Source organism: Flavobacterium fryxellicola (assembly GCF_900143245.1).
Taxonomy (GTDB): domain Bacteria; phylum Bacteroidota; class Bacteroidia; order Flavobacteriales; family Flavobacteriaceae; genus Flavobacterium; species Flavobacterium fryxellicola.
In genome coordinates, this window is sequence record NZ_FRDK01000010.1 from 57,672 (window position 1) to 139,119 (window position 81,448).

Here is an 81,448-nt window from a genome sequence, read left to right on the forward strand (position 1 = left end):
AAATTCTAAAAAGACTTATAAAATTGGAGATTTAATTGCTTTTAAAATTAGGTACATGGGCGCTTTATACCTTTTAAATTCAGATTATATTGAAAAAACTATCGAATAGTAAATACTATTGTCTCCAACTTTTTTTGTAAATCGTAACTTGTAGTGCGATTTTTTTTTACTTAATGTACCAACTCCTAACACGAATTGCACTAATTTCCAATAATCAATTTGTGGAAATTAGTGCAATTCGTGTTTAAATTCAGCCTGCCTTTTGCGTGCAGGCAATCGATTTTATTTTACCTTTTCAAATCGATCAATTCCCTCTCTCAACCAACCTTTGTAGGCATTTATATCTGAGTTATAGCTTTCTGGTTTGTCTGATAGCATGATGCCTTCCGTGTCTAAAATAATATAATACGGTTGCGCATTAGCTTTAAATTTTGTGATCTGAAAATCACTCCATTTATTTCCAATACTTACAATTTCTTTCCCCGTTTCTTTGGATACATATTGTTCGCTTTTAGGTAATTCTCTTTTGTCATCAACATAAAGAGAGATTAACACCACTTCTGCTTGTAATATTTTTAGAATCGCAGGATCGGACCAAACATAATCTTCCATTTTTCTACAATTGACGCAAGCATATCCTGTAAAATCAAGCAAAATCGGCTTATTTACTGATTTGGCGTAGGCCAATCCTTTTTCATAATCTTCAAAAGCAATCAGGTCATGCGGACCTAAATGTGCGCCTTCCGGCAAAATTTGAGCTGTTGCGTTTGAACTGCCTTTTGAATTTCCTACACCATAAGGGCTTTCGCTATAAGTCATTGGTGGTGGGAAACCAGAAATTAATTTTAATGGCGCTCCCCATATACCAGGAATTAAATAGATTGTAAAAGCCAAAACTACTAAGCCAAAAGACAATCGGCCCACAGAAATATGTGTCATGGGACTATCATGTGGAAGTGTAATTTTTCCAAAAAGATAGAATGCCAATGTTCCAAAAATAGCAATCCAGATGGCCAAGAAAACTTCTCTTTCCAAGAAATGCAACTGCAATACTAAATCTGCATTCGACAAAAATTTGAAGGCCAATGCCAGTTCTAAGAATCCTAAAACTACTTTAACGGTATTCAACCAACCACCCGATTTTGGCAATGAATTCAGCCATCCCGGGAACATCGCAAACAACATAAAAGGCAGGGCTAAAGCCAATGAAAAACCAAACATCCCAACGATTGGTGCTATTCCGCCTTTGGAAGCAGCTTCTACTAAAAGTGTTCCCACGATAGGACCTGTGCAGGAAAAAGAGACAATAGCTAGTGCCAAAGCCATAAATAAGATTCCAATAATTCCACCTCTATCGGCCTGATTATCGACTTTGTTTGCCCAAGAATTTGGCAACATAATTTCAAAGGCACCTAAAAATGAGGCTGCAAACGTAACTAGTAAAACAAAGAATATGATATTAAACCAAACATTTGTAGATAATGCGTTTAACGCATCGGCACCAAAAATCCAAGTCACTAAAAATCCTAATACTACATAGATGAAGATGATAGCAATTCCATAAATAATAGCATTTCTAATTCCTTTCGCTTTCGTTTTGCTTTGTTTGGTAAAAAAACTTACCGTCATAGGAATCATCGGGAATACACAAGGCGTGAGCAATGCCGCAAATCCGGATAGAAAGGCAATAAAGAAAATAGACCATAATCCTCGTTTTGTAGCTGGCTTAGAGTCAAGAGGTACTACTTCCTCCTGCGTCGCCATTTTTGAACTTGCTACTGGCGTTGCTGCTACAGTATCTGCTGTAGCAACGGTACTCTTTAAGACATCAACTGCAGTGGTGGCTATTGAAACAGCGGGTACCGTGAACGTAAAATTTTTCTCGATGTTGATGCAAACATCCTTACAAACCTGATAATTAAAATCAACTTTTATTTCCCTAAGCTTCGGATTTGTTATTGTAATTTCCTGCTGTATTTGACCTTTTTTTTCAAAGAATGTTTCATTAACCTCAAAAATGTCATTATAGGCAGTTCTTGTTTTACTTTCTTTGGCCTTGCCTACTAAAGTAAAATTCCCTTTCTGATTTTTGAAGATGATTTCTAAAGGTAATGGCCCACCATCTGGAGTAAACTGCGAATACAAATGCCAATCATTTTCTATAACCGCATTGAATGTTAGGAGGTAATTAGTCTCAGATTTTTTTTCAATTTTGGTAGTCCATTTTGCTGGATCTAAAATCTGGGCATTTCCATTGGCAAAAGCCAAAAAGGCAATAAGGATAAATAGTAGTTTCTTCATTATTCTAATTGTATTTTAAGTATATTCTTTGTTTTGTTTTCAATTTTAAAGCGCTCATCCTGACGAAGACCAATTACCCAAACTATTGTCGTATTGGAACATAAAAGCCATGTGTTTTCTTTCTCAATCAAGGATAATTTTTCGTCTTTAAACAGTTTACTGATTTTTTTTGATTTACCATCCATCCCAAAAGGTTGAAAATGATCGCCTTCATTCCAGTGGCGCAAAACCAATGGATAGTGTAGTTTATCAGCGTCCACAAATATAGTTTTATTTGAACCGATACTAATGTCCATTACTTTGCAAAAGGTAAGATTTAAGGGAATATTAACTTCTTTTTGATTCTCTACAATCGAATACTCCTGATTTCTATCTTCCAAATACAAGGGACTCAAGAGTAAGGAATCCCGATCTTTTAACAAGCGGTACTCCGAAGAAAAAACAAATTTGCCTGATTGGCTGTCGACTAGATCATAAATATCATCCCATGCTTTAAATCCAAATTCATTGAGCCATTGGTACAAATACGATTTGTAGTTAGGTAACTTCTTTAATTTCTTTAAATCAAAATAAATGGTATCGCCATCTGGCTGAGCGACCTGTTGATACACGATAATAGCCGCATCGTCGACCATATCTTGAGCTTGTTGCAAATATCCTTGTGTTTTATGAAACGATAAAAGAAAATTGGGATTCACTTCCTTTAAAAGTGGAACGACATGGTGGCGGATTTTATTTCGAAGGTATTTATCAGAGGCATTACTGCTGTCTTCACGCCATTGTATACCATGTAAAATCGCATATTCTTCCATTTCTTCTTGGCTAAATGCCAAAAGCGGGCGTACTACTTTTTCGTTTTGTTCGGGAATACCTATTAATCCCTCTAAGCCGGTACCACGTGAAAGATTGATAAGAAAGGTTTCTAAATTATCATCAGCATGATGCGCAGTTAGAATATAATCGTATTTTTCTGTTTCTAATAATTCATAAAACCAATTGTATCGCAGCTCGCGAGCAGCAACTTGAGTAGATATTTTATAATCTTCGGCGAAGGCTTTGGTATCAAATTGTGTTATAAATACTGGAATATGATGATCAACAGCATATTCCTTAACGAAACGCTGATCTTCAAAACTTTCCATTCCACGAAGTTGAAAATTACAATGTGCAATTCCAATTTCATACTCCAAATGCTGCAACAAATGAACCATCACCATACTATCTTTGCCGCCGCTAGTCGCTAGAAGTACCTTTTTACCGCTTAGAAACTGAAAATTTTGTAACAGATGATTTTGAAATTTTTGTAGCATGTTCAAATTTAATTAATTCATTTTGATTTAACTCAAAACCGCTCGCATTGCTTTTGCTTTTAGCAAACATTCCTCGTATTCTTTTTCAGGAATAGACTGTGAAGTAATGGCACTTCCTACAGAAAACGAAACGTATTTCTTTTCTAGATTGTATAAAATACTTCGAATAACTACATTGAAATCAAAATCTCCGCTCGGTGTAAAATAACCCACTGCTCCACTATATAAACCTCGTTTTGTTTCTTCTAGTTCTTCAATAATTTTCATCACAGAAATCTTGGGTGCGCCTGTCATACTTCCCATTGGAAACGTAGTTTTCAAAACATCTATTGCCGAATATTGCGCATCTAATTTTGAAATAACAGTTGAGATCATCTGGTGCACTTGCATAAAAGAATAAATTTTACAGAGTTCTTTTACTTCAACAGACCCTTTTTGTGCAGTTCTTGATAGGTCATTGCGTACTAAATCCGTTATCATAATATTTTCTGATCTTTCTTTTGCATCTGTAGCCAATGCATTTCTTGATTTCTCATCTTCAATTGGATCCAAAAAACGTTTGGCAGTTCCTTTAATAGGTTGTGAGACAATTAGTTTGTCTTCTTTCCTTAAGTAACGCTCTGGAGTAGCCGAAAGTAAAAAATGTTTGTTATTCTTAAAAAAAACAGCAAATGGAGGTTTAGAAATTTCGTTGAGTTTACTGAATTTTTCAAAAGGATCTATGGTCGCATTTTCGGCAAAAAACTCCATACAAAAATTAGCTTCATATATGTCCCCACGATGAATGTATTCCAAAATTTTTGCGACTTTTTTAAGATAATCCTTCTTAGGAATTCGCTGCTGAATCGCTACTATTTCGTCTATTGCAGCTGTTGAATTGCGTCCTTTGATTATAGCTTCAAAGTCTTCCTCAACTTCCTCCTCACAAATAGAAAGGTACTGAATTTCGAGTTGATTTCCTTTCAATAAAAATAGCTTTTTAGGTTGAAAAAAATACAAATCTGGAAAATCCAAGCCATCAAAATTAGTAGACTGTAGTTGCTCAATGTTATTTTTTAGATCATACGACAAATACCCAAAAATCCAGTCTTTGGCGCTTTGTTGGTATTGTTTTAAGTCCTCAAAACCATTATGAAAATCAGTTTTAATGGACGTAAAGGCATCTGCGGCAAGGATGCAATCACAACTGGAATACTGTTGCGGATAATCGTTGCTGTCTAAATAAATGATTTCCCTAAATTGTTTTGACCACGATAAAAGCTGGTCTTGAAACAGTTTTGGATTAGAAACAGACTTGTAAATTGAAGTTCTCAAAAAGTAATTGTGTTTAAAATTCAAAATTACAATAAAAAACAAACCTTCAATAATTGATTTTACTAAAAATAGCTTATTTTTTTGTAAATTTGGTAATAGAGACTCCATTTTGGTATTTTCAATCTTTAAAGTAGTCCTTTTATAGCCTCAAAAATTTTCAGATATTCAGAAATTGAGCAATAGAAAAAGCAATTGATTTTTTACACAATTAGAATTTTACTTCAATCCACAATTTACGGACAAAAAAAAACAACTTGTAGGATTGTATCACACTATAATTCAAGCACTATAACCAACAGCTGAGTAGTGGTTTAATGCTACTAATTTTGCTGATTTAAGTGGGCAGGAATGGGAAGTTGTAAAATAGGATGGAAATTGCAAACCCATTATGATAATTCTTTTATATGTAACCAATAAAAACCATATAGTATGAAAATTGCAATCCTTATTATTCGATCTTTATTAGGAATCTTATTCCTTTATACCTCCGTGAGTTTTTTTTTACACCTAGCACCTGAAGCCGAAACTACTGGTAATTTTAAAGCTTTTAATGTTGGTTTAATGGCATCTACTTATTTAATTCCTTTGGCTAAATCTTTAGAGTTCCTTTGCGGACTCTCTTTTATAACCGGTCGCTATGTAACCCTCGCGAACCTTATCATTTTGCCAGTCACATTAAATATCTTGCTGATTAATTTTTTTTTAACTCCAGAAAATCTACCAGTCGCATTATTTGTGTTTTTTGGTAATATCTTTTTAATAATTAGTCATTGGTCAAATTACAAAGGTTTATTTGTAGCACAATAATTTGGCATTAAAAGTAAACGTTACATTCAAAATCAAAGCCTTCGTTTATGGGAATACCCATTTTCAGGGTTACATTTTTTAACGCTTTCAACCATTCCAAAGTAGTAACAACTACCTGTTTAAAAATCACAAGTTAGTGCTAGAATTTGAATTCAATGCAACGAAATAGCACACTGTAAAATTTTTGGATAGCAATAAAAAAACATTACAAAGGGGACTACCTTTTAAAAAGATAGATTCCTTTTGATTTATTTATATGGTATCAATAACTTCTTTCATTAATTGTATGCTTTTCAACTTATCATTGTGGTTGAAAATTGGACTGGTAATCATCAATTCATCGATTTGTGTGTACTCAATAAACTGTTTTAATTCGATTTCTACTTTCTTTTTGCTTCCAATAAAGGAACAAGATGTCATTTGGTTCACATGAAAATGTTCTTCTTCCGTCATAATTCCATCCAAAGAATCCACTGGCGGCTGTAATGGTTTTCTATCATTCCGAATCAAGTTCAGAAACATTTGGGTCAAGCTAGTGGCTAACTTTTGGGCTTCTTCATCCGTGTTAGCTACAATTGCATTGGCGCAGGCCATCGTTTTGGGTTTGTCTAAATATTTTGAAGCTTGAAAATTATCACGATAAAATTGAAACGCTTGCACCATTTGTTTAGGCGCAAAATGTCCGGCAAAAGCATACGGCAATCCATTGGCTGCGGCCAAAGCGGCACTATCCATACTAGAACCTAAAATCCAAATAGGGACATCGGTTCCTTCTGCAGGAAAGGCTCTAACCTTGGCATCTGCATTATCTTTTGAAAAAAAATCCTGAAGAGCAGCAACATTTTGAGGAAAGCGCTGTGACTGTTCGAAAAAATCTTTCCGAATTGCTTGAGCGGTTAATCCATCAGTTCCTGGTGCTCTTCCTAAACCTAAATCAATACGGTTTGGATACAAAATCTCCAGTGTGCCAAACTGTTCTGCAACAATTAATGGAGCGTGATTAGGCAACATGATTCCGCCAGAACCGACTCTAATATTTTGAGTTTTACTGGCGATATAACCAATGAGTACAACCGTAGCTGTACTAGCTACATGAGCCATATTATGATGCTCAGCCAACCAAAATCTATTGTATCCTAGACTGTCAGCAAGTTGCGCTAGTGCTGTTGTTTTTTGAAAGGTATCCTTTGCATCGCTATCTTGAGTAATTATGGCTAATTCTAATATGGAAATTGGAATGTTTTTTTTCATTATTAATTTCAAATTTTAACAAAAATAATCATTTCCTATCGAGCCTAAAATTCTATGGTGTTAAGAGATTTATAATGTTTGAAAAACAAAAAATAGTTTACTCCTGTGCAACCATAAAAAAACCTGCAACTTTAAATGGCAGGTTTTATAATTTATTTTAAAAAAGAGACTTATTTCCCATCTACATACTCTTGCAAATAACTAAATCTTGGAGTCAACTTACCGTTCTCGGTAATTTTAGCTCTTTTCAGAATCCCATCTTTATCTTGGTTAAAAAAGGCTGGAATTACGTGTTCCAAGAACATTTCACCAAATCCTTCGCTGGCATCTTTTGGTAATTCGCATGGTAAATTATCCACGGCCATGACAACAATTGCTGCAGGATGAAAAACATCTGATTCTTTATGTTCGGTAGGTAAATATCCATATAAAGGTTCTGCAATCGTAGAGGATCTGAGCGTACAAGCAATAGGACCATTCACATCACAAGAAACATCGGCAACCACTTTAATCTTGCAGTCATTCGCTTTCAACATTTCTTGGGTAAGAATCACTGGCGCGTCATTACCATAAAAATGTCCTGTGATATAGATGTCGGACACTTTAGTGAATTTTTCAAAATCAGAAATGTAATCCTTTGGATTTTGATAAAAATCAGTAAAGTCTAAAACCTGTCCGTCCTTGCGCTTGTTGTATTCCAATACATCAATTTGGGTGTAAACGGGTTGCGAATAATTTTTTGTCAAATAATTTTCAATGGATACTTCCTTTATTTTAATAGCATCTAAAACTTCTTTAGCTCCATTACCTACTTTACCAGTTCCAGTAATCACAAATTTTAAAGGCGGTAATACCAATCTTTTCAAATGAGCAATCAGTGCCTCTTTATCTGAAAGTGTGTCTGCTTTTGGTAATTTAAACAATCCGAATTTTATTCCAAAAGCCCGAATACTATTGTAAGCTCCCACAATTCCAGCGTATCTTCCAAAACCAATTAATCTGCGGTTTTCCCCATCTACGATAGCTTCATAATCGTACAAATCAATATTATTGGCTAAAATTGCTTGCAGTAATTTTCTGTTGTAGGGCTGTCTTTTGATGGTATGTGAAAAGAAAAAATAAGTTTTATTGGGTATCAAATTCTCTACGGGTACTTCTTTCACTCCAAACAGTACATCACAATCATTGATATCAGCTGTAACTTCAATTCCAAGATTTTCATATTCAGAATCGGTGAAAATCCTAATATCAGAACGTTCAACCATAACGGAGACATTTTGATATTGCTGTTTTAACTTTGTTACTGCATTTGGTGAGAAAACAACTCTTCTGTCTGGCGGATTTTTTCGTTCTTTTAAAATTCCAATTTTCATATCTCTTGCGCGCTTTAAAATTATATAATTTAACTTTATTGTGTTGATTTGTTACAAATGTAACAATTTAAACGAAATTGAATTTATTTTTTAATTAAATCCACAACTTGTAATTCCACTATCCACTGACGCACATAATGATACAAAAATTGTTATCAAAAGTTTCTGGTAAAATAGTGTTAAGGTTTAAAAAAACAGGGAATCCAAAGACATTGATTCTATATATTTGCCTTTCTAGCACCACAGAAATGAATTTTATAAAAAAAACAAAGATACTACATATATTCCTGCTCTTTTTGATATTAAGCTCTTGCGCCAAAGAGAAAAAGAAAGTGGAAATAAATGATGCTCAACTGCCAAAGAGTACATTGCCTAAGATGAAGCCTTTATCTAAACCTGAGCCCAAACTTACTGCCGCGTATATTAATTCAAAAAAGCAAGAGATTGACTCTTTTTACAAAAAAAATTGGCCAAATAATAGTGCAAATGGTAGTTTTCTGGTAGCAAAAAACGGTCAGATTATCTATGAAAAATACGAAGGTTATGCTAATTTTAGAGATAAAATAGAAATTACTAAGTCCACGCCACTGCATCTTGCATCAGTCAGTAAAGTCATTACAGCCACCGCTATTTTGAAATTAGTCAATGCCAAAAGAATCGAACTAGATCAAAAGGTAAACACCATTCTCAAGGAATTTCCTTATCCAGATGTTACTATAAAAACATTGCTCAATCACAGAAGCGGCATGCGTAATTATGCTTATTTTACAGATCGTGACAAAACGGTTTGGGACAGGCACAATATACTGACCAATCAAGATATCCTGACGATTATGGCAACCAAAGATATTGGTTTAGAGTTCAAAACAGATACCCGTTTTAGTTATTGCAATACCAATTATGCCATGTTAGCCCTAATAGTGGAAAAAATAACAAAACTTCCATTCAAAGAGGCGATGAAACAAATCATTTTTGAACCGTTAGGAATGAAAAACACATATGTTTTTGACTATGATAAGGATAAAGATTCTGCTGTTACTTCATATAAAGGAAACAAAGTGGAGATAGGAAAAGATTATTTAGACGCCGTTTATGGAGATAAAAATATTTATAGTACACCAAGGGATTTATTAAAATTTGATAGAGCTAGAAACAGTGCTACTTTTTTAACACCAGCATTGCAAGCTATGGTATACAAAGGATACAGCAACGAACGCAAAGGAACCAAAAATTATGGTCTTGGAATTCGAATGGTGAATTGGGAAACTGGACAAAATTTTTATTTCCATAATGGTTGGTGGCATGGAAACACATCTTCCTATATTACTTTGCAAAAAGAAGGGGTCACTATAATCGCACTATCTAATAAATTTACTCGTAAAACGTATGACGTTCGGAAATTAGCCGTTTTGTTTGGAGATTATCCTTTCAAATTACGAGACGAATAATGAAGGTATGATTTTTGACACTGCCTTTAAAATTTATGGTTACAAATTCAACTTTAAAAGTGTATATTTGCAAACTCAAAATTAAAGTTTAAATTTTGAAATTAGAAAAGGGGTCGACTGGTTTTGACAGCAAGTCGAATTGATAAGTAAGCACGTCGAGCATTGAGACCTTGCTCGTAAATATAAGATCTTACCATTTTACACGGCGAAAATAACTACGCTTTAGCTGCATAATCCGAATTATAGTACGATTAAGCCACGTTCCTATCAGATAGGAAAGCTGGATTCTCCTTGAAAGCCTTGGTTTGTGGCGTTCAGTTTAGGAGAACCGTAAAAATAAACCTAGATTTCCATGAGCTTCGGGTGGATTTCAAAATTAAGAAGATAAGTAGCGTGTGGCTGTTTCTGGCCTAGCACACTATCGAAAACTCAATCAGGAAATAAACGCGTAGAAAGCTTTTTAGTTGCTTGTTTGGACCCGAGTTCGATTCTCGGCGACTCCACAAATGTCAAATGACGCCATTGGAATACAATGAGCGTCATTTTTTTTTCTAAATCGAACATAAATTTAGTATCGATTTAGTAACTGTTAAATTGATAAACTCCGTTTCATCTGTGAAAAAAAAGTTTGCAAATAGTTACCAAAGGATTAATATTCTCTAATTAAGCTTAGAAAGATTCTAATACCGCTACAAAAGCCTGAAAGAAACCTGTTGAATATATATGTTTCTCATTCATTTCTAGTTGCATAAACTTCTTCCATTTTTTTTTATTTAAGATTTAAATAAATTAAAATTACCCCTCAATTAACTCTCAAAATTAATTTTACTCTTGCGAAACCAATTTTACCTCAAAAGCAAATAATAAAATAGTTCGGCGTTAAAATAAATTAAATTTACCCTTTATTAAATAATAAAAACTAAATTTACCTTTACAAAATTAAAATTACCCCAAAAAATAGAAAGTAAATGAAAAAAGTTGGATTTACATGGCTTCAGGAAAAACTGCATATTCAAGGATTTAAACTGACGCACGAATCATATATTGGAACAACGGATAAGACCGAATTAAGTTCAATAAATTCGGTTATACGAACATTCAAATCGAAATATGATGTAAATATTGACCTCCCAATGACTCATTTAGAATTCGCTCTCAAATATGATGATTTTAACCTCGCATTAATCAAGGAAATTTTCACCTCTGTTGGCCACCAAACTATTAGTGACTACATCAAAGAAAATCCAAATAGAAAATATCCAAGAATAATTGGTTACTTGTATGAGTTTACTGGAGGTAAATCTGTTGAAGTTGATGTTACTGCAACTAATTACGAGAATATATTGAACTCATCTCGATATATAACTGGAGATATAACCAAAATAACTAAATGGAAAGTAAACGATAATCTTATAGGGCAAAACAAATTCTGCCCAATAATACGAAGAACCACCGAACTTAGCGCGTTACTCGATTGGAATATTGAAGAAGCTATTCAAAATCTAAAACACGAATACTCTCCAGAAATTTTTAAACGAGCAAGCTATTTCCTTTATAAAAAAGAATCAAAAACTTCAAGCGAAATAGAGAAAGAAGAACCATCTCAAGATAGAATGGAAAAGTTCATAGCATTACTGGAAGAAGCAGGACAAAAATCTTTTGAGGAATCATTAGCGGAAACGGAATTGGTACGATTACAAAACGTCATAGTTGACCAAAGATATGCAGATGATAGTTTTAGGGACTTTCAAAACTATATTGGTCAAACAATGAGAGACTATACACAGAAAATACGATATGTATGTCCACCACCACAATATGTAAAATCTCTGATGCAAGGGATAATAGACTTAAATAAAAAAAACATTTCGACCAAAACGATTATAAAAGCTGCAATGGTCTCATTTGGGTATGTATATATCCATCCGTTTGAAGATGGTAACGGAAGAATTCACCGTTTTCTTATTCATGATATCCTGGTACGTGACGGTATTGTACCTAACGGAACGATACTTCCTGTTTCTGCTCAAATACTTGCCCATATGGATGAATACGACACTACTTTAGAGTTACTTTCAAAATTGATTGAACGCAAGGTAAAATATGATCTTAACGATGCTGGAGAGATGTTTGTTAATAATGCATCCGAAATAGAAGCCATTTACCGATATCCAGACTTAACCAATCATACCGTGTTTTTGGCAAGAGCAATACAAGCTACAATTACTAACGATATTCCAGAAGAACTGCATTTTCTTCAATGCTATGATGAACTTAGAAGCGATATACAAAACATAGTAGATATGCCCGATAATAAAGTTGATCGCATGATTGTGTTTCTTCATCAGAACAAAGGAAAGCTGGCTAGTCGTAAACGTGATTTTTACAAGGAACTAAGTGATGATGAAATCGAACAAATGGAACACGCTTATAATCAAGTGTTCCAAAAGAAAAAACATCCAAATGAATGAGATATTTAATCAAGTAACAACAGTGTAAATAATTAGAATTCGACAGCTCTGGAAGTTAGAATTTCAAGATCGGAACAAAATTAATTATAGGTATTTTTAAATTATAGAGATTAGACTTGCAAATTTAGCAAGCACAAGAAGTTTAAAATAAATCTGAAATTTAGATTATTTTAAACTCTCAAAAAATATTAATATTGGAATTAAGTGCTCGATTGATTCCTCAGTCACTCCACTGGATGAGATGATTGGAAAATCATCCGTTTTTTTATTGTAAAATAACGCACTTCCCTTCATTATTAAGAAACTATAAGACAACATATTGATTATTATGGAGGTTCGATAGCTGAGATTGTAAATTGCGATCGGATACCAATTCAACAAATTCCCTTTTTTGTTTAATTTTTTATTATTGGTATATGCAATAAATTCCTATTTGTCCTTAATTTTTGAGCAAAGTACTTTTCTATATTTAAGGCTAACTTTGTATGATGTGGAAACCCATGGAATTCTTCTTGATAGCATAAAGTGACTGTTTTTTAGCATTGCTATAAATTGTTATTTACCACATTTTTACGATTACTCAAACACCACAAAATTATCGTCCTCTTTCTGAATATGAACTGTTCTAGGATACTTTTGTGCAAAAGAAAAGAGGAGCTGCATGATATATTGATTTGATTTATAAGCCGTCAAGTATTCTTTGACTTGGGATGGATCTGTAATTACTAGGTCTGAATCCAGATAGCCCATACCATAAAAATGCCCCTTTTCGACCCAAATGCAACTGCGTTCATCAGTTGTTCTTCCTTTGTCAATAATGGCAAAACTGGGTCTGCTATTTAAATAAAAATCAATTGCTGCTTGAATTGCATCGTTGTGCACATCGATTTCAGGTAATGCTTCTGTATCGTTTTGCAACGAAAAAACCCCATCTGACATGCTTCCATATTTGCAAAATCTATGATCAATTTCAAATTGTTTGGCTAATTCTTGAAGTACATTTATTCCTCCGTAAATGGTATCAAAAGTTTCCAGACAATGTTGATTTTTGGCTAGTTTTCCTATTGCCAAGTACCGGTATCCATTTCTTGCTTCGTATTCAAATAATCCAAATTTTGGTTCAAAACGTTTCAAAGCTTTATTATGAATGGGCCACAACTGTTTTATCTCACTGCATTCGAGCAATAAAGCCATCAGCTCTGTACCGCAAACTTCATACGTAATGGCGTAGATATCTCGCAAGAAATGTTGCCTTTGAGGTGTAATTTTATGCCCTCCAAAATGAGATGCCACTCGTTTTTTTAAGTTCAACGCTTTGCCTACATACACCACTTTTTTATGCTCATCATAAAAATAATAGACACCTGGTTTATCAGGTAATTGATCAAAGTCCTCTCGTGGTAAATTAGGTGGTAATCGCTGATCTGGAGCTATTTTTTTAATCATTTTATCCATTTCTTTTTCGGTATCCCACTCCAATAAACGGGTAAAAAGAATGGCGGTAGCATCAGCATCACCTCCCGCACGGTGGCGGTTTTCTAAATCTATATTCAAAGAGCTACAAAGCCGTCCTAAACTGTAAGACAACATTCCGGGTCTGATTTTTCTTGCGGCTCTTACCGTACATAATTTCTTTGCAGTCCATTTTAAGCCTGCTCGTTCTAATTCATGACGGACAAAGGAATAGTCAAAATTCACATTGTGAGCTACAAAGATTCGGTTAGTCAGCATTTCAAAAATAGTATTCGAAATAGTATCAAAAATAGGCGCTTCACTAACCATTTCATTCGTGATACCTGTTAATGCAAAGATGGCTGGCGGTATATCCTTTTGAGGATTTACCAGTGTTTCCCAACGATCAATCACTTTCTCACCATCGTGAATGACAATCGCTATTTCAGTAATGCGGCTGTGAGTGGCATTTCCGCCTGTGGTTTCAATATCTACTATTGCGTATTCTTGTTTTTTCATTTTTATACTAAGTAATGCTTTTCTACTGTGCTCGAAGTGACAGTATTTTGATTGAGATTCATAAATTCACTGTATGCTACTTGGAGCTTCTCGACTGCGCTCGAAGTGATCCTGTTTAAATCTCAATGCAGCGTTTAAGTCGTTAAACCAATACTGTTTTTTACCTCAGCTAGATCTTTCTTTAATTCGACAAACATATTTTTGATCGTATCACTTTCCAGTGCTTCGGTTCGTTTGTCACTTCGGGCAATACTACATTGGTATTCCCAAATTTCAAGTATATCAGAAGCTTTGACTTCATACGGCGGATAGAAATAATTATCTGATGCTACCACTAAGGCATTTTTCTTGTTTTTATTAAGGCGTTTGTATACCATTCCTTCGCTTCTCGTAATCAGAATATAGGTTTTACCATCTAGCACTTCACCCAAATGTTCTACGTAACTTCCCACAATAATATCACCATCTTGGTGTGGTGGCATAGAATCCCCTTCAACAGGAAAACCACGGTATTTACCCACACCTAAAAACGGCAAAGAAATTTGTTGTAATTGCTCGATATATTCGGGGTCGGCATATCCATTCAGGTATCCTGCTTTTACTTTTTGGGTGACGACTTCAATGCGATTTTCACCCATTTTATCCACTTGAATAGGTAAAATCAGTCGGTTATTTTCGAGTTTTAACAAGTCAGTTATCTCAATTTTCCGCACATCAACGGACAGTAATAAGTCAATACTGATTTGGTAATACTGCCCGATTTTCTTCAGGATTTCATAGGGCGCCTCCGAAGTTCCATCTTCGTACTTCACATAGCGACCTCTAGTAATCATAAGGCTTTCGGATACTTTTTCTTGTGAGATTTTGTGCTTTACGCGCAAGGCTCTGATATTGTCTGAAAATAAGGACATAACGACTTTGTTATAATTTGTAACAACAAATATACTAAAAAATGTTATCATCTGTACTAATTTTGTACCCTAAAAAGAAATGAAATGGCACGTGCAATTGTACATATGGATTTGGATACTTTTTTTGTTTCTTGTGAACGCTTGAACAACTCGCAACTAGAAGGAATTCCCTTAATTATTGGTGGAGGTGATCGTGGTGTTGTGGCCTCCTGTTCATATGAAGCGAGGCGTTTTGGGGTACGCTCCGCAATGCCAACATCTATGGCGCTCAAACTTTGTCCGCAAGCCAAGGTAATTAAAGGCGACATGGAGCGCTACTCCCAATTATCGCATACCGTAACCGAAGTGATTCAAGAGAAAGCACCTGTTATGGAAAAAGCAAGTATCGATGAGTTTTATCTCGATATTACAGGAATGGATCGTTTTCATGGTTGTTACCAATGGACGGAAGAACTCGCGCAACGGGTAGTGAAAGAAACGGGATTACCAATCAGTTTTGCCCTGTCCATAAATAAAACGGTCTCCAAAATTGGTTGTGGTGAAGGTAAGCCTAAAGGTCATTTGGACATACCCGAAGATCAGGTGCGTACTTTTTTGAATCCGTTATCAATCCAGAAAATTCCTATGGTAGGTGATGTGACTTTTCAGTTGTTGTCTCGCATTGGCATTCGAACCATACAAACCCTCTCCGAAATGCCAGCTGAAGTTTTGCAACGCATGATTGGTAAAAACGGTGTGGAAATTTGGAAAAAAGCCAATGGTATCGACAACAATCCTGTAGAACCGTACACGGAACGCAAGTCGATTGCTACTGAACATACTTTTGTACAAGACACCATTGATATTGCTCACCTCAAATCGATATTGTCTGGAATGGTCGAAAAACTAGCGTTTCAATTGCGTTCCGAAGAGTGGCTGACCTCCACAGTGGTCGTAAAAATCAGGTATGCTAATTTTGATACAGAGACTAAGCAATGCAAAATTGCCTATACCTCAGCGGATCATTTGCTTACGCAAAAAGTACTCAGCCTATTTGATGCGCTATACCAACGTAGAATGCGGTTGCGATTGGTAGGCGTTCGTTTTAGTGGTTTGGTTCGAGGCACCTATCAAATTGATCTTTTTGAAGACACCCAAGAAATGCTCTCTCTTTATGCCGCAATGGATAAAATGAAAAGCCGCTACGGATTTGATGCGGTTATGCGTTGCGCCGGTGCCGCTATGAAACCCAATACGAAAGACACCATTCTTAAACGTAAATCCTAAATCATGTACCTCAATTGTCATTCTTTCCATTCGTTGCGTTACGGCACGATTCCCCTTGACGACCTCATCGAGAAGGCGGTTCGTTCTGGGGTTAGCGCTATGGCCCTCACTGATATTAATACCGTAACGGGAATTTACGATTTTATAACTGCCTGCAAACAAGTAAACATTAAACCTTTGATAGGGATTGACTTTCGTTCTGGGAATGATTTTCGCTATATCGGTTTGGCCAAAAATGCGGGTGGATTGGCAGAAATGAATCGTTTTTTAACGCATCATAATTTCAAGAATATTCCTTTGCCAATGGTGGCACCTGAATTTGAATCGGTTGTCATTATTTATGCTTTCGCCAATGCACCAACGGAATTAAAGACTAACGAATATATTGGAATACGTCCCGAAGAAGTAGGAAAACTTTTTGGGTACAAAGGTAGTTTCGAAAAAATGGTTGTCCTGCAACCGGTGACTTTTCGAACCAAAAAAGAATACCAACTTCATAAAATTCTGCGCGCTATTGACACTAATATTTTGTTGTCTAAACTCGGTGATTCGGATATAGCAACACCGTATGAAGTTATGGTTTCAGAGGAGCGTTTGTTAACCGTTTACAAAGACTACCCACAAATAATTGCCAATACACAAGCGATTATTGACAGTTGCGATTTTCAATTTGATTTTGAATCGCCTAAGAACAAAAAATACTACACTAATTCTCAGGAAAGTGATATTGCATTACTGACCACATTAGCCCATCAAGGGATGCAATGGCGGTACGGAAAAGATCACGCGGCAGCTCTAGCCAGAGTACAAAAAGAGCTAAAAGTGATTGATGACTTACAATTTAGTGGTTATTTTTTAATTACGTGGGATATCATTCGGTACAGCAATAGCCGTGGTTTTTTGCACATTGGTAGAGGAAGTGGCGCCAACTCGATTATTGCGTATTGTTTAGGAATTACCGATATCTGTCCGATAGAATTAGACTTATATTTTGAGCGTTTTTTGAATGAAAATCGCAAGAGTCCACCCGACTTTGATATTGACTGGAGTTGGCAAGAGCGCGATGTGATTTTAGAATATATCTTCAATCGGTATGGGTACGAAAACGTGGCTTTTTGTGGTACCAATGTCGAATTCAAATACCGTTCGATTTTTAGAGAAGTTGGTAAAGTTTTTGGTTTACCCAAAGAGGAACTGGATCATTTGGCTAAGAATCCGATGCGGCTACAACAAAGCAATAGCGTAGTCAAAGAGGTACAAGAGTACGGTATGTTATTAGAAAAATATCCAAACCAACGTAGCATGCATTCGTGTGGAATCCTCATTTCAGAAGAGCCGATTACTAATTATACGCCATTAGAAATGCCGCCAAAAGGATTCCCAATCGTGCTTTTTGACATGCACGTGGCAGAAGCGATTGGTTTTGAAAAGTTTGATATTTTGAGTCAGCGCGGCATTGGTCACATTGATGACACGGTAAAATTGGTAGCTAAAAACAGAGGAATTCGCATTAATATTCGGGATACGAGTATTTCTAAGAATGAAGCCAAAGCCAATACTTATTTAGCAAAAGGCAACACCATAGGTTGTTTTTATATTGAGAGTCCAGCCATGCGGGGTTTGTTGCGCCGTTTGAAATGTGATAATTACAAAACATTAGTAGCCGCTTCCTCTATCATTCGGCCAGGAGTAGCCAAGTCAGGCATGATGAAAGAGTATATTTTCAGGCACAACCATCCCAATCAATTTGAATATTTCCATACAGTTTTTGAAGAACAATTAGGAGAAACGTACGGAATTATGGTCTATCAAGAAGATGTGATTAAAATTGCATTGCATTTTGGAGGACTACCCGCTGCTGATGGCGATATTTTGCGAAGGGCCATGAGTGGCAAAGGGCGTTCGCTGGCTGCATTACAAAAAGTAAAAGATGATTTCTTTGCTAGTTGCGCAAAACAAGGACACACAGAAACACTTAGCCAAGAAATTTACCGACAAATAGAATCGTTTGCTGGCTATTCGTTTTGTAAGGCACATTCCGCTTCTTATGCCGTAGAAAGTTACCAGAGTTTGTATTTAAAAGTCTATTATCCCATTGAGTTCATGGTAGCCGTGATCAACAACCAAGGCGGTTTTTATAGAACCGAAGTCTATATTCATGAGGCGAGAATGGCAGGAGCTACCATCTACAATCCGTGTGTTAATAAAAGTGAATTTACGACAACTTTATACGGAGAAGCCGTTTATTTAGGATTTATGCACCTGCAAGGTTTAGCGGCAAAACTCGCAGAAGCGATCGTCAAAGAGCGCAACCGTAATGGCGATTATCTTTCACTAGAGGATTTTTGCAATCGGGTTGCTATAGGTTTGGAAAGTCTTAAACTATTAATTTTTATAGGCGCTTTTAGGGAAACAGGTAAAACCAAAAACCAATTGCTAATATTGGCGAGTTTACTGTTTAATTCGGCTCCATCGGATCATCAAATGTTGTTGTTGCAGGAATCGGTGAAGGAATACCAATTGCCTAAATTAGAACGTTCTCGTTTTGAAGACGCTTTTGACGAAATTGAACTGTTAGGATTCCCAACCTCTTTTACTCCTTTTGATTTGTTACAAAGCACGTATAGAGGCGATGTAATGGCACAGCATTTACTTCAACATCACAAAAAGCAAGTGCGCATGCTGGCCTATCTAATTTCGAGAAAACAAGTTCCCACCGTTAGAGGCACGATGTATTTTGGCACTTGGGTCGATTTTGAAGGCACTTATTTTGACACCGTTCATTTCCCTGATAATTTACAACAGTATCCTTTTCAAGGCGGAGGCTGTTACTTGCTCTTGGGAACCGTTGAAGTCGATTACCACTTCCCTACCCTAACTATTCTCAAAATGGCCAAGCTGCCTTTTGTTCCTGACCCACGATATTCTGATGCTAAGGACCATCAGTTCTTGACCCAACAACGCATAAAGGAAGATGTGAGTAGCACGAGTCGGGAACCATATCCTAGAGCACATGAGATTAATCTGCCAAGGTATAAAATGGGCAATGATGCAAAGTAATTATAGTCTCTAAAAGAATTCCATACTAAGGCAACTTCGGTCGCTATTTTAGGTTTAATTTTATATAGTATAGCTATTCTTTAGTGGTTTTAGTTCCCATCATTAGCAGGAAGGAACCTCATCAACAGCAAAAAATTAGACACTTAAAGAGTTTTGATTTGGAAAATTTAAATTGGAAATTGCAACTTAATAAAAACCAGAAATTAAGGAAAAAACAGTACTATTAAGACACAAAACAAGTATATCAAATCCACAATTGGTATTAAATACTTTCGTTCAAAATAGTATAAACTAGTTCTTTAGTAGGTTTTTTATTTTTCAATTTTTCTCTAACCACATCAAAAGTCACTTTAAAATCACAGCCCGATTTATAGTGGTTACAACCATAAGCCGTTTTTCCTTTAATAACCGTTCCTTTTTGGCATTTTGGACAGGTTAATTCGTCTGGCACGGCTTTCGCCAAAGTTTTCTTAGGTTCTAATTTGAGTTGGAAGTTTTCGTCAAAACGCAGCAAACCCTCCACTACGCCGGCATCCGTTTTAAAGTCTTTCAAGTTTACGGTAGATCCTTTTTGTAGTAATCGCAGGTATTGATTCTCGGATATTTTTTTCTCTGCAAAACTATACGGCAATAGAAACGTACAACCAGCTTTATAGTCGCCACATCCAAACGCAGATTTTCCTTTAATGAGCGTTGCTTTTTTACATTTTGGACAAGCTGCTGCTAAAATTCCTGCTGCTTTCTTTTGCGCGACTTTAACGACTTCTTTTTGGATATTACTGGCATGCGAAATATTGGCACGCGTAGTTTCACTTCGCACTTCATACACTAAGGCTTCTACCATACGTTTCATGTTGTTGATAAATCCAGCAGCGCTATACGTACCCTTCTCAATATCTTTCAATTGCTTTTCCCAAGAGCCCGTCAACTCAGCTGATTTTACTAAATCATTTTGAATGGTATCAATCAGCCTAATCCCTGTTGGCGTTGGTACGACCTGTTTTTTATTTCTAACGATGTATTGGCGTTTAAAAAGCGTTTCAATAATATTAGCTCGGGTTGATGGTCGTCCAATTCCATTTTCTTTCATCAATTCGCGTAAATCTTCATCATCTACTTGTTTTCCTGCCGTTTCCATGGCTCGTAATAATGTCGCCTCTGTAAACTGATTGGGTGGTTTGGTTTCCTTTTCTAAAAAAGACGGTTGATGTGGTCCTTTTTCACCTTCGACAAAATTAGGCAATAGATCGACTTCTTTTTCTTTAGTAGCAGGATCTTCAAAAACGATTCTCCATCCTTTTTTTAAGATTACTTTTCCTGTGGTTTTAAATGGTACATCAGCCGCTTTTCCAATTACTGTTGTATTCGCTACCAGACAATCGTCATAAAAGACCGCAATGAATCGCTTGGTAATAATGTCATATACCCGTTGCTGATTGTACTGCAAATTGGTTTGAATCCCCGTTGGAATAATTGCATGGTGATCCGTTACTTTTTTATCATTAAAAACTTTAGTAGATTTTATAATCTTCTTTCCTAAAAGCGGTTCCGTTACTACTGAATAATTAGTTAACTTTTGAAGAATTCCAGCTACTTTTGGATAAACGTCATTTGGTAAAAAGGTGGTGTCGACTCTGGGATAGGTGACCACTTTTTGTTCATACAAGGTTTGAGCAATTTTTAAGGTTTCATCCGCTGAAAATCCAAACTTAATATTGCAGTACACTTGTAAACCCGTTAAATCAAAAAGTTTTGGAGCAAATTCATTTCCTTTTTTATTTTCGATAGAGACAATTTCGAACTCACTTTCTTTGACTTTATTAGCCAAAAGTTCCCCATCCTCTTTTTTCAAAAAACGTCCTTCTTCATAACTAAAAAGCGTCTCTCTATATAAAGTTTGCAACTCCCAATACGGTTGTGGTTTAAAATTCTCGATTTCTTTAAATCGATCCACTACCATAGCTAATGTAGGGGTTTGTACCCGACCAATAGACAGTACTTGTTTGTATCCGCCATGTTTTACGGTGTACAAACGGGTCGCATTCATACCCAATAACCAATCGCCAATGGCTCTGGAAAACCCAGCATAGTATAAATTGTCGTAATTAGTCGATGGCTTCAAATTTTCAAAACCCTCCTTAATCGCTTCGGTAGTCAAGGACGAAATCCATAAACGTTTCACTTCGCCTTTATAATTGGCTTCATTCATCACCCAGCGCTGTATCAGTTCTCCTTCTTGACCTGCATCGCCGCAGTTAATGACCAAATCTGCTTTGTCAAATAAACTTTTTATAATTTTAAACTGCTTTTGAATACCAGAATTTTCCACCACTTTGGTTTCAAACTTTTCAGGAAGCATAGGTAGGTTATTCAAATCCCAACTTTTCCAATGCGGTTTATAATCATTTGGTTCTTTTAAGGTGCATAAATGACCAAAAGTGTACGTCACAACATAGCCATTGCCTTCGTAATATCCGTCATGTTTCGTATTAGCTCCTAATACGGATGCGATTTCGCGTGCTACACTTGGTTTTTCGGCAATACAGACTTTCATTATATGCTACTAATTTGAAGCCGCAAATTAGGAATTTATATTTTGGGAATAAAAAGGAATCGTCAGGAGTTATGAACGAGCTTCAAAAATAGAGTGCGCGAGTGTTAAAACTCATGTCCTAATCCGCTTGCTACTTAATACGTGAAATAAAGTGGGTCTACTAGAAGAGCTGCTTTACACATCATTACAACACTACCCAATAAATAGTTACAAAAAAAAGTTTTTAAATTGATATTATTTCCTATATTTGTTAACCAAATGGTTAAACCATATAATTAAACAAGATGACCAAAGAAAAATTAGAAAATACAGAAATAGAAATATTAAATGCCGCTAAAGAAATATTTCAACAAAAAGGAATGGATGGAGCTAGAATGCAAGAGATTGCAGATAAAGCTAAGATCAACAAAGCCTTATTGCATTATTATTATAGAAGCAAGCAGCTACTATTTGAAGCAGTTTTCAAAAGTGCCTTCTCTTTATTGGCACCGCAACTAAACAAAGTATTGAATGATGACAGTGATTTATTTGAAAAAATAACAAAATTTACAGATAGCTATATCACATTTGTAATCAAACATCCGTATTTACCCAATTTTGTTATTCAAGAATTAAACAAAAATCCCGACTTTGTAATGAAACTTCGTTCACAGGAAAATTTTCCAACTATAGACAAATTCAAACAGCAAGTGACCGATGCTATCAAAGAAGGGATAATAAAACCTATCGAAGCTGAACAATTATTCATAAACATTATAGCATTAAACCTATTTCCATTTCTAGGCGAACCCCTACTGATGGCACTCCTAAATGTGGATAAAAAAAGTTACACGCAACTATTACAGGATCGTAAAGCCCATGTGGCCGACTTTATTATTAACGCAATTAAAATTTAAAATATGAAAAATAAGGTAATTCTACTCTTGCTATTCCTGCTATCAATAAGTTCAAATGCACAACCAACTTTGACATTGGTGGAGTGCTATGCTTTAGCTACTAAAAACTATCCCATGGCAAAACAAACGGTATTACTGCAGCAAAAGTCAGCTTATGAAGTGGCCGCATTAAATAAAGGAAAACTTCCAAAAATCGATATGAATGCACAAGCGACTTATCAGTCAGAGGTTATAGGATTTCCTATCGCAATGTCTGGCGTAACGCCCTTAAACAAGGACCAATATCGAGCCACATTAGATATCAATCAACTTATTTATAATGGCGGAACGATTGATGCCAATGCTAAATTGAAAGCAGCACAAACCAAAACACAACAGCAACAAATTCAAGTGACTTTATATCAATTGAAAAGCCGCATCAATCAGTATTATTTTTCAATACTGCTAATTCAAGAGAAGAAAGCGTTGCTGTTGTCTAAAAACGAATTGCTTTTATCCAAGGTTAAAGAGGTAAAATCCGGAGTGAAATTTGGTGCCATTCTTCCTGCATCGGAGCTTATTCTGGAGGCAGAAATACTAAAAACAAAACAGCAATTGACAGCGCTAAAATTTGAAAACATAAAAATGATAAAAAATCTTTCTGAATTAACTTTTACAGAGATAAATTCAGAAACTATAGTAACACAACCTCAATTTAATCCTAATAACACGAGTAGCAGCAGACCTGAAATTGCTTTTTATGACTTACAAAATCAGCAATTAGAACTTTCTAAAATTACGATCGCTACATCAATTCTTCCAAAAATAAATGCTTTTGGTCAAGCGGGTTACGGAAATCCAGGTTTAAATATGTTAGATAATTCTTTTCAACCTTTTTATGTGGTTGGCGTAAAAGCCAATTGGAATGTCTTTGATTGGGGAAAAAACAAATCAGATCAAAAAGCATTAGATGTCGCCAAAGAAATCGTTTTGTCCGAAAAAGAAACATTTGAAATCAATAACAAGATAGAACTGCAAGAGATGGACAGCGAAATTAAAAAAACAGAACAACTTCTACAAACTGACAGCGAATTAATCCAAGTACGTGAAAAAATTGTTATATCCTCTACTGCACAAATGAAAAACGGGGTAATCACCACCTCTGAATATCTTGTAGAATTTACCAACTTATTTGAAGCAAGAAATAGTCTAAAAACTCATGAAGTTCAATTATCATTAGCCAAATCTAATTTTGAAATAATCAGTGGCAAATAAAAAATATTTAAAAATGAAAAAAACAAGCGTACTACTTTTGGCTGCGATAGGATTAATTTCTTGTTCTAAAAACAGGGAAAAAGCGGATGGTTATGGGAACTTTGAAGCAGTTGAAATTACCATTTCATCCGAAGCTAATGGAAAAATTAAATTCTTAACCGTGGAAGAAGGAGCTGTAGTAGAACCACAAACACAAGTTGGTTTAGTAGATACTTTACAGTTGTATTTGAGCAAACAACAATTGATTGCTTCAAAAAATACAGTTTCGTCAAAATCAGCTACTGTATTGTCCCAAAAGAGTGTTTTAATTGAACAACTCAAAGCAACTCAATTAGAAAAAAATAGAATCCATAATATGTATGCTGAAAATGCAGCTACTAAACGTCAAGTAGATGAAGTTGACGGAAAAGTCAAGGTAATCCAAGAGCAAATAAAAGGTGTTGGCACGCAAAACGCACCTATTATTAGTGACTTGAAATCAATTGAGATACAAATTGAGAAAATAAATGATCAAATTCAAAAAAGTAAAATTATAAATCCAATCAAAGGAACGGTCTTGACTAAATATGCCGAGCCTGATGAAATCACTGCTTTTGGAAAACCTTTGTATAAAATTGCCAATATATCGGAAATGACGTTGCGCGTTTTTGTAAGCGAAATGCAATTACCTCAACTAAAAATTGGACAAGAAGTTTCCGTAAAAATTGATGGTTTGAAAGAAATGAAATCCTACAAAGGAACTATTTCCTGGATTGCTGCACAAGCAGAATTTACGCCAAAAATCATCCAAACTAAAGAAGAAAGAGTCAATCTGGTATACGCGATCAAAGTCAAAGTTAAAAATGACGGTAGTCTAAAAATAGGAATGCCAGCCGAAATGTGGATTAAATAACACCAAACAATTCGTATCAAAATCAAATATTCAAAAATAACTTCTAATCCTAAAAAAATGAATTTAAAAGACTTACATCCCGACAATAAAGCCGTTCAAACCACCGTACTATTTGAACCAAATGAAAAAGTAATTTCCTTGCAAATAGCAAAAGGAGAACAACTGAAAGAACACCTCACAAAAGTCCCCGCTTTATTAGTGTGTGTCTCTGGAAATGCTGTTTTTAGCAATGAGAATGGACTTGTTGTTCCTTTACAATCAGGAGCTTACGTTAAAATAGAAGAAAATGTAAAACACAAGGTAGATGCTATTGATGAAAGTAACTTTTTGTTGATAAAATAATGAGTATCAAAGTTCAAAACATATCAAAATCATACAAAAATCTAAAAGCAGTTGACAGCGTGTCATTTGAGGTAAAGAAAGGAGAACTTTTTGGTTTAATAGGTCCGGATGGAGCTGGCAAAACCACCCTCTTCCGCATTTTAACAACGCTACTAATTGCTGATGAAGGAAGTGCAGCCATAATGGGCTTTGATGTGGTAAGAGACTACAAATCGATTCGGAGTGCAGTGGGCTACATGCCTGGTAAATTTTCATTGTATCAAGATTTAACAGTTGAAGAAAACTTGACCTTTTTTGCTACCCTATTTGGCACTACCATTGCGGAAAATTACGAATTAATAAAAGATATTTACATTCAGATAGAACCTTTTAAAAATCGGAGAGCCGGTGCATTATCCGGAGGAATGAAACAAAAATTAGCGTTGTGTTGTGCCTTAATTCACGCACCTAAAGTTTTGTTTCTAGATGAACCTACAACTGGTGTTGATCCTATATCCCGAAAAGAATTTTGGGAAATGCTGAAACGATTGCAGCAGCAAGACATTACCATTTTAGTTTCAACTCCCTATATGGATGAAGCTTCGTTATGTGATCGCATTGCACTGATTCAGCATGGCGTAGTTTTAAAAATAGACTCCCCTGAAAATATAATTAAAAACTATGACAAAACGATTTACGATGTTGCCACAAAAAATACTCATTCACTGATTCATGATTTAAAAAATTATCCAAGTCAATACAGTGTGTATGCTTTTGGAGAATTCGTTCATTACACAGATCAGGAAAACAACTTTGACAGAAAAGAGTTGGAAAAATACCTAAAAGATAAAAACCATACCGATATCAAAATTAAACAGGCTCAAATTGCTATCGAAGATGTTTTTATGGACTTGTAATTTAACGGTTCCGAACTAAAGAACAGAATTGAATATCAAGCAGTTGACTCGCAACTCTTACCAAAAAAAAAAAAAAAAAAAAATGGAAAAAGAAAAAATAATTACAGTAAAAAATTTAACTAAAAAATTTGGTGATTTCACAGCTGTAGAAGCTATTTCTTTCGATGTTTATAAAGGAGAAATTTTTGGGTTTTTAGGAGCAAATGGCGCTGGAAAAACGACTGCCATGAAAATGCTGATTGGAATTTCAAATCCAACATCTGGCGAAGCCAATGTGGCTGGCTTTGATGTGCAATCCAATTCAGAAATGGTAAAAAAGAACATTGGATACATGAGTCAAAAATTTTCCATGTATGATGATTTGACAGTAAAAGAAAATATCGTTTTTTTTGGAGGTATTTATGGATTATCAAGAGCTGAAATAAAGATTAAAACAGCCGCATTAGTCGCAGAATTGCAAATCGAGGATATAATAAACAGTTTAGTAGGATCCTTACCTTTGGGTTGGAAGCAAAAGCTGTCCTTTTCTGTGGCTTTATTACACGAGCCAAAAATTGTTTTTTTAGACGAACCAACTGGTGGTGTAGACCCAATTACCAGAAGGCAATTTTGGGAAATGATATACACTCAGGCATACAAAGGAACCACCATTTTTGTGACAACGCATTATATGGACGAAGCCGAATACTGTGACCGGGTTTCTATAATGGTCGCAGGCAAAATTGAAGCACTCGACACCCCAAAAAAGCTAAAAGAACAATTTAAGGTCGATTCGATGAATGATGTATTTCTAAAATTAGCTCGAAATATAGAATAATATTTCGATTGAAGTAGTACGACTTTGTGAGATAAAAAAACTCGCGTAATTTGCGTAAACCGTTGCGAATTTTACAGCTAAAAAAACATAATATGAAAAGATTTATAGGTTTTATTAGAAAAGAATTTTACCATATTTTTAGAGACAAACGCTCCTTGTTCATTCTGTTTGGCATGCCAATTGCACAAATTTTGCTCTTTGGTTTTGCCATTACTAACGAAATTAAAAATGTTACTATAGCTGTTTTAGATCATTCCAAAGACCTAGAAACAAAAAGCATTATTAATAAAATAAAGGCATCGCCCTATTTTAGCATCGAAAATCAAATTGATAATGAAAAGGACATAGCATCAGAATTTAAAAAAGGAAAAATCAAAGCTGTTCTCCTATTTGAACCTCACTTTAGCAAAAATTTAGAGACAAAAAAAGTAGCCGTTGTACAAGTCGTTACTGATGCCACAGAACCAAATGTGGCCAACACTATCGCCAATTATACAGCAGCAGTAATTCAAAATTATCAAGCCCAAAAAAAGCAATCGAAAAACAATCAGGTAAACATTGAAGTGCAAACAAGGATGTTTTATAATCCCGAGCTCAAAAGTGTTTTTAATTTTGTACCAGGTGTCATGACCGTTATTTTAATGCTCGTTTCTGCCATGATGACGTCCATCTCTATTACTCGTGAAAAAGAATTAGGCACGATGGAAATCCTTTTAGTGTCTCCAATCCAACCTTTTCAAGTAATAATAGGTAAAGTATTCCCTTACATATTCCTCTCCATTATTAATGCTATTGTAATTTTATTACTTGGTTTTTTTGTTTTCAAAATGCCTATTAATGGCAGTCTTTTTCTCTTGCTGTCTGAAAGTATTCTATTCATTATTTCTGCACTTTCGTTAGGCATTTTAATTTCTACCATTTCAAACTCGCAGCAAACTGCTATGATGCTTTCCTTAATGGGTTTAATGCTACCGGTAATTATTCTTTCGGGATTTATTTTTCCTATTAACAGTATGCCACTACCGATGCAAATTATCAGCAATATTATTCCTGCAAAATGGTTCATTATTATCATAAAAGCGATCATGCTCAAGGGAGTTGGCATCGAATATATTTGGAAAGAGACCCTAATATTAATAGGAATGACTGTGTTTTTTATCGCTTTAAGTATAAAAAAATATAAAATAAGATTAGAATAAAAATTGGCTTACAGATAATCTAAATAGTTACAAATGAAAACAATACTATTCATCGTACAAAAAGAATTTAAGCAAATTTTTAGAGATAAAAACATGCTTAAGCTAATCTTTATTTTACCCATTTTACAGTTACTAATTTTATCTAATGCGGCTACATTTGATGTCAAGAACATCAACATAACCTTTGTTGACAACGATCAAAGTTCTGATTCTAAAAATCTAATTGAATCCTTCAGGGCTTCTTCTTATTTTAAAAGTACCGCTTCTTTTTTTTCTGAAAAAGAAGCAGTGGAAGAAATGCAAAAAGGGAACACCGATATTATTGTAAACATACCCGTTCACTTTAACAGAGACCTGCAAAAGCAACAAAAAACAAGTGTTTCAGTAACTATAAATGCGATTGATGCAGCTACGGCAGGCATTGAAAATGTTTATGTAACGCAAATTATAACTACATTCAATAGCAAAATTCAAACAGAGTCTACGTACTTATCTGACCTCACAGAAGTTCAAGAAAGCCTTCTTGTTATACCTTCTTTTTGGTACAACAAAACGCTCAATTACAAAACTTTTATGGTACCTGGTATTTTAGTTTTATTAGTAACAATGCTAACGTTGTTTTTATCCTCTATGAATATCGTTAAAGAGAAAGAATTAGGAACATTGGAACAAATAAATGTAACTCCTATAAAAAAACACCAATTTATAATTGGAAAACTATTTCCTTTCTGGATATTGGGATTGGTTATTTTAACGGTCGGTTTAATAATTGCAAAAGTAGTATTTAATGTTCCCATGTTGGGCAATATGCTACTCGTTTACCTTTTTACAGGGGTTTATTTACTGCTCGTTTTAGGAATAGGACTTTTTATCTCTAATCATACGGATACGCAACAACAAGCCATGTTTATCGCTTGGTTTTTTATGGTGATTTTCATCCTGATGAGTGGTTTATTTACGCCAATTGAAAGCATGCCTAAGTGGGCACAAAATAGCACACTGATAAATCCAATACGATATTTCGTTGAAGTTATGCGAATGGTCATGCTTAAAGGTTCTGGTTTTTCAGACATCATTCCTCAGTTTGTCATCATCAGCGTCTATGCTATTTTAATGAATGGTTTGGCCGTTTGCAGCTATAAAAAAACTACTTAATTTATCTATAGTTTTCATTGCTATACTACTAGATTTTATGTTTTAATACAAATATTTTGAGCTGATTGAGCTGGAAACCGAGTGTCTTTAAGACTATATTGTAGACAATATCGGTAGTTAAAATACGCCGGAGTATTGTGATGTCACAAAATAGCACACCGTATAAATCGCTAGTTTTAGAAAAAAAAAGAGCTGTGTGATAAATGTTACTGTACACAAAATTTAAACAGCTAATCTTTGCATCATAAAATTTACAATTATGGAATATATCGGTTATTTTGCGTCAATACTTATTGGCGTTGCATTAGGACTAATTGGCGGTGGAGGAAGCATCCTTACAGTACCTGTTCTGGTTTATCTATTTGCAATTGAACCAGTGATTGCGACAGCTTATTCATTATTTATTGTTGGTTTAACCAGTGCGGTAGGAACTGTTGGCTATTTCAAAAAAGGGCTGGTAAACATCAAAACTGCCATTGTTTTTGGTATTCCATCCATCATTGCCGTTTTTACAACAAGGGCTTTAATAGTGCCGGCAATTCCTAAGGAGATATTTTCGATGGGAAATTTTATCCTGACTAAAGACCTTTTCTTAATGCTGCTTTTCGCTGTAATAATGATTATTGCTTCTTACAGCATGATTAAAAAAGATAAAAAAACGGCTTCTGAGGAACCACACGAACAAAAATTCAATTACCCACTTATACTTATAGAAGGGGCACTTGTGGGAGTTATCACCGGACTTGTGGGAGCCGGAGGTGGATTTCTAATCATTCCTGCTCTGGTTATTTTAAGTAAATTACCTATGAAAGAAGCTGTAGGGACTTCGTTAGTAATCATTGCCGCCAAATCGTTAATCGGCTTTTTTGGAGAAGGTGGAGAAAATGTTATCGATTGGCAGTTCTTATTTACAATTTCAGCATTTGCAATTGTTGGGATTTTCATAGGCACAGCGCTGTCTAAAAAAATTGATGGTAATAAATTGAAACCGGCCTTTGGTTGGTTTGTTTTAGTGATGGGAATGTATATCATAACCAAAGAACTTTTTCTAAAATAAATCCTCATGTGACATAAGTCACTGGATAAGAATAGAATAAACCGTATTATTGGTTGTTTTTATTATCCTAAAAATCAAAAAAATGCCAAAGCATTATAAATACTAGTCATAGGTGGGGGAAATACAGGCCTTTCCCTAGCCTCACAGTTACTTCGTAAAAAAAGTAATTTAAAGATTGGAATCATTGATCCTTCTGAAAAACATTATTATCAACCCGCATGGACACTTGTTGGTGCCGGAATTTTTGACGTCAATAGGACCATTCGAAATGAAAAAGATGTTATTCCAAAAAACAGTACTTGGATCAAAGAAGCGGTGTCCGAATTTATGCCCGGTGAAAACAAAGTAAAATGCCTTGCGGGTGATGAATTTACTTATGATTACGTGGTGGTCTGCCCGGGAATTCAATTGGACTGGAATAAAATAGAAGGACGTAAGGAAACATTAGGGAAAAATAACGTCAGCAGCAATTACTCTGTACAGTACGCGCTACACATGGGAGATGATTGAAAATTTCAAAGGTGGCACAGCGGTTTTCACAAACCCGTCAACGCCAATTAAATGCGGCAAAGCACCACACAAAATCAGGTATTTAGCATGCGATTATTGGCTCAAAAAAGGGATTTTAGACAAATATGATGTTCATTATGGCGCTGATGTTACAGCAGTAGATGGTATAAACAAAACGGTTGAATTCAAAACCAAAGAAATTGATGAAAATCTAAATCAAAAACTGTCTTCTGAAAATGCAGGCTGTTACGGCATTGCAGAAAATAGTAGCGGCGAAGAACTTACAAAAGTAACTTTGAACTTTGATTTGTGTCACGCAGTTCCTCCGCAGTCAGCACCCGATTTTATCAAAAATAGTCCCTTGAGAGAAGCGCAAAATCCTCAGGGATATTTAGAGGTTGACAAAAATACACTGCAACACACCTGTTTTTCTAATGTTTTTGCTTTGGGTAATTGTACTAATGCGCCTTGCAGTAAAACAGGTGCAGCAATACGAAAACAAGCCCCGGTTGTAGTTGAAAACCTTTTGGCCAATATGGATAAAAAGACCGTTACAGCGCAATATGACGGCTATAGCGCCTGCCCTATTCCGACACAATACGGAAAGTTAATACTGGCTGAATTTGATTATACAAATACTCCAAAAATGACTTTTCCAATAAATCAGGCAAAACCAAATTGGGCCATGTGGATTCTTAAAACTAAGATTTTGCCTTGGCTGTACTGGAATAAAATCCTAAAAGGAACTGCCTAATAATTAATACCCAGCTTTTTAATTTGTTATCCCTTTCACATAAAACTGAAAGGGATTTTTTTAATTTCACTAATGTGACATTGATCACTTTTTAAAGGAATTAGTATTCGCAAATTTACGGAGTGAACGTTCACTTACCTGTTTTTAAATCACTTTAAAATGAAAATGTCAGACAAACAACTGAAGATTATCAAAGCAACTGGAAGGATTCTAACGGAATCCGGTGTTAGTCGTTTAACCATAAAAAAATTGGCCGCAGCCATGCAATTTTCTGAAAGTGCAATTTACAGACATTTTGAAAGCAAAGAGGAAATCATCCTTGCATTACTTGATTTTCTGGCCACTAATATGGATGAAAGATTAACCGCTTCGCATTCCAAAAATGAAAATCAAAAAGAGCAATTTATACAATTATTTCAGAATCAGTATTGGTTTTTTAAACAAAATCCACACTTTGTTGTAGCAGTTTTTTCAGATGGTTTAATGGAAGAAAGTCAGCGCATCAACGAAATGATTTACAAAATAATGAGTGTAAAAATCAAATATTTAAAACCACTACTAATTGAAGGTCAGCAATCAGGTGTTTTCACCAATGCCATTTCTGCAGATGATTTAACGCATATCGTAATGGGAGCTTTCCGACTCCAAATGTACAAATGGCGCATAGCTGATTTTAAGTTTGACATTGAAATCGAAGGAAATAAAATGATACAAGCTATGTTAACATTAATCCATTTAAAATGAAAACTACATTCCAAATTTTATTGCTGATACTGCTCAGTTTTGAGTTGCAAGCTCAGGAAACACTATCCTTTAACAGCATTGATGCCGTTTTACTTTACGTCGAAAAAAATGCGGCAGTGCTTAAAATTTCTAACGAACAAGTGGCATTGTCAAAGTACCAAACTTTAATTTCAAAAATAAATGCGTTTAATCCCCGAGGAAATGCTACAGCTTCTGCAACGGATAATTTACAGCTTCCAACAAATTATTTGCCGGCACAAATCTTTGGCGGTGTTCCTGGTACTTTCAAAGAAACACAATTTGGACAACAATACGTCAGTACCATTGCTATTACACCGCAAATTGATCTGATAAATATTCCCGCTTGGCAGAAAATAAAAGCGTCAAAAATCAATGAAAACTATTCCGTCACAACGACTTTATTAGTCAAGAAAAATCTTTTTGAGACCATAGCAAATACCTATTACAACATCGTTTCCATTCAAAAACAAATTGAAGTACTGCATGCCAATTATTCGAATACTAAAAAGATTGAAGACATTGTTTCCACCAAACAAAAAGAAGGTCTGGCCAGGCAACAAGATTGGAATCAAGCTACTGCAAATGTGTTGCAAATTGAGGATAAAGAAACACAACTCGTTACTGTCCTACTCCAACAGAATAACATTTTGAAAACAGTCTGCGATATTCCAATTACAACTGTTTTAGAAATAAGTGAAACACAAGAAAATGCAACGGAAAATACTGTTTTGGATGTTACCAATACTTTATTGAGTCAACAGAGCAAGTTGCTTCAAGAGGTTTCCAATCAAGAGTTGAAAAGTTTCAATTCCTCTTTTTTCCCAACGCTTTCATTAATAGGAAGCTGGATGTATCAAGATAATAGTAATGCTGGCTTTTTTAATCCAAATTCAAATACGTTTCAAGCCTCTTATGTCGGACTTCGATTGAATTATGCACTGCCGGACGCTTCTAAATATCTGCAAAAAAGGAATTTGAAAACAAGTGCTGCCATTGCTCAAGAAAATGCAAAACACAATTTGCTTCAGGAAAACAATCAAAACCAACAGTTGAAATTAGAGTATCAGAAAGCAGTTGACAGTTATGTGATTAACCAAAAAATTGCTGCACTTAAAATTGACACCTACACTAAAAATTTAGAAATATACCATCAAGATTTGATTTCGCTTGATAATTTAATGATTTCTTTTAATGATAAATTAAATGCCGAACTTAACTTAAAAGTGATAGCCACCAATATTTCCTATTTGACCACTAAAATAAACCTCAACAACATCATTCAATAATGAAAACAATAGTAGAAAGCACACTAATTTTAGCATCACTCGCACTGTTTTTTTCCTGTGGTAAAAAAACGGAAGAAAGCAAAGTAGAACGCAAAAACATCACCGAAATGGTCTTTGCATCGGGAACTTTAAAAGCTGATGACGAATACAATTTGATGGCACAAACGGAGGGATACATCACCAAAATCAATTTTAATGAAGGCGATGAAGTCGCTGCTGGAAAAATTTTGGCCGTAATCGACAATCAGCAAAGTACTATCAATACTAAAAGTGGATCCAAATTATTGCAAATCGCAAAAGCAAATACCAGTTCCAATGCACCACTTTTACAACAATCAAAAGCAAATTTAAACGCAGCAAATTTAAAACTGCAACAAGATGAATTGTTGGCCGGTCGGTATAAAAAATTGGTTGAAAGCAACAGCATTGCTAAGGTTGAATACGAAAATATATTGATTGCCGTGAGCAATTCGAGAGCTACTGTCTCGGCATTGGAACAACAATACCAAAATCTTTTGGTTCAAGCCAATCAGCAAGTGATTGTTCAAAACCAGCAATTGGAAAACAGTCTGGTTCTTCAGAATTTTAATGAAGTAAAGGCTTTGGTAAACGGTAAAATTTACAAACAGAAAAAACAAGTGGGAGATTATGTCCGCAAAGGCGATATTATTGCGGTGATAGCCAACAACCAGAAAATTTACGCCAATTTGAATGTCGATGAAAGCAATATGGGAAAGATCAAATTGAATCAGCAAATCGTCGTAAAACTGAACGTAAACAGCGACAAAACCTACAAAGGTGTTATTTCAGAAATACTACCCACTTTTGATGAGCAGTCGCAATCTTTTATCATAAAAGCCATTTTTACAGAACCTATGGATTTTGCCATTTCCGGAACCCAATTAGAAGCAAACATTTTTGTGAATAAAAAGCAAAATGCTTTAGTCATTCCAAGAAGTTTTTTGGGTTATGGCAACAAAGTTTTGGATGAAGACAGAAAACCAATAACAGTAAAAACAGGGATTGTTTCCTCTGATTATGTTGAAATACTAGCGGGTTTAAAAGAAAATCAAATCGTATTAAAAGAATTGTACTGATGAAAAATTACAAACACAATATCAATTCTGAAATTGCTTTTATCCATTTGATTTCCAAAAAGAAACAGACGATGGTCGCTGCATTAGGAGTTACGGTTGGGATTGCCATTTTTATTTTTATGAATTCGCTGATGTATGGTTTTGAAGTATATTCTGTTGAAAGTTTATTTAAATCGACACCACATTTACGAATTTATAAAGAAGAACACATCAGCCAGCCCTTAATTAAAACCAGCAAAACCGATTTAGCTTTGCTTACCAATCCTAAAATCACGAAAGAAAGCAAGAAATTAATCAATCCGAATTTAATCATTGAAGCGCTGAAAAAGCAACCTGAGGTAATTGGCGTAACGCCAAACGTTTCTGTAAATGTGTTTTACAATAATGGAGAAGCACAAGTAACGGGAAGAACATCCGGAGTGAATATCGAGGAGCAAAACACGATGTTTCAATTGGAACAATACATTGTTGAAGGTAAATATTCCGACTTAAAAGCCAATCAAAACGGAATCATTTTAGGGGTTGGAATTGCTGAAAAACTGAATGTTCGGTTGGCTGATAATATTTCGGTTACCACAGCTTATGGCGTTTCTAAAGTGATGAAAGTGGTCGCGTTATTAAAAACCGGAGTTACAAATACCGACAAAACACTATCGTATACCAACATTTCGGCAGCACAACAACTCAACAAACAGGGCGCAAGTTTCATAACCGATATTTATGTGAATATCAATGATTATGAAACGGCTAAAAAGCTAATTCCAAAATTTAAACAGTTAAGTGGATATGAAGTTGAAGATTGGGAAACTGCCAACACTTCGGCAGCGGCCGCAAATAAAATCAGAAAAATGATGGCCATGGCCATTTCGTTTTCGATAATGCTGGTAGCAGCTTTTGGCATTTACAATATTTTGAATATGACTATCATGGAGAAACTAAATGATATTGCAATTCTGAAAGCCATTGGATTTTCAGGCAAAGATGTCATCCGAATTTTTGTAAAAGAAGCCATTGTTATTGGATTAATCGGGATTGCATTTGGTTTGGTGTTAGCGATACTTTTAGTGAAAGTAATGGGCAATATGTGGGTTGGCGGCGATATAGGTTTTTTTCCAATTCGATTTTTTCCAAAATTCTTTGGATTAGGAATAGGATTCGGATTAATTGTAACCACATTGGCGGGTTATATTCCGGCCAGAAAAGCAGCAAAATTAGATCCTATAACAATTTTTAGAAAATGATACAATCAGAACTATTATTACAGGCAAAAGAAGTTAGTAAATATTTTTACGAACCCGAAAAATTTAAGGTTTTGAATAATATCTCTTTTGACATTCATAAAGGGGAATTTGTAACTATGGTAGGAAAATCAGGTTCTGGAAAATCGACTTTGTTATACCTTCTTTCAACAATGGATACGGATTATGAAGGAAATATTATTTTGGACGGTGAAAATTTAACCCTAAAAACAAAAGAACAGTTAGCTGCCATTCGCAATGAAAAAATTGGTTTTGTCTTCCAGTTCCATTATTTATTACCTGAATTTTCAAGTTTGAAAAACGTGATGATACCGGCGCTCAAATTAGGTAAATATGCCAAAGAAGAAATTGAATCGAGAGCGTATTCCATTTTGGAAAAATTAGATTTGAAAGACCAAGCATTAAAACCCGCTTCCAAACTTTCGGGTGGACAGCAACAGCGCGTTGCCATTGCCAGAGCCTTAATAAACGATCCGAAAATCATTATGGGCGACGAACCAACGGGTAATTTAGACAGTAAAAATGCAGCAATAGTTTTTGATTTGTTCAAACATCTGACAACTGAATTCAACCAAACGGTCCTTGCAGTGACCCACGACAATGATTTTGCAAAAGCCAGCGATAGAATTATTGAAATGGCCGATGGAATTATTTTGTAAAAAAAGGAAATTTAAAAAAAAATAGTAGTGCCACAGCAGACACAGCAATGCAAATTTAACAGGATCAAACCATCGCTATTTATCTCAAAAACAATTGAAGTAACGCTCAAAAACCAGATTCCCGTTAAATATAAATACACTTTATTATTTTTTATAACCAATTGAAAATAAACTAATTATATTTTTTATTGTATCAAGAATATTCCTAAATTAGTAGTCTAAAAAATAATATTGGCTTAATCCATTAAATTGGTTTTAAAGCAATTATTTTTCATCTCGAATTGCCCAAATTTCATGCGTTTTAGTTTTGTTAAAAATTACCATTTTTTGAGTGACTCATAGCAAACATTTTAAAATAATTAATAACTGCAATTAAATTAATCTAAATAGTAAGAAAAATGGAAACTAAAAAAACACTATATCAGTTGCACAAATAACACAAAACGTGGTTAAACAAACTTCTGTTTTATAAAGATGAAATTTCTACAATGGCGAAACGGATAAATGAAGTGGCCGAAAAGAATACTTCAAAAGAGCTGCGTTCCCAATGCGATCATTTCCACAATCAGCTGGTAATTCAAAAAGAACAGATTGACCTCTTAAATCATGATATCAGAAGTCACGAATCGTATCTTGAAGCAGCGGTGCGAAAAAATACTGTTTCTATTGCAGACGAAAAATGTACAGACCATAAAAAACATCGCGAGAGCATTGAAATTTTTGAAAAGATATTTAAACATTTAAGAGAAGAACTGATTGATTTTCTATCCAAATGGATGTAAGACATAAAACGATCTTTCTAAACGCATTTTTTGGGTATGAAATAATAATTTTTTAATCGGTTGTCACATCAATTAACCCATTGGGTCCAATTAGTATTTGAAAATAATTTTTTTTCAGTTCGAGTGATTTTCGATAGAAAATCATAAGAACAAGAAAAATTTCATTACAAAAGGTTCTCGATACATTTTTTGTTATGCTTTGCTCCACAAAAAACACTTGAACAAACGTTTTGAATAATTACACCCAGCGGGTTTAATTATATCAATATTGTCAGATTAAAAAAAGGTATAGTCATTACGGGACGAATTTCATATTTCGAACTGTCGTGCCACCAAATATATAACTGCAGCGAGGTAAGCTCCGTCAGGAGCAAAATATTGGCAGCAAATTAAATAGGCACGTCTCTAAAAAATGTCCCGTAGGGACTATATCTATTAAGTTTTATCAATTTTAAAAAGTTTTTATCGGACAACAATGAGATTATACAACAGTTTATAACTCTCAAAACATAGATTTTAAAATTTATTTATACACAGTGATAAATATCATACAGCAATTTCGAAAGCTAAACTAAATTTGAATCAATAAATTAATATCAAATAAATAATATCATGGAAGAAAAAGTATATTCAATGCCTAGAATTGGCGACATGGCCCCGGATTTTGAAGTCGTTACAACTACGGGGAAATTAAAATTTTCAGATTACAATAGAGGAAGCTGGGTAATATTTTTTTCACATCCTGCTGATTTTACACCTGTTTGCACAACAGAACTGAGCGGTTTTGCAAAAGAAAAAGACTTTTTCGCAGCACACAATACTAAACTGATGGGTTTGAGTATCGATAGTATACACTCACACATTGCCTGGGTAAATGCAGTTCACGAAAAAACAGACGTTTTATTTGAATTTCCTATAGTGGCAGATATTAGCATGGAGGTGGCATAATTGTACGGGATGCTACAACCTGGAGAAAGTGAAACCGCCGCCGTTCGAGCCGTTTTCATAATTGATCCAGAGGGAAAAGTTCGTTTAATCATGTATTATCCTCTTAATGTAGGTAGGAATATGGCAGAGATTAAACGCACTTTGTTAACTTTACAAACCTCCGATGAACATAAAGTAGCCATGCCTCTGGACTGGCAACCGGGAGATAAAGTACTAATTCCGGCTCCAAAAACAGTGGAAGCGTTAGCCGAAAGAAAGAAAAGCGATTTAGAAATGGTGGACTGGTATTTAGCGAAAAAGTCGCTATAAAATTTTTTCTGAATTTCGAATAAAGACCATCCTTGTGATGGTTTTTTTTTGTGTTTCAAAGAAAATAATGAGCTTTAAATTGTCTCTGTGACTTTTGTCACATACTATATTTACTGATAAAATAGTTATTTTATCATGATAATTATCACTTTGCACTCTGAAAGTGTCCTATAAATTTGCGTCAATATAATTTATATAAACGTAGTACTAATTCAAAACACATGATTATGAAAATCGAACAAATTTATACCGGATGTATTGCTCACGCAGCTTATTATTTAGAAAGTAACGGCGAAGCTGCCATTTTTGATCCATTACGCGAAGTACAGCCTTACATCGATAGAGCATTTAAAGACAACGCTAAAATTAAGTATGTATTTCTGACTCATTTCCACGCGGATTTTGTTTCGGGACATTTGGACTTAGCCAATAAAACAAATGCGAAAATTGTTTACGGTCCAACAGCAAAACCTGCTTATGAAATTATTACTGCCGAAGACGGACAAATTTTTGAAATTGGAAACTACAAAGTAAAAGTACTTCATACACCGGGACACACCATGGAAAGTACAACTTTTCTGTTGATTGACGAGAACGGTAAAGAACACGGACTTATAACTGGCGACACCTTGTTTATTGGCGATGTAGGACGACCTGATTTGGCGCAACACGTTGTGGCTGATTTAACCCAAGACAAACTGGCCAGACATCTGTACCAATCCTTGCGCAACAAAATCATGCCTTTGTCTGATGATTTAATTGTATATCCCAACCACGGAGCAGGTTCTGCTTGTGGGAAAATGATGAGTAAAGAAACTACCGATACGTTGGGCAACCAAAAGAAAACCAACTACGCCCTGAACCCAAAGATGACCGAAGATGAGTTTGTTACTGCGGTACTAACAGGTTTAACAGCTCCTCCAGGATATTTCCCTGCCAATGTCTTGATGAACATCAACGGTTATGAAAGTTTAGATGTTGTACTTAAAAAAGCCAACACACCTTTAAATGTAGAAGAATTTGAATTGATTTCCAATGAAACTCGCGCCCTAATTTTGGATACGCGCTTGGCATCCGAATTTGCAGATGGATTTATCCCAAATAGCGTAAACATTGGCTTAGATGGTAATTTTGCTATGTGGGTGGGAGAAATGATTCCCGATATAAAACAAGAAATACTATTAGTTACTGAGACCGGAAAAGAAGAAGAAAGTATGGTTCGTCTTTCTCGAATAGGCTACGACAGTACGATTGGATACCTAAAAGATGGTTTTGAATCTTGGAAAAAAGCGGGTAAAGAAGTCGATACACTCACCCGAATTACTGCAACTGAACTGGAAGAAAAACTAAAGAATGAGGAAATTCCCGTTTTTGATGTCAGAAAGAAAAGCGAATATTTATCCGAGCATCTTGTTGGAGCGGTAAATGTTCCGTTAAACGAAATCAACAATCATTTGGCTGAATTTCCAAAAGAAAAACCATTTATCCTGCATTGCGCCGGAGGTTATCGCAGTATGTTAGCGGCATCGATTCTAAAAATGCGGGGTTGGGATAATTTTGTAGATGTCATTGGCGGTTTTACAGAAATCAAAGAAACCAGTCTCCCAAAAACGGATTATGTATGTCCGACAACATTATTATAAAACAAGTTTTGTTCCATACAAAGAGAGAGAATCTGAAAAGGTTCTCTCTTTTTTTGTGCCAAAGTGATAATAGTCACCATGCAACAGCAGTACTGTCAGTACTTTTGAAAAAAATTTATAGATTTAGTACAATGAAAAAAATAATCTTAGCCTCCTTCTTGATGCTGCTCGCGACAACCGGATGTGAAAAACAGACTGAAAAAAAATTAGAAGAAAATAAAAACCAGACCCCGTTAGAAAAATTAGTTTCCGGGAATCAGCGCTTTATAGAAGAAAAAACGATTCATCCCCATCAAAATAAAAAATCAGTTCTGAATAATCAAAATGCACAACATCCTTTCGCCGTTGTGGTCACTTGCTCAGACAGCAGAGTTTCACCTGAAATTCTGTTTGACCAAGGAATAGGCGATTTATTCGTAATCAGAAATGCTGGAAACCTGATTTCTGATGTTGATATGGGGAGCATTGAATATGCTGTTGAGCATCTGGATGTTAATTTAATCGTTGTTTTGGGACATACAGAATGTGGCGCTATTAAAGCGTACATTAGTGATAAAAATAATGATTACAAAAAGCATCTGAATCACATTGATGACATTGTAGAAACTATTGCAGAGGAAAAAGAGGAACAGGAAGCTGAAAAACAGACGCCAAAACAAAACAATGTATTAGGTTGCATCAATGCTAATATTGAACACTCACACAGGCTTATTCAAGAAAATTCAATTATAAAAGAACATAAAGCTAAAATTATTTCCATGCGCTATGACGTGCATACAGGCAAAATAATTCAGTTGTAAACCGCTATGTAACATTAGTCACCAATTTTAATAAAATCATGCCTTAATTTTGTCAAATAAATTAAAAACTTAAAAAAATAAACGATATGTATTTCCAACACATTTACGACAAGAGTCTTGCTCAGGCAAGTTATTTTATTGGCTGTCAAAAAGCAGGAGTAGCCGCAGTTATCGATCCAAAAAGGGATGTTGACACCTACCTTGAAATTGCCAAACAGAACAATATGAAAATTACTCATATTTTAGAAACACACATTCATGCTGATTTCCTTGCTGGATCCAGAGAATTAGCCGCATTGACGGGAGCAGAAATGTACCTTTCAGCGGAAGGCGGACCCGATTGGAAATATGAATTCCCCCACGTTGACCTAAAAGATGGTGACATTTTAAAAGTAGGAAACTTAAAAATTGAAGTAGTTCACACGCCCGGACATACTCCGGAAAGCATCAGTTTTCTGTTAACCGATACGCCTGCCAGCGATGAACCAGTAATGTTATTCACCGGTGACTTTGTATTTGTTGGCGATGTAGGAAGACCTGATTTGCTTGAAAAAGCAGCAGGTATGATAGGAACGCAGGACATTGGTGCCAAACAAATGTACCAATCGATTAATAAATTCGATGCATTACCTGAATATATTCAAGTATGGCCAGGCCACGGAGCAGGTTCTGCTTGTGGAAAAGCTTTGGGAGCAGTTCCAAGCACCACTGTAGGATATGAAAAAATGAGAAACTGGGCTTTTCAGCATAAAAACGATGAAGCTGGATTTGTGAAATATCTATTGGAAGACCAACCGGAACCGCCTAAGTATTTTGCCATGATGAAAAAACTAAATAAAGTAGATCGTCCGCTTCTTACTGCTGTTCCTAAATTGAAAAAATTGGATTACAATGAATTATCAGCAGCTTTAGCAAAAGGAACTAAAATGATTGATGCCAGAGATAAAACAGAATTTTCTAAAGGTTTTGTTCCGGGAAGCATCAACATTCAAGGAAATAATTCTTTTGCCACTTGGGCTGGATGGTTTCTGACTTATGAAGAACCTTTTGTCTTGCTTGCCGATGAATCACAATTAGACGATTTGACCAGAAAACTAATGAGAATAGGATTAGACAACATTCAAGGGTACATTCCTTCTACTAAAATATGGGAAGAAAATGGCAATTCTTTAGAGACTGTAAATCAAATTTCATTGGAAGAATTTAAAGCCTTACAACAAGAAAAAGACGTACAAGTGGTTGACCTTAGAGGTGTTGCGGAATACAACGCAGGTCATATCAAAGGTGCTGATAATGTATTTGTAGGTACTTTAGTAAATAATCTGGACAAAATAAGTAAAGATAAAAAAGTAGTAATCCATTGTCAAGGTGGCGACAGAGCGGCAATTGCTTATTCATTATTAGCACGAAACGGCTATAAAAATGTGCTTAACTATTCTCCTGGAATGAATGAATGGATTAGCCAAAACAATTCTGTTGAATATTAAAAAATCTCAATTATGTTCGGAATTTTCAAAAATATGTTTTCTAAAAAAGACACAACACAAATGGAAAAGTTAATAAAAGAAGGTGCGTTCCTCGTAGATGTTCGCACACCGGCAGAATTCTCAGAAGGCCATGTAAAAGGATCAACCAATATTCCGTTGGATCAGGTGACAAGCCAAATGGAAAAATTCAAAGGAAAAGAAAATATTATTGTTTTCTGCCGAAGTGGTAATCGCAGCGGTCAGGCCAAAATGATTTTGGAACAAAATGGTTTCAAAAACGTTACCAATGGCGGCACTTGGCAAGACGTAAACGAAGCGATAAGTAAATAAACTTCAATAAATTTATAATACTGTGCAGTTTAAAACAAAAGCGTTTTTTTGTTTTAAACTGCACAATTATTTAAAAATCAAGATATGATACAAAATATTTACACCAATTGGAACTACATCAGAGTAATCCGTTTGGTTTTAGGGATTTTTGTGATGATTCAAGCTGTTTACACTAAAACTTATTTGTTCCTGATTCCCGGAATTCTATTTACAGGAATGGCGCTTTTCAATACTGGTTGTTGCGGTTCAAATGGTTGCGCTATTCCAAAATCAGAAAATAAAAAACAGCAAGAAGAATAATTTATAATGAAAAAAGCAATTATCATAACAGTTATTGGCGTAATTCTAGGAGCAGTTACAGGCTATTTATATTATCTTAATATCGGTTGCGATTCCGGAACTTGTGCCATCACATCCAAACCTCTAAACAGCACCTTATACGGTGGGTTAATGGGAGGCCTGCTTTTTAATATGTTGGTGAAATCACCTAAAAAAAATTAAAATTTTAAATTGATATTAAAATAGGTAAATTTGAAAGTCTTTGAAAGAAAATGTATTAATTTTTTCTTTTGTATCCATCAAAGAATGTTGTAATTACCTTTAAAATCAATACGAAAACTAAATACTATGGAAGAGAAAAAACCAGCAAACAAAGATTTAATTTTAAGAGAAAAACTAGCATTGCAACGAACTACATTAGCTAATCAATCCACATTTCTTGCCTTTTTGAGAACGTCAATGTATTTTTTGATTGCAGGTTTAAGTTTGAGAAATCTGTTGAAAATTGAAAATAGTTTACTTATTGAAATCGCACTTTTTGTCGCTTCGTTTGTCATTTTTATTTATGGAACTCTCAACTATTTTAAACATAAAAAATCCATATCCGAAAATAAAAAACACATAGGCGACTACCAATTAGAATATTACAAATTGTAAAAGTATTCCCTTTTTGTTCCTAACTTCTATTCCCTCTGAAAAACTGAGATTTAAAATCAATAAAAAATAGCAATTGACAACAAATACAACCAAACTTGGGCTTAAAGAAAATTGGAAACAATTTACTATTTTAGTTATAGTCAATGCTTTTGTTGGCGGAATGATAGGAATGGAACGAACTATTATTCCAAAGTTTGCCGAGAGTGAATTTGGTATTGCTTCTAAAACGGCTATTCTGTCGTTCATAATTGCTTTTGGAATTACAAAAGCCATTACCAACTATTTTACGGGCAGGCTGGCGAATCGCTTCGGGAGAAAAAATTTGCTTTTAATTGGTTGGATTCTCGCCATTCCCATTCCTTTTATTTTGATCTATGCGGAATCTTGGAATTGGGTCATTTTTGCCAATATTCTGTTGGGAATCAGTCAAGGACTCACTTGGAGCAGTACGGTAGTGATGAAAATTGATTTGGTTGGAGAAAAAGACCGTGGCCTGGCGATGGGACTCAATGAATTCGCCGGTTATTTTGCCGTTGGGTTAGTTGCATTTCTGTCAGGTTATATCGCTCAAAAATATGGAATTACGCCCTACCCTTTTTACTTGGGAATCGGAATTTCTATACTTGGTTTTCTATTGACTTTGTTTTTTGTGAAAGATACCCGAGTATTTGTTCACCAAGAAAATACGACCAATACAACTGAAAAATTAGACAATATTTTTCTCGAAACCACTTTCAAAAACAAAACGTTAAGCGCCGTAACGCAAGCAGGATTAGTCAATAACCTGAATGATGGTATGATTTGGGGACTTTTGCCAATTGTGTTGCTTTCTTTGAATTATGATTCTCAGAATATTGGAATTATAACAGCCATTTATCCTACTGTTTGGGGTTTTGGACAATTGATAACCGGAAAAATGTCAGATGTTTATTCGAAAAAAAAGATGCTGTTTTGGGGAATGTTACTACAGGGAATAGCGATACTTTTTATTCCTTTTGCGGAACAATTCTATCAATTGGCTGCCATTTCAGCATTTTTAGGATTGGGAACGGCTTTGGTTTATCCTACTTTTTTATCTGCCATCGCACAGGCGACAACTCCGCATCAAAGAGCGGAAAGCATTGGTACATTCAGACTTTGGAGGGATTTAGGATATGCGATAGGTGCCATCATTTCAGGAATTACCGCTGATTTATTTGGAATCAATTATGCTATTGTTTTGATAGGCGTGATCACCATTGTGTCGTCGATGATAATTGAAATCCGAATGCCAAAAGACAATCTATAAAATAATAACCTCTAAAATAGAATCAAACATAAGATCTTTTTAGAAATTAATCATTTAAAAAATGGAACCAAAAAAATCAAAAAAATCTACTATCCAAAATATTGTTTTTATCGTATTGATAGCACTTCTTCTGTTTAGTCCGTTAGGCACTTTTGTAAAAGTACAACTCAACCGCTTAATTGCCTTTTCGCCCAAAACAATTGCTGTAACAGATCAAAAAATACTTTCCACTTATCAATGGCAATTAAAAGACGCCACCAGAAAGACTGTGTCACTGGAAGCATACAAAGGAAAAATAATATTCATTAATTTCTGGGCCACATGGTGTCCGCCATGTATTGCCGAAATGCCAAGCATTCAAAAATTATATGTTGATTATCAGGATAAAATTGTCTTTTTATTTGTTACGACCGATTCCTTTGAAAAGGCAAATGCATTTTTAATCAAAGAAAACTTAACGCTTCCTGTATATCAATCACTTACAAATCCTCCAATAGAAATGGAATCATCTACAATACCGGCGACGTATCTTATTGATCAATCAGGAAATGTAATTGTAGCTAAAATTGGTGCTGCCGATTGGAATAGTGATTCGTTCAGAGAAAAGTTAGACGAGTTATTAAAAAAATAAAAACAATGTCATTTGTCACTTTTTTATTCTTGTGTGACAAAAGTAACATAACTACTCATTTATAAATCTAACCTTTGCGGTTATAAAAAATTAAATATGGAAATTTTAGAATTAATCAGAGAACCTTGGCCATGGTACATTGCCGGTCCATTAGTTGGACTTACAGTTCCGGCTTTGTTAATCATTGGAAACAAATCATTTGGTATTAGCGCGTCATTACGTCACACTTGCGCGATGTGCTTACCGGCAAACATTAAGTTTTTCAATTACGATTGGAAAAAAGAAATCTGGAATATGTTTTTCGTTTTCGGGATTTTATTTGGCGGTGTGATCGCATTTAGTTTTTTATCGAATCCAAATCCAATCATCATTGATGGAAATCTAAAAACGGAATTGGCAGGCTACGGAGTGACAGAAATTTATGGAATGCTTCCGGAACAATTATTCTCGTGGGAAAGTTTATTTACCAGTAGAGGCTTTTTCATGATCGTTGTTGGTGGCTTTTTTATCGGTTTTGGTTCTCGTTATGCGGGAGGTTGCACTAGTGGCCATTCTATTTCCGGTTTGGCTAATTTACAAATGCCTTCACTGATTGCAACCTGTTGCTTCTTCATTGGCGGATTGATTATGGCAAATATTATTCTACCATTTATCCTTTCATTTTAAACTACGAATTATGAACATAAAAGATCAAAATACAGATTTCGAAACGCGTTCCTTAGATACTTCTTGTGTCAATGAAAGTCAATTAGAACACAAATGGTACCACAATTTAAAATACTTAGTCATCGGTATTTTGTTTGGTATCGTATTTATCAAAGCTGAAGTGATCAGCTGGTATCGCATTCAGGAAATGTTTCGTTTCCAATCTTTTCACATGTATGGAATTATAGGAAGTGCCGTTGTGGTGGGGATGATATCCGTTTTCCTGATTAAAAAATTCAATATTAAAACCATTTATGGCGAAAAAATTGAATTCCATGATAAAACCTTCAACAAAGGTCAGGTTTATGGCGGACTCATCTTTGGATTGGGTTGGGCAGTAACAGGAGCTTGTCCTGGTCCATTATTTGCACAAATTGGAACAGGTGCTACAGTTATGATTGTCACCTTATTTTTTGCAATAGTGGGAACTTGGGTCTATGGATATTTTAGAGATAAACTACCTCATTAAAAAAATATGATTCCAGAAAAACAAAATATAGTCCTATTTAAATCGCTGGTCAAAAAACTGATTTATCTGTTTACAACCATTATCTTCATGATAATGGTTGTTTTCATTGTTTTGTTTTTTAATACATCAGTCAGCGCTTGGTTTAAAGAAAGTGATACGGAAATGGATTCCCTTTATGTCGATGCAGAGAAAAAGGTGATTTTGCAAAATGAAATGGCAAAATTCTGGAAACCTGCCGATATCAATTTGATTAAAGATGCAACTTTAAAGCAAGAAGTTGAATACGGAAAAGATCTAATTGCGCATACGGCTAAATATTTGGGGCCTAATGGTAGTGTGAAACAAATCACTAATGGTATGAATTGCAACAATTGCCATCTGGATGCCGGTACAAAACCTTGGGGAAATAACTACGGTTCCGTAAAATCGATGTATCCAAAAATGAGAGCGCGAAGCGGGCAAGTGGAAAATCTTTACAAAAGAGTCAACGACTGTCTGGAAAGAAGCTTAAACGGTCTGCCTCTTAACGAAGATGACAAGGAAATGAAAGCCATGATTGCCTATATTGAATACATTGGCAGTAATCTCCCTAAAGGAAAAGAAGCAAATGCCTCTGGAATCTATGATTTAGAATATTTAGACAGAGCTGCTGATCCTGTAAAAGGAAAAGAATTATATGATGTTAAGTGTGCAAGCTGTCATCAGGTAAATGGTGAGGGAATTTTGGCAGCAGATAAAATAGAATACACGTATCCGCCACTTTGGGGCAACAATTCATATAATAGTGGTGCAGGATTGTTTAGAATCAGTCGTTTTGCAGGCTATATAAAATACAATATGCCATTGGGTGCAACGTATGAAAGCCCTCAATTATCCGATGAGGAGTCATGGGATATCGCTGCTTATGTTGAAAACCAACCAAGACCATCGAAAGATTTAAGTAAGGACTGGCCTGATATTTCCAAAAAACCAGTCGATCATCCTTTTGGACCCTATTCAGATAAATTTACTGAAACACAGCATAAATTTGGGCAGTTCAAACCAATAAAAGAAGAAAAAAAGAAAAAGGAAAAAAAGTAATTTTTAAAAATCAATAATGAAAAATCTAACGATTTTATTTGTTCTGTTATTTGGCTTGATATCCATTGGTACATTTGCTCAAAAAAGACAGAGCAAACACAAAATAGTATTTCAGTTCACCAATGCCAATGATACCATTCAACAGAAAGCGTTTGCAAACCAGCTATATAATTTAACCGCGCATTGGCCTAAAGCAAAATACGAAGTGGTGGTTTACAACATGGGATTAGAGTTTTTAATGCCCTCAAAATCAAAACATATCGCAGCAATTAAAGCGCTACATGCCAAAGGGGTTCGTTTTTTAGTATGTGAAAACACAATGACAACTAGAAAAATAACCAAAGAGCAGTTCATCCCGGAAGTAGAATATGTGGCCGCCGGTATTGCCGAAATTGTCGAAAAACAGGAACAAGGCTGGAGTTATATCAAAGGAGGATTTTAAATAATTCCTGTGAGACATCTATAAAATCATTGTAGCTAAGCAGTTTAATTTATATCAGCGTAATCAAAATCAAAGTTTATATTTTGATTCAAATTGATATTCTAGTTTACAGAACATCACTACGCAACATTTTTATATTTTCAATAAATTATAAATAGTTCGATGTTCTTTTTGTATCCAATATCATTTTTAAAATAGATGGAGAAGTTGTGTCAAAATCACGAAATCGATTTCGTAAACATTAAAATAAAAATTCTCTCATAAATGATGAATTCAATTGGTCATTAAAACAGTACAAATCAGCACAATATGTTGTTAATTTGAATTTTTAGCAACTAATCGTTTTAAAGAATAAGAACCAAAATTAAATATAAAAACTACTAAAAAAAGCATTATTTCGAGTGTTCTGCATAATAAAATGGACAGAAAAATATGTTTATAACCCGTTTGAATAAATATCATAATTAAAAATAAAAAACCTATTAACCACCACAAATAAACCATAACAACCTATGAAAAACGTACTCACTATTACATCGATTTTCTTTTTTACTACCCTTTTTGCACAATCAGGACATTTAATGCAGGGAGTTGGAGCCGCGAATATGTCGATGGGCGGCGCTTCAACGGCGCAACCTATTGATATCAGTGGTGCTTTAAAATGGAATCCCGCGGCAATATCCGCATTTGAAGGAAGCACAATCTCTTTAAATGTAGGTTTGTTTGTGGCAAATCCGCAAATTTCATCGACTGTTCCTACGCCTAATGGACCAATGAGCGGTACCTCTACTGATGTAAAAAGCAATTCAATTATGCCTTCTTTGGGTTTTGTTTATGGAAAAAAAGATAGTAAACATACCTTTGGTGCATTCGCATTTGGAGTAAGTGGTTTTGGTGTTGATTTTCCTGAAAGCACGACAAACCCAATAAATATGCCTCAATCTATGGGTGGTTTTGGAAATTTAACTTCCAATTATATGATGCTTCAAACTGGTTTAAGTTACGCTTATAAACTATCTAAATCGGTTTCTATTGGTGTAAGTCCAAACTTCAATATTGCTACATTAGAATTAAAACCAAACCCTACCGCTAATCCGACAATGGCTGGTTATCCGACTACCAATAATGCTATAGCAACAGGTTTTGGAGGACAAATCGGTATTTTTTACCAAAATGAAGAAGGTTTTAAATTGGGAGCCAGTTACAAAACTGAACAACAATTCTCTAATTTTGAATTTGAAAACACCTATTTAGACAATTCCCGTTCGGAAAACTCTTTTAAAATGTATTTTCCTGCAATTTATTCATTAGGAGTTGGATATTCAAACAGTAAATTAGATTTAGCATTTGATTTCAGACAAGTAGAATACTCAAGAACAGAAGGTTTTGAAGATTATGGCTGGTCTGCAACAGGTGCTGTTAAAGGTTTTGGTTGGAAAGACATGCAAGTATTATCTTTAGGAGCACAATACAAAGGAATCAAAAAATTACCTCTCAGAGTAGGTTATACCTATAATACCAATCCTATTAAACCGGAATTAGCATTTTTCTCAGCCTCTGCACCTGCAGTAATTCAGAATGCTTATCAGTTTGGTTTTGGATATGAATTTTCTGAAAAATTAACCTTTAATACGGTATACCATAATGCTACAAGTGACGGCAGTAGTGAAGGACCTATATACAACCCAATGTTAGCTGGGCAAACTAATCCATTAGGGACAGTTCCTAATAGTAAAGTTTCTTACAAAATGGATACAAGTATGCTAATGCTGGGTATTACGTACAAAATATAATTAAAAATAATAATTATTTTCAGTGAATAATATGGAATCAAATAACAACCGAAGAAATTTTCTAAAATCAGTGGGAACACTGAGTTTGGGCGCGACGATTATTTCGCCTTTGTCTGCTTTGTAAATATAAATCAAATAGAAGAAATGAAACTGGATGCCGTACTTGACCGAAGTAAACCGCAAACAATTTCTATTCTTCAAACCACCCCGTGCATTGTCAGATTCATCCGCATGATGAGTTATTTTGGGAAAATGGAAAAGCAGTTTTTAGAAAAACGGGCGGTTATGCGTACACGGCAACGGTGTTGAAAAAATTAAAATCTGTTTGATAAAGCATTGTAACAAATGTTACAATTAAACTTCTATAAGGAAGTTAATTTAAATACCTAACTTAAAAATGACATATACCAAATTTATTAGTCCAGTTCTAGTATTCACTTCAATTTTAATTGTAAGCTGTAGTTCAACGAAAAAGTCAGCAACTATAGGTAAGCCAAATGCACCAAAAGTTCATTCAATTTCTATCCTACATACTAATGATATGCATGGGTCTTATATGCCGTTTGAAACTAATTTAGGGAATGCCACAGCCCAAACAGGAGATTCTATAGACAATTTTATGGAATTTGAGCGTAAAGGGGTGATTGGGGGATTCGCATATATGGCTAGTGCTATAAAATCTGTCAGAAAAAATAAAGGTGATGAGAATGTGATGTTATTAGATGGTGGAGATACTTTTAGTGATGATCAATTAGGTAATCTAACAAGAGGGGAAGCTATGATTAAATTGATGAATGAAGTTAATTATGATCTTATGGCTCTAGGAAATCACGATTTTGACTACGGTCTTGAAAGAACAAATGAATTGCAGTTGCTTGCTAATTTTCCAATCCGAGCAGCAAATATTATTGATAAAAAAACAGGAACTCCTATTTATGGTGAGCCTTACGTAATTATAAATAAGCAAGGGATTAACATTGCTATTCTTGCTTTAAGCTATAGAAACACCCCTCTTACAGGAAATCCTAAAAACGTTGAAGGCTTGGAATTTGGAACAGGTATTGAAGCTGTTAAAAAATATCTTCCAATTATTTCTAAAAAGGCAGATATCATTATTTTGCTATCCCATGAAGGAATGGCAGTAGATCAAATAATTGCCGAAGAACTAGAAGGGGTAGATCTTATTGTGGGTGCTCATAGTCATGATGCTATTTCACCACCCATGAAAATAAACAACACCTATATAGTTCAGGCGCTCTCTGATGGCGCAATATTAGGAGAAACGGAAATGCAAATAAGTAATAATAAAATAATAAGCCTTAATACAAATTTTCATTATCTATGGCATGATAAAATGACTCCGGATGTTCAAATTCAGGAGATGGTAAAAGATCTTAGAAAGCCGTATTTATCAAAATTAGAGGAAAAAATCACTAAAACAGATACTATTATTGGAAGACAATATAAATCTGAAAGTCCTTTTGATAAAATGGTTACTACCTTGATGATTGATAAATTTAATGTAGATGCTGGATTTTTACCAGGAGTTGGATATGGAATATCATTAAAAGGAAATATCACTTCTGAAGATATCTTTAATTTATTGCCGCATCCAGCCAAAATTGTTACTTTAGAAATGACAGGTAAACAGATAAAAGTAACGTTGGAGCAAACCGCAACTAATTTAAAACCTACAGATAAATTGAAAGCCGTAGGTGGGCTAATCCAATCTTCTGGTATACAATACAATCTAAACCTAAAAAAACCTGTTGGGCAAAGGGTAAATGATATAAAGATTAAAAATGAGAAATTAGATCTGGGAAAAACATATAAAATTGCTACTCACACAGGGATGTTAAGTGGAATCCACAATTATGAGGAATTTGGAAAAGGTGTAAATATCAATATTACTGATACTATTCTTACCGAGTTTGTATTACAAAATCTTAGAGAATTAAAAGAACTGTCTTTTCCTAAAAGAATGGGAGAGGTAACTATTACTAAATAACCGCTTTCTTACACATCCAACTCTAGGTGGAATTAAATTAAATGAAGTTTAATTTAAAATAAAGGAAAAGGATGGAGTAAATGCGGGTTTATGGAAAATAACACGTTCTCTTAATTTATTAAAAGCAGAAAATATTTCTCCTGACAAAATTGATATAGTTGTGGTTATCCATGGTTATCCTACTTATTTGGTAATTTTTGTACGAATAAAAAATATTTATACGTTTGAACAATAATAATAATAATTTCAGAAAAGCACTAAATGAGTTCTTGCTTTTTTTAAAAATTTACAAACAAATCAACTTTTAGAACTCACATGAAAAAAATGACCAATAAACGAAGAAATTTTATAAAATCATTGGGAACATTAGGCATCGGAGCTGCTATTATTTCGCCTATTTCTGCAATTGCAAATACAAATCAGACGGAAGAAATAAACCTGGATAAAAAAATCGACAGTACTAAACCACAAACGATTTCTATTCTTCAAACTACCGATGTGCATTGTCAGATTCATCCTCATGATGAGTTATTTTGGGAAAATGGGAAAGCCGTTTTCAGAAAAACTGGAGGTTATGCTTATATAGCAACAATGCTTAAAAAGTTAAAAAATAAAAACCCGCTTACATATACCATTGATACTGGCGATATGTTTCAAGGTAGCGAATTAAGCGTTGAAACTACTGGTGAAGCGTTTATTCCTATTTTAAATGCACTGAATTACGACCTATATCTTCCTGGAAACTGGGAAGTAATTTACGGAAAAAAGAGAATGCAAACCCTGTTGGGTTCGCTGGACGCTCCAAAAATATGTACCAATATGTACCATGATTTAGGCGAAGGAAAACGAGGCGAACTTATTTTTCAACCCTATACTATTTGGCATATTGCCGGAGCAAAAATTGGATTTTTAGGCTACACGGATCCATTGGTTCCCTTGAGACAAAGTCCAGATTACAGCAAAGGAATTATTTACACCCATCCCGAAGAAAACTTGGCTCATTATGTGGATGTCCTCAGGAATCAAGAACAATGCAGTTATGTTATTATGATTGCACACCTTGGTTTATCGCAGCAAATAGCATTAGCAAACATGCCACAATGTGAGGGTGTCAATTATATTTTAGGAGGGGACACACACGAAAGAGTCCGCAAACCAATAGTTTGTAAATATTCAAAAGTGGTAGAACCGGGAGCATTTGGTTCTTTTATTGGAAAATTAGATTTGACCGTTTTAAACGGAAAAGTGATAAGTGATAGCTATGAACTAATTGAAGTTGATTCTCCAAAAATAAAACCGGATGCTAAAATCGAAAAATTATTAAAAGAAAAAGAATCCGTTTATCAGGAACAAATAAATAAGGTTATAGGATACAGCACAATTCCTTTGTACCGCTATTTTGTGGTAGAAAATCCTATTGACACGATGATTCTGAATGCTTTACACTGGAAATTCCCTGAAGTTGATATTAATCTATCGAATGGATTCCGCTTTTGTCCGCCAAAAACAACTCCGGATCAGACTGGAAATATTCCAATTACAAATGGATTTATTTTTGATATGCTTCCTGTAGACAGCACGGTAAGAACAGCACAAGTTACCGGAAAGAAATTGAAAAACTGGCTGGAAAAAGAATTAAACAATGTTTTTGCCGAAGACGCTTCAAAACGTTTTGGCGGCTGGGTCGTGAAGTTCAAAGGTATGGAAGTACGATTTAATGCCTTCGCAGAAATGGACAAAAGAGTTGAAAGTATTACGGTAAAAAATATACCATTAGATCCTGAAAAAATGTATTCCATAATGGCCTGTGAACGTGATGGAGATCCTGTGGACATGCTTTGCAGAATGAAAGGCGTTATGGATGCCAAAAACACCAATGCAACTTTACATTCGGTAATGAAAGAATATTTAAAACAAAACTCTCCCGTTACGCCTACACCTCAAAAAAATGCGGTAATTCTTGATGCTCCTGAAACACTGTTAACTCAGGTTACCGGCGTTGATTATACTTTCAGATAGCATTCTGAACATTTAATTTCTTCATATAATTTACCCGATTGTGATAAATGTTACCTACATTTATTACTGTCGGGTTTATTTTTGTTAAAAATTAAAGACTTACAAATGAAATCTTTTTTCTCTATATTAACGTCAACTTTTTTACTTTTAATAAGTATCCATTCCTCGGCACAACATCAGGAAATTTCCGATAAACCATCTATTTGGAAAGAGAAAGATGATGAGAAAATTGATTCCACTTCGATTTTAAATGCTTTCAAAAACGGAAACTTCAGCGGTCATTTTCGCTATTTTTTCATGGGTACAAACAATGAAAGTGGCTTATCCGATTATTATGCAAATGCAATTGGCGGCGGCGTAAAGTTTGAAACCGCTAAATATCATAATTTCCAGTTTGGTGTCAGCGGCTATTACATTTATGATATAGGCTCTTCTGATTTTTCTAAAAAAGACCCGGTAACCAATTTATCCAATAGATATGAAGTAGCACTTTTTGATTTTCAAAATGTTTCAAGTAAAGGCAATTTAAGCCGGTTAGAGGAATTATATTTAAAATACAACTACAAAAATTCTAATGTAACACTTGGAAAACAACTGCTAAATACGTCTTTCATAAACCTGCAGGACGGCAGAATGCGACCTACAGAAGTCGATGGAATTTGGATCGATTTTAATGAACTCAAAAAAACTAAAATTAATGTGGGTTTCCTTTACGGAATTTCGCCAAGAAGTACCATGAAGTATTTCAGAGTTGGAGAATCGATAGGAATTTACCCAACAGGCGTCAATCCCGATGGAACAAAATCGGATTATGCAGGGAATTTAGACAGTGACGGAATTTATATTGTTGGTATACAAAATGAATCGATAAAAAATTTAAAAACGCTTTTGTGGAATCAATATGCTGAGAATATATTCAATTCGGCACTATTCCAAATGGACTATAAATACGATTTAAATCCCAACTCAAAACTGCTTTTCGGTTTTCAAACGATTTACCAAAACGCACTGAATTTTGGCGGAAATGAGGACCAAAGCAAAACTTATTTTGAAAAAAATGGTAATTCTCAAACTTTTGGGGGAAGAATAGGCTGGCAAAATAAAAAAATAGAAATCACTTTAAATTACAACCGAATAACGGCTAAAGGCAGGTATTTAATGCCCAGAGAATGGGGACGAGACCCGTTTTATACCTTTATGGCCAGAGAACGGAATGAAGGTTTTGGAGATGTTAATGCAGTAATGACCAAAATACAATACACGAATCCAAAAAAGACATTCAAATCTCATCTTGCTGTGGGCTATTTTGATTTGCCGGATGTGAAAAACGCTGCAATGAATAAATACGGATTGCCTTCTTATGTACAGACCAATGCTGATTTTCGTTACCAATTTCAGGGCTTGTTAAAAGGGTTTGATGCACAATTATTGTATGTACACAAGTTTAATGTGGGTGAAACCTATGCTAACAAAAATTACATTTTCAATAAAACGAATATGAGCAATATCAATTTTATACTCAATTTCAATTTTTGATCTGTAGACTATTTTAGATTTAATCGCTCCGTCAATGCCCTTCTATAGGTAATGCCTACCGGGATTTTCTCATTATTAATGATGACCGTATTCCGCTCCCAATCTTTAATTTTAGCAATAGCTACTATGTAGGATTTATGAACCCTCATGAAAAGTTCCGAAGAAAGACTATTTTCCAGTTCATTGGTCGTCATCGAGGCAAGATAGACTTTTTTGAATGTAAAAATTTTGACATAATTACCGCAACTTTGGGCAAAAAGAATATCGTTTACATTCAAATCCACCATAAAACCATCAATTTTTACTGCAATAATCGGGTTCATTATTTCGGCCTTTTCATCAGTGAAAGAGGACAAGAAACGTTCTACCGATTTTAAAAAACGCGGATAATAAATGGGTTTTAATAAGTAATCAAACACTCCGAATTCATAACTCTCCAAAGCAAATTCCGAATAAGCCGTGGTCAGCATTGTTTTGGGCGGATCAGTTAGCGTCCGTAAAAGCTCCAGACCTGAAATCTCCGGCATGTCAATGTCTAAAAACATCAAATCAACAGGATTCGACCGCAAATAATTTAAAGCTTCAATACTGTTGTAACATTGCTGCACTACTTCCAATTGCGGGTTTTGGCTGATATAGTTTACCAACACATAATGAGCGGCAGGTTCATCATCTACAATAATACATTTTCTTACGGTCATGTTTGGCGGAGTTCAAGTACTAAATTAACGGTATAATCGTGCTCGTTTTGCGTGATTTCAAGTTGGTGTTTTTTCGGATATACAATTTCCAATCTTTCTGTTGTATTTTTTAGACCAATTTTGGTAGAAACCACTTCTTTTTTATGCTGTGGAACTGAATTTGCTACATTCATATGCAATTTTCCTTTGATCACCTTTAGGTCAATCGTTACAAAACACTTTTCGATCGTAGCGGCTCCGTGTTTAAAAGCGTTTTCAATAAAAGTAATCAAAACCATCGGTGCAATTTCATACTTTCCTTCCTGATCGCATTCGTAATCAAAATCAATACGGCAGCGGTAGCCTACTCTTTCTTTTTCCAGCTGAATGTAACTGGAAATAAACGCAATTTCGTTTTCCAAAGAAACAAATTCTTTGTTCCCCTGCTCCACCTGATACCGCATCAGCTGCGAAACTTCCATAATCATTTCCGAAGTACGTTCCGGATATTGCAGACTAATTCCGTAAAGCGTATTCATCGTATTAAACAAAAAATGGGGATTAAACTGGTTTTTTAATGCATTAAGCTGAACCTGATTGGACAACATTACTTTGTTGGCTTCCTTTTTTTGTGCTCTGTAATGTTCTAAAATCTGTATGGTTCCCAAAATACAAACCAGCGTCCCGGACAACGTAGCAAACTGAAACTGATACGTTTTTTGATGGGATGATTTGTATAAAAAGCAATTTTTATAAATAAACTCGTTTGAAACTTGATATAAAAAGACTGTAAACAATGCTATTAACCCAATGGTAAAAATTATATATAAAACCGGTTGGTGTTTTTTTAATAAAACCGGAAGCAGAAAAACACGATTGAGCTGTGCATGAAAATACAGTACGAAAAAATAAAGCAAACCGTTACTAAAACCTTTCCAACTTTGTATAAAAACCCAGTCGTTCAGTGTAAAAAGGATAAAAGAAAAAACTAAAATAGCCGTTTCCTGTTCCCATTTATTTTCTAAAATCGGTTTAAATTTCCATTTCATTATCCTATATTAAAGTCCCAAAGGAACAACATATAATTTGAATACAAGCCGATTGAGTGACCAATTCAATTGGTCATTTATAAAAAGTGTTCGTCATTTATAACCTTCCAAAAAGAAATACTCCGATTAGTTTTGCCATTCAAATTTATTCCTACTATCATAATGACAACAAAAAAACTAATCCTTTTTCTATTTCTGGTTTTCTTTTCCGAAGGTTTTTCTCAGATGCTTCCGCTAAGAGAGGCTTTAGAAACTGGAATTACCAATTTTGGAACGATAAAAGCAAAAAGCAACTATGTAGCTGCTTCCAAAGAAACAATCAAACAGGTTCGCAGGGACTATCTGCCAAACGTTACACTCTCTGGCCAACAGGATTTTGGAACCGTTAACGGTCAAAACGGACCGCTTTATGGTTTTGGAGGACTCGGAGTGGCTTCCTCAGGACTTCCGTTAGAAAAGCAAAATTGGAATGCGGCTTTCGGTGCCTTATATCTGGTCAATGTCAATTGGGATTTTTTCACTTTCGGAAGAATGCAACAAAAAATCAATCTGTCCAAAGCGGATTCCCAGCGTTACGAAAAAGATTTGAATCAGGAAAAATTCCAGCATAAAATTAAAATTGCAGCCGCCTACCTCAACTTATTGGCGAGTCAGCGATTGTTGATTTCCCAAAGAAAAAATCTGGAACGATCGATGGTCTTTCAGAATATTGCAGCGATAAGAGTAAAAAACGGACTCTTGGCCGGAGTAGATTCTACACTGGCGTCCGCCGAAGTTTCCCGATCCAAAATCACACTGAATCAGGTGAAAGACCAGGTTAAAGAACAAAACAACAAACTCATCGCGCTGATGGGCGTTTCCATTCAGGATTTTGTACTCGACACTACTTTTGTCACTACAATCCCAAAAGCAATACTAGCACAGGAAACCTCAAATGAAAGTTTGAATCCGATATTGGAATATCATAAAAGTAGAGTTGCTTTTAGCGAAGAACAACTTCGTCTTTTTAAAAAGGAATACTATCCAACCTTCAGTTTATTTGGGATCTATCAAGCCCGGGCTTCCGGTTTTAATTCGGATTATGCCACAAATCAGAACTCTTTTTCCCAAAATTATTTAGACGGCATTAATCCCTCCCGACAAAATTATCTATTCGGCGTTGGCGTAACCTGGAACCTGACCACTATTGCTCGTGTGAGCAAAAAAGTCAGTGCCCAGAAATGGATTTCCGAAGGTTTACAGGAAGAATACAATGTAATCGACCAGCAATTAAAAATTCAGTCGGATGCGGCTGATGCCAAAATGAAATACGCTCTGGAAAATTATGTTGAAGCCCCAAAACAGGTTCAGGCGGCACAACAGGCCTATTTGCAGAAAACCACTTTGTATAAAAACGGAATGACCAATCTCCTCGATGTCACACAGACTTTATACACATTGAACCGCGCAGAAACTGACCGCGATATTATTTATACCAATGTCTGGCAATCGCTTTTGATGAAAGCCGCAGCCACGGGAGATTTTGACTTATTTATAAATGAATTTTAATTATTTACAAGAATGAATATAATACGTTTTGCCCTTCGCAAACCCATCTCCATAATGGTGCTGGTTGCCGGATTATTCTTTTTCGGAATTGGTGCCGTCCGTGATATCAAAGTCGATATTCTGCCCGAGATGAATCTTCCCGTTATTTATTTGGCGCACTCGTTTGCGGGTTACACGCCCAATCAAATGGAATCCTATTTTGCCAAAAATTATGTCAATGTAATGATTTTAGCCAATGGTGTAAAAGATATCGAGACCAAGAATATTCAGGGACTCACACTGATGAAAGTGACCTATTATGAAGGTACTAATATGGCCCAGGCCGCTTCTGAAATCAGTGCGCTGTCCAACAGAATCCAGTCCAGATTTCCTCCGGGTTCACAGCCTCCCTTTATCATTCGATTTGATGCTTCCTCATTGCCTGTAGGTCAATTGGTTTTGAGCAGTAAAACCCGTTCTAATAATGAACTTCAGGATTTGGCAAACGTATATGTAAAGGCTTCGTTCACGGCTATACCTGGATTGTTGTCTCCGCCTCCATTTGGTGGAAGCCCCAGAACTATTGAAATTAATGTAGATCCCGATTTGCTTCGTGCGCATCAGCTGACAGCGGATCAAATTGTGGAAGCCATCCGTACCAATAATAAGACGGCACCTTCAGGAAACCTGAGAATTGGGGATATCAACTACATCATTCCTACGAACAGTACCATTAAAGAAGTGAAGGATTTTGAAAAAATACCGTTATTCAAAGGTGGTGTCCAGAATCTATACCTTGGTGATGTGGCACAAGTGAAAGATGGCGCCGATATTACTGCTGGATACGCTTTGGTCAATGGAAAGCGCTCCGTTTATATCAGTATTGCGAAGGCCGGCGATGCATCGACTTGGGATGTTGTCCAAAAATTAAAAGCACATCTCCCAAAAATCCAGAGTACTTTACCCGATGATGTTACGCTGTCGTATGAATTTGACCAGTCGGTTAATGTGATTAATTCCTTGAAAAGTTTAATTATCGAAGGGATTATCGGCGCCGTTCTTACAGGACTAATGGTTTTATTGTTCCTTGGTGATCGAAGAGCCGCGTTGATTGTCATACTCACCATTCCTATTGCGATTATTTCGGGTGTGTTATTCTTAAAACTATTCGGACAAACCATCAATCTGATGTCTTTAAGCGGATTGGCTCTTGCTATTGGAATCCTGGTAGATGAGAGTACGGTGACTATCGAGAATATTCATCAGCATTTGGATATGGGCAAACCCAAAGCCTTGGCTATTTGGGATGCCTGTAAAGAAATAGCCTTGCCCAAGTTGTTGATCCTGCTTTGCATTTTGGCCGTTTTTGCACCTGCTTTTACGATGACCGGAATTCCCGGTGCCTTGTTTCTGCCATTGGCATTAGCAATTGGATTTTCGATGATTGTCTCTTTTTTACTTTCGCAAACCTTTGTTCCGGTGATGGCCAACTGGCTGATGAAAGCGCATCCAAAGAAAGATCATCCTTCGAATATTACCGATGATGAAGCGGAGTTTAATGCGTCTGGACTGACCCCAGAATCCGAAGAAGATACTTTTGACCAGAAAAAAGTTCTGGTTCAAAGAGCCGACTTCAACAATGACGGCAAAATCAATTTTTTTGAACGATTTAGAAACCGGTATATGCGATTCATCAATCGGCTATTTGACTATAAAAAACCGGTTACACTGGTATATCTTTTCGTATCCGCCGGTTTGGTGTTGCTGCTGTTGAATACTATTGGACAGGATGTATTCCCAAAAGTCAATTCGAGTCAATTCCAATTGAGACTGCGTGCGCCGGACGGAACCCGTTTGGAAAGTACCGAAGATAAAGCAATAACAGTGCTCAACGAACTGGAAAAAATGATTGGCAAAGAACATGTTGCGATATCCTCTGTTTATGTGGGTCAGCATCCGGCCATATTTTCCGTTTCACCCATCTATTTGTTTACGGCCGGACCTCATGAGGCGGTTTTCCAGATTGGATTGAAAGATTATCATGTGGATATGGATATTTTCAAAGATGAATTCCGCCAGAGAATCAAAAAAATATTGCCCAATGTCAAAATTTCTTTTGAGCCCATCGAACTGACGGACAAAGTGCTGAGCCAGGGTTCCCCTACTCCGATTGAAATCAGGATAGCCGGAAAAAATAAAAAGCGAAATGAAGCCTATGCCAAGAAACTCATCGCAAAACTGAATAAAATTGACTATTTGAGAGATGTACAGATTGCCCAGCCCATCAAATATCCAGCGCTAGACATCACAATTGACAGAACACGTGCAGCCCAATTAGGGATTGATATGAATGACATTTCGCGTTCCCTGATTGCTTCCACTTCTTCGTCCCAATATACCGAAAAGAATATCTGGGTAGATGAAAAAGCAGGATTCTCCTATAACGTTCAGGTTCAAGTTCCTTTAGACAAAATGAAAAGTGAAAATGATCTGAAAGAAATTCCGTTGCTGAAGAATGCATCCCGTCCGGTTTTAAGTGATGTGGCTACAATCACGCCTTCTTTCACTTATGGAGAAAATGACAATATTGGAGCCATGCCTTATATTTCTGTGACAGCAAATATGGATCACATTGATTTGGGAACCGCTTCCAAAGCTGTTCAGCAAAGCATTGACTCTCTGGGCGAACTTCCCAGAGGATTGTTCGTAGAGCAAATTGGATTAAGCACGGTTTTAAAGGAAACCATGAGCAGTCTGCAAACTGGTTTATTGATTGCCATAATGGTAATTTTCCTAATGCTTGCCGCAAATTTTCAGTCTTTCAAAATTTCATTGGTCATCTTAACCACGGTTCCCGCCGTTGTTTTAGGTTCCTTATTACTACTTGTGATTACAGGTTCTACTTTGAACTTGCAATCCTACATGGGAATTATTATGTCGGTGGGAGTTTCTATTGCCAATGCCGTTCTAATCATTACCAATGCAGAACAGCTGCGAAAACACAATGGCAATGCGCTACAATCCGCACGTGAGGCCGCTTCGTTGAGGCTTCGTCCCATAATTATGACCAGCATTGCCATGATTGCCGGAATGCTCCCGATGGCCATCGGACATGGAGAAGGCGGCGACCAGATTTCCCCGCTAGGAAGAGCCGTGATTGGCGGATTATTATTTTCAACCTTTACAGTACTTCTTATTTTACCGCTCATTTTCGCGTGGGCAATGGGTAAAACTCCGGTACACTCTTTATCCTTAGATCCAGAAGACAAGGAAAGTCAACATTATATCTCATCTTTACACCCTCAAAATGAAAAATAAATTATTAAAAAAATCGTTTCTGTTTGTAGTCCTTGCCATTGTTTTAACTGCCTGCAATACTTCTGAAAAGAAAGAAATTGCAGCTATAGAAACTGCTCCGGTTATCGAAACCTTTACCATCAGTAGAGAAAAATTAGCTACCGAACTCCGTCTTCCGGCGGAACTAACCGGTTTTCAACAAGTGGATATTTATGCCAAAGTGAGTAGTTTTGTCAAAGAACTCAAAGTTGATATTGGTTCGCAGGTTAAGAAAGGACAAGTCCTCCTCATTTTAGAAGCACCTGAAATCAGTTCACAATTGGCGGCAGCCCAATCCAGACAGCTTTCGCAAAAAGCCATTTATACGGCCAGCAAAAGTACTTTCGAAAGGCTTTTTGAAACCAGCAAAATAGAAGGGACGATTTCCAAAAATGATCTGGAACAGGCAGCAGCCCGAAAAAATTCCGATTACGCCCAATATCAGGCAAGCCAAGCTTCTTATAAAGAAATTACGACTATGAAAAGCTATTTGGTAATCCGTGCTCCTTTTAATGGTATTATCTCGGCTAGAAATGTCAATCTCGGTGCGTACGTTGGTCCAAATGGGAAGGGATCAGAGTTGCCTCTATTTACCATTCAACAACAAGAAAAACTGCGATTATCCCTATATTTACCTGAGATTTACACTGGTTACCTTAGCAAAGGCGACGGGCTTAGTTTTACTGTTAAAGCGATAAACAACGCAATTTTTGAAGCAAAAATTACTCGAATGTCTGGAGCGTTGGATAATAAATTGCGTTCCGAATTAGTAGAGCTAGATGTGCCAAATTCAAGCAAAATATTATTACCAGGAATGGTTGCCGAAGTCTTCCTGCCGTTAATCGCAAAGAAAAGCACGTATGTAGTACCAAAAACTGCAGTGATTACCTCTAGTTTAGGCCTATATGTACTCGTTGTCACCAATGGAAAAACCTATAGAACCGCGGTAAAAACCGGCCGTATGCTCAAAGAGCGTGTCGAAATTTTTGGTGAAAATCTAGAAAATGCTGTGCTTGTAAAAATTGCTTCTGAGGAAATAAAAGATTATACTGCAGTGAATTAAATTCTTGATTAGTTATTATTAAAATATTTGGTATAAAATTGGATTATTTCCTAATTTCTAACCATTACTTTTAGGTGATAAACGAACAAAAAATGGACTTAAATTTTTGCTTGGATAAATATAAAATTAGTATCACTTAAAAGAGATGTCACTAAATAGATCATAATAGCAGATGGGAGTACTATATGTGAAAGTATAGGAACAAACCTTGTGATGTATTCATCAGAGTTTACTGTAGAACCAACCTTTTAAATTAGGTTGCTAAATAGATGTCCTTAGATACATCAGTAGTAAAACCGTTATCCCTATTGTGTTGTATCAATCTAAATGGTAAAACTTCTTAATCAAATAATCCACAATAAAATAGACCAACACACCCACAAAGGCAAGTGTTAGTAGTAAACTGATGAGGTTGAGTACAATATTAGGAATAAACTTCAACCGAGGATGCGTAAGCACAGGCTCGCGATGCAGTCTGGCGTGAAAGGCTTCCTTTGCTATTTTGATTTTCTTTTTGATAGTAAATTATTTTTTAAAACAATAATATGCCTATAATCAAATTTAATACTAAGGTCTTATTTTGAAGAGTCTAAAGTAAGCAATTATTTTAATATACGTCGGTTTTGAAACAAGCAGAATATTTCTGAATTGAAAGACGCTGCTTGTTTAACTATTTCATTACCGACAATTTTATCATAAGTATTCTTTTGGTCTCGGCTTAAATTCTTTTGATATTGCCTCTATTTTTTAAGAAAATAACTTCAATAATTTTACTGATCATTTCAGCCTCTATTTTTAACTGATTCGATAAAACTTCTATTATATTCTTTTCTTCTTTCTCTAATATTCCATCGGCGAGTAATACTTCTAATGCGAGGGCAAAAACGGTTTCTTTGTCTTCTTCTTTAATCTGATTACAACAGGCAGATATGTATTTTAATTGTCCAACCTCTGCTTTTAAATTAAATGATTTAGTGTAAAGAGGCGCAATATCGATTCCCACAAATTTCTCTTTAGAATGCAATAATCTTGATAATGAAGCTTTTTCAGAATCTTTAATTTGATTGTCGGCAGAAATACAGGAGTATAAAATCCCGACCCAAGCTTCAAAATCTGACGCTACCCAATTTTGATTTTCATTATTATTCTCTTCAAATGAACTCATGTCTAGTATTTGTTTTTTGGTTAAAGTTACTGCTTAGATTACAAAAGATCACTTGGTTTATGATTAAATTATCTTTTTATTTTTTAGCATGTTTTAACTTAATTCTAAATAAGAGAGATCAAAAAAAAATATATCGGTAACAGTTTTAAAAAACACGACGATCTAATATTAATAATACGGCATTAAATACTACTAACTTATATCAAAGGTTGCAGTATAAGTATCACGTATTAAAGTCTCAAATTAGTAGTAAAGTAGTAAAATGAGAAGTACATTTAATTCAATTTAAGAGTAAATTTTAATACGATTTTTAAATTTTAAAGTAGCGCAAAAGAGCTAGTACTAATTATTTTCATTAGAGTTAGCATGTCAAAACACGACTTATACTATAATTTTTATCTATTAAAAATTAAATTAGGTGCGGATACTTTGTATTAGATTTGCTCAAAGTAAATAAGAAATCGATAATACTATGCAAAATAATACGAAACCAACATCCTACAACGTCAACGAAGAAAGTAAATGCCCATTTTCTGGCGGAACTGCTCCAAAGCAAAGTACTGCACACGGATACAGCAATCGTGATTGGTGGCCAAATCAATTGAAATTGAACATCCTGCGCCAAAATTCCTCTCTTTCCAATCCGATGGGAGAAAAATTTAATTATGCTGAAGAGTTCAAATCTTTGGATTTAGAAACTTTAAAAAAAGACATCAAGGAGGTAATAACCACGTCTCAGGATTGGTGGCCTGCTGATTACGGCAGTTATGGTCCTTTCTTCATCCGAATGGCATGGCATAGTGCGGGTACTTACCGTATTGCAGATGGCCGGGGAGGTGCAGGTTTCGGAACACAACGTTTTGCGCCACTAAACAGCTGGCCCGATAACGCCAATCTAGACAAGGCGCGTTTATTATTATGGCCGCTAAAACAAAAATACGGAAAGAAAATTTCTTGGGCTGATTTAATGGTGTTAACAGGTAACTGTGCTCTTGAGTCCGCTGGTTTTGAAACTTTTGGTTTCGCAGGTGGACGTGAGGATGTTTGGGAACCACAAGAAGATATTTATTGGGGTGCTGAAAAAGAATGGTTGGCTCTTAGCAAAACTCCAAATAGTCGTTATTCTGGGAATCGTGAACTAGAAAATCCCTTAGCTGCCGTTCAAATGGGGCTTATATATGTAAATCCTGAAGGTCCTGACGGCAATCCTGATCCGTTATTGGCAGCTTCTGATATTCGGGAGACATTCAAACGTATGGCGATGAACGATGAAGAGACTGTCGCGCTTATTGCTGGCGGACACACTTTAGGGAAAACCCATGGTGCTGCTGATCCTAATAAATATGTGGAATCAGAACCAGCAGGAGCGTCAATTGAAGAGCAAGGCCGAGGATGGAAAAATACGTATGGTACAGGAAATGCAGGTGACACAATAACCAGTGGTCTTGAAGGTGCTTGGACTACAACTCCTGTAAAATGGAGCAATAACTACTTTGAAAACTTGTTTGGCTTCGAATGGGAATTGACAAAAAGTCCAGCTGGAGCACATCAGTGGAAACCAGTCGGTGATGCCGGGGCTGGCACGGTTCCAGATGCACACGATCCAGCAAAAAGTCATCAACCTTTCATGCTAACTACCGATTTATCGCTCAGAGTTGATCCTATTTATGAGAAGATTTCAAGACACTTTTTTGAAAATCCAGCCGAATTCAATGATGCTTTTGCAAGAGCATGGTTCAAGCTGACGCACAGAGATATGGGACCAAAAGTGCGCTACTTGGGATCGGAAGTTCCTGCCGAAGAATTAATTTGGCAAGATCCTGTTCCAGCACTAACACATCATTTAATTGACGAACAAGATATTGCTTCCCTTAAAGAAAACCTTCTTGCTTCAGGATTAACTGTGCCAGAATTAGTTAGTACTGCATGGGCATCAGCGTCTACTTTCCGTGGATCAGATAAACGTGGTGGAGCTAACGGAGCACGCATTCGTTTAGAACCACAAAAAAATTGGAAAGTTAACAATCCTCCCCGATTAGAAAAAGTTCTTGGTAAACTAAATGAAATCAAGAATAACTTTAACAATGCGCAATCAAGTGGAAAACAACTTTCAATGGCTGACCTTATTGTTTTAGGTGGTAGCGCCGGTATTGAAAAAGCGGCCACAAACGGAGGACAGCAGGTGTCAGTTCCTTTCACACCAGGAAGAACAGATGCTTCACAAGAGCAAACAGATATTGAATCTTTTGAAGTTCTAGAGCCACAAGCAGATGGATTCCGTAACTACGTTAAGACAAAATATACCGTTTCAGCGGAAGAAATGTTAGTTGATAAAGCACAGTTATTGACTTTGACAACACCAGAAATGACAGTTCTTGTAGGTGGAATGCGTGTATTAAATACCAACTTTGACCAATCGCAAAACGGTGTTTTTACAAAACAGTCAGAAGCTCTTACAAATGATTTCTTTATCAATTTACTTGATTTAGGGACTACTTGGAAAGCAATATCAGAATCAGATGATGCCTTTGTAGGAAGCGATCGTATGGCCGGTGGATTGAAATGGATTGGAACTCGAGTAGATCTAATCTTTGGTTCAAATTCAGAACTTAAAGCCATTGCTGAAGTTTATGGATATGCAGATGGTCAGGAAAAATTCACAAAAGACTTTATCGCAGCATGGACTAAGGTGATGAATCTAGACCGTTTCGACTTAGTATAATTTTAGATTTTTAATTTGTTTAAAAAGGTGATCTGGTAACAGTTCACCTTTTTTATTTGTACGTAAATTTAAGCACTGATCAAACTTAGGAAGTCATCAATTGCTGCAGAAGCGTTCTAATCCAATAGTTATTTTTTTACTTAATCTGATTACTTTTTTTAAGGATTAAAAAGTAGCGGTTAAGAAGTATTATTTTTTTAAATATGTTGTCCAAAGGTCAGCAAATTGCTATCGGGGTCAAGTATAGAAAATTCTTTTTGTCTCCAAGCTTTGATTTGCAAATGACCATTTGGGTGTATTTTACTATTTTCACCTAAGAAAGATTGATATAATTTATCAATATCATCAGTTCTAATATATACTTGCCCATAGTTTTCTTTTGGATCGAGGTCTTTAAACTCAAAAAAAATGAATTTGTATGTTGTCTTTTTGCACCATTAAATAGGCCTCAAAATCTCCACTTCCAAATTCCTTAAATTTTAGTTTATATAAATAAAAAGCACGAGTAATAGCTTTATTAAGCACGGGTAGTTTTGGATTGATAGCGGTAAGTATCTTTATTTTATTTTAAATTATTTAAATCAAATTTGAAATAAACTCTTTTTTTAAAATTTTTGTACCATCAACCGCCTCAATTTATCATTTTGAGCGCAAAACCTCATTATTACAATTAGCTATCGAAAGACGGCCAACGCAAAATCCTCAGACATCAACATTTATTTTCTTCAAATATATTGTTTTTCCTACCTCCTATTACACGTTTTTTAGAATCCATATTTTAAACAAAGAAAAATCCACTTTCCAAAATGAAAGGCACAAAAAAGCCGTCCATATTTTATGGGACGGCTTATTAGTTGAAATCATAAAGACTATAAAATATAATCGGTATTGATGAAATTTGATTCTTTACTACTTAACAATTCCTGTAAAATGGCATTATTATAAGCATTGTCTTTGGATGCGACAAAGGTTCGAATGGAGAACGAACGCAAAGCATCATGTATGCTTAATGTTCCTACAGCAGAATCTTTTCGTCCTGTAAATGGTAAGACATCTGGACCTCTTTGACAAGAACTATTCAAGTTTACTCTACATACTAAATTAACTAAAGTATCTATAAGTGGTGCAATCGTTTTTATATCTCTCCCAAACAAACTCACTTGTTGTCCGTAATTCGATTCGGCCATATCATTTAGAGGCTCTTGAATGTCTTTAAAAGTCATTACAGGTACCACTGGTCCAAATTGCTCCTCATGATACACCCTCATTTCTTTGTTTACTGGAAATAAAACTGCTGGAAAGATAAAATTAGGAGTGTGTTGTCCTCCTTTTTCGTTGATGATTGCTGCTCCTTTTTTGATCGCATCATCTATCAACTCTTGGATGTAGGCTGGTTTTTCTTTTTCAGGCAAAGGCGTCAGAAAGACTGCAGCATCCCATGGATTTCCAAAAACTAAGGAGTCTACTTTAGCTGCAAAACGTTTATTAAATTCGTCTGCAATTGATTCGTGTACATACAATACTTTCAAGGCCGTACAACGCTGTCCATTAAAAGATAAAGAGCCTGCTATACATTCTTGGATAGCCAAATCTAAATCGGCATCTGGTAAAATGATTGCTGGGTTTTTAGCTTCCAAACCTAGTATCAAACGCAATCGGTTTTTATTAGGATGTTGGTCCTGTAACGCAATCGCTGATGTACTATTTCCTATCAAAGCTAAAATTGCCACTTTACCAGATTTCATGATCGGCGAAGCTACTTCACGTCCACGTCCATACACAATATTAATAGCTCCTTTTGGAAAACTGTTCCGGAATGCTTCTAATAATGGGGAGATTAATAAAATACCTAATTTTGCTGGTTTAAAAATGACAGGATTCCCCATAATCAAGGCAGGAATCAGTAACGAAAAAGTTTCATTTAACGGATAATTATAAGGTCCAAGACATAAAACAACCCCAAGCGGTCCTCTACGAACCATAGCATTTATTCCTTGAACCTTTGAAAAATGAGCACTTCGGCTGTTTAATTCTTTTAAGCTGTCAATAGTATCATAAATATATTCTACAGTTCTGTCAAATTCTTTCTCAGAATCACCCAATGATTTTCCAATTTCCCACATCAATAATTTAACAACTTCTTTACGAGTGGTCTTCATTTGACTAACAAAATTTTCCATGCATTTTATGCGATCAGAAACTTTCATTGTAGGCCATAATCCTTGACCATTATTATAGGCCGCACTTGCTGATTCAACGGCTTCCAAAGCTTCAGCTTCTCCCATAAACGGAACAGAACCTAATATAGTTGGACCATACTCTGCTGTAGAGGATATAGTTGAAAAAACAGCCGTGGTCTGACCTTCCCATTTCTTTAATTCACCATCCACTAAATAAGTATCTTGATTCAACAATGATGTAATCTGATATTCTTCTGGTATTAAATTCATATAAAGCGTGTTAAATTAATTATTCAAGTAAATGAAAGAAACAATCTTCTGCTTCTTTTTTATGGTTCAATTATTTCTCCATTCCATTCTAAAATCCCGCCCAATAAGTTATCAGCATTTTCAAAACCAAGTTGATTCATTATTTCACAGGCTTTCGCACTTCGCATTCCAGAGCGGCAATATACAAAGTACTTTTTATGTTTGTCTAACGCCTCAATTTCGCTTACAAAATCTTGTCCTCGGTGAATATCGATGTTGATAGCATTTGCTATGAAACCTTCGTTAAATTCGGCTTCCGTTCTCACATCGAGAATGACTGCATTTTCATCCGCTTCAAATTGAGCAACCCAATCTTCTTGTAGTAAATTCATAATGATGTTTTCTGTAAAAATACAATGTTTTTACCGAACAATAAACGCAACAATTGTTAATTAGAAACTATTTGTAAGAAATCGTTTTCGCAAAACAGTAACTATCAAGAAACTATAAAAACGACCTTATTTTTTACGAAAAAACAGTCTATCATGCCTATAGGTAATAAAATTTTAACAGGTATAAAATCAAGTAGTTGTCTGTTTTTATTTGTATAAAAACCCTCCTCTTTTTTAAGTTATTTACAGTACTTTTACATTATAAAACATAGAAAAAAAACCAAAATGCTTGATCCAATAAAAAAAAATTTCCATTCATTTTCTACTGAATTAGTAAAAGAAATTGAAACTAGCGCCACAATTCATTCTTTCCAAGCGGGAACTATTATCATACGAACAGGACAATACATAAAAAACACTGTTTTGGTCATTAGTGGAAAAATTAAAGTCTACCGTGAGGATGAAAATGGCGGCGAATTTTTCATGTACTACTTGCAACCTGGTCAAGCCTGCGCAATTTCAATGATTTGCGCCACCAAGAACGAAAAAAGCCAAATTATGGCAAAAGTTATTGAGGATGTAGAACTAATCATGGTGCCTTTGCCCTTAATGGATAAATGGATGATGCAGCACCGAAGCTGGTATGAATTTGTTATCGATACCTACAGAAGTCGTTTTGAAGAGGTGCTCGAAGTAATTGATAGCATAGCATTTCGAGCGATGGACGAGCGCTTAGAATTTTATTTAAAGCGCCACGCTGAGGTTTGTGGTTGCAAAGAATTAAAGCTTTCTCATCAGGAAATTGCATCTGAATTGAATACATCTCGAGAAGTAATTTCGCGTCTACTAAAGAAAATGGAGCAGCGGGGATTGGTCACTTTACACCGAAATAATATAGAACTCCTAAAATAAATTTTGTTCTACAAAGAATATTTTCTGTAAATAAAATTATTCAAACCGCCACTTCGAAAAAGTTACAAATGGAATATTTAGGTTATTTTGCTTCGATTGTCATTGGACTTTCATTCGTATTAATTGGAGGTGGGGAATCAATTCTTGCAGTTCCGATTTTAGTATACCTTTTCAAAATTTATCCGGAATAAGCCACGAGCTGATCCCTATTTATCGTTGGGGTGACCGCAATGATTGCAAGTTAAAGACGGTACCGCCTTGGGAATTTTAAGATCGAGGCAGCACTTATTTTTGAGATTCCCTACATATTTTCTTTGGAAATTCACCAATGAAACAAGCAATTGGCACCTCATTATTGATTATCTTTATTGATTGATTAATCAGTTTTGGCGGAGACGTAATTAACGGCAGTGTTATCAATTATAAATTGTTTTTCACTATTTCTGCAATAGCAATAATTGGAATATTCCTCGGTACTTATGTGACAAAAAAAGAGAGGGGGCAAAACTGAAACCAGCATTTGGTTGGTTTATAGTACTAATTGATTTTACTATAATAATCAAATAATTTTTCCTGACTTAAAATAGGAATGTAACAATTGTCACCCTGTATCCTAAAAAACGGAAGTACATTTGTACCATAAAGTAAAAAATAAAATCATGCAAATAGAACAAATATATACCGGATGTTTAGCGCAAGGCGCTTACTATATTACTTCAAATGGTGAAGCAGCCATTATTGACCCACTGCGTGAAACCCAACCATATTTGAACCGACTTGAGAGAGATGGTGTGAAATTAAAATATATTTTTGAAACCCATTTCCATGCTGATTTTGTTTCTGGACATGTTGATTTAAGTCGTCAAACTGGTGCTCCTATCGTTTACGGACCAAATGCGATCTGTGAATTTGATTGCATTTCTGCAAAAGACGGACAAGAATTCACCATTGGAAACATCAAAATAAAGGTACTACACACTCCTGGACATACTATGGAAAGCTCCACTTATTTACTGATTGACGAAAACGGAAAAGATCACGCTATTTTTTCAGGTGACACATTGTTCATTGGAGATGTGGGAAGGCCAGATTTAGCCCAAAAGGCGGCACACATGACACAGGAACAACTAGCCGCTACGCTATTCCATTCGTTACGGAATAAAATTATGACTTTGGCAGATGATGTTATTGTCTATCCCGCTCATGGCGCGGGAAGTGCTTGTGGAAAAAACATGAGTAAGGAAACCGTTTCAACCATTGGCGAACAAAAAAACACAAATTATGCATTGAGGTCAGATATGACAGAAGCAGAGTTTATTCTAGAAGTTACCGAAGGTTTATTGCCACCACCAGCTTATTTTGGTATGAATGTGGCCATGAATAAAAAAGGATACGATAGCTTTCAAAATGTTTTAAATTTAGGAATGCAAGCGCTCTCACCTTCAGAATTTGAAGTTGCCGCTGATGAAACTGGAGCCTTACTGTTGGACACTCGTAAAAATGGAGAATTTACTAAAGGATTTATTCCACAGTCAATAAACATAGGAATTGACGGTGATTTTGCTCCATGGGTAGGTGCTTTAATTGCTGATGTTCAGCAACCGATCCTTATTGTTTGCGAACTAGGACAAGAGGAAGAAACTGTCACCCGATTGAGTCGTGTCGGTTTTGACAATTTAATAGGCCATTTAGCAGGCGGTTTTGATGCTTGGGCAAAAGCTGGAAAAGAAATTGATACTGTAAATAGAATCACAGCAGAACAATTTGTAAAAGAGGTAAAAATTGGTGAGAGTAAAATAATTGATATTCGTAAAGAAAGTGAATATTGTGCAGAGCACGTTGAAGAATCGTACAGCAAGCCATTAGCGGCTATCAATGAGTGGATAAAAGATATTAATCCAAAAGAACATTTTTACTTGCATTGCGCTGGTGGTTACCGCAGTATGATTGCCGCTTCAATACTAGAAGCCCGTGGTTTTAGAAATTTTACTGAAATTGAAGGCGGTTTCAATGCAATCGCTAAAACAACGATTCCTAAAACTGATTTTGTATGCCAAAGCAAGGTTTTGAAATAATTGAATAACTAAATATATTTCTACTATGAAAAAAAATATGGGTTCAACAGACAAAATTATTCGAATTGCAATAGCAGTAATCATCGCAATCTTGTATTTTACCAATACAATCAGCGGTACAGTAGCATTAGTGTTAGGAGCTTTTGCTGTTATTTTTTTACTAACAAGCTTTATCAGTTTTTGTCCGCTGTATTCCCCATTTGGAATTTCAACTCGAAAAAAAATATAAAATGTCTGATTTAAAATGTGGCGCTACTTCATTGGATAAAACACTGGACGCTGCCTATTGGGAGGCGCATTACAGCGCTAATACCACTGGCTGGGATTTAGGTATGGTAGCCCCTCCCATAAAAATGTACATCGATACAATCGCTGACAAAAACAGTCGTATTTTGATTCCTGGTTGTGGCAACAGCTATGAAGCCGAATACCTACTGAATCAAGGATTTACAAACATTACTGTAATCGATATTGCCCCAACACCTGCTTCAATATTACAAGAAAAGTTTAAAAAGAATGCTGCCATTCAGATTATTTTAGGTGATTTTTTTGAGCATCAAGGAAACTATGATTTGATTATTGAACAAACTTTTTTCTGCGCTTTACCGCCTACAATGCGTCAAAAATACGTTTGGAAAATGCATCAACTTTTGGCAAATAAGGGAATTTTGGCTGGTTTATTATTTAATAGAACATTTGAATCTGGACCTCCTTTTGGAGGCAACCAAGAAGAATACGAAATGCTTTTTAAAGGCGCTTTTGATTTTTTAGAAATGGGAAAGACTCAAAACTCTATTGCACCAAGAGCCAATTCAGAATTATTTTTCGAATTAAGAAAGAACAGTACCGTTTTTGTTAACCGATATCAATTTGAAAATATCAAGTGCAGTGCTTCCTCTAAAGATGTAACAGAAAAACTTCTTACAATTGAAAGTGTTTTAAATGTTAGCAGAAGCAGCAATTTTGTCGAAATACTGATTGTTAGCACTACTGATGTTCCTGGTAAAACTGTGCAAGATGCCATTTACAACATTAAAGAAAATAAAGAATTAAATTAATATTCCCCTTATAGCAACAAAAATGAAAGCATTACTTTTTACAAATTGGCATACGATGCGCTGGGTTCGCCTGGCCTTTGCCTTATTTTTATTTGCGCAAGCGTATATCGTGAAAGAATGGATGTTCATCGGTCTAGGACTGTTTTTCTTCATTCAGGTAATTTTTAACTTAGGTTGTGGCGTAAATAGCTGCAGCATTCCAAAAACTAAATATAAAAAATATGAGTAATTTTGATACCATTATCGCATCCGATACACCGGTTTTAATTGATTTTTTTGCAACATGGTGTGGCCCGTGCAAAATGCTTGGACCCATTTTGAAAGAAGTTAAAGACAATTTAGGAGATCGAGTTTCTATTCTAAAAATTGATGTAGACAAAAATCAACAGATTGCTAGCAAATATCAAGTTCGCGGCGTTCCTACCATGATATTATTTCAAAATGGGAAACAGTTGTGGAGACAATCGGGCGTATTAAGCAAGGAGCAAATCATCCAAACTATTGTAGAAAAAAGCAATAATTAGACCTAAAATAGTACCCATAAAAAAATGGTTTTATTTTAGCTGAGTGGCAGGTTACCTGTCCTTATTATCTTTTATCTAGTAGTTGCAAATGATTTTACAAACCAAAAAAAACTGGGCCAATAGTATTATTTTCCTACCTAAGTCATCCTATGGAAAAGCGTCGAAAATACAGACTTTCAAGATCTGAATCTTTATTTGTAAGAGGACCTCTGACACGATTAAAAAACCTATCGTTTGTTTTTAAAGTCCTCTACAACTTTATTAGAGCTTTTCAAAAGATGCATTTTATAGGTCCATGCGTTACCGTTTTTGGTTCTGCTCGATTTGGTCCTGAAACACAACATTATAAAAGTGCGGAACGAATTGGTGCTGGAATAGCTAATTTAGGTTTTACAGTGATGACGGGCGGTGGCCCTGGCATTATGGAAGTTGCAAATAAAGGTGCCTTTCAAACGGGAGGATACTCTGTAGGAATCAATATAATCCTTCCAACAGAGCAGAAACCAAATCCATACTTGCACAAGTGGATATATATTCCTTATTTCTTTGTACGGAAAGTAATTCTAATAAAATATTCCTACGCATTTGTGGTAATGCCAGGAGGAATGGGCACATTAGATGAATTATTTGAAGCATTAACTTTAATTCAAAATAAAATTATCAATAATTTTCCCATCGTAATTTTTGATTCTGTTTATCACAAAGAACTGTGTCATCACATCCAAAGAATGGTAGACAATGAAAGTATGAGTCCCAAAGATATGAAGCTCTTATTTATAACCGACTCTGAGGAGGAAGTAATCACACATATTCAAAAACATGCAATTGAAAAATTTAGTTTGAAAAAACAAGAGTACAAAGCCAGATGGTGGCTTGGCGAAAAAAACAGATTATGATTCATTCTGTTCTATGAAAAAAGTACAATAAAAAAGGGTTGAACAGCACTTTTAGTACTTCCTTATCACTTTCCAATAAATTTTTCATTCGCTGTAATCATCTCTTTTACAATTCATTATTTTAACCACTTGTATAAAACTTCTTCTAAATTACAACGAATAATTGGTTTTGAAACATAATCATCCATTCCAGACTCCAAACATTTTTCCTTCTCACCAAATAGAATTCCTGCTGTTAAAGCAATTATTGGAATATTATTGTATTTCTTTAAATGTTTAATTTCGGCGGTTGTTTGATATCCATTTTTATGCGGCATTTGAATGTCCATTAAGATAAGATCCAACTTTTTTTTCTTGTACATTTTAATCGCTTTTTCCCCATCTGACGCTTCTAATATAAGACAGCCTGGAAGTATAGATTTAAGCAATGTTCTAACTAAAAGCATGTTGATCTTATTATCTTCCACAACCAATATGTTTTTTCCTGAGAAATCAACACAAGAAAATGTGTTGTTTTCTTGTACAATTTTCACTTCTTGAACTCCTGATATATTCTTGTGCTGTGCTCTTTCTAATGTCAGGTTAAAATAAAACTCACTACCCTGTCCAAATGTACTTTGCAATTGTAACGTACTATTCATGAGACCTAAAAGCTGATTCGAGATCGCTAATCCAAGTCCTGTCCCGCCAAATTTGCGTGCAATAGAACAATCCTCTTGAATAAAAGATTGGAACACTTTTTCTTGATTTTCTTGTTTTATTCCAATTCCAGTATCCTTTACGGAGAAATGTAAATGACATTGATTTTCATCTCCAGAAATAAAATTACAGTCTATAGATAAATATACGTAACCTATTTTAGTAAATTTCAAAGCATTACCTATTAAATTTACCAAAACCTGTTTTGACCGTATCGAGTCGCCCAATACAAGTTTAGGAACTGTGTTTTCAATGTTTAAGATGAGATCTATTTTGCTGACTTCCTCATGGAATTTAAAAATATCAATAACGTGATGAGTCAGGTCAAAAAGATTTATTTCTTCAACATTCAATTCTAATTTTCCAGACTCTATTTTTGAAAAATCTAAAATATCATTAATGATTTCGATTAAAATAGTTGCTGATTCATTAACCGCGCTCATGTATTCTTTTTGATTAACGTCTAGACTCGTTCTCATCAACAGATCAGTAAAACCTATAATTCCGTTTAAAGGAGTTCTAATTTCATGACTCATATTCGTCAAAAAACTCGATTTAGCCTTATTTGCTGATTCCGCTGATTCTTTAGCCCTAGTCAGCTCTATTTCTAACTTTTTTAATTCTGTTATTTCTATAAAACTGATTATTACTTCACTTATATCTCCTGCAGCATTAAAAACAGGAAAGCCATTGAGAAAATGCCATTGAACAGCTGTAATGTCTGGTTTTTTTATACCAATAGTAAATAGTAAGTGCTTTTTTAGTTCTTATAATTTGATTTACAGGATAGTTTTCTACCGCTAACAGTTGATAGTCATCTTGTACAAATTGCCAAATTGGATTAAGACTCTGCTTTTCTTTTATTTGCTCCTTACTCAAACCAATGAGTTCAGAAGCTTTTGGGTTTGAATACAGGATGGAAGTATCCTTATTATGCAAAATGATCCCAACATCTAGATTATTCAATAAATCCCGATATCGTTTTTCACTTTCAATCAAAGCAAATTCTGTTTCTTTCAGGTGTGTAATATCTACTATGGTTATTAACACGTGCTCCTTATTCTCCGCGAGGATTCCAGTCAAATATACACTTGTTACGTAGAGTCTTCTAACAGCAAATTAATTTCACAGCACTCTTTTTTATGAGCTCTAAATGCGGAATCTAAAAATTTATTGAACACTGCTTTTGTATCATCAGAAACAAAAAAACCAAATTGACTTCTTATTAATTTTGATCTGTCTTCGTGCAACAGCTGGGAACCTGACAGATTTAGTTCAATTATGGAACCTGAATTTGTAAGTGTAAAATAGCCTACGGGAGCAAAATCATAGAGTTCTGTATATTTCTGAATCGCATTTTCAGCGGCATCTTTGGCAAGCATCAGCTGTTCTTTTTGCATTTCCAACTCTATTTGGTGAACTTCTAATTCATGGATCAGTTTTAATATTTCCACTTCTGAAAGTTGAGAACTAAATTTTGATTCTTTCATTAAATGTAATTCCTCTGCTTTTTGTCTAATTACAAGAAGAGAATCCGTTTTTTTTTCGATATTACCCATAAGTGCTATTTTTTAAAATACTACTATTTGATCGGTCTACAAATGGAAATTATGCAACCTTTACTTAACTATACTACTATTTCATTGGTAAAAAATTGAATATTTTTTTAATTACCCATAAAATATAAGGTACTGATAAATTCAATATTGATACTGCTATTACTTGAAGCTTTCATATCCTTGTAAATTGATTGAAAGATTTTTTTTCAATTAAATCAAATGAACACTTTTTTATTTTCTAAAATATTTTTTAGAAAATCAACAGTCCACGCTTCTTTCCCAATGCAACTTTCTTTGGAAAGATCTATTGAATTTATAAAAAAAGGATTGAAAGCATTTATCTTTCCAGTTGTCCCATCAACAAATAAAATTCCATCTTTTACAAAATCGAAAAGATGTTTGTAACGAGTTTCAGCATTAACTAAAGCTTCTTGGACAAAAACATGATCTGAAATTTCCCGTAAAATGCATTAGATTACTTTTTTATTATTCACTAAATAGACATTACTGACAAACTCAACATGTATCTTTTTTCCTTTCACTGTTTCAAGTGCTAAGTTTTCATAACGAACAAACTCTTTTTTTCGCAATTCTAAAAATTTATCTTTGTTGGATACAATATCTTTTAAAGAACCTATTTCCCAAAAAGATTTTTCGATGAACTATTCATACGAATAGCCAAGCATACCGACTAAAAATGGATTTACGTCGATTATTTTTCCGGTATCAAAATTAAGAACCAAAATTCCATCTTTGGCAGATTCTTTCTTATAGTGGAATAAAAGAATCCTTTTCTAGCTTTGTCATTAGATAGAACATCTAAATCTGTAGCAAAAATTTGTACTTTAATCCATTTGGATCTCTCCATTTTTGATAAAGCTTCTTCAAAAACGATAGCCTATGAATAAGCTTCTTCGCCTGTTGAACATGCCGGAATCCAAACTCGTAGGATGTAACCGCTAGGAATTTCTCTTAATATGTTAGGAATTATTGCGTCTTTAAGTTTAACCCAAACTGCAGGATCCCCATAGAAACTAGCTGCACCAATCGGTAATTCTTTAAATGGAATTCAATCTCGTTTAGGTTTTCCTGCAAAAAACGCACGTAATTTTGTATTTTTTCTATTTGATATAATCCTTTTCTTCTTTCAATACAGCGCATCAAAGTACTTTTTTTATACATTGAAAAATCTTGCCCTATTTGTCCCCTTAATTAGAGGATAATTTATCGAGGCTATTTTTAGATTTACTCATAACATCAGACTATCCATTTGCTGGAGGAGAAAATTTAAGCAACGCTAGCATTTTATTTGGTATATCTTCAACTCGGGCGGCAAGATCAGGAACAACCATTTCTAATGCACTGCTGGGTATACTGTCAAATTTAACAGTAGCGGGATTCTGCACTATTGCAACACCATAGTTTTCTTTAATAGCTATTAATCCCAACGTGCCGTCAGATCCTAAACCAGAAAGAATAAATCCAATACTTTTCTCCATACGATCCATCGCTACAGACTTAAAGAAAATATCGCTTGGCAATCCTAGAACACCACGAGCTTGTGTTGGACAAAATAAATGTAATTTACTGTTTATTAACGACAAACTTTTATTGGGTAGAATTACGTAAACAGTAATTGATCTTACTCTAACTGCATCTTACGACTGTTAAACTTAAATTTTAGCCATCCTTAGTAATAATTCTGGCATCACTCCAATATGGGTCGAGTCTAAATGTTGAATTACGACATACGCCATCCTAGTATTGATCGGCATGTTTACAAAAAATAATTCCAATGCACCTAATCCACCAGCTGACGCTCCAATGCCAACATTCTAGAAATCAATGATATCGGTTTGGGAGAAGTTTGATTCTGGTTTTACATCCAGAACTTCGCCTTCACCAAAGCTAAATTTACTGTTTTTTGTCATCTCTGCCGTAACATGTTTTTTAATATGCATATACGATGAGAAAATGCTACTTTCAACCTTGATTTATCGTACCTCTTTTTCACTAAATAGCTAAATTCAGACGTTTTTTATCTTCTAGATACTTTGAGGGAAGTAAAATAATGATAATTTTATTTTCTTAAAAAAGAAAAGCTAATTTCGTTAACAATTGTCTGTTTGCTTCCATAAATCGATAAAATGTAATAGTTTCAAAAATCAATTATTAATATGGAAACTAATAATCTAATTCCATAAACGCTCATAATTGACTAATTAAGAATAAAAATATGTCAAATTTAAGAAAAAAAAATTTTACAATGCCAATGTAAAATATAAATACGTAAACAAATAATTACCAAATCTTTATACAAATTAAAAATTTACAACAAAAAATGAAATTGAAAAATTACTATTACAGTTGTTGTTAGAACTACTAATTTATAAACTAGCAAAAATGTGGCTTACTTACAAATCTTACCTTAAGATTAAAAGACAACGGCATAATTTTTTAGATTTGTATTAAAAGTCAACCACTTCTTTTTGAAATACTACAATTGCAAAATATTCTAAATTCTTCAATATCTTTTAAAGCATGCAATATTGTTGAACCTGAACTACTTTGCTCCTAATTTTTACGATTTTTTACCATCGAAAAGTAAAACTATCTAAATCTTACTTGACTAAAGTAACATTTATTAGAAATAAATTTAAAATTGTCATGCGGCTTAGCAATTATTAACTACAATTTCCCATATGCGATACAAAAGTAAGAACAAATGGAATATAGCCCAAAAAGAAAGGCCTGAAATGATATTTAAAGAATATTAAAAATTAGGAAATATATATAAAATATTTCAGTCTAAACGATTGTTATTACAAATTAGATTAATTGGTATTTGGACATCAAAAACTTCAGTTTAAAAGCTTTTATTCCATTATAAATAGAATATAAATTAATTATCATTCTATACTAAACTAATTTGATAAACGAAGTACAAATGCTTCTGCAGAAATGAAATTCATGAACTCCAAAATAAAATAGAAAACAGTGAATAATCCTTCAATGCTAAAATTAAAGCATTCAGAAATCAATTTAGAGGAGTGAGAAAAGTAGATTTCTTCCTGTTTAGGTTAACTAAGTTATTTTCCTAATCCCCAAGTTTTGTTCTTGATCATTTTGTTTTTGATCCGATTCACGTGGCATAGCTACAAAAAAAAACCCTTCATCGTTAGATGAAGGGTTTTTAAAGAAAGGCGACGACATACTCTCCCACATAACTGCAGTACCATCTGCGCAGGCGGGCTTAACTACTCTGTTCGGGATGGGAAGAG

70 protein-coding genes, 1 rRNA gene, 1 other RNA gene and 2 pseudogenes (1 of these 74 running past the window's edge) are annotated in these 81,448 nt (G+C 35.2%); 53 read left to right on the plus strand and 21 right to left on the minus strand.

From position 1 onward, the window contains the following. A protein-coding gene (locus BUA03_RS13380; protein WP_066076522.1) for an alanine/ornithine racemase family PLP-dependent enzyme crosses the window boundary here: on the plus strand, positions 1 to 109 show its 3' portion. 965 nt of this gene lie to the left of the window's left edge; only the last 109 of its 1,074 coding nucleotides appear in the window; its start codon lies beyond the left edge, outside the window; the stop codon is at positions 107 to 109. Positions 110 to 282: 173 nt separating this feature from the next. Here the strand turns inward: BUA03_RS13380 and BUA03_RS13385 are convergent, their stop codons facing one another. From BUA03_RS13385 to BUA03_RS13395, 3 genes are read right to left on the minus strand one after another with little or no spacing between them, the layout of a single operon-like run. Continuing rightward, positions 283 to 2,301: a protein-disulfide reductase DsbD family protein gene (locus BUA03_RS13385; RefSeq protein WP_066076525.1), complete on the minus strand. Its 2,019-nt coding sequence runs from the start codon at positions 2,299 to 2,301 to the stop codon at positions 283 to 285. Then, positions 2,301 to 3,611, minus strand: a complete 1,311-nt coding sequence (tilS, locus tag BUA03_RS13390) for a tRNA lysidine(34) synthetase TilS (RefSeq protein WP_066076527.1) — start codon at positions 3,609 to 3,611, stop codon at positions 2,301 to 2,303. The genes BUA03_RS13385 and tilS overlap by 1 nt, the downstream gene beginning before the upstream one ends. Positions 3,612 to 3,638: 27 nt before the next feature. Beyond that, complete coding sequence (locus BUA03_RS13395; RefSeq protein ID WP_066076722.1) at positions 3,639 to 4,925, minus strand: anthranilate synthase component I family protein; 1,287 nt, start codon at positions 4,923 to 4,925, stop codon at positions 3,639 to 3,641. Between the two features lie 429 nt (positions 4,926 to 5,354). Between BUA03_RS13395 and BUA03_RS13400 the strand changes: the two genes are divergently transcribed. Beyond that, a complete protein-coding gene (locus tag BUA03_RS13400; RefSeq protein ID WP_066076530.1) occupies positions 5,355 to 5,732 on the plus strand; it encodes a DoxX family membrane protein in 378 nt (125 codons plus the stop codon). A gap of 252 nt (positions 5,733 to 5,984) precedes the next feature. On the opposite strand, the gene BUA03_RS13405 is transcribed toward BUA03_RS13400, so the two are convergent. Both BUA03_RS13405 and BUA03_RS13410 read right to left on the minus strand, forming a co-directional pair. After that, on the minus strand, positions 5,985 to 6,983 hold the full coding sequence (locus BUA03_RS13405; RefSeq protein ID WP_066076533.1) for an LLM class flavin-dependent oxidoreductase: 999 nt from the start codon (positions 6,981 to 6,983) through the stop codon (positions 5,985 to 5,987). A gap of 170 nt (positions 6,984 to 7,153) precedes the next feature. Continuing rightward, positions 7,154 to 8,356 carry an NAD(P)-dependent oxidoreductase gene (locus BUA03_RS13410; RefSeq protein ID WP_066076536.1) on the minus strand — a complete coding sequence of 401 codons (1,203 nt, stop codon included), beginning with the start codon at positions 8,354 to 8,356 and terminating at the stop codon, positions 7,154 to 7,156. Between the two features lie 248 nt (positions 8,357 to 8,604). Here BUA03_RS13410 and BUA03_RS13415 point away from each other — a divergent pair, with 248 nt between their 5' ends. From BUA03_RS13415 to BUA03_RS13425, 3 genes are all read left to right on the plus strand, one after another. Then, positions 8,605 to 9,804 carry a serine hydrolase domain-containing protein gene (locus BUA03_RS13415; protein ID WP_066076539.1) on the plus strand — a complete coding sequence of 400 codons (1,200 nt, stop codon included), beginning with the start codon at positions 8,605 to 8,607 and terminating at the stop codon, positions 9,802 to 9,804. A 109-nt stretch (positions 9,805 to 9,913) separates the two neighbouring features. After that, positions 9,914 to 10,310, plus strand: a transfer-messenger RNA (tmRNA) gene (ssrA, locus tag BUA03_RS13420). A 462-nt stretch (positions 10,311 to 10,772) separates the two neighbouring features. Further along, a complete protein-coding gene (locus tag BUA03_RS13425) occupies positions 10,773 to 12,275 on the plus strand; it encodes a Fic family protein (protein WP_082854267.1) in 1,503 nt (500 codons plus the stop codon). Between the two features lie 576 nt (positions 12,276 to 12,851). Here BUA03_RS13425 and BUA03_RS13430 read toward each other — a convergent pair. Both BUA03_RS13430 and BUA03_RS13435 read right to left on the minus strand, forming a co-directional pair. Then, positions 12,852 to 14,246, minus strand: a complete 1,395-nt coding sequence (locus BUA03_RS13430; protein WP_066076542.1) for an exonuclease domain-containing protein — start codon at positions 14,244 to 14,246, stop codon at positions 12,852 to 12,854. A 134-nt stretch (positions 14,247 to 14,380) separates the two neighbouring features. Further along, positions 14,381 to 15,157: an XRE family transcriptional regulator gene (locus BUA03_RS13435; protein ID WP_066076545.1), complete on the minus strand. Its 777-nt coding sequence runs from the start codon at positions 15,155 to 15,157 to the stop codon at positions 14,381 to 14,383. A gap of 84 nt (positions 15,158 to 15,241) precedes the next feature. On the opposite strand from BUA03_RS13435, the gene dinB reads away from it, so the two are divergent. Then, on the plus strand, positions 15,242 to 16,423 hold the full coding sequence (gene dinB, locus BUA03_RS13440) for a DNA polymerase IV (protein ID WP_066076549.1): 1,182 nt from the start codon (positions 15,242 to 15,244) through the stop codon (positions 16,421 to 16,423). Positions 16,424 to 16,426: 3 nt separating this feature from the next. After that, entirely contained in the window at positions 16,427 to 19,483 is a 3,057-nt protein-coding gene (locus BUA03_RS13445) for a DNA polymerase III subunit alpha (protein WP_066076552.1), read from the plus strand. Between the two features lie 262 nt (positions 19,484 to 19,745). On the opposite strand, the gene BUA03_RS13450 is transcribed toward BUA03_RS13445, so the two are convergent. Continuing rightward, positions 19,746 to 22,037, minus strand: a complete 2,292-nt coding sequence (locus tag BUA03_RS13450) for a DNA topoisomerase 3 (RefSeq protein ID WP_066076557.1) — start codon at positions 22,035 to 22,037, stop codon at positions 19,746 to 19,748. Between the two features lie 284 nt (positions 22,038 to 22,321). Here BUA03_RS13450 and BUA03_RS13455 point away from each other — a divergent pair, with 284 nt between their 5' ends. The 35 genes and pseudogenes from BUA03_RS13455 to BUA03_RS13625 all read left to right on the plus strand — a co-directional run bounded on the left by BUA03_RS13455 (position 22,322) and on the right by BUA03_RS13625 (position 56,081). Further along, positions 22,322 to 22,933: a TetR/AcrR family transcriptional regulator gene (locus BUA03_RS13455; protein ID WP_066076560.1), complete on the plus strand. Its 612-nt coding sequence runs from the start codon at positions 22,322 to 22,324 to the stop codon at positions 22,931 to 22,933. Positions 22,934 to 22,936: 3 nt separating this feature from the next. After that, a complete protein-coding gene (locus BUA03_RS13460; RefSeq protein ID WP_066076563.1) occupies positions 22,937 to 24,187 on the plus strand; it encodes a TolC family protein in 1,251 nt (416 codons plus the stop codon). Between the two features lie 13 nt (positions 24,188 to 24,200). Further along, positions 24,201 to 25,079: an HlyD family secretion protein gene (locus BUA03_RS13465; protein ID WP_066076566.1), complete on the plus strand. Its 879-nt coding sequence runs from the start codon at positions 24,201 to 24,203 to the stop codon at positions 25,077 to 25,079. Positions 25,080 to 25,136: 57 nt separating this feature from the next. Further along, positions 25,137 to 25,421: a cupin domain-containing protein gene (locus BUA03_RS13470; RefSeq protein ID WP_066076569.1), complete on the plus strand. Its 285-nt coding sequence runs from the start codon at positions 25,137 to 25,139 to the stop codon at positions 25,419 to 25,421. Continuing rightward, positions 25,421 to 26,317 carry an ABC transporter ATP-binding protein gene (locus tag BUA03_RS13475; RefSeq protein WP_175542107.1) on the plus strand — a complete coding sequence of 299 codons (897 nt, stop codon included), beginning with the start codon at positions 25,421 to 25,423 and terminating at the stop codon, positions 26,315 to 26,317. The genes BUA03_RS13470 and BUA03_RS13475 overlap by 1 nt, the downstream gene beginning before the upstream one ends. Before the next feature lie 82 nt (positions 26,318 to 26,399). Then, positions 26,400 to 27,134 (plus strand): ABC transporter ATP-binding protein, encoded by a 735-nt coding sequence (locus tag BUA03_RS13480; protein WP_072675750.1) that lies wholly within the window; start codon positions 26,400 to 26,402, stop codon positions 27,132 to 27,134. Positions 27,135 to 27,226: 92 nt separating this feature from the next. Further along, positions 27,227 to 28,333, plus strand: coding sequence for an ABC transporter permease (locus tag BUA03_RS13485; RefSeq protein ID WP_066076578.1), 1,107 nt, complete (start codon positions 27,227 to 27,229; stop codon positions 28,331 to 28,333). 33 nt (positions 28,334 to 28,366) lie between these two features. After that, positions 28,367 to 29,488 carry an ABC transporter permease gene (locus BUA03_RS13490; protein WP_066076581.1) on the plus strand — a complete coding sequence of 374 codons (1,122 nt, stop codon included), beginning with the start codon at positions 28,367 to 28,369 and terminating at the stop codon, positions 29,486 to 29,488. A 259-nt stretch (positions 29,489 to 29,747) separates the two neighbouring features. Continuing rightward, complete coding sequence (locus BUA03_RS13495) at positions 29,748 to 30,545, plus strand: sulfite exporter TauE/SafE family protein (protein WP_066076584.1); 798 nt, start codon at positions 29,748 to 29,750, stop codon at positions 30,543 to 30,545. A 108-nt stretch (positions 30,546 to 30,653) separates the two neighbouring features. Then, on the plus strand, positions 30,654 to 31,055 hold the full coding sequence (locus BUA03_RS17000) for an NAD(P)/FAD-dependent oxidoreductase (protein WP_245792668.1): 402 nt from the start codon (positions 30,654 to 30,656) through the stop codon (positions 31,053 to 31,055). Next, positions 31,048 to 31,809: an NAD(P)/FAD-dependent oxidoreductase gene (locus tag BUA03_RS13500; protein WP_245792665.1), complete on the plus strand. Its 762-nt coding sequence runs from the start codon at positions 31,048 to 31,050 to the stop codon at positions 31,807 to 31,809. Before BUA03_RS17000 ends, BUA03_RS13500 begins: the two co-directional genes overlap by 8 nt. A gap of 159 nt (positions 31,810 to 31,968) precedes the next feature. Continuing rightward, positions 31,969 to 32,553, plus strand: coding sequence for a TetR/AcrR family transcriptional regulator (locus tag BUA03_RS13505; protein ID WP_066076586.1), 585 nt, complete (start codon positions 31,969 to 31,971; stop codon positions 32,551 to 32,553). Continuing rightward, complete coding sequence (locus BUA03_RS13510) at positions 32,550 to 33,860, plus strand: TolC family protein (RefSeq protein ID WP_066076588.1); 1,311 nt, start codon at positions 32,550 to 32,552, stop codon at positions 33,858 to 33,860. Before BUA03_RS13505 ends, BUA03_RS13510 begins: the two co-directional genes overlap by 4 nt. Continuing rightward, the gene (locus tag BUA03_RS13515; protein WP_066076591.1) at positions 33,860 to 34,957 is read left to right on the plus strand and encodes an efflux RND transporter periplasmic adaptor subunit; all 1,098 of its coding nucleotides are present in this window, start codon (positions 33,860 to 33,862) and stop codon (positions 34,955 to 34,957) included. The genes BUA03_RS13510 and BUA03_RS13515 overlap by 1 nt, the downstream gene beginning before the upstream one ends. Further along, on the plus strand, positions 34,957 to 36,198 hold the full coding sequence (locus BUA03_RS13520; protein WP_066076594.1) for an ABC transporter permease: 1,242 nt from the start codon (positions 34,957 to 34,959) through the stop codon (positions 36,196 to 36,198). The genes BUA03_RS13515 and BUA03_RS13520 overlap by 1 nt, the downstream gene beginning before the upstream one ends. Next, entirely contained in the window at positions 36,195 to 36,875 is a 681-nt protein-coding gene (locus BUA03_RS13525; RefSeq protein ID WP_066076597.1) for an ABC transporter ATP-binding protein, read from the plus strand. Before BUA03_RS13520 ends, BUA03_RS13525 begins: the two co-directional genes overlap by 4 nt. A gap of 488 nt (positions 36,876 to 37,363) precedes the next feature. Continuing rightward, positions 37,364 to 37,657, plus strand: a complete 294-nt coding sequence (locus BUA03_RS13530) for a hypothetical protein (RefSeq protein ID WP_066076600.1) — start codon at positions 37,364 to 37,366, stop codon at positions 37,655 to 37,657. 612 nt (positions 37,658 to 38,269) lie between these two features. After that, positions 38,270 to 38,914 (plus strand): annotated as a pseudogene (locus tag BUA03_RS13535) (peroxiredoxin). A 227-nt stretch (positions 38,915 to 39,141) separates the two neighbouring features. Continuing rightward, the gene (locus BUA03_RS13540) at positions 39,142 to 40,557 is read left to right on the plus strand and encodes an MBL fold metallo-hydrolase (RefSeq protein WP_066076603.1); all 1,416 of its coding nucleotides are present in this window, start codon (positions 39,142 to 39,144) and stop codon (positions 40,555 to 40,557) included. A 131-nt stretch (positions 40,558 to 40,688) separates the two neighbouring features. After that, entirely contained in the window at positions 40,689 to 41,357 is a 669-nt protein-coding gene (locus BUA03_RS13545; RefSeq protein ID WP_066076606.1) for a carbonic anhydrase, read from the plus strand. A gap of 86 nt (positions 41,358 to 41,443) precedes the next feature. Beyond that, positions 41,444 to 42,844 carry an MBL fold metallo-hydrolase gene (locus BUA03_RS13550; RefSeq protein WP_066076609.1) on the plus strand — a complete coding sequence of 467 codons (1,401 nt, stop codon included), beginning with the start codon at positions 41,444 to 41,446 and terminating at the stop codon, positions 42,842 to 42,844. 12 nt (positions 42,845 to 42,856) lie between these two features. Next, positions 42,857 to 43,174, plus strand: a complete 318-nt coding sequence (locus BUA03_RS13555) for a rhodanese-like domain-containing protein (RefSeq protein ID WP_066076612.1) — start codon at positions 42,857 to 42,859, stop codon at positions 43,172 to 43,174. An 84-nt stretch (positions 43,175 to 43,258) separates the two neighbouring features. Continuing rightward, positions 43,259 to 43,474, plus strand: a complete 216-nt coding sequence (locus BUA03_RS13560; RefSeq protein ID WP_066076614.1) for a hypothetical protein — start codon at positions 43,259 to 43,261, stop codon at positions 43,472 to 43,474. A gap of 6 nt (positions 43,475 to 43,480) precedes the next feature. Beyond that, entirely contained in the window at positions 43,481 to 43,675 is a 195-nt protein-coding gene (locus BUA03_RS13565; RefSeq protein ID WP_066076617.1) for a DUF6132 family protein, read from the plus strand. A 126-nt stretch (positions 43,676 to 43,801) separates the two neighbouring features. Beyond that, positions 43,802 to 44,110: a DUF202 domain-containing protein gene (locus tag BUA03_RS13570; RefSeq protein ID WP_066076620.1), complete on the plus strand. Its 309-nt coding sequence runs from the start codon at positions 43,802 to 43,804 to the stop codon at positions 44,108 to 44,110. Between the two features lie 73 nt (positions 44,111 to 44,183). Then, positions 44,184 to 45,398 (plus strand): MFS transporter, encoded by a 1,215-nt coding sequence (locus BUA03_RS13575; protein WP_066076623.1) that lies wholly within the window; start codon positions 44,184 to 44,186, stop codon positions 45,396 to 45,398. Positions 45,399 to 45,459: 61 nt separating this feature from the next. Then, complete coding sequence (locus BUA03_RS13580) at positions 45,460 to 46,029, plus strand: TlpA family protein disulfide reductase (RefSeq protein ID WP_066076626.1); 570 nt, start codon at positions 45,460 to 45,462, stop codon at positions 46,027 to 46,029. 96 nt (positions 46,030 to 46,125) lie between these two features. Continuing rightward, positions 46,126 to 46,695: a YeeE/YedE family protein gene (locus BUA03_RS13585; protein ID WP_394333634.1), complete on the plus strand. Its 570-nt coding sequence runs from the start codon at positions 46,126 to 46,128 to the stop codon at positions 46,693 to 46,695. A 10-nt stretch (positions 46,696 to 46,705) separates the two neighbouring features. Further along, positions 46,706 to 47,203, plus strand: a complete 498-nt coding sequence (locus tag BUA03_RS13590; protein WP_066076630.1) for a DUF6691 family protein — start codon at positions 46,706 to 46,708, stop codon at positions 47,201 to 47,203. Between the two features lie 6 nt (positions 47,204 to 47,209). Beyond that, positions 47,210 to 48,283, plus strand: a complete 1,074-nt coding sequence (locus BUA03_RS13595) for a c-type cytochrome (protein WP_066076633.1) — start codon at positions 47,210 to 47,212, stop codon at positions 48,281 to 48,283. A 16-nt stretch (positions 48,284 to 48,299) separates the two neighbouring features. Beyond that, entirely contained in the window at positions 48,300 to 48,725 is a 426-nt protein-coding gene (locus BUA03_RS13600; RefSeq protein WP_066076637.1) for a DsrE family protein, read from the plus strand. A 512-nt stretch (positions 48,726 to 49,237) separates the two neighbouring features. Next, the gene (locus tag BUA03_RS13610; RefSeq protein ID WP_066076643.1) at positions 49,238 to 50,518 is read left to right on the plus strand and encodes an OmpP1/FadL family transporter; all 1,281 of its coding nucleotides are present in this window, start codon (positions 49,238 to 49,240) and stop codon (positions 50,516 to 50,518) included. 397 nt (positions 50,519 to 50,915) lie between these two features. Next, positions 50,916 to 52,526: a bifunctional metallophosphatase/5'-nucleotidase gene (locus BUA03_RS13615; RefSeq protein ID WP_066076645.1), complete on the plus strand. Its 1,611-nt coding sequence runs from the start codon at positions 50,916 to 50,918 to the stop codon at positions 52,524 to 52,526. A gap of 324 nt (positions 52,527 to 52,850) precedes the next feature. Beyond that, positions 52,851 to 54,545: a bifunctional metallophosphatase/5'-nucleotidase gene (locus BUA03_RS13620; RefSeq protein WP_066076731.1), complete on the plus strand. Its 1,695-nt coding sequence runs from the start codon at positions 52,851 to 52,853 to the stop codon at positions 54,543 to 54,545. Positions 54,546 to 54,650: 105 nt separating this feature from the next. Next, positions 54,651 to 56,081: an OprD family outer membrane porin gene (locus BUA03_RS13625; RefSeq protein ID WP_066076648.1), complete on the plus strand. Its 1,431-nt coding sequence runs from the start codon at positions 54,651 to 54,653 to the stop codon at positions 56,079 to 56,081. Positions 56,082 to 56,089: 8 nt separating this feature from the next. Here the strand turns inward: BUA03_RS13625 and BUA03_RS13630 are convergent, their stop codons facing one another. Next, on the minus strand, positions 56,090 to 56,782 hold the full coding sequence (locus BUA03_RS13630) for a LytR/AlgR family response regulator transcription factor (RefSeq protein WP_066076651.1): 693 nt from the start codon (positions 56,780 to 56,782) through the stop codon (positions 56,090 to 56,092). Continuing rightward, positions 56,779 to 57,810, minus strand: coding sequence for a sensor histidine kinase (locus BUA03_RS13635; RefSeq protein ID WP_066076654.1), 1,032 nt, complete (start codon positions 57,808 to 57,810; stop codon positions 56,779 to 56,781). The genes BUA03_RS13630 and BUA03_RS13635 overlap by 4 nt, the downstream gene beginning before the upstream one ends. A gap of 162 nt (positions 57,811 to 57,972) precedes the next feature. Here BUA03_RS13635 and BUA03_RS13640 point away from each other — a divergent pair, with 162 nt between their 5' ends. From BUA03_RS13640 to BUA03_RS13650, 3 genes are read left to right on the plus strand one after another with little or no spacing between them, the layout of a single operon-like run. Next, on the plus strand, positions 57,973 to 59,358 hold the full coding sequence (locus tag BUA03_RS13640; RefSeq protein WP_066076656.1) for a TolC family protein: 1,386 nt from the start codon (positions 57,973 to 57,975) through the stop codon (positions 59,356 to 59,358). A gap of 12 nt (positions 59,359 to 59,370) precedes the next feature. Next, positions 59,371 to 62,655: an efflux RND transporter permease subunit gene (locus tag BUA03_RS13645; protein WP_066076659.1), complete on the plus strand. Its 3,285-nt coding sequence runs from the start codon at positions 59,371 to 59,373 to the stop codon at positions 62,653 to 62,655. Next, positions 62,645 to 63,736 (plus strand): efflux RND transporter periplasmic adaptor subunit, encoded by a 1,092-nt coding sequence (locus tag BUA03_RS13650; protein ID WP_066076662.1) that lies wholly within the window; start codon positions 62,645 to 62,647, stop codon positions 63,734 to 63,736. Before BUA03_RS13645 ends, BUA03_RS13650 begins: the two co-directional genes overlap by 11 nt. Before the next feature lie 718 nt (positions 63,737 to 64,454). Here BUA03_RS13650 and BUA03_RS13655 read toward each other — a convergent pair. Continuing rightward, a complete protein-coding gene (locus BUA03_RS13655; protein WP_066076665.1) occupies positions 64,455 to 64,901 on the minus strand; it encodes a tellurite resistance TerB family protein in 447 nt (148 codons plus the stop codon). A gap of 472 nt (positions 64,902 to 65,373) precedes the next feature. On the opposite strand from BUA03_RS13655, the gene katG reads away from it, so the two are divergent. Continuing rightward, on the plus strand, positions 65,374 to 67,623 hold the full coding sequence (gene katG / locus BUA03_RS13660; RefSeq protein WP_066076668.1) for a catalase/peroxidase HPI: 2,250 nt from the start codon (positions 65,374 to 65,376) through the stop codon (positions 67,621 to 67,623). 869 nt (positions 67,624 to 68,492) lie between these two features. Here katG and BUA03_RS13670 read toward each other — a convergent pair. Both BUA03_RS13670 and BUA03_RS13675 read right to left on the minus strand, forming a co-directional pair. Then, complete coding sequence (locus BUA03_RS13670) at positions 68,493 to 70,073, minus strand: NADP-dependent glyceraldehyde-3-phosphate dehydrogenase (protein ID WP_066076670.1); 1,581 nt, start codon at positions 70,071 to 70,073, stop codon at positions 68,493 to 68,495. A 59-nt stretch (positions 70,074 to 70,132) separates the two neighbouring features. Continuing rightward, the gene (locus tag BUA03_RS13675) at positions 70,133 to 70,444 is read right to left on the minus strand and encodes a rhodanese-like domain-containing protein (RefSeq protein WP_066076673.1); all 312 of its coding nucleotides are present in this window, start codon (positions 70,442 to 70,444) and stop codon (positions 70,133 to 70,135) included. A 285-nt stretch (positions 70,445 to 70,729) separates the two neighbouring features. Here BUA03_RS13675 and BUA03_RS13680 point away from each other — a divergent pair, with 285 nt between their 5' ends. The 7 genes from BUA03_RS13680 to BUA03_RS13710 all read left to right on the plus strand — a co-directional run bounded on the left by BUA03_RS13680 (position 70,730) and on the right by BUA03_RS13710 (position 75,909). Beyond that, entirely contained in the window at positions 70,730 to 71,356 is a 627-nt protein-coding gene (locus BUA03_RS13680) for a Crp/Fnr family transcriptional regulator (protein ID WP_066076676.1), read from the plus strand. 659 nt (positions 71,357 to 72,015) lie between these two features. Beyond that, the gene (locus tag BUA03_RS13685) at positions 72,016 to 73,431 is read left to right on the plus strand and encodes an MBL fold metallo-hydrolase (protein WP_066076678.1); all 1,416 of its coding nucleotides are present in this window, start codon (positions 72,016 to 72,018) and stop codon (positions 73,429 to 73,431) included. 25 nt (positions 73,432 to 73,456) lie between these two features. Continuing rightward, entirely contained in the window at positions 73,457 to 73,660 is a 204-nt protein-coding gene (locus tag BUA03_RS13690) for a YgaP family membrane protein (protein ID WP_066076681.1), read from the plus strand. Between the two features lies 1 nt (position 73,661). After that, positions 73,662 to 74,489, plus strand: coding sequence for a methyltransferase domain-containing protein (locus BUA03_RS13695; protein ID WP_066076684.1), 828 nt, complete (start codon positions 73,662 to 73,664; stop codon positions 74,487 to 74,489). A gap of 22 nt (positions 74,490 to 74,511) precedes the next feature. Beyond that, a complete protein-coding gene (locus BUA03_RS13700; protein ID WP_066076687.1) occupies positions 74,512 to 74,718 on the plus strand; it encodes a hypothetical protein in 207 nt (68 codons plus the stop codon). Beyond that, positions 74,711 to 75,013 (plus strand): thioredoxin, encoded by a 303-nt coding sequence (trxA, locus tag BUA03_RS13705; RefSeq protein ID WP_066076690.1) that lies wholly within the window; start codon positions 74,711 to 74,713, stop codon positions 75,011 to 75,013. The genes BUA03_RS13700 and trxA overlap by 8 nt, the downstream gene beginning before the upstream one ends. Positions 75,014 to 75,291: 278 nt before the next feature. Then, on the plus strand, positions 75,292 to 75,909 hold the full coding sequence (locus BUA03_RS13710; RefSeq protein WP_245792667.1) for an LOG family protein: 618 nt from the start codon (positions 75,292 to 75,294) through the stop codon (positions 75,907 to 75,909). Between the two features lie 116 nt (positions 75,910 to 76,025). Here BUA03_RS13710 and BUA03_RS13715 read toward each other — a convergent pair whose 3' ends face one another. The 8 genes and pseudogenes from BUA03_RS13715 to rrf form a co-directional block, all read right to left on the minus strand. Further along, positions 76,026 to 77,348, minus strand: a complete 1,323-nt coding sequence (locus tag BUA03_RS13715) for a response regulator (protein ID WP_317041110.1) — start codon at positions 77,346 to 77,348, stop codon at positions 76,026 to 76,028. Beyond that, positions 77,281 to 77,691, minus strand: a complete 411-nt coding sequence (locus BUA03_RS13720) for a PAS domain S-box protein (protein WP_066076699.1) — start codon at positions 77,689 to 77,691, stop codon at positions 77,281 to 77,283. Before BUA03_RS13720 ends, BUA03_RS13715 begins: the two co-directional genes overlap by 68 nt. Before the next feature lie 11 nt (positions 77,692 to 77,702). After that, entirely contained in the window at positions 77,703 to 78,167 is a 465-nt protein-coding gene (locus BUA03_RS13725; protein WP_066076704.1) for a hypothetical protein, read from the minus strand. 662 nt (positions 78,168 to 78,829) lie between these two features. After that, positions 78,830 to 78,955, minus strand: coding sequence for a PAS domain-containing protein (locus BUA03_RS17195; RefSeq protein WP_394333636.1), 126 nt, complete (start codon positions 78,953 to 78,955; stop codon positions 78,830 to 78,832). A gap of 110 nt (positions 78,956 to 79,065) precedes the next feature. Beyond that, positions 79,066 to 79,236 (minus strand): CheR family methyltransferase, encoded by a 171-nt coding sequence (locus tag BUA03_RS17200; RefSeq protein WP_139255668.1) that lies wholly within the window; start codon positions 79,234 to 79,236, stop codon positions 79,066 to 79,068. Next, the gene (locus BUA03_RS17205) at positions 79,155 to 79,367 is read right to left on the minus strand and encodes a hypothetical protein (RefSeq protein ID WP_394333637.1); all 213 of its coding nucleotides are present in this window, start codon (positions 79,365 to 79,367) and stop codon (positions 79,155 to 79,157) included. The genes BUA03_RS17200 and BUA03_RS17205 overlap by 82 nt, the downstream gene beginning before the upstream one ends. A gap of 62 nt (positions 79,368 to 79,429) precedes the next feature. Further along, positions 79,430 to 79,993, minus strand: a pseudogene (locus tag BUA03_RS13745) (chemotaxis protein CheB). A gap of 1,372 nt (positions 79,994 to 81,365) precedes the next feature. Further along, a 5S ribosomal RNA gene (gene rrf / locus BUA03_RS13760) occupies positions 81,366 to 81,448 on the minus strand; the annotation flags it as partial.

What these genes read in the sequence shown, in the direction of transcription:
- BUA03_RS13550 (WP_066076609.1), top strand. Translation starts at nt 41,444, where the DNA reads ATGTATTTCCAACACATTTACGACAAGAGTCTTGCTCAGGCAAGTTAT.
- BUA03_RS13610 (WP_066076643.1), top strand. Translation starts at nt 49,238, where the DNA reads ATGAAAAACGTACTCACTATTACATCGATTTTCTTTTTTACTACCCTT.
- BUA03_RS13585 (WP_394333634.1), top strand. Translation starts at nt 46,126, where the DNA reads ATGGAAATTTTAGAATTAATCAGAGAACCTTGGCCATGGTACATTGCC.
- BUA03_RS13530 (WP_066076600.1), top strand. Translation starts at nt 37,364, where the DNA reads ATGGCGAAACGGATAAATGAAGTGGCCGAAAAGAATACTTCAAAAGAG.
- BUA03_RS13410 (WP_066076536.1), bottom strand. Translation starts at nt 8,356, where the DNA reads ATGAAAATTGGAATTTTAAAAGAACGAAAAAATCCGCCAGACAGAAGA.
- BUA03_RS13385 (WP_066076525.1), bottom strand. Translation starts at nt 2,301, where the DNA reads ATGAAGAAACTACTATTTATCCTTATTGCCTTTTTGGCTTTTGCCAAT.
- BUA03_RS13430 (WP_066076542.1), bottom strand. Translation starts at nt 14,246, where the DNA reads ATGAAAAAACAAGAATACGCAATAGTAGATATTGAAACCACAGGCGGA.
- BUA03_RS13470 (WP_066076569.1), top strand. Translation starts at nt 25,137, where the DNA reads ATGAATTTAAAAGACTTACATCCCGACAATAAAGCCGTTCAAACCACC.
- BUA03_RS13525 (WP_066076597.1), top strand. Translation starts at nt 36,195, where the DNA reads ATGATACAATCAGAACTATTATTACAGGCAAAAGAAGTTAGTAAATAT.
- BUA03_RS13475 (WP_175542107.1), top strand. Translation starts at nt 25,421, where the DNA reads ATGAGTATCAAAGTTCAAAACATATCAAAATCATACAAAAATCTAAAA.
- BUA03_RS13405 (WP_066076533.1), bottom strand. Translation starts at nt 6,983, where the DNA reads ATGAAAAAAAACATTCCAATTTCCATATTAGAATTAGCCATAATTACT.
- BUA03_RS13540 (WP_066076603.1), top strand. Translation starts at nt 39,142, where the DNA reads ATGAAAATCGAACAAATTTATACCGGATGTATTGCTCACGCAGCTTAT.
- BUA03_RS13500 (WP_245792665.1), top strand. Translation starts at nt 31,048, where the DNA reads ATGATTGAAAATTTCAAAGGTGGCACAGCGGTTTTCACAAACCCGTCA.
- BUA03_RS13435 (WP_066076545.1), bottom strand. Translation starts at nt 15,157, where the DNA reads ATGTCCTTATTTTCAGACAATATCAGAGCCTTGCGCGTAAAGCACAAA.
- BUA03_RS13710 (WP_245792667.1), top strand. Translation starts at nt 75,292, where the DNA reads ATGCATTTTATAGGTCCATGCGTTACCGTTTTTGGTTCTGCTCGATTT.
- BUA03_RS13690 (WP_066076681.1), top strand. Translation starts at nt 73,457, where the DNA reads ATGAAAAAAAATATGGGTTCAACAGACAAAATTATTCGAATTGCAATA.
- BUA03_RS13545 (WP_066076606.1), top strand. Translation starts at nt 40,689, where the DNA reads ATGAAAAAAATAATCTTAGCCTCCTTCTTGATGCTGCTCGCGACAACC.
- BUA03_RS13480 (WP_072675750.1), top strand. Translation starts at nt 26,400, where the DNA reads ATGGAAAAAGAAAAAATAATTACAGTAAAAAATTTAACTAAAAAATTT.
- BUA03_RS13620 (WP_066076731.1), top strand. Translation starts at nt 52,851, where the DNA reads ATGACCAATAAACGAAGAAATTTTATAAAATCATTGGGAACATTAGGC.
- BUA03_RS13400 (WP_066076530.1), top strand. Translation starts at nt 5,355, where the DNA reads ATGAAAATTGCAATCCTTATTATTCGATCTTTATTAGGAATCTTATTC.
- BUA03_RS13685 (WP_066076678.1), top strand. Translation starts at nt 72,016, where the DNA reads ATGCAAATAGAACAAATATATACCGGATGTTTAGCGCAAGGCGCTTAC.
- BUA03_RS13510 (WP_066076588.1), top strand. Translation starts at nt 32,550, where the DNA reads ATGAAAACTACATTCCAAATTTTATTGCTGATACTGCTCAGTTTTGAG.
- BUA03_RS13565 (WP_066076617.1), top strand. Translation starts at nt 43,481, where the DNA reads ATGAAAAAAGCAATTATCATAACAGTTATTGGCGTAATTCTAGGAGCA.
- BUA03_RS13695 (WP_066076684.1), top strand. Translation starts at nt 73,662, where the DNA reads ATGTCTGATTTAAAATGTGGCGCTACTTCATTGGATAAAACACTGGAC.
- BUA03_RS13650 (WP_066076662.1), top strand. Translation starts at nt 62,645, where the DNA reads ATGAAAAATAAATTATTAAAAAAATCGTTTCTGTTTGTAGTCCTTGCC.
- katG (WP_066076668.1), top strand. Translation starts at nt 65,374, where the DNA reads ATGCAAAATAATACGAAACCAACATCCTACAACGTCAACGAAGAAAGT.
- BUA03_RS13520 (WP_066076594.1), top strand. Translation starts at nt 34,957, where the DNA reads ATGAAAAATTACAAACACAATATCAATTCTGAAATTGCTTTTATCCAT.
- BUA03_RS13560 (WP_066076614.1), top strand. Translation starts at nt 43,259, where the DNA reads ATGATACAAAATATTTACACCAATTGGAACTACATCAGAGTAATCCGT.
- BUA03_RS13645 (WP_066076659.1), top strand. Translation starts at nt 59,371, where the DNA reads ATGAATATAATACGTTTTGCCCTTCGCAAACCCATCTCCATAATGGTG.
- BUA03_RS13640 (WP_066076656.1), top strand. Translation starts at nt 57,973, where the DNA reads ATGACAACAAAAAAACTAATCCTTTTTCTATTTCTGGTTTTCTTTTCC.
- BUA03_RS13625 (WP_066076648.1), top strand. Translation starts at nt 54,651, where the DNA reads ATGAAATCTTTTTTCTCTATATTAACGTCAACTTTTTTACTTTTAATA.
- BUA03_RS13725 (WP_066076704.1), bottom strand. Translation starts at nt 78,167, where the DNA reads ATGGGTAATATCGAAAAAAAAACGGATTCTCTTCTTGTAATTAGACAA.
- BUA03_RS13670 (WP_066076670.1), bottom strand. Translation starts at nt 70,073, where the DNA reads ATGAATTTAATACCAGAAGAATATCAGATTACATCATTGTTGAATCAA.
- BUA03_RS13590 (WP_066076630.1), top strand. Translation starts at nt 46,706, where the DNA reads ATGAACATAAAAGATCAAAATACAGATTTCGAAACGCGTTCCTTAGAT.
- BUA03_RS13455 (WP_066076560.1), top strand. Translation starts at nt 22,322, where the DNA reads ATGACCAAAGAAAAATTAGAAAATACAGAAATAGAAATATTAAATGCC.
- BUA03_RS13595 (WP_066076633.1), top strand. Translation starts at nt 47,210, where the DNA reads ATGATTCCAGAAAAACAAAATATAGTCCTATTTAAATCGCTGGTCAAA.
- BUA03_RS13630 (WP_066076651.1), bottom strand. Translation starts at nt 56,782, where the DNA reads ATGACCGTAAGAAAATGTATTATTGTAGATGATGAACCTGCCGCTCAT.
- BUA03_RS13495 (WP_066076584.1), top strand. Translation starts at nt 29,748, where the DNA reads ATGGAATATATCGGTTATTTTGCGTCAATACTTATTGGCGTTGCATTA.
- BUA03_RS13615 (WP_066076645.1), top strand. Translation starts at nt 50,916, where the DNA reads ATGACATATACCAAATTTATTAGTCCAGTTCTAGTATTCACTTCAATT.
- BUA03_RS13460 (WP_066076563.1), top strand. Translation starts at nt 22,937, where the DNA reads ATGAAAAATAAGGTAATTCTACTCTTGCTATTCCTGCTATCAATAAGT.
- BUA03_RS13485 (WP_066076578.1), top strand. Translation starts at nt 27,227, where the DNA reads ATGAAAAGATTTATAGGTTTTATTAGAAAAGAATTTTACCATATTTTT.
- BUA03_RS13570 (WP_066076620.1), top strand. Translation starts at nt 43,802, where the DNA reads ATGGAAGAGAAAAAACCAGCAAACAAAGATTTAATTTTAAGAGAAAAA.
- BUA03_RS13700 (WP_066076687.1), top strand. Translation starts at nt 74,512, where the DNA reads ATGAAAGCATTACTTTTTACAAATTGGCATACGATGCGCTGGGTTCGC.
- BUA03_RS13680 (WP_066076676.1), top strand. Translation starts at nt 70,730, where the DNA reads ATGCTTGATCCAATAAAAAAAAATTTCCATTCATTTTCTACTGAATTA.
- BUA03_RS13580 (WP_066076626.1), top strand. Translation starts at nt 45,460, where the DNA reads ATGGAACCAAAAAAATCAAAAAAATCTACTATCCAAAATATTGTTTTT.
- BUA03_RS13415 (WP_066076539.1), top strand. Translation starts at nt 8,605, where the DNA reads ATGAATTTTATAAAAAAAACAAAGATACTACATATATTCCTGCTCTTT.
- BUA03_RS13600 (WP_066076637.1), top strand. Translation starts at nt 48,300, where the DNA reads ATGAAAAATCTAACGATTTTATTTGTTCTGTTATTTGGCTTGATATCC.
- dinB (WP_066076549.1), top strand. Translation starts at nt 15,242, where the DNA reads ATGGCACGTGCAATTGTACATATGGATTTGGATACTTTTTTTGTTTCT.
- BUA03_RS13465 (WP_066076566.1), top strand. Translation starts at nt 24,201, where the DNA reads ATGAAAAAAACAAGCGTACTACTTTTGGCTGCGATAGGATTAATTTCT.
- tilS (WP_066076527.1), bottom strand. Translation starts at nt 3,611, where the DNA reads ATGCTACAAAAATTTCAAAATCATCTGTTACAAAATTTTCAGTTTCTA.
- BUA03_RS13425 (WP_082854267.1), top strand. Translation starts at nt 10,773, where the DNA reads ATGAAAAAAGTTGGATTTACATGGCTTCAGGAAAAACTGCATATTCAA.
- BUA03_RS13445 (WP_066076552.1), top strand. Translation starts at nt 16,427, where the DNA reads ATGTACCTCAATTGTCATTCTTTCCATTCGTTGCGTTACGGCACGATT.
- trxA (WP_066076690.1), top strand. Translation starts at nt 74,711, where the DNA reads ATGAGTAATTTTGATACCATTATCGCATCCGATACACCGGTTTTAATT.
- BUA03_RS13635 (WP_066076654.1), bottom strand. Translation starts at nt 57,810, where the DNA reads ATGAAATGGAAATTTAAACCGATTTTAGAAAATAAATGGGAACAGGAA.
- BUA03_RS13675 (WP_066076673.1), bottom strand. Translation starts at nt 70,444, where the DNA reads ATGAATTTACTACAAGAAGATTGGGTTGCTCAATTTGAAGCGGATGAA.
- BUA03_RS13515 (WP_066076591.1), top strand. Translation starts at nt 33,860, where the DNA reads ATGAAAACAATAGTAGAAAGCACACTAATTTTAGCATCACTCGCACTG.
- BUA03_RS13505 (WP_066076586.1), top strand. Translation starts at nt 31,969, where the DNA reads ATGAAAATGTCAGACAAACAACTGAAGATTATCAAAGCAACTGGAAGG.
- BUA03_RS13555 (WP_066076612.1), top strand. Translation starts at nt 42,857, where the DNA reads ATGTTCGGAATTTTCAAAAATATGTTTTCTAAAAAAGACACAACACAA.
- BUA03_RS13655 (WP_066076665.1), bottom strand. Translation starts at nt 64,901, where the DNA reads ATGAGTTCATTTGAAGAGAATAATAATGAAAATCAAAATTGGGTAGCG.
- BUA03_RS13490 (WP_066076581.1), top strand. Translation starts at nt 28,367, where the DNA reads ATGAAAACAATACTATTCATCGTACAAAAAGAATTTAAGCAAATTTTT.
- BUA03_RS13450 (WP_066076557.1), bottom strand. Translation starts at nt 22,037, where the DNA reads ATGAAAGTCTGTATTGCCGAAAAACCAAGTGTAGCACGCGAAATCGCA.